Source organism: Pseudomonas sp. YNh (assembly GCF_037993085.1).
GTDB lineage: Bacteria > Pseudomonadota > Gammaproteobacteria > Pseudomonadales > Pseudomonadaceae > Aquipseudomonas > Aquipseudomonas putida.
The window spans coordinates 1-99,608 of the sequence record NZ_JBBMRJ010000023.1 but is presented as its reverse complement, the minus strand read 5'-3'; the positions used below and the strand labels follow the sequence as shown (position 1 = coordinate 99,608).

90 protein-coding genes, 1 tRNA gene and 1 pseudogene are annotated in these 99,608 nt (G+C 59.8%); 47 read left to right on the top strand and 45 right to left on the bottom strand.

Annotated features, from left to right (window positions below; translation table 11 throughout):
* Positions 1-237 precede the first annotated feature (237 nt).
* The 10 genes from ihfB (at position 238) to WF331_RS21350 (ending at position 10,682) form a co-directional block, all read left to right on the top strand.
* Complete coding sequence (gene ihfB, locus WF331_RS21395; protein WP_003252675.1) at positions 238-534, top strand: integration host factor subunit beta; 297 nt, start codon at positions 238-240, stop codon at positions 532-534.
* Between the two features lie 19 nt (positions 535-553).
* Entirely contained in the window at positions 554-817 is a 264-nt protein-coding gene (locus WF331_RS21390) for a lipopolysaccharide assembly protein LapA domain-containing protein (RefSeq protein ID WP_059395294.1), read from the top strand.
* Between the two features lie 102 nt (positions 818-919).
* Positions 920-2,350 (top strand): MBL fold metallo-hydrolase, encoded by a 1,431-nt coding sequence (locus WF331_RS21385; RefSeq protein WP_340623266.1) that lies wholly within the window; start codon positions 920-922, stop codon positions 2,348-2,350.
* A 493-nt stretch (positions 2,351-2,843) separates the two neighbouring features.
* On the top strand, positions 2,844-4,103 hold the full coding sequence (locus WF331_RS21380; RefSeq protein WP_241799865.1) for a glycosyltransferase family 4 protein: 1,260 nt from the start codon (positions 2,844-2,846) through the stop codon (positions 4,101-4,103).
* Positions 4,100-4,960, top strand: a complete 861-nt coding sequence (locus WF331_RS21375; protein WP_229609380.1) for a dTDP-4-dehydrorhamnose reductase family protein — start codon at positions 4,100-4,102, stop codon at positions 4,958-4,960. The genes WF331_RS21380 and WF331_RS21375 overlap by 4 nt, the downstream gene beginning before the upstream one ends.
* 21 nt (positions 4,961-4,981) lie before the next feature.
* On the top strand, positions 4,982-5,992 hold the full coding sequence (locus WF331_RS21370; RefSeq protein WP_229609381.1) for a polysaccharide biosynthesis protein: 1,011 nt from the start codon (positions 4,982-4,984) through the stop codon (positions 5,990-5,992).
* Positions 5,985-7,109, top strand: coding sequence for a non-hydrolyzing UDP-N-acetylglucosamine 2-epimerase (wecB, locus tag WF331_RS21365; RefSeq protein WP_229609382.1), 1,125 nt, complete (start codon positions 5,985-5,987; stop codon positions 7,107-7,109). The genes WF331_RS21370 and wecB (WF331_RS21365) overlap by 8 nt, the downstream gene beginning before the upstream one ends.
* A gap of 128 nt (positions 7,110-7,237) precedes the next feature.
* Positions 7,238-8,164, top strand: a complete 927-nt coding sequence (locus WF331_RS21360; protein ID WP_284363903.1) for an NAD-dependent epimerase/dehydratase family protein — start codon at positions 7,238-7,240, stop codon at positions 8,162-8,164.
* Positions 8,089-9,291 (top strand): glycosyltransferase family 4 protein, encoded by a 1,203-nt coding sequence (locus tag WF331_RS21355; RefSeq protein WP_284400426.1) that lies wholly within the window; start codon positions 8,089-8,091, stop codon positions 9,289-9,291. Before WF331_RS21360 ends, WF331_RS21355 begins: the two co-directional genes overlap by 76 nt.
* Positions 9,292-9,431: 140 nt before the next feature.
* Positions 9,432-10,682 (top strand): O-antigen ligase family protein, encoded by a 1,251-nt coding sequence (locus WF331_RS21350; RefSeq protein ID WP_284363906.1) that lies wholly within the window; start codon positions 9,432-9,434, stop codon positions 10,680-10,682.
* A 19-nt stretch (positions 10,683-10,701) separates the two neighbouring features.
* Here the strand turns inward: WF331_RS21350 and WF331_RS21345 are convergent, their stop codons facing one another.
* From WF331_RS21345 to WF331_RS21335, 3 genes are all read right to left on the bottom strand, one after another.
* Positions 10,702-12,345 (bottom strand): hypothetical protein, encoded by a 1,644-nt coding sequence (locus WF331_RS21345; protein WP_284363909.1) that lies wholly within the window; start codon positions 12,343-12,345, stop codon positions 10,702-10,704.
* Positions 12,346-12,499: 154 nt separating this feature from the next.
* On the bottom strand, positions 12,500-13,405 hold the full coding sequence (locus tag WF331_RS21340; protein WP_284363912.1) for a glycosyltransferase: 906 nt from the start codon (positions 13,403-13,405) through the stop codon (positions 12,500-12,502).
* Entirely contained in the window at positions 13,395-14,768 is a 1,374-nt protein-coding gene (locus WF331_RS21335; RefSeq protein ID WP_284363914.1) for a lipopolysaccharide biosynthesis protein, read from the bottom strand. The genes WF331_RS21340 and WF331_RS21335 overlap by 11 nt, the downstream gene beginning before the upstream one ends.
* A 321-nt stretch (positions 14,769-15,089) precedes the next feature.
* Here WF331_RS21335 and WF331_RS21330 point away from each other — a divergent pair, with 321 nt between their 5' ends.
* The 6 genes from WF331_RS21330 to rfbA all read left to right on the top strand — a co-directional run bounded on the left by WF331_RS21330 (position 15,090) and on the right by rfbA (position 22,142).
* Entirely contained in the window at positions 15,090-16,052 is a 963-nt protein-coding gene (locus WF331_RS21330) for a UDP-glucose 4-epimerase family protein (RefSeq protein WP_284363918.1), read from the top strand.
* On the top strand, positions 16,049-17,062 hold the full coding sequence (locus tag WF331_RS21325) for an MraY family glycosyltransferase (RefSeq protein WP_229609390.1): 1,014 nt from the start codon (positions 16,049-16,051) through the stop codon (positions 17,060-17,062). The genes WF331_RS21330 and WF331_RS21325 overlap by 4 nt, the downstream gene beginning before the upstream one ends.
* Before the next feature lie 60 nt (positions 17,063-17,122).
* Positions 17,123-19,126: a polysaccharide biosynthesis protein gene (locus WF331_RS21320; RefSeq protein WP_229609391.1), complete on the top strand. Its 2,004-nt coding sequence runs from the start codon at positions 17,123-17,125 to the stop codon at positions 19,124-19,126.
* 165 nt (positions 19,127-19,291) lie between these two features.
* Positions 19,292-20,362, top strand: a complete 1,071-nt coding sequence (gene rfbB / locus WF331_RS21315; protein ID WP_284363926.1) for a dTDP-glucose 4,6-dehydratase — start codon at positions 19,292-19,294, stop codon at positions 20,360-20,362.
* Positions 20,359-21,264, top strand: a complete 906-nt coding sequence (gene rfbD / locus WF331_RS21310; RefSeq protein ID WP_284363929.1) for a dTDP-4-dehydrorhamnose reductase — start codon at positions 20,359-20,361, stop codon at positions 21,262-21,264. The genes rfbB and rfbD overlap by 4 nt, the downstream gene beginning before the upstream one ends.
* Positions 21,261-22,142 carry a glucose-1-phosphate thymidylyltransferase RfbA gene (gene rfbA / locus WF331_RS21305; protein WP_229609394.1) on the top strand — a complete coding sequence of 294 codons (882 nt, stop codon included), beginning with the start codon at positions 21,261-21,263 and terminating at the stop codon, positions 22,140-22,142. Before rfbD ends, rfbA begins: the two co-directional genes overlap by 4 nt.
* Before the next feature lie 418 nt (positions 22,143-22,560).
* Here the strand turns inward: rfbA and WF331_RS21300 are convergent, their stop codons facing one another.
* The 9 genes from WF331_RS21300 to wecB (WF331_RS21260) all read right to left on the bottom strand — a co-directional run bounded on the left by WF331_RS21300 (position 22,561) and on the right by wecB (WF331_RS21260) (position 39,156).
* Complete coding sequence (locus tag WF331_RS21300; RefSeq protein ID WP_284363932.1) at positions 22,561-23,619, bottom strand: hypothetical protein; 1,059 nt, start codon at positions 23,617-23,619, stop codon at positions 22,561-22,563.
* A gap of 76 nt (positions 23,620-23,695) precedes the next feature.
* Positions 23,696-24,904: a glycosyltransferase family 4 protein gene (locus tag WF331_RS21295; protein WP_284363934.1), complete on the bottom strand. Its 1,209-nt coding sequence runs from the start codon at positions 24,902-24,904 to the stop codon at positions 23,696-23,698.
* Positions 24,901-26,163 carry a glycosyltransferase family 4 protein gene (locus tag WF331_RS21290; RefSeq protein ID WP_284363936.1) on the bottom strand — a complete coding sequence of 421 codons (1,263 nt, stop codon included), beginning with the start codon at positions 26,161-26,163 and terminating at the stop codon, positions 24,901-24,903. The genes WF331_RS21295 and WF331_RS21290 overlap by 4 nt, the downstream gene beginning before the upstream one ends.
* Positions 26,163-26,594 carry a hypothetical protein gene (locus WF331_RS21285; RefSeq protein WP_284363938.1) on the bottom strand — a complete coding sequence of 144 codons (432 nt, stop codon included), beginning with the start codon at positions 26,592-26,594 and terminating at the stop codon, positions 26,163-26,165. Before WF331_RS21285 ends, WF331_RS21290 begins: the two co-directional genes overlap by 1 nt.
* A 22-nt stretch (positions 26,595-26,616) precedes the next feature.
* Entirely contained in the window at positions 26,617-28,281 is a 1,665-nt protein-coding gene (locus tag WF331_RS21280; RefSeq protein ID WP_340623265.1) for a hypothetical protein, read from the bottom strand.
* Between the two features lie 47 nt (positions 28,282-28,328).
* Entirely contained in the window at positions 28,329-30,479 is a 2,151-nt protein-coding gene (locus WF331_RS21275) for an alpha/beta hydrolase (RefSeq protein WP_340623264.1), read from the bottom strand.
* Complete coding sequence (locus WF331_RS21270; RefSeq protein ID WP_284363944.1) at positions 30,469-36,741, bottom strand: methyltransferase domain-containing protein; 6,273 nt, start codon at positions 36,739-36,741, stop codon at positions 30,469-30,471. Before WF331_RS21270 ends, WF331_RS21275 begins: the two co-directional genes overlap by 11 nt.
* A gap of 13 nt (positions 36,742-36,754) precedes the next feature.
* Positions 36,755-38,017: a UDP-N-acetyl-D-mannosamine dehydrogenase gene (wecC, locus tag WF331_RS21265; RefSeq protein WP_284363946.1), complete on the bottom strand. Its 1,263-nt coding sequence runs from the start codon at positions 38,015-38,017 to the stop codon at positions 36,755-36,757.
* Positions 38,014-39,156 (bottom strand): non-hydrolyzing UDP-N-acetylglucosamine 2-epimerase, encoded by a 1,143-nt coding sequence (wecB, locus tag WF331_RS21260; RefSeq protein ID WP_284363949.1) that lies wholly within the window; start codon positions 39,154-39,156, stop codon positions 38,014-38,016. The genes wecC and wecB (WF331_RS21260) overlap by 4 nt, the downstream gene beginning before the upstream one ends.
* A 685-nt stretch (positions 39,157-39,841) precedes the next feature.
* On the opposite strand from wecB (WF331_RS21260), the gene WF331_RS21255 reads away from it, so the two are divergent.
* A complete protein-coding gene (locus tag WF331_RS21255; protein ID WP_016500980.1) occupies positions 39,842-40,177 on the top strand; it encodes a ComEA family DNA-binding protein in 336 nt (111 codons plus the stop codon).
* Positions 40,178-40,434: 257 nt separating this feature from the next.
* Here the strand turns inward: WF331_RS21255 and WF331_RS21250 are convergent, their stop codons facing one another.
* Positions 40,435-40,602 carry a DUF2897 family protein gene (locus WF331_RS21250; RefSeq protein WP_016500979.1) on the bottom strand — a complete coding sequence of 56 codons (168 nt, stop codon included), beginning with the start codon at positions 40,600-40,602 and terminating at the stop codon, positions 40,435-40,437.
* A gap of 183 nt (positions 40,603-40,785) precedes the next feature.
* Here WF331_RS21250 and pyrF point away from each other — a divergent pair, with 183 nt between their 5' ends.
* Positions 40,786-41,487: an orotidine-5'-phosphate decarboxylase gene (pyrF, locus tag WF331_RS21245; protein WP_016500978.1), complete on the top strand. Its 702-nt coding sequence runs from the start codon at positions 40,786-40,788 to the stop codon at positions 41,485-41,487.
* 197 nt (positions 41,488-41,684) lie between these two features.
* Here pyrF and WF331_RS21240 read toward each other — a convergent pair whose 3' ends face one another.
* A complete protein-coding gene (locus tag WF331_RS21240) occupies positions 41,685-42,686 on the bottom strand; it encodes an NADP-dependent oxidoreductase (protein WP_016500976.1) in 1,002 nt (333 codons plus the stop codon).
* Positions 42,687-42,862: 176 nt separating this feature from the next.
* Here WF331_RS21240 and WF331_RS21235 point away from each other — a divergent pair, with 176 nt between their 5' ends.
* Positions 42,863-43,624: an SDR family oxidoreductase gene (locus WF331_RS21235; RefSeq protein ID WP_016500975.1), complete on the top strand. Its 762-nt coding sequence runs from the start codon at positions 42,863-42,865 to the stop codon at positions 43,622-43,624.
* A 72-nt stretch (positions 43,625-43,696) separates the two neighbouring features.
* Here WF331_RS21235 and WF331_RS21230 read toward each other — a convergent pair whose 3' ends face one another.
* Positions 43,697-44,866, bottom strand: coding sequence for an MFS transporter (locus WF331_RS21230; protein ID WP_284363955.1), 1,170 nt, complete (start codon positions 44,864-44,866; stop codon positions 43,697-43,699).
* Positions 44,867-45,091: 225 nt separating this feature from the next.
* On the opposite strand from WF331_RS21230, the gene WF331_RS21225 reads away from it, so the two are divergent.
* The 3 genes and pseudogenes from WF331_RS21225 (at position 45,092) to WF331_RS29370 (ending at position 48,547) form a co-directional block, all read left to right on the top strand.
* On the top strand, positions 45,092-46,489 hold the full coding sequence (locus WF331_RS21225) for an aminotransferase-like domain-containing protein (RefSeq protein WP_284363958.1): 1,398 nt from the start codon (positions 45,092-45,094) through the stop codon (positions 46,487-46,489).
* A gap of 117 nt (positions 46,490-46,606) precedes the next feature.
* Positions 46,607-47,686 (top strand): annotated as a pseudogene (locus WF331_RS29375) (HAMP domain-containing protein); the annotation flags it as partial.
* Complete coding sequence (locus tag WF331_RS29370; RefSeq protein ID WP_371321159.1) at positions 47,666-48,547, top strand: methyl-accepting chemotaxis protein; 882 nt, start codon at positions 47,666-47,668, stop codon at positions 48,545-48,547. The pseudogene WF331_RS29375 and the gene WF331_RS29370, both read left to right, overlap by 21 nt.
* A 61-nt stretch (positions 48,548-48,608) precedes the next feature.
* Here WF331_RS29370 and WF331_RS21215 read toward each other — a convergent pair whose 3' ends face one another.
* Positions 48,609-49,799 (bottom strand): benzoate/H(+) symporter BenE family transporter, encoded by a 1,191-nt coding sequence (locus WF331_RS21215; RefSeq protein ID WP_016500971.1) that lies wholly within the window; start codon positions 49,797-49,799, stop codon positions 48,609-48,611.
* 145 nt (positions 49,800-49,944) lie between these two features.
* On the opposite strand from WF331_RS21215, the gene WF331_RS21210 reads away from it, so the two are divergent.
* Positions 49,945-50,547 (top strand): glutathione S-transferase family protein, encoded by a 603-nt coding sequence (locus WF331_RS21210; protein WP_176685806.1) that lies wholly within the window; start codon positions 49,945-49,947, stop codon positions 50,545-50,547.
* A 130-nt stretch (positions 50,548-50,677) separates the two neighbouring features.
* On the opposite strand, the gene WF331_RS21205 is transcribed toward WF331_RS21210, so the two are convergent.
* From WF331_RS21205 to WF331_RS21185, 5 genes are all read right to left on the bottom strand, one after another.
* Complete coding sequence (locus tag WF331_RS21205; RefSeq protein WP_016500969.1) at positions 50,678-51,049, bottom strand: glutaredoxin family protein; 372 nt, start codon at positions 51,047-51,049, stop codon at positions 50,678-50,680.
* 60 nt (positions 51,050-51,109) lie between these two features.
* Complete coding sequence (gene folE / locus WF331_RS21200) at positions 51,110-51,655, bottom strand: GTP cyclohydrolase I FolE (protein ID WP_003252789.1); 546 nt, start codon at positions 51,653-51,655, stop codon at positions 51,110-51,112.
* 70 nt (positions 51,656-51,725) lie between these two features.
* Positions 51,726-52,286, bottom strand: coding sequence for a Smr/MutS family protein (locus WF331_RS21195; protein WP_043201135.1), 561 nt, complete (start codon positions 52,284-52,286; stop codon positions 51,726-51,728).
* A 174-nt stretch (positions 52,287-52,460) separates the two neighbouring features.
* Entirely contained in the window at positions 52,461-52,781 is a 321-nt protein-coding gene (locus tag WF331_RS21190) for a hypothetical protein (RefSeq protein WP_016500967.1), read from the bottom strand.
* Between the two features lie 86 nt (positions 52,782-52,867).
* A complete protein-coding gene (locus tag WF331_RS21185) occupies positions 52,868-53,458 on the bottom strand; it encodes a cysteine hydrolase family protein (protein ID WP_012271080.1) in 591 nt (196 codons plus the stop codon).
* 179 nt (positions 53,459-53,637) lie between these two features.
* Here WF331_RS21185 and prmB point away from each other — a divergent pair, with 179 nt between their 5' ends.
* The gene (prmB, locus tag WF331_RS21180) at positions 53,638-54,546 is read left to right on the top strand and encodes a 50S ribosomal protein L3 N(5)-glutamine methyltransferase (protein WP_016500966.1); all 909 of its coding nucleotides are present in this window, start codon (positions 53,638-53,640) and stop codon (positions 54,544-54,546) included.
* Positions 54,547-54,668: 122 nt separating this feature from the next.
* On the opposite strand, the gene WF331_RS21175 is transcribed toward prmB, so the two are convergent.
* Both WF331_RS21175 and WF331_RS21170 read right to left on the bottom strand, forming a co-directional pair.
* Complete coding sequence (locus tag WF331_RS21175) at positions 54,669-55,451, bottom strand: hypothetical protein (protein ID WP_016500965.1); 783 nt, start codon at positions 55,449-55,451, stop codon at positions 54,669-54,671.
* 64 nt (positions 55,452-55,515) lie between these two features.
* Positions 55,516-56,478: an alpha/beta hydrolase gene (locus WF331_RS21170; protein WP_016500964.1), complete on the bottom strand. Its 963-nt coding sequence runs from the start codon at positions 56,476-56,478 to the stop codon at positions 55,516-55,518.
* 235 nt (positions 56,479-56,713) lie between these two features.
* Here WF331_RS21170 and aroC point away from each other — a divergent pair, with 235 nt between their 5' ends.
* From aroC to WF331_RS21155, 3 genes are all read left to right on the top strand, one after another.
* Positions 56,714-57,805, top strand: coding sequence for a chorismate synthase (gene aroC, locus WF331_RS21165; protein ID WP_284363971.1), 1,092 nt, complete (start codon positions 56,714-56,716; stop codon positions 57,803-57,805).
* A gap of 137 nt (positions 57,806-57,942) precedes the next feature.
* Positions 57,943-59,097, top strand: a complete 1,155-nt coding sequence (locus WF331_RS21160) for an MFS transporter (RefSeq protein WP_016500962.1) — start codon at positions 57,943-57,945, stop codon at positions 59,095-59,097.
* Positions 59,097-59,633 carry an oxidase gene (locus WF331_RS21155; protein WP_284363974.1) on the top strand — a complete coding sequence of 179 codons (537 nt, stop codon included), beginning with the start codon at positions 59,097-59,099 and terminating at the stop codon, positions 59,631-59,633. Before WF331_RS21160 ends, WF331_RS21155 begins: the two co-directional genes overlap by 1 nt.
* A gap of 124 nt (positions 59,634-59,757) precedes the next feature.
* Here WF331_RS21155 and WF331_RS21150 read toward each other — a convergent pair whose 3' ends face one another.
* Complete coding sequence (locus WF331_RS21150; protein WP_016500960.1) at positions 59,758-60,030, bottom strand: DUF3509 domain-containing protein; 273 nt, start codon at positions 60,028-60,030, stop codon at positions 59,758-59,760.
* Positions 60,031-60,296: 266 nt separating this feature from the next.
* On the opposite strand from WF331_RS21150, the gene WF331_RS21145 reads away from it, so the two are divergent.
* Both WF331_RS21145 and WF331_RS21140 read left to right on the top strand, forming a co-directional pair.
* Positions 60,297-60,821 (top strand): ankyrin repeat domain-containing protein, encoded by a 525-nt coding sequence (locus tag WF331_RS21145; protein ID WP_049274071.1) that lies wholly within the window; start codon positions 60,297-60,299, stop codon positions 60,819-60,821.
* A gap of 60 nt (positions 60,822-60,881) precedes the next feature.
* Positions 60,882-61,412 carry a hypothetical protein gene (locus WF331_RS21140; protein WP_016500958.1) on the top strand — a complete coding sequence of 177 codons (531 nt, stop codon included), beginning with the start codon at positions 60,882-60,884 and terminating at the stop codon, positions 61,410-61,412.
* A gap of 125 nt (positions 61,413-61,537) precedes the next feature.
* Here the strand turns inward: WF331_RS21140 and WF331_RS21135 are convergent, their stop codons facing one another.
* Positions 61,538-62,476: a ZIP family metal transporter gene (locus WF331_RS21135; RefSeq protein WP_049274066.1), complete on the bottom strand. Its 939-nt coding sequence runs from the start codon at positions 62,474-62,476 to the stop codon at positions 61,538-61,540.
* A gap of 127 nt (positions 62,477-62,603) precedes the next feature.
* Here WF331_RS21135 and WF331_RS21130 point away from each other — a divergent pair, with 127 nt between their 5' ends.
* From WF331_RS21130 to WF331_RS21115, 4 genes are all read left to right on the top strand, one after another.
* The gene (locus tag WF331_RS21130) at positions 62,604-62,795 is read left to right on the top strand and encodes a PLDc N-terminal domain-containing protein (protein ID WP_012271091.1); all 192 of its coding nucleotides are present in this window, start codon (positions 62,604-62,606) and stop codon (positions 62,793-62,795) included.
* A 240-nt stretch (positions 62,796-63,035) separates the two neighbouring features.
* Positions 63,036-65,093, top strand: coding sequence for an LTA synthase family protein (locus WF331_RS21125; RefSeq protein WP_174370873.1), 2,058 nt, complete (start codon positions 63,036-63,038; stop codon positions 65,091-65,093).
* A gap of 203 nt (positions 65,094-65,296) precedes the next feature.
* Positions 65,297-65,533, top strand: a complete 237-nt coding sequence (locus WF331_RS21120; protein ID WP_016500955.1) for a hypothetical protein — start codon at positions 65,297-65,299, stop codon at positions 65,531-65,533.
* A gap of 180 nt (positions 65,534-65,713) precedes the next feature.
* Positions 65,714-66,046, top strand: coding sequence for a ribonuclease E inhibitor RraB (locus tag WF331_RS21115; protein WP_016500954.1), 333 nt, complete (start codon positions 65,714-65,716; stop codon positions 66,044-66,046).
* A gap of 107 nt (positions 66,047-66,153) precedes the next feature.
* Here the strand turns inward: WF331_RS21115 and WF331_RS21110 are convergent, their stop codons facing one another.
* Positions 66,154-66,954: a cytochrome c gene (locus WF331_RS21110; RefSeq protein ID WP_340623263.1), complete on the bottom strand. Its 801-nt coding sequence runs from the start codon at positions 66,952-66,954 to the stop codon at positions 66,154-66,156.
* Between the two features lie 528 nt (positions 66,955-67,482).
* Here WF331_RS21110 and WF331_RS21105 point away from each other — a divergent pair.
* The gene (locus tag WF331_RS21105) at positions 67,483-68,214 is read left to right on the top strand and encodes an amidotransferase (RefSeq protein WP_016500952.1); all 732 of its coding nucleotides are present in this window, start codon (positions 67,483-67,485) and stop codon (positions 68,212-68,214) included.
* A gap of 444 nt (positions 68,215-68,658) precedes the next feature.
* On the opposite strand, the gene WF331_RS21100 is transcribed toward WF331_RS21105, so the two are convergent.
* The 3 genes from WF331_RS21100 to WF331_RS21090 form a co-directional block, all read right to left on the bottom strand.
* A complete protein-coding gene (locus WF331_RS21100) occupies positions 68,659-69,630 on the bottom strand; it encodes a magnesium and cobalt transport protein CorA (RefSeq protein WP_024717731.1) in 972 nt (323 codons plus the stop codon).
* Between the two features lie 69 nt (positions 69,631-69,699).
* Positions 69,700-70,413 (bottom strand): lysophospholipid acyltransferase family protein, encoded by a 714-nt coding sequence (locus WF331_RS21095; RefSeq protein WP_284400371.1) that lies wholly within the window; start codon positions 70,411-70,413, stop codon positions 69,700-69,702.
* A gap of 178 nt (positions 70,414-70,591) precedes the next feature.
* Entirely contained in the window at positions 70,592-71,293 is a 702-nt protein-coding gene (locus WF331_RS21090) for a crotonase/enoyl-CoA hydratase family protein (protein ID WP_016500949.1), read from the bottom strand.
* A gap of 198 nt (positions 71,294-71,491) precedes the next feature.
* Between WF331_RS21090 and WF331_RS21085 the strand changes: the two genes are divergently transcribed.
* Positions 71,492-71,581 (top strand) — tRNA-Ser (locus WF331_RS21085).
* A 188-nt stretch (positions 71,582-71,769) separates the two neighbouring features.
* On the opposite strand, the gene WF331_RS21080 is transcribed toward WF331_RS21085, so the two are convergent.
* From WF331_RS21080 to WF331_RS21065, 4 genes are all read right to left on the bottom strand, one after another.
* Positions 71,770-73,911 carry a TonB-dependent siderophore receptor gene (locus WF331_RS21080; protein WP_340623262.1) on the bottom strand — a complete coding sequence of 714 codons (2,142 nt, stop codon included), beginning with the start codon at positions 73,909-73,911 and terminating at the stop codon, positions 71,770-71,772.
* Between the two features lie 87 nt (positions 73,912-73,998).
* Positions 73,999-74,379: a hypothetical protein gene (locus WF331_RS21075; protein ID WP_049274871.1), complete on the bottom strand. Its 381-nt coding sequence runs from the start codon at positions 74,377-74,379 to the stop codon at positions 73,999-74,001.
* Positions 74,380-74,598: 219 nt separating this feature from the next.
* Entirely contained in the window at positions 74,599-75,786 is a 1,188-nt protein-coding gene (locus tag WF331_RS21070; RefSeq protein WP_229609446.1) for an MFS transporter, read from the bottom strand.
* Positions 75,787-75,955: 169 nt separating this feature from the next.
* On the bottom strand, positions 75,956-76,705 hold the full coding sequence (locus WF331_RS21065; protein WP_016500945.1) for a 3-oxoacyl-ACP reductase family protein: 750 nt from the start codon (positions 76,703-76,705) through the stop codon (positions 75,956-75,958).
* A 118-nt stretch (positions 76,706-76,823) separates the two neighbouring features.
* On the opposite strand from WF331_RS21065, the gene WF331_RS21060 reads away from it, so the two are divergent.
* Positions 76,824-77,777 carry a LysR family transcriptional regulator gene (locus WF331_RS21060; RefSeq protein WP_284363989.1) on the top strand — a complete coding sequence of 318 codons (954 nt, stop codon included), beginning with the start codon at positions 76,824-76,826 and terminating at the stop codon, positions 77,775-77,777.
* Positions 77,778-77,876: 99 nt separating this feature from the next.
* Here WF331_RS21060 and WF331_RS21055 read toward each other — a convergent pair whose 3' ends face one another.
* Together WF331_RS21055 and WF331_RS21050 are read right to left on the bottom strand one after the other, a co-directional pair.
* Positions 77,877-78,347 carry a GreA/GreB family elongation factor gene (locus WF331_RS21055; RefSeq protein WP_059395241.1) on the bottom strand — a complete coding sequence of 157 codons (471 nt, stop codon included), beginning with the start codon at positions 78,345-78,347 and terminating at the stop codon, positions 77,877-77,879.
* 2 nt (positions 78,348-78,349) lie between these two features.
* Positions 78,350-78,748 carry a hypothetical protein gene (locus WF331_RS21050; RefSeq protein ID WP_063425517.1) on the bottom strand — a complete coding sequence of 133 codons (399 nt, stop codon included), beginning with the start codon at positions 78,746-78,748 and terminating at the stop codon, positions 78,350-78,352.
* A 129-nt stretch (positions 78,749-78,877) separates the two neighbouring features.
* Here WF331_RS21050 and earP point away from each other — a divergent pair, with 129 nt between their 5' ends.
* Positions 78,878-80,011, top strand: coding sequence for an elongation factor P maturation arginine rhamnosyltransferase EarP (earP, locus tag WF331_RS21045; protein WP_340623261.1), 1,134 nt, complete (start codon positions 78,878-78,880; stop codon positions 80,009-80,011).
* A 48-nt stretch (positions 80,012-80,059) separates the two neighbouring features.
* Positions 80,060-80,632 carry an elongation factor P gene (locus tag WF331_RS21040; protein ID WP_016500940.1) on the top strand — a complete coding sequence of 191 codons (573 nt, stop codon included), beginning with the start codon at positions 80,060-80,062 and terminating at the stop codon, positions 80,630-80,632.
* Positions 80,633-80,690: 58 nt separating this feature from the next.
* On the opposite strand, the gene WF331_RS21035 is transcribed toward WF331_RS21040, so the two are convergent.
* The 3 genes from WF331_RS21035 to WF331_RS21025 form a co-directional block, all read right to left on the bottom strand.
* Entirely contained in the window at positions 80,691-81,119 is a 429-nt protein-coding gene (locus WF331_RS21035) for an organic hydroperoxide resistance protein (RefSeq protein ID WP_284363994.1), read from the bottom strand.
* A gap of 140 nt (positions 81,120-81,259) precedes the next feature.
* Entirely contained in the window at positions 81,260-81,715 is a 456-nt protein-coding gene (locus WF331_RS21030; RefSeq protein WP_016500938.1) for a MarR family winged helix-turn-helix transcriptional regulator, read from the bottom strand.
* Positions 81,716-81,772: 57 nt separating this feature from the next.
* Positions 81,773-82,726 carry a LysR family transcriptional regulator gene (locus WF331_RS21025; protein ID WP_049275061.1) on the bottom strand — a complete coding sequence of 318 codons (954 nt, stop codon included), beginning with the start codon at positions 82,724-82,726 and terminating at the stop codon, positions 81,773-81,775.
* A 113-nt stretch (positions 82,727-82,839) separates the two neighbouring features.
* Here WF331_RS21025 and WF331_RS21020 point away from each other — a divergent pair, with 113 nt between their 5' ends.
* Positions 82,840-83,589 (top strand): sulfite exporter TauE/SafE family protein, encoded by a 750-nt coding sequence (locus tag WF331_RS21020; protein WP_049275060.1) that lies wholly within the window; start codon positions 82,840-82,842, stop codon positions 83,587-83,589.
* A 54-nt stretch (positions 83,590-83,643) separates the two neighbouring features.
* On the opposite strand, the gene WF331_RS21015 is transcribed toward WF331_RS21020, so the two are convergent.
* Entirely contained in the window at positions 83,644-84,495 is an 852-nt protein-coding gene (locus tag WF331_RS21015) for a LysR substrate-binding domain-containing protein (RefSeq protein WP_016500935.1), read from the bottom strand.
* Between the two features lie 97 nt (positions 84,496-84,592).
* Here WF331_RS21015 and WF331_RS21010 point away from each other — a divergent pair, with 97 nt between their 5' ends.
* On the top strand, positions 84,593-84,811 hold the full coding sequence (locus WF331_RS21010; protein ID WP_012271115.1) for a DUF1127 domain-containing protein: 219 nt from the start codon (positions 84,593-84,595) through the stop codon (positions 84,809-84,811).
* A gap of 44 nt (positions 84,812-84,855) precedes the next feature.
* Here WF331_RS21010 and WF331_RS21005 read toward each other — a convergent pair whose 3' ends face one another.
* Positions 84,856-86,202 (bottom strand): class II 3-deoxy-7-phosphoheptulonate synthase, encoded by a 1,347-nt coding sequence (locus WF331_RS21005; RefSeq protein WP_016500934.1) that lies wholly within the window; start codon positions 86,200-86,202, stop codon positions 84,856-84,858.
* Positions 86,203-86,318: 116 nt separating this feature from the next.
* Here WF331_RS21005 and WF331_RS21000 point away from each other — a divergent pair, with 116 nt between their 5' ends.
* Positions 86,319-87,074: a spermidine synthase gene (locus WF331_RS21000; protein WP_016500933.1), complete on the top strand. Its 756-nt coding sequence runs from the start codon at positions 86,319-86,321 to the stop codon at positions 87,072-87,074.
* Between the two features lie 446 nt (positions 87,075-87,520).
* Positions 87,521-89,203, top strand: coding sequence for a DEAD/DEAH box helicase (locus WF331_RS20995; protein WP_016500932.1), 1,683 nt, complete (start codon positions 87,521-87,523; stop codon positions 89,201-89,203).
* A 152-nt stretch (positions 89,204-89,355) separates the two neighbouring features.
* On the opposite strand, the gene WF331_RS20990 is transcribed toward WF331_RS20995, so the two are convergent.
* Positions 89,356-90,123 carry a DODA-type extradiol aromatic ring-opening family dioxygenase gene (locus WF331_RS20990; protein WP_340623260.1) on the bottom strand — a complete coding sequence of 256 codons (768 nt, stop codon included), beginning with the start codon at positions 90,121-90,123 and terminating at the stop codon, positions 89,356-89,358.
* Positions 90,124-90,233: 110 nt separating this feature from the next.
* Between WF331_RS20990 and WF331_RS20985 the strand changes: the two genes are divergently transcribed.
* Entirely contained in the window at positions 90,234-90,884 is a 651-nt protein-coding gene (locus WF331_RS20985) for a thiopurine S-methyltransferase (protein ID WP_340623259.1), read from the top strand.
* A 47-nt stretch (positions 90,885-90,931) separates the two neighbouring features.
* Here the strand turns inward: WF331_RS20985 and htpX are convergent, their stop codons facing one another.
* On the bottom strand, positions 90,932-91,819 hold the full coding sequence (gene htpX, locus WF331_RS20980; RefSeq protein WP_016500929.1) for a protease HtpX: 888 nt from the start codon (positions 91,817-91,819) through the stop codon (positions 90,932-90,934).
* A 276-nt stretch (positions 91,820-92,095) separates the two neighbouring features.
* A complete protein-coding gene (locus WF331_RS20975; protein WP_016485452.1) occupies positions 92,096-93,307 on the bottom strand; it encodes a pyridoxal phosphate-dependent aminotransferase in 1,212 nt (403 codons plus the stop codon).
* Positions 93,308-93,475: 168 nt separating this feature from the next.
* Between WF331_RS20975 and msrB the strand changes: the two genes are divergently transcribed.
* Both msrB and WF331_RS20965 read left to right on the top strand, forming a co-directional pair.
* On the top strand, positions 93,476-93,871 hold the full coding sequence (gene msrB, locus WF331_RS20970; RefSeq protein WP_016500928.1) for a peptide-methionine (R)-S-oxide reductase MsrB: 396 nt from the start codon (positions 93,476-93,478) through the stop codon (positions 93,869-93,871).
* A 13-nt stretch (positions 93,872-93,884) separates the two neighbouring features.
* The gene (locus WF331_RS20965) at positions 93,885-94,373 is read left to right on the top strand and encodes a glutathione peroxidase (RefSeq protein ID WP_340623258.1); all 489 of its coding nucleotides are present in this window, start codon (positions 93,885-93,887) and stop codon (positions 94,371-94,373) included.
* On the opposite strand, the gene WF331_RS20960 is transcribed toward WF331_RS20965, so the two are convergent.
* A complete protein-coding gene (locus WF331_RS20960) occupies positions 94,363-96,720 on the bottom strand; it encodes a hybrid sensor histidine kinase/response regulator (RefSeq protein WP_340623257.1) in 2,358 nt (785 codons plus the stop codon). The genes WF331_RS20965 and WF331_RS20960 overlap by 11 nt on opposite strands.
* A 203-nt stretch (positions 96,721-96,923) precedes the next feature.
* Between WF331_RS20960 and WF331_RS20955 the strand changes: the two genes are divergently transcribed.
* Together WF331_RS20955 and WF331_RS20950 are read left to right on the top strand one after the other, a co-directional pair.
* Positions 96,924-97,811, top strand: a complete 888-nt coding sequence (locus tag WF331_RS20955; protein ID WP_340623256.1) for an ATP-binding protein — start codon at positions 96,924-96,926, stop codon at positions 97,809-97,811.
* Positions 97,812-98,294: a GAF domain-containing protein gene (locus WF331_RS20950; RefSeq protein WP_340623255.1), complete on the top strand. Its 483-nt coding sequence runs from the start codon at positions 97,812-97,814 to the stop codon at positions 98,292-98,294.
* A gap of 129 nt (positions 98,295-98,423) precedes the next feature.
* On the opposite strand, the gene WF331_RS20945 is transcribed toward WF331_RS20950, so the two are convergent.
* Positions 98,424-99,191, bottom strand: a complete 768-nt coding sequence (locus WF331_RS20945; protein ID WP_016500923.1) for a hypothetical protein — start codon at positions 99,189-99,191, stop codon at positions 98,424-98,426.
* Positions 99,192-99,608 lie beyond the last annotated feature (417 nt).

Below are 99,608 nucleotides of genomic sequence, written 5' to 3'. Positions count from 1 at the left end.
AGGACGAATATGTCACCAAGGGTGGGAAAGCGCCTTGCTGAAAACCATAGAATCTCCCACAGGGGTCGTGCTGGCCGTAACAAAGAAGCCTGCCTGCCCCCGCCAGCTAGACCATTCTTGTAAAACTTCAATCTTGAATTTTTTTATTAAGTCAAGAACCACCCTGTTCAAATCCCTCCCAGCGTGCTACAAACTGGTTAAGCAATGATCTAGCTGCTTGATAACGAAGGGAAAAATATGACGAAGTCGGAGCTGATCGAACGTATTGTCACCCATCAGGGGCTGCTCTCGTCCAAGGATGTGGAGCTGGCCATCAAGACCATGCTTGAGCAGATGTCACAATGCCTCGCCACTGGCGATCGCATCGAGATCCGCGGTTTTGGCAGCTTCTCGCTGCATTATCGCGCCCCGCGCGTGGGCCGTAACCCGAAGACCGGCCAGTCGGTCAGCCTCGAGGGCAAGTTTGTGCCGCACTTCAAACCTGGCAAAGAGCTGCGTGACCGGGTCAACGAAGAAGACGAGGCTGAAGCCTGAGCAATCAAGGAGCATTCTGATGCGTAACCTCAAGCGCGCCCTGGCGGCGGTGTTCGTGCTGCTGTTGGCGGCTGTGGTGCTGTTCTTCGTGCTGGAGAACCAGCAAGCCGTGTCGCTGGTCCTGTTCGGTTGGGCTGCACCGGAAATGCCGGTGGCCGTGCTGGTGTTGGCCGCCCTCGTCATTGGCTTGGCAGTAGGGCCGTTGCTGGGGGCCTACGGCGTGCAGCGCAGCAAGCGCAAGATCAGGGAGTCTGCCCGTCAGGCGGCACTGAGCAGCAACTAAGGAAGTTTCCTACACCTACTTAGGAAAGTCTCACCTATGCATGCACCGGCCGTCATGGAGTAATAACCCACTTCATTTTCGGCCCCGGCGAGTGTGCGCAGCATGGAATACCCCAGCCTTTCCCATCACGGTGGTACCCGTGGCGTCACCGGGTCTTGCCACCAACTGCACCTTGGTCCAGCCACCAGTCTGCTGATCGACTGCGGGCTCGAGCAGGGGAACGAGGCTGCACCGGGTGCCGAAAGCGCGGCGCTCGGCTTCGACATACAGGGCATCCAGGCCCTGGTTGTTACCCATGTTCATCTCGACCACGTTGGCCGCATTCCTGCGCTGCTGGCCGCCGGCTATCGCGGCCCTATCCTGTGCAGCGAGCCATCCGCCCGGCTGCTGCCGCTGGTACTGGAAGATGCCTATAAGCTGAGCATCGGCAGCGAGCCTGCGCAGGTGGCGCGGTACATCGATTTCATCCGTGAGCTTATCGTGCCGCTGCCTTTTGAGCAGTGGCACGCGGTGGTCGAGTGCCCTGGCCTGGTTTGCCGTATTCGCCTGCAGCGCGCCGGGCATCTGCTGGGTTCGGCGTATGTCGAGTGCGACCTGGCAGTGGGGGGAGGCCACCAGCGGTGGGTATTCTCGGGCGACTTGGGGAGTGGTCGCAACCCAATGCTGCGAGCCATTAAGCCGCCACGCCATGCTGATGTACTGGTGCTGGAAAGCACCTACGGCAATCGTCTGCATGCTGTACGCAATGAGAGGCAAAACCAGCTGGAAGCAGCCATCGATCGGGCGTTGGCTGACCAGGGTACCTTGCTCATACCTGCCTTCAGCCTTGGTCGCACCCAAGAGCTGCTTTACGAGCTTGAAGACATCCTTCACCGCAAAGTGTTGCTAGGTGCAGGCGCTGGAAGTAATTCCGATAATCCACTCGATTGGTCACAGTTGCCGGTTATTCTCGATTCGCCGTTGGCTCAACGCATCACCGGCGCTTATCGTGAACTGCACGCCTACTGGAGCGACGAGGCGACGGCGCGCTTGAGCGAAGGGCGCAAGCCTCTTGGTTTTGAGCAATTGATTGCCGTCGACAGCCACGCGCGACACCAGCAGGTGGTCAACTATCTGAGGAGCACCGGCCGCCCGGCGATTGTGATCGCAGGCAACGGCATGTGTTCAGGTGGGCGTATCGTCAATTATCTTAAGGCGATGCTGGATGATCCCCGCCATGAGGTGCTTTTCGTTGGCTACCAGGCCAAAGGCACCCCTGGCTCGGTGATCCAGGCGAGTGACGGTGGGCAGGGGCTCGTGCAGCTGGGCCTGGGTGGGCAAATGTATGAGATTCGCGCCAAGGTGCTGACGATCGACGGTTATTCAGGGCATGCCGACCAGTCAGGGCTGGTGCATTTCGCGTCCCAGGGCACGGAGGTAGTCAGACGCATAGTGCTCGTTCATGGTGACGACAATGCAAAGGCCGCACTGGCCAACGCCATCGAGGCAGCGTTCAGGGACCAGGGGCGTGTGGTCACGGTGAGTGTGCCGTGACGGGAGTGATACGGGCGGCAGAGAACGCAATCTTATTTTGGATGCGTCGGGTTTTTACCGGTGTCTGACCCATCCGATGGATGGCAGCATTTTTTCAGCTTTTTGAGGAACTTGCCCAAGGATTAGGGTGACTTAGCGAAGGTGCCAGCCCAGGGCTTGAAGCGAACCGCGATGGATAGTAGCTTGAGGGTCCGCACTGGACGCAACAAACAATAGCAAGCTACATATTTTAAAATGATGGCCAAAGGATGGCGAAGCCTGGATAACTACAATAACATGCGCCAATATCGGAAAGTGATCTGGACAATAGTAGTGGGGTGCTTGTCTTCTGGTATTCCGCATTTTCCGGAATGGCAGGAGGTCAGTTACCGAGGTGTAGTGCCGGTATCCAGTGGGTCAGCCATTGCGAGTTGTTAGTCGACGCATGTGCCACCACGAGGGTTCAGCGCATTTCATGCAATACCGATCGCCACACCCAGAAGGATAAGTCAGTGTGACGCAAGCACCTTTAAAAATTGCTGTGGTCAGCCAATATTTCTTCCCTGAGAATTTCATCATCAATGATATCGTTCGGGAACTGAGCGCGCTGGGTGTGCATGTCGAAGTTTTCACTGGTAAGCCTAACTACCCAGGCGGTGAGGTTTTTCCGGGTTATACCGCACACGATGCAGTCGAAGATCGTTTTGCTGAAACGATTGCAGTTCATCGTGCGCCGTTGCGCCCGCGCAAGAAAGGCGGGGCAAAAAACCTTATCCTTAATTATTTTTCATTCGTGGCCAATGGCGTTAGGTACTTTACCGGCCATGCGAAGCGTGGCAAGTTCGATGTGTACTTCGTGTTTGCGCCGTCGCCCATCATTTCGGTAATCCCTGCGCTGGCCATGAAGCGTGTCCATCGCGCGCCTGTGTTCCTGTGGGTGCAGGACCTGTGGCCGGAGAGTCTTGCTGCCACGGGCTTTGTTCGTAACAAATTCCTGTTGTCGATTGTCGGTCTGCTGGTGCGCGGCCTGTACTGGGCTGTGGATGTATTACTGGTGCAGTCGCGGGCGTTCATCGATCCGGTCAAGCGTTATGCGCGTGCCGACAAGATCAACTATTACCCTAACTCCTACTTGCAGCAGGACGCCTCCGGTGAGGTGTGCAAACTGCCAGACGCGCTGACTGCCTTGTTGCGCAACCACTTCTGCGTGGTATTCGCTGGAAACCTGGGCAGCGCACAAGGGTTGGCCACGGTTGTCGACGCCGCGCGGATGCTGCAGGACGAGCAGTCGCAAGTACGTATCGTTATGGTTGGCACCGGCAGCAAGGCGGACTGGCTGGTAGAACAGAAACACAAGCGGGGGCTGGACAACCTCGTCATCGCCGGCGCCTACCCTCGCACGGCCATGGCTGAACTGTTCGAACTCAGTGCTGCATTGCTGGTTACACTGAAGCGCGACGAGATTTTCAGTTTTACCATCCCGAGCAAGGTCCAGGCCTACCTGGCTGCAGGCAGGCCTATTATTGGCAGCCTGGATGGCGAAGGCGCGCGAGTCATCAATGATGCCGGGGCTGGTGTGACCTGCCCGGCCGAAGATGCGGCTGGCCTAGCGGCGTGCATACGGTCGATGCAAGCCATGACGCAGGGGCAGCGGGAGCTGTTGGGGGCTCAGGCAAGGGCCTACTTCTTGAAACACTTTGAACTCAAGGCCCAGTGCAAGGCACTGGTGCGCATGTTCGAACAACGGGTTGAACAGGACAAGGCGACGCAATGAATATACTGGTACTGGGTGTCTCAGGCATGCTGGGCAACGCCGTCTTCCGCTATTTCTCGGCCAATTCCCAACATCAGGTAATGGGCACATTGCGCTCATCGTCAGGGCGCAGGTTCTTCCCAGCGGAACAGGCTGAGCAATTGCTGTGCGGTGTGGATGTACTAGACGCCGACGCGCTGATGGCGGCCTTCGCCAAGGCGCGGCCGGATGTGGTCATCAACTGCGTTGGCCTGATCAAGCAACTGGCTGATGCCAAGGACCCGCTCACCGCGTTACCGATCAATGCCATGTTGCCACACCGTTTGGCCACCCTGTGCCGTGTGGCCGGAGCGCGACTGCTGCATGTCAGCACCGACTGCGTGTTTTCAGGTACCAAGGGCATGTACCGCGAACAGGACGAGTCCGACTGCACCGACCTGTATGGCAAGTCCAAATACATTGGTGAACTGCACGACCTCGATGATGCCGTTACCCTCCGTACTTCGATCATCGGCCATGAGCTGCAAAGCAACGCATCGCTGGTGGACTGGTTCCTGTCCCAGCAGGGCAGCGTGAAAGGTTTCACCAAGGCAATTTTCTCGGGCCTGCCAACTGCCGAGCTGGCCAGGGTCATGCTGGAATACGTGATTCCCAACCCTTCGCTGAAGGGGCTTTATCATGTGTCTGCCGAGCCAATCGACAAGTACGAACTGCTCAAGCAGGTGGCGAAGGTTTATGGCAAGGACATCCAGATCGTGGCGGACGACAAACTGGTAATCGATCGTTCGCTGGACTCTTCCCGCTTCCGTGCGGATGCGGGCTACCAGCCACCCTCCTGGCCGGCGCTCATACAGTTCATGCACGAACAGCGTCAATAACGAATTACAAGGAGCGCACACGTGTTCGATAACAAGATTCTCATGATCACCGGCGGTACCGGCTCTTTCGGCAACACGGTACTCAAGCGTTTTCTCAATACCAACGTCAAGGAAATCCGCGTCTTCAGCCGTGACGAGAAAAAGCAGGAAGACATGCGTATTGCCCTGTCCAACGACAAGGTGAAGTTCTACATCGGCGATGTGCGTGATTACCAAAGCGTGGCAGAAGCGATGGTCGGAGTGGACTACATTTTCCATGCTGCGGCGTTGAAGCAGGTACCGTCCTGCGAGTTCTACCCGATGGAAGCGGTAAAAACCAACGTCGTCGGTACCGAGAACGTGCTGAATGCTGCCATCGCCAACGGTGTGAAGCGGGTTGTGGTACTGAGCACCGACAAGGCGGTTTACCCCATCAATGCCATGGGTATTTCCAAGGCCATGGCAGAAAAATTGATGGTGGCCAAGTCGCGGATGATCCCGCAGCAAGGGCCGGTGATTTGCGCCACCCGTTACGGCAACGTCATGGCCTCCCGCGGTTCGGTGATTCCGTTGTTTGTCGACCAGCTCAAGGCCGGTAATGAGCTGACCGTGACCGACCCGAACATGACCCGTTTCCTGATGTCGCTGGAAGACTCCGTAGACCTGGTATTGCACGCCTTCGAGAACGCTCAGCAGGGTGATATCTTCGTGCAGAAGGCACCGGCGTCTACCGTGCAGGAGCTGGCAGAGGCGCTGCGCCAGCTGTTCAAGCGGGAGAACCCGATCAAGGTGATCGGTACCCGCCATGGCGAAAAACTCTATGAGTCGCTGATTTCCCGTGAGGAAATGGCCAAGGCCGACGATATGGGCCGTTATTACCGCATTCCGGCCGACAACCGCGACCTGAACTACAAGAAGTATTTTGTCGAAGGCGAACAGCACATCTCCGAGCTGGATGACTACACCTCCCACAATACCGAGCGGCTCGACATTGAGGGCATCAAGGCCCTGCTGCTGAAACTCGACTTTATCCAGGAACAACTCAATGCTTAAGGTCATGACCCTCGTCGGAACCCGGCCCGAACTGATCAAGATGAGCCGTGTAATCGCCGAGCTCGACGAGCAGGCCAACCATGTGCTGGTGCACTCAGGCCAAAACTACGACTACGAGCTCAATCAGGTGTTTTTCGATGACCTGGGCATTCGTAAGCCGGACCACTTCCTGGGGGCGGTTGGCGCCACGGCGGCCGGTACCATTGCGGAGGTCATTGCCAAATCGGATGAAATTTTCGAGCTGGAAAAGCCCGATGCCCTGTTGCTGTATGGCGACACCAACACTTGCCTGGCAGTGATTGCCGCCAAGCGTCGCAAGATCCCGGTGTTCCACATGGAAGCGGGTAACCGCTGCTTTGACCAGCGCGTGCCGGAAGAGCTTAACCGCAAGGTGCTCGACCACCTCAGCGACATCAACATGGTGTTGACCGAGCATGCCCGGCGCTACTTGCTGGATGAAGGTATCCGCCCGGAAACCATCATCAAGACCGGTTCGCACATGCAGGAAGTGCTCGACTACTACCGGCCGCAGATTGATGCCTCCACGGTGCTGGAGCGCGAATCGCTGGAAGAGGGCAAATACTTCATAGTCAGCACCCACCGCGAAGAAAACGTCGACACTCCGCAGAACCTGCGTGACCTGCTAGCTTCGCTGCGTGCCTTGGCTGACACGTATGGTTACCCGATAATCGTCTCCACCCACCCCCGCACCCGCAAGCGCCTTGAGGACTTGGGCGAAAGCCTGGAGCACCCGCTTATCCGCTTCGTCAAACCCTATGGCCTGCTGGATTACATTCGTCTGCAGATGGGCGCCCTGTGCGTGCTTTCGGATAGCGGCACCATTACCGAAGAGGCCTCGCTGCTTAACCTGCCGGCGGTAACCATCCGAAATGCCCACGAGCGCCCGGAAGGCATGGATGAAGGCACCCTGATCATGTGCGGTCTCACACCAGATCGCGTGCTGGATGCCGTGCGTGTGGTTATCAGCCAGCATGACCGTAACCAGCGAGTGATTCCGGTGGTGCAGGACTACCTGGGCGGTCCGGTCTCCAAGCAGGTTGTACGGATCGTCTACAGCTACACCGACTACATAAACCGCACGGTCTGGTCGAAGTAACCAGGCCATGGGCTGCGTGGCGAGTGACCGCCGGCAGTCTTTCAGAGCGACTGCCCAGTGATGACATGCTTTCCTCAGGCGTGCCGTCGATTGAACCCCGCCCTGGCTGATGGAGATGCGAACGGCCTATGAACACGCTGGTGGTGATTGGGGGAACCGGCTTTGTTGGCCGGCATTTCCTGGATGTATGCAAAGCGCTGAGTGACACCGAAGTCATCTATGCGATCCATCGTACGGAACCCGACTGGTTAAGCAGCGCCGGTGTGCGTCTCGCGCACTTCGACGTGGAAGACCCCGCGACGCTCGCCGCTATCCTGGTGCCGGGCTGCACAGTGATCGATCTGTTGCGGCCTGACGGCAGCGGGTGGTTCGAGCCGGCCATCGTCAATGTGCTAAAGGCCTGCGAGCAATCTCGCATCAAGCGTTATTTGCACGTTTCGAGCATCGACGTGTTTGGTGCCGCACCGGACGCAGTGGTCGATGCCCGTACGCGACTTGAGCCCAGAACACCTTACGAGCTTGAGCACGCGGGCGCCGAGGCGCTGGCGCGGGCTGTACCTGTTGAAAGCTTCGAGGTTGTAGTGCTGCGCCTTGGGGCAGTGTTTGGCGATGGCGGGCTGAACATTGTGTCGTTCGTGCATGAAGTTTCGAGTGCACCGGGCTGGAAACTGGCATTGCGTCGTGTGTTGTATGGCCCGCGGCGAATGCACCTGGTAAGTGTCGAAAAGGTGGTGCAGACGCTGGCGTTCGTGGCCCAGGTTTCGCAGGTACGGCAGGGTGAAGTGGTACTGGTGACCGATGACGCCGCGTCGGAAAACAATTTTGGCTATTTGCAGGATGCCCTGATGCAGGCTTTTGGCCGGCCCTCGATGAGGTACCTGCCGCACCTACCCCAGGCCTTGCTCCGCCTGCTTTTGCGGTTGCGCGGAATCAGCAATGCCAACCCCTCGCGCCGGTTCAGCGAGCAGCGGTTTACCGAGTGGCAGCAGCCCGCCACAGCCGACTTCAAGCAACAACTGGCGCGCTACATTGCACTGCTGAGGGCGTCGGCATGAGGTTACTGCTGGTCAATATTTCACTGGACGCCAAACTCGGCGGTGGTACTGCTGAGCGCACCCGGCACCTGGCCCTTCATCTGGCCAAGGCGGGCAGTGACTGTGAAGCCATCGCCATGACCGGGAACTCCTGGCAACGCGAGTTTGATGAACTTGGAGTGAAAAGCTACGTAACCGGCCGTATCGGCCACCGTTTCCCTATCCCGCTGCTAAATCCGTGGCGTGCCTGGCGTGCAGTGCGCAAAGCGCAAGTGATACATATCATGGGATATTGGAACTTGCTGAGTGTTGCCATAGGCCTGCTGGCGCTGATCGGTAGGCGCCCCTATGTCTTGTGCCCGGCTGGCGAGTTTGCCTCGGTGAGTTCTCCGCGGCCGATCATGAAGGTGTTTCATCTGTTGCTGGGCCGCTGGTTGATCAAAGGGGCCTCAGGCTTTATCGCCATAACCGACCTGGAGCAAGAGCTTATCGCCCAGGTGGCAGGCATACCGGCTGCTTTGATTCCGGTCATCGGCAATGCTGTAGCCGAGCCTGGGGCGGTGCGAGGGGCAAATAGTGTTCAGCTTCCGGACGAGCCATTCATTTTGTTCATGGGGCGGCTGGCGCCGGTAAAAGGGCCTGATTTTCTCATTCAGGCCTACCTCGACACGCCGGCGGTGCAACGTTATCCGCTGGTGATGGCCGGGCCTGACTTTGGTATGCAGCAAGAGCTGCAGACGCAGGTGGACGCTTCGGGGTTGGCAGGGCGCATCCACTTCATTGGCTTTCTCGACGAGGTCCAGCGTACCCAGGTGTATCGCCAGGCGATGTTGCTGGTCATCCCTTCGCGCTCGGAGGCAATGTCCCTGGTTGCCCTGGAAGCCGGGGTTGTCGGCTTGCCAGTTTTACTGACCGACACTTGCGGTTTCGACCAAGTCGAGGAGGTACAGGGCGGCCTCGTGGTGCCGGCCAGTGCTGCAGGTATCGCGCAGGGCCTGGCACGCATGCTGGCTGACCCTGTCGAGCTGACGGCCAAGGGACGGCGGCTCAAAACCTTCATTCTGGAGCATTACACCTGGTCTGCTACGGTGCAGGTCATGTTGCGTCGGTTCAGCCGTCTGCTACACACCGGCTCAATGGGTGACTAAGTGATACCCGTCGGGCGATGCCGACGGGTAACGCTGTTGTGGTCACTATCGTCAAGCGGATGACTGCATTTCATGGATGGAAGGGCCTTTATCACCATCGTAAATAACGCCAGAATTGCAGCGCGGCTGGCTCATACGCCATGGCGATTGCAAAGATGTTTGCACACCAGCTTCACCACTGGTCGGAGCACAGCGTTCCTCATCAACGGTTGATACTTGATAGGTTTGAAATGGTGCTAGCGCGTTATTACAGAAATGTTACCCAGGAACACGTGCTGCTGGCGGCGTTTTTATTGGCGATTTTCTACGGAAACATTTATGCAAGGGTGACGCTACCCCTTGCGATGTACATTTTGCCGATGCTGGCCATACGCCTCAAAGTCAGGACGATCACGTGGCAAGCAGTAGTGCCCGCGCTGGCTTGCCTTCCCGTGGTTTTCCAGTTCTTTGGCCCGTACCCACCTATCAAGAATGATATCTCGGTGTATTTCTGCTTCTTTTACTCTGCTGTGTCGATTCTGGTGTTAAGCAGGTGCCCCGCGGATGAGTCATTGGTACAAAGTAGTATCCTGTTCGGCAGCGTGTTGACCGCGCTCATCATGCTTGGCAATGCCGCTTTCGGCTACCGGGAACATCTGGATTTCTATACCCTCAAGAATCTGATCGCCACCCCCTTGGGAAGCTCCAACTATCTGGCTGTCTTCCTTCTGGTTGGTACAGTGGTGGCGTTGTACGCCAGGCAGTATCTGTGTGCAATTGCACTGGTCGGGGCATTCATGCTGACCTTTTCCCGCACTGGATACGCAATGTTGATACTGGCTGTGGTCATTTGGTCGCTTGATACGAGAACAGCCCTGCTTTCACGGTACCCGAGGTTTTTTTCCTTTGGGTTCGTGATCGGCGGCCTGGCGGTTTTCTTAGCGGCATTCTTTATGAAGAGCGGGCTGCCCGAGTCGCTAGCCATCCGGGTGGGACTGTGGCATGCGGCGGTTTATCACATTGCAGATAACCCGTTACTCGGCGCACCGCGCTCAGAATATTTTTATATTTTCAATGGCTTAGCGTGGGATCCGCACAATTCGATTCTTAACATGCTTCTCTTGCTGGGGGTGGGCGGTACTGCCGTTTATCTTTTCTATCTTTATTGCGTAATGCGCCTGTTTTCGCAGATGGCAAGGGGCTCAACGTTCTGGCGTTCGGTGTTCATAGCCTCGGCAGTCACCTTGCTTTGGAGCTGCTTTGAGGTGATTTTGCTGACCCCTGCCTTTGATACTCTGCTGGCCTCGCTGTTTGCGCTGGCCATCGCCAGCCGTTCGCGTCTGGGAGCGGTGTCTTCACCAGTCCCACTTGAGGCTGAAGCTGCTTCTGTTGGTCAAGCTGTGGCAAGGTAGTGGGCGCTTGTCGACCACACTAAAGCGATTGCTCCAAGGCCGGCGCCGGGATTGCTTTTTCACCGTTCGGGCCGGTCACTATTATCCGCGCAAGATATAACCCAAGGATGAAGCCGAGTAATTCGATGAAGAAAAAGAATTGCACGCGTGGGAAGTTGGTCTGCACTATCAGATAGGCCAAGGCTACCCCGATGGCCGCGCGGGTAAAGACATTGCCGACCAGGTGGTTGGCCATGCGCTCGGCCAAGACCCCGGCCAGAAACAAGAGCGCCAGACCGCCAGCTAACACCGTCAATTTGCCACTGTACAAAAGAATGGCCATTGGGCCAGGAATGGTCATGAAGGTGAAATTCTCAAAAGCCTGATACTGGGCATTCGACATGCGTTGGTAGATAGCTTCGGTGCCGTTTTCCGGAAGCTCTACCAGGCTGTGCAGGAACAGCGGCCAGCCGGTGCCCGCGTGGCTGACGACCGCCAGAATCCCCTCCAAGCCGATCCAGCGGTCTACGACTAGCTTGCTCATTTCCATTAGCATGCCTTTCCAGCGGGCGCGTTTGACCTCCTCGCTTATTTCTGGACGAACGAGAGCTACATCGGCTGCCTCGTGGGCGACAGGTGGCAGCGGCGTGATCTGGGTGGCGACACGCAGCAACGGCATGGCCGGTAGCAGTGCTCCAGCGATCGCCTGAGCGGCATCCGCGGGGGCGACGAGCAGATTGGTCGTAGGGTAGGCGCTAGGCGCAACGCCGGGGCCACTTTCTGAAGTGACAACCGGGCCGATGACCGGCCGGGCTTGGGCAAACGACTGCAGGCGGTCGGCTGACACCAATAGCAGTGAGGCCACAAACAGCACTGCGGTTACCAGCAGAATTCTTGCCCATTGAGCCAGGCGCAACCCACTGACCAACTCGCGGCCATGCACCAGATAAACTGCAAACGGGGCGGCGACATGCAAAATCATCTGCGCCCGGCTCCCCATTGATACTGCTGTTACTGCCCCTTCCACTATGAGGATGTAGAACAGCGTCTCCAGCCTCATCTGACGCGCTTGTACCAGCCAGTAGCCCAGGGTGGCAAGCAGGATCAGGTTACCCCAGGCAAGCATGAACGATACAAGCACATAGACGTAACTGTGCAGCTTCAGCAGCGGTTCTGTACCAACCTTGAGAATGGCGAACTTGAAATTGAATGCCAGCAGCAGGGCGGTGAGCAGCGCGGCCAGCCACATGGATGGTTTGAGCAGTGCGCGCGGCCTTTCGATGTGGATGGTTGCTGGAGGGGACAGGCGCGTGACAAAGGCCTGGCAGGCCAGAAGCGTGGCGAAGGCGATGTTTAACGCCAGCATGGCCGAGTCCCATGCCTGGGGTGAGTCATCGAAGGCCCCGATGGGCTCGATGAATTGCGTACCAAGGATGAAGTGCAGCACCAGCTTTGCCCAGCAGCCGAGAATAAGGAATGCCAGTAGGAAGAATGAGAAAAAGCTAGTACGGTTGTTGAGCATGCTGCGCACCAGCAAAGCGGTCAGGACGCCATTGACCAACAGCGGCGGAACCGGCGCCTGGTATTGAACGGCGGCTGCGAAGGTGGCGACGGCCACCACCAGCATTGCAGTGGCTTGCAAGTAGCGATTGCCGAGCAGGTGGGGGTGAACGGTTTGGTTCATCAATGTGCTCCAAAAGTGTCAGTGCTGATCGGTACTTTTGTTGCTCCGCTCACCCGCTTCGTCCTGCTGACCTCCAGGTAGGGATGGCCTTGCTCAATCGCTAGTAGCGGGTGTCAGCACTGAATTTTGGGCAAGTCAGTGCTGCCGTTGTTACTCAGGCCTTGGATTTTGGTCTTAGGATAGTCAGCACGTAACTGACCATCTTGCGCGAAATGATCGAGGGAGGATCGAGCAGTGCGGCCTTGCCCATGCGTATCACGAACATCGCGTAGCGCCCGGAAAACCCGTGCATGAAACCGGATAGCATATGGGCATTAGCAATCGCCTTGCGCTTCCAGCCTAGTATGGAAGGCGAAAGACCGCTGGTCTGATAAAGGCTGTTGATGACCCGCAGTGGTTCGTCCGAGCGTTCCGCGTTGCATGGATTGTAGGTGGTCGAGCCGGAATGCATGCGGAAGTCTGCCAGCGGCTCCGCGACCCGTGTGAACGGGCCGTACTGGCAAAGGCGCAGGAAAAAGTCCATGTCCGGAATGTTGCGCAACCCTGTGTTCCAGCCACCGACCTTTTCCCATGCGGGCCGGCGGAACAGTGCTCCGGGGCCCGGCAGGCACTGGAAATTGGCGATCAGCAGACGCTCATCGTAATCGGGGGTCTGCACTGTGCGCACGTGTTTGGAGTCTTCATCGATGACGCAAAAGTCCGGATAGGCCAGCACTGCTTCGGGAGCCTTGGCCATAGCTGCGACGATAACCTCCACTGCTCGTGGGTTGAGGCGGTCGTCGGCACTGAGGTAGCCCAGCAGATCCCCGCTGCTCTGCTGCCAGCCAAAGTTCATCGCTGCACTCTGCCCTGCGTTGGCCTGGCGGAAACGGATGAAGTTGCCCGGGTGCTGCGCCAGCAGTGCCGGCGTGTCGTCGCTGGAGCCATCGTCGACGACAATCAATTCCACATTGGGGTAGGTTTGTTGCAGAACACTGTCGATCGCATCCAGTACATAGCGCCCAGTATTGTAGGTAGGGATGACGATCGAAACCTTGGGCATTATGTTGCTAGCGACCATGAGATACCTTTCGACGGTAATAGAAGCGCAGGAACCTGCGCAATGAAGAATAATTTGCGGTGGTGTTGAGGTTGAAAATGCGTTTGACGCAGTAAATTTGCGCCAGCGACTGGCACACCCCGCCGAGGCTGTATACCACGGCCAAACCGATGATTCCATACAGCCACATGGCCAGTAGCCCGGTGGCAATCATGCATATTCCGCTGACCACCGAAATACGCATGGCAACGTGTTGTTTCTGCAACATCATCAGGACGAAGCCGGCAGGGCCGGCATAAGTCTGCGCCAGTTGCGAAACCCCGAGAATGGCAAAAATATAGTACGCATTGGCGTATTCGCTGGACCACACGTGGGCCAGCAAGAATTGACCGCTCAGAATGAACAGCAGGTAGCCCGTCAGGCCGAGTACAGTGGCTGCGCTGGCACCCACTCCCATAACGCGCTGCAGGTAACGTTTTTTGCCGCGTACCCAGATGCGTCCGATGGAGGGTGCCACCACGGTATTGATCACTGCCAGGGGTATCAACACCAGGGCTGCCAGTCGCGAAGCCAGGCCATAGATGGCTAGCCCGGCCGCATCGCCGAACCATGCAATGATCCAAAGGTCAGCCTGCGACATGACGAACAGAACCACGGTGGTGGTGAGGTTGGGGCGGGTTTCGCGCAGCAGGGCAGCATAGCTGATGCTGTTGACTGGCTTTACCTGTTGCTGCGCGCGGTACCAGCGGCGCAGGCTCCAGGCACCCAGCAGCGTGGTGCAGCCGGCACCCACGGCTCCGGCCAGGATCAAGCTACCCAACTCAATGTGCAATTCGCCGCGCCAGGCCAGGATTACCGTTGCCGCGCTTGCCAGACTGGCCCCGGTGGTCAGGAAGCTGGCCTGGACGAAGTGCCCCAAGGCTCGGTGTTGCTCGGACAGAATGGTGCTGATTGCCGCCATGATCATGCTCAGCGAAACCAGTGGCGCAATCCCGTGCAATAGCCGCAGCAGTTCGTCACCTTCGTAGCGAGACAGCACGTGCATGAAAATGTTGAACCCGACTGCCAGGGCAACGGTCGAGAGCGCAGCCAGCAGCAAACTGCGGCGCAGTATCTGCTTGACCTGGCCACCGTCACGGTACCCTTGTGCAGTAGAGATGCAGGCCGGTGCTGTAATGCTCAGACCCAGTTGGCCCAGGGTCGCGAGCGCAGCAATCAGTGACTGGGCAAGGAAAAACAGCCCTACCGAAGTTTGTGCCATGGTCATCGGAATGATGATGCCCGTCAGGGCACCAGTGCCCAACAGCAGGAAACGGCCAAATATGGCGGCAATACTTGCGGCAACGGGAGAGGAGAGCGCGTTGGTGACTTTCCCTGTGGACATGAGTTCTTATAGGTACCTGGAGGGGAGGGGGGATTCTGTTTTGTTTTGCATAAGCTGTCCATGCTCTGCACGCATTGACATCGGGGCAACTTGGTATCGCTCAGGGATATGAACGCGGATACTGACACCGATTTGTAGTTTTGCTCAGGATTCATTAGGGTCTTGACAGCGACCGTGGTCCTCGCCGCGCAATAAGCTATTGTGTGGGCGTCTTAGACCCGGTTTTTGTCAGAAATTTCTGCACCTTACGTGCGTGTCTTCCGTTGTCATGCGATCTGTCCGATAGTAATAACCAATAACCAAGAAAGCGATCAGGTGAGAATGAGAGTAATTTTGACGGGCGCGTCCGGTTTTGTCGGGGGGGCAGTATTGAAGGCGCTCAGTCGCAACGTAAACGTCGAAACCGTCGTTCCTTTGCGTTCACCTTTGCGCCTCATGCCGGCGGGCGTTGTCAGTTATCCCATTGGCGACCTCACCGACGACCAAAGTAGTCAGTTGCTGGCCCACCGCCCCGATGTAGTGGTGCACTGTGCCTCACGCGTGCATGTCATGAGCGACACTGCCAGTGACCCGTTGGCAGAGTTTCGCCGCATCAACGTCGACGGCACCCTGGCCTTTGCCCGTGCCGCCAGTGCAGGAGGTGCCCGCCGTTTCGTATTCGTCAGCTCGATCAAGGTGAATGGCGAGCAGACTTGCACAGGCGAGGCTTACCGCGCCGATGACACGCCGAACCCGGTCGACCCTTATGGCATCTCCAAGCATGAGGCGGAGCAGGCATTGCTGACGCTGGGTGCGCAAACAGGCATGGAAATCGTCATCATCCGCCCGGTGCTGGTGTATGGCCCGGGGGTGAAGGCCAACTTCCTCAGCATGATGCGCTGGCTGGACCGTGGTGTGCCGTTGCCCTTCGGTGCCATCCACAATCGGCGCAGCCTGGTGGCGCTGGACAACCTGGTGGATCTGGTGCTGACCTGCATCAAGCACCCGGCCGCGGCCAACCAGATATTCCTGGTCAGCGATGGCGAGGACCTTTCCACTACTGAACTGCTGGCGCGCATGGCCAGGGCGCTGGGCAAGCCAGCCCGGCTGCTACCGGTGCCGGCCTGGTTGCTGACCAGCAGTGCCAAGGCACTGGGCAAAGGTGCGTTGTCCCAGCGCCTGTGCGGCTCGTTGCAGGTAGACATCAGCAAGACCCGTGAACTGCTCGGCTGGCAACCCCCGGTAAAGGTGGATGCGGCCCTTCTGGCTGCGGCCAGGCACTATCAGGAAAACAACGACCAATGATGCTTTTGTGGGCTTTACCCGCCGTACTTCTGCTGTCTTTGCTCATGACCGCGGGGCTGCGCCGCTATGCGCTGGCGCGCAGTGTCATCGACGTGCCCAATGCCCGTAGTTCGCACACCGTGCCCACTCCGCGTGGTGGCGGTGTTGCCATCGTGCTGGCATTCCTGCTGGCTATTGTCTGCTGCATGCTCAGCGGGGCAGGGGACAGCCGCACGCTGGTGGCCTTGGGCGGCGGCGGCGCGCTGATCGCTATCATCGGCTTCATGGATGACCATGGCCACATCCCCGCACGCTGGCGATTGCTTGGGCATTTCATTGCCGCTGTGTGGATGCTGGCCTGGATGGGCGGCTTGCCGCCGCTGACCCTGTTGGGCTGGCATGTGGACCTGGGCTGGCTTGGGGGCGTGCTGGCTGCGGTGTACTTGGTATGGCTGCTGAACCTTTATAACTTCATGGACGGCATCGACGGCATTGCCAGTATCGAGGCCATCACTGTGTGCCTGGGGGCCGCCTCGCTATACTCATTGGCAGGTTTGGGCAGCCACGCGGTACTGCCATTGCTGTTGGCAGCTGCTGTTGCCGGGTTCCTGTTCTGGAATTTTCCCCCAGCCAAGATCTTCATGGGTGATGCCGGCAGTGGCTTCCTCGGCATCGTCCTCGGCGGCTTGTCGCTGCAGGCTGCCTGGGTGGCGCCGGAGCTGCTTTGGTGCTGGCTGATCCTGCTCGGCGTGTTCATTGTAGACGCCACCTACACCTTGGTGCGCCGCCTGTTGCGCGGTGACAAGGTTTACGAGGCCCACCGCAGCCACGCTTATCAGTATGCCTCGCGCAAATTTGGCAGGCACTTGCCGGTGACATTGGCGGTTGCCGTACTGAACCTGTGCTGGTTGCTGCCGATAGCGTTCTGTGTCGCGCGACTGGGCCTCGATGGCGCAGTGGGCGTGGTGCTGGCCTACACACCGTTGGTGCTGCTGGCTGTGCGCTTTCGCGCGGGCGAAATTGAAGATTGACACTAAGGTAATGTGAGCTACTAGATGTCAGGGAATTTCTGGAAACGTTTCAGAGGAGCGATGGACAAGGTGCGCGCTAAACTGCTTGCTTTACCTCGTAGACACAAACGCTTGCTTCAGGTGTTGACCGACGTGGTGCTCATCTGGGCCGCACTTTGGCTGGCGTTTGTGGTGCGCCTCGGCATTGACGAGCTGGCCAACCCCATCCTCGACCACGGCTGGCTGTTCCTCGCCGCGCCGGTGGTGGGCATTCCCCTGTTCATACGGTTTGGACTGTACCGCGCGGTCATGCGCTATTTCGGTACCGACGCGCTGATCGCCATCACCAAAGCCGTCACCCTGTCTTCGCTTATTCTCGGCTTCATCATCTACTGGGCCAGCAACCACCAGAACGTGGTGCCACGTTCCATCACCTTCAACTACTGGTGGCTGAGCCTGATCATGATCGGCGGCCTGCGCCTGGCCATGCGTCAGTACTTCCTGGGCGACTGGTTTGCCGCCGCTGTGCAGCACGTGCCCTTTGCCAGTAATGGCCGTGGCGACGGCCTGCCTCGAGTGGCGATCTATGGCGCCGGTGGCGCCGGCAATCAGCTGGTTGCCGCCCTGCGCTCGGACAGGGCCCTTCGCCCGGTAGCGTTCATCGACGACGACCCAAGCATCACTGACCGGGTGATCGCTGGCCTGCAGGTGTACCGCCCCGACAAGTTGCAGGACATGATTGACGCCACCGGTGCGCAGGAAATCCTGCTGGCCATACCGTCCTCCACCCGCACTCGCCGACGCGAAATTCTCAATTTCCTCGAAGGCTACCCGCTGCACGTGCGCAGTATCCCCAGCTTCCTGGACCTGGCCAGCGGTAAGGTCAAGGTGGACGACATCCAGGAAGTGGATATTGCCGACCTGCTGGGCCGCGATGCGGTACCGGCCCAATCCGACCTGCTGGAGCGCTGCATCGTCGATCAGATCGTTCTGGTGACAGGCGCAGGTGGTTCGATCGGTTCGGAGCTTTGCCGGCAGATTCTGGGCCAGACGCCAAAAACCCTGCTGCTGTTCGACCACAGCGAGTTCAACCTGTATAGCATCTTGTCCGAACTTGAGCAGCGCATTGCCCGCGAGTCACTGTCGGTTTGCCTGGTGCCAATCCTGGGGTCGGTGCGCAACCAGTCCCAGCTACTCGACATCATGCGTACCTGGCGGGTCGACACCGTCTACCACGCCGCCGCCTACAAGCACGTTCCTATGGTGGAGCACAACATTGCCGAAGGCCTGATGAACAACGTCATAGGCACCCTGCACACCGCCCAGGCGGCGCTGCAGGCCGGGGTTGCCAACTTCGTGCTGATTTCCACCGACAAGGCCGTGCGCCCGACCAACGTGATGGGCAGCACCAAGCGTCTTGCCGAAATGACCCTGCAGGCACTCAGCCGCGAAGTGGCACCGGTGCTGTTTGGCGACAGCGGCAAAGTCTCGCAGGTAAACAAGACACGCTTCACCATGGTGCGCTTCGGCAATGTGCTGGGGTCCTCGGGCTCGGTCATTCCGCTGTTCCACAAGCAGATCAAGGCGGGCGGCCCGCTGACTGTGACCCACCCGAAGATCACCCGTTACTTTATGACCATTCCCGAGGCGGCGCAGTTGGTGATTCAGGCCGGGTCCATGGGCAAGGGGGGCGACGTGTTCGTGCTGGACATGGGCGAACCGGTGAAGATCGTGGAACTGGCCGAGAAGATGATCCACTTGTCGGGCTTCAGTGTGCGCTCCGAGCGTAACCCGATGGGCGACATTTCCATCCAGTTCACCGGATTGCGGCCGGGTGAGAAGCTGTATGAAGAGCTGCTGATCGGCGACAACGTGATTGCCACCCGCCACCCGATGATCATGAGTGCTAACGAAGACTTCCTGGCCTGGGAACCGCTCAAGGATTCCCTGCGGCAATTGATGGCGGCAGCGGCGGCCGATGATTTTGTGCGAGTTCGGCAGTTGCTGCGCGAGACCGTTAGCGGCTATTCGCCGGAAGGCGAGATTGTCGACTGGATCTATCAACAGCGCCGTCTGGAGCCCTGACCTTGTTTCACAGCTAAACCATACACAGGGCCGCAACGCGGCCCTGTGTCTGCGCCATTCCAAGCGGAATGTCACGTTGACATCGTCTTCGCTCTCGAATAAACCGCCAACAGGCTAGAATCCTGAAAGTGGAAGAGCAGACCCTGACAACGGAAGCAGACAAACATGACCATTCTGGTAACCGGCGGTGCAGGCTTTATCGGGGCGAACTTCGTTTTGGACTGGCTGGCCGGCAATGATGAGCCTGTGGTCAATCTGGACAAACTCACCTACGCAGGTAACCTGCAGACCCTTAGCAGCCTGCAGGGCGACAAGCGGCACAGCTTCGTGCAAGGCGACATTGGCGATAGCCGGCTGGTCGCAGAGTTACTCAATGCCCATCAGCCACGCGCCATCGTCAACTTTGCCGCCGAGACCCACGTCGATCGCTCGATTCATGGCCCGCAAGCGTTTATCGAGACCAATGTCGTTGGCACCTTTCACCTGTTGGAAGCCGTGCGCGCTTACTGGGGCGGCCTGAATGAGCCTGCGCGCCAAGCGTTCCGCTTTTTGCACGTGTCCACCGACGAAGTGTATGGCACGCTGACTGCCGACCAACCGGCCTTCACCGAATCCCACCAGTACCAGCCCAACAGCCCGTACTCGGCCAGCAAGGCTGCCAGCGACCACTTGGTGCGTTCATATCACCACACTTATGGCTTGCCGGTGCTGACCACAAACTGCTCCAACAATTACGGCCCATACCACTTCCCGGAAAAGCTGATCCCGCTGATGATCGTAAACGCCTTGGCAGGCAAACCGCTGCCTGTGTACGGCGACGGCCAGCAGATTCGCGACTGGTTGTACGTGAAGGACCACTGCAGCGCCATCCGCCGCGTGCTGGAGGCTGGAAAAACCGGCGAGGTGTACAACGTCGGCGGCTGGAATGAAAAGCCCAACCTTGAAATCGTCAACCGCGTCTGCGCGCTACTGGATGAAATGCGCCCGCGCACCGACGGTAAGCCCTACGCCGAACAGATCACCTACGTAAGCGACCGGCCGGGGCATGACCGCCGCTACGCCATCGACGCCCGCAAGCTGGAGCGCGAACTAGGCTGGAAGCCCGCCGAAACGTTCGAAACCGGCATTCGCAAAACCGTGGCTTGGTACCTCGACAACCAGGAGTGGGTGCAGAACGTGCAGTCCGGCAGCTACCGCGACTGGGTAGAGCAAAATTACGCAGGGCGTTCTGCATGAAGGTATTGCTACTGGGTAAGGACGGCCAAGTTGGCTGGGAACTGCAGCGCAGCCTGGCCCCATTGGGCCAGCTGCTGGCGCTGAATGCTCGCAGCCAGGCGTACTGTGGTGACCTGGTCAATCTGCCAGGCCTGGCCGAAACCGTGCGTGTATACGCGCCCGATGTCATCGTCAACGCCGCTGCCTACACCGCCGTCGACAAGGCCGAAAGCGACCGCGATCAAGCCTTCAAGGTAAATGCCGAAGCCGTCGGCATTCTGGCCCGCGCCGCCGCCGACTGCGGCGCACTGCTGGTGCATTACTCCACCGACTACGTGTTCCCGGGGCGGGGCACCCAGCCCTGGCGCGAAGACGACAACGTCGGCCCACTGAACACCTACGGCGAAAGCAAGCTGGCTGGCGAGCAAGCCATCCAGGCTGCCGGCTGCCAGCACCTCATATTCCGCACCTGCTGGGTGTACGCCGCCCGCGGCAACAACTTCGCCAAGACCATGCTGCGCCTGGCCGCCGAACGCGACAGCCTGGGCGTGATCGATGACCAGCACGGTGCCCCGACCGGTGCCGAGCTGATCGCCGACATCACTGCCCACGCCATCACCGCCACCCGCCGGGCCCCGGCCCTGGGCGGCCTCTACCACCTGGCGGCTGGCGGTGAAACGACCTGGTGCGGCTACGCCCGCTTCGTGCTCGAGCAGGCGGCGGTACAAGGGGTAACGTTGAAAGCCCATGCCGAACAGGTCACCCCATTGACCACTGAGGCCTATCCGACTCCGGCCAGGCGGCCGGCCAATTCGCGTCTAGATACCCATAAACTGCAGAAGGCCTTTGCCCTGACTCTGCCAGACTGGCGCCTGGGTGTGGCTCGCATGCTGACGGAAATCCAAGAGAAAGGACCACTATGAAGCGCAAAGGCATCATTCTGGCAGGTGGGTCGGGTACCCGCCTGCACCCCGCGACACTGGCAATTTCCAAGCAACTGCTGCCGGTGTACGACAAGCCGATGATCTATTACCCGCTGACCACACTGATGCTGGCCGGGATTCACGACATCCTGATCATCTCCACCCCACAAGACACTCCGCGTTTCGAGCAACTGCTAGGCAACGGCCACCGCTGGGGTATCAATATTTCCTACGCCGTGCAGCCATCCCCCGACGGTCTGGCTCAGGCGTTTCTGATTGGTGAAGACTTCATCGGCAACGACCCCACCGCGCTGGTGTTGGGCGACAACATCTATTACGGCCACGACTTCCAGCAGCTGCTGTGCAGCGCCATGGACCGCCAGGGCAGCGCCAGCGTGTTCGCCTACCATGTGCAAGACCCTGAACGTTACGGGGTGGTCGAGTTCGACGGGCAGGGCAATGCGATCAGCCTGGAAGAAAAACCTGCTAAACCGAAGTCGAATTATGCAGTGACCGGGTTGTACTTCTACGACAACGATGTGATCCAGATTGCCAAGGGTATTCGACCATCCGCGCGCGGCGAGCTGGAGATTACGGACGTGAACCGTGCGTACCTGGAGCAGCACCGGTTGTCGGTGGAGATCATGGGGCGCGGGTATGCCTGGCTGGATACCGGCACGCATGATTCGTTGCTGGAGGCTAGCGGGTATATCGCTACGATCGAGCGCCGGCAGGGGCTGAAGGTGGCTTGCCCGGAAGAGGTGGCGTTCAGGCAGGGGTGGATTGGGGCAGAGCAGCTGTTGAAGCTGGCTGAGCCGTTGGCCAAGAATGGGTATGGGCAGTATTTGAAGCGGTTGGTGGGGGATAGGGTTTATTGAATCAACCACCCTTGAGGTTTTACGAGCTTGATGGCGGCGTGCTTCGAGGCGTTGTTGCATCTGCCATCAAACCTAGCGCTTTAATATAGGTGCTACAGCACTCCGAAAGCAGTCAGGAGCTCTGAACGGCGGGTTCACGGAGCAGTCACGATGCAGAATCCACTGCGATGGACAAGGTGCATTCGTAACCGCGAGCTAATTGTTACGGTGCTGTTGGACACGATTGTGATCAACAGCACGCTAAGTAGCTAAGTAGCTGGATGGTTGACGAGACAGCTATTTGAAAATACCTGGAGCGTTTTGGAGGAGCCAATAGCGTTCAGTGACATAGATGTAATTTACGAGGGGCTAGAGATTAATTTTAGAGCCACGTCAGACAAGTTTTCGGAGTTCTGAAAGATATTTGACTCGTTTTCAATTACTCGCGAAATAACGTAATAGGCTTTCCAAGCGGTGTAAAGGCAATGCCAGCCCTGTATGTATAGCTATCTCCCCGATCAAAAATGTAGCCGTCCGGTCGTTTTGTTTTATCTGCCAAGATGACGCTTAAAAAAGCTTTTGACAAACGACTGATCCTAAGCATTTTCTGAGAGTCATCAATATATCTATCACCATCAGCGAATCCGCGATCAATCCATAATGTCATCGTGCCTACATCATAGTCCCTGAATGAATAGGCCCATGCCCCAGGGGATTGAGACTTACTGCCTGAGTCGTTGTCGGAGTCGATATAAGGAGCCCAGTCCGAGTCAACGCGCCCATAAGTTTTAAAATCACCTTTGAAACCGTAGGTTATAGCTTGTAATCCGTAGTCAACGAATATGCCAATATCGTCGAGGGCTGTATTGGTGACATCAATATAAATTCCACCATCCCGGAACGTCATGGAGATATTTTGACGAATTACAATTTTGCCATTGTGTAGCGTGTTGTATGCGCTTATTCCGTTTGCTATATATATGGTTACGTCCTTGGCTTGGCCACTTCCGGAATTAACGTCAAAACCATCGGCGATGATTTTGTACTCCATATTTTTTGCCGTCTTATTTCCATCGCTCATGCCGTTGGAGCTTTGGACGCCGCCGGTAAAACTTTGGAGTGAAGAGTTATTGCTCTTTAACGATTTAACGACTATAGGCGGCAGCCAGTCACTGGAAGTATTGCTGACTTGTTTCCAGTTTGTTCTTTTTCCATCAATGGAGGTTCTGTGCTCAATGGATCTAATATTTGGGAGCATACTTGCTCCAAATTTCTCCATTGTGACTCTATAAGAGTGGGCACCATCATCCCATGAAACGCGAAGCACCTTTTCTCCCCTGACGTCCCAGCGGAGTAATCGCGCCTCTCGTTTGATAGAAGAATCTGTGTCGGACCAATAGTTGGACTTTTCAAATATGGATGACCTGGTGCTGTCATAAAGAGTGATGGCTACCGCTGCGGTGACAAAAAGCACTAAAAGAATGCCTAGTTTTTTCACGATTTCCTATTCCGTATTTCGCTATAGAGACATAGTAATAAGATCCGATGCGCTATCAGGGGGGCACCAAATATTTTTAATTTTGGCTGCGGAGCATTTTGTTGGTGATATGCAAAATTTCTTGAGCCATTTTTTTCTTTATCGTACGCCTGGAGAATTGTTGAACAAATTCAAGGCGAGATGTATTTTGTAATTTTAGCTTTTGCAATGCACTAATGGCGCCATCAATGTCGCAGGGTGAAAATAAAGCGGTGTTTTTTATGCGTTTTTTTGCAAATCTTGCTGGATATCCTGATAAACCGCCCCAAATGGGCTTGCCTGTCGCAGCATATTCAAAAAGTTTGGAGGGTAAAACTCTTCGAAAAGCCTTTAGATTATTCAGATGCAAAAATAAAATATCTGCATCTCGATAAAAGGATAAAAGCTCATCGCGCTTCATTGGCGGATAGATCTTGACATTCATTACGTTAGCTTTTTTAAGCGCTGTCTGCAGCGTCTCTAGGCCTCCGCCTGCTCCAATAAGGTGGAACTCTACTTGGTCGTTTAGACGCTGTGCTAGCAACGGAATGATCTGATCGAGGCCTTGTCCAGTGCCAATATTTCCTGCATACACTACTTGCAGGCGAGAATTGCTAACTCTTAATGAATTAATTTCCTCTGGGGGAGCTTCTTTAATAAATAAATCATCAACTCCATTGGTATATAGGGTGAAATCCATGCCGGGATACCGAGTGGTAAAGTAAGGCAGGAATCCAGGGGATATAAGGTTGACTTTCGCCGCAGAGTTTATGGTCCATTTTTCTATAGGTGAAAATATGGAGGCCGCTAATTTACCCCATCGCTCGGGTAACATGTCTCTTACCGTGTCCACAAAAATATCTCGCATGTCTAAGTATAGCGCGCAATTATTTCGGTGCGAAATGATTGCGCCGAGAGTTGCGGTCATTAGTCGCGAGGATGTAGAAATAATTAAATCATATTTTTTGTTGTTTGTGATTTTCAATGCATTGAAGGCAAAGTAGGTGAATGACAGCGCTTGGTCTCGTACTCCGCTTCGATGAGCTGGGATATGAACTCGGCGAACTATTAAAAGCGGTGATTTCTCCATGCTTACCGCGCTGGTGGTATATGAGTGGTATCGATTAGGTTGGGTCGTTACTACCTCGATATCAACTTTCTCACCCAGTTCGCTACGCAGCGCCTTAACTAAAGCCTCAGCACGAAAAGAGCCCGCAGATAGATCTGGAGGGTAATAGAAGCTGAGCAGAAGTATCCGAATAGTCAAGGCTGTACCTTTGGCGTGATAGAGGCTGAACCCAATACTTGGTGGTAAAGATCGACTAATCGCGATTCTTGCTCTTCCCAATTCAAAGTTTTGGCTGCAGAGCAAGCATTATTTGCATAGAACCGTCTAAGCTGTGAGTTTTGCGTCAAGCAATTCAATGCGTAGGCAAGTGATTCGGGATTATTTGGTGGGACCAGTATGCCAACATCGTGTGACAAAACAATTCGCCGGATTTCTGGGAAGTCTGTAGCTACAATAGGCAGCCCAGCAATCAAATATTCAAATAGCTTGTTGGAGTCGGTAGTGTAATGGTTCAGGCATGTATTTTCTATTGGCTGAACGCCGATATCTGCAGAGGATGTGTAGCTTGGAAGATCCTTAAGCTCTACAGTGGGAATGAAGTGAACTTGATCTTTTAAATTCAACTCTTCGCTGAGGTGCTCTAAAGTTGATGTTAGTCTGCCGCCGCCTATGAAAACAAAGTAGGCTTTTGGAACATAAACAGCTGTGCGAATGAGTTTCTCTAAACCACGTCCCTGCTGAAGGCCTCCTTGGTAGAGTATGATTGGCCAAGGAGCCGTTAGCCCAAGCTCTTCTCGGATTCGATTTGACTTACAGGGGGCTGTTAGCCTAGGACGATTTTGGAGTACTGTTGGTCTTGATATGCCATAGGCACGAGCGAAATACTTCGCTCGTGCCTCAGTAGTGGTGATATTTGCATCAGTCTTAGGCATCAGTCTACTTTCTATAACGCCTACTACAGACCGGAAGTTAGTGTAGCCTTCTCGACTGGTACTTATTTCGTGCGCGTCGTAGACCAGGCGTGTACGACGCAAGCGTGCAGCCAGCCAAGCAGTCGGTAAAGTGTTTACGTCGTGAGCGTGAATAACGTCAGCACGATACAGGGTAATCTGGATCAAAAGTCCAAGATGTGTCCATGTACGCGCTACGATTCGCAGTAATTGGTGCTTTAAATCGAGATTGGCTTTTGGCAATTTAGGTTTGCCAGCAATTTTTTCTCGACTTTGCAGTGGAGTGCTTTTGCGCCAGCGCCAAAAAGGGCTGCGTGCTACGCGAAAAACCTCTATACCGTCCGCGAGTATCTCTCGATTTTTTGTTTTGCCAGGTGTGTGTAATGCAAACACCGCGACCTGATAACCAGACTGCTGTAAGGTTTGGGCTTCCTTAAGTACGCGAGCGTCATTAAGAAACTCATTCCAAACAATCATAGCAACGCGCATCACTTTACCGTTTGACATCAGTTGTTTGGCCAAGCCATAAGAAGGCGGGTGCTAGTAGGTTGGTTGTTTTTATCAAGTACTTTTACAAGATACATATCGATTCCAGTGGCGTTGTCTTTTCTGAAGTGAGTCCGAATATTTGTTTCAGTTTTTGTGATTTCTTTTGCAGTATATCCCGCAGATGCGAGGTACTCATTAATTGGTGCGTTGACGCTGCTAATTTCAGTCGGCCCCAGGTCAAAGGATACTTGTCGAATGTTTTTTCCATCATGGGATTTAGTTTCGTCCAAGATCGCTTTGTTAGGGAACAATATTGACCCGCCCCCTGGAATGTCCAATTGATATTGGCCTTTACCTGGGATCACTGAAAATGATGTGGTTTGTTTCTCTTGGTTGTTGTCACAGCCGGTGATAAGGATGGCAAGAGCTGCATAAATCAAGAATTTCATATTATTCTCCTCGGTGTTGTGTCTAGATTTGCTTCATTAATTCGATTGCGATGTTGTAGTTCTGTCTTGTTAATTGCTGCTCCAGTGCGTAGGCGATTGCAGTAGTACGGATCTTGGAAATGCACTCAGATCTGGACTCATACTTGGATATCGTTTGTTCATCTATGTGGTCTTCAATTGCTTTAAGATCCTGTGGTGCGGTCGGCCAACCAGCCCCTAAGTACTCAACTCCCCACCGTGTCCAGTTTGAGCAAAATGGGTTTCCAAGACTATCCAAATAAATAGTTGCCATTGAAAGGTCAGGGTTGATAATTACGAGTGGAGAGCTGGATATGTCTTCAATAATAGAAGATAGGCGATTTTCAAACTCTTCTATGACTGCTTGGTCGCTGTCGCAACATACTGTTTTTGCTTGGTCAAGAAGTTCTTTGTTAAGGTTTTTGGTAAAGAATGGCTTGGACCTTTTGTACTTTTCTATGGTTTCTTCACAAGGTTCTACTTTCCAGCATTTTGCGAGGGTTTGATACCAGGTTGATTTGAGTTTGACTGGCTCTGGCTTTCGAGCCATGTCTCCGTTGAAAATGGAGAAAAAATAATCGTTAACTTTTCTGGTGACTAATAAAGTTGGACACGGCAATGCGGATGCCCATTCGCTCATGAAAAGTAAAGACTCATGCTGGTAGACAGTATTTTTTCCGGGGCCGTAGAACTTGGAGGTGTACAGTTCGCTTTGGTGCGTTTTTTTATCGACTACACACAGAGCGAAAGCAATAATGTTGGGTGTGCCTGTCTGTGTGTATGAGGACTCCACAAGTTGCAAAGATATGTTTTTATCTAAGCCGAGAGTTTCACGGAAAAGAGGCTCCCTGGAATTTCTCTCAAGTAAGCTCCAGAATATACTTTGTGTTTCGCTGATTACAGGTTTGAATTGGTGCGAAATAAAGAACAAGGAGTTAATCTTCGCTTTGTGCGAGCAAGCATAAAGTATATCAGAGCAAAGTGAGGCCGTCCTTTGGATAACTTGTCGAGCAATAATCAAAGAGGCCAATGGGGTTAATATATCCCCAGGTTGCTCAAGGTGCGAGTAAATTAAAGTCGCGAAAACAATTAAATATGAAAGTCCGTTATAAATTGGTATTGCGGCGTTGGTTTTTTGTGGGGTGCGTTGTGCGGAGTTCGAGAATATAAATAGCAAAAGCGCAGCGCTTATTGCGAGTAGGAGCAAGAAGCTGAGCGGGGTTAGGTTGCCGCCAACAATGAAGCCGATGGCTATGAAGGCGACAGATGCCAGCAAGTTGCAAGTTTTGTTGTAAACCAATTTTGCAAATGTATCTTGATCTTCGAAGAGCTGAATCTTATTGGCTGCTCTGATTAAGTTGCGAGCTCCGCTTTCCATTATACGGTTTGCGAAATAGTTGGCAGTGTGATGAATTAGCAAGAATAAGGCGGAAGCTAAACACAAAGCTAGTACAACTTGGTTCTTGGTTGCGCCCGGAAGAATAGCATTAAAATAGTGGGGAAGGGTGCTAGCTCCTGCAATGATAAGGGTTTTGACTGGGAGGAAGAAGGCTAGAATGGCAGAAGCGTTTGCGAGCAGCAATAGAAGCGTCGCTGACAGGCTTCTAACAGGAGAGGCTATGCAGATTTTTTTGCATAGTGATACTAACCACATAAAGTCGGATTTCATATTCATTGTGATTTGAGTGGGCCGGCGTTTGTCCGGCCCTTACACCTTTAACCGAAATTGACCAGGGCGTTATCAAGAGTGAATGTTTTACTCTCGGTATTACCAACGGGCATAACGCAGTATTGATCGCGGATGTTATAAATATTTTTCAGGGAGAAGTCTTTGGAGTTAAGTAGACGCTCTCTTATACCTGCTTCGAAGATGTTCTGGTCTATCCACCACTGGGTGATGTCGGTTCTGCATAGCTGCTCCGAGATATAAGCAATGTTTTTCGCAACAGCTAACGCGTTCGGCGTGTTGTTGAAGAAAGCGAACCCACCAGTATATTTTTCCCAAGGTGCCATACCATTTTGCAAAACTCGTGATAGCACGTCGATATTTTCGCTTTGCATCATCTGGACTAGGTCTATGAACGACTTCTTGATGACTGTATCAAGATCCAACACCAATACAGGTATATTTGTTTGGGTAACGAGCTGATGAATGTTTATGAATCTGAGCAGGGATGCAATTGGTCCTTTGTTTATCTCAGTAGTGATGTCTGCAACAGAAATCTCTATGCTTTTTCCGCCCCATTGCTCAATGCGGCTAAGATAGGTCTTTGTGTCCCCGCCCAAGAATGTGATGTGCAGTATTGCATCATTACTGCAGTGCTTGGTGAATGATTTGATAATATACTTGCCATAAAGGTTAAAGTATTTCTCGTCGCAGGAGATGCTAACTATATAATTCTTGTTCTGGCTTTCAAAACGTGCGGGAACTACGCTCTTGCCCTGAATGTGGACCATTTTAGGGTCATAGTTTACAGGGGCGAAGGTGTTCTCGGTGTAAACAGTAGCGGCTGGAATGGCTATGTAAGGACTATATTCCGGCGACTTATTTGAATTAAACGTTTTGATTGAGTTGTTATAGGCTTCGTAATCTTTATGCTCGTAGCTGGTGATTGCTTTGAAGATATTTCCAACGTTCGCAATTTGGCTATCACTGCAAGAGTCAATAAGTGACGAGATTTTGTTAGTGGCTTCTACACTGTCGTAGTTATACAGATAGCCACGACAGCAGTAGATGAAACCTTCGAGAGTTTCACGCCGGCTTAGTGCTTCCTGTGCGGCTTCTAAAATTCGAGTATTAAACGAATTCGTCCATTGTTTTTCTATGGAGCAAACCTTCAATAGCGGCCAGTCTGCTGTTTTATTGAGCTCACTGGCTTGGTACAGCTTGGCAATGGTTTGTGTATAAACTTCCTTGTCGGCATCGGTCCTAACGAACTTGATCTGCTTGGATAGCTCAATTGCCTCGTTAAGCACGGTTTTATAGTCAAGGCTCGCAGTGTCTTCCCCGGAACCAATTTCCTGAATTACAATTTGAGTGACGGGCTTGGCCTGGAGGGCTGCTTTAATAAATTCGACACCGATCACAGTCGGAAGTGGCCGATGACCGATATTCTCAGCATGTATTTTAAGCTCCGCCCGACCTTTTTTATTGAAAGCCTTATCGTGATGATTAAGAGCTTTAAAGAGGTCTAGTGCGGCAAGAAATTCGATGTCTGCATTGTTGGTGATTATTGTGAAGTTTGGAGTGTTTTTTTCTTTCTTGAATCTATCGAAAACAGATATAAGATGAGGGTGCTCAGATGCAAAGGATTCCAACTTATCGCCTTTTAGGCAATATTTTTCAATATCTCGAATGGCCCCCTTAACGGGGTAATCTCGCAAGTCTAACTGTGGGACCTCGGCAATTGCTAAGGATCCTTCAACTACGCTCGCCATCATAAGTGCTGCGAAGCCACCCATGGATGAACCATAGAAAATGATATCGCAATTACTAACATTGAGCTTTCTGGCAATCTGTTGAACTTGCTTCGCGTGCCGCGAGATCAGGTCTTTTGTCCCATCGCCAAGGAACCAGCCGCAATATATATCATTAATCGAAAATGTGGGGTCATTCAGGGAGATGACATTTTCATGTATATGGCTGGACCAAGACCAGCGATGAAATACTGCCTCTGGCTTTTCACGCCCAGCAGGCAGCGCAGATGGCATCAAACATACCAACTTTTTCGAGTTGCTGACGAAGTGAGCGAAGCACTCGAAGCGTTCAATTGCCGGATTCTCGTCATGAATGCGAAACTGCTTGTTAGTCTCGACGGAGCTCTGCAAGAACTCGTTGATAGTAAGTTGTGTTGGCTCAAACTGCATTTTCTTCAAACCTTTGGAAAATAGAAATTTCCTGAGAAACGATTTTTTCATTAGCGCGATTTTGTCTGACGTTATTTGCAGCATTCTGAGATAGCGTCGAAAACTTTTCAGCGTTGAAGTACATTTCTTCAATTGAGTTAGCGAGTCCTGTCGCATCGTCCTTAGGTACAAGATACCCGCAGTGGTGATCTGCAAACTCCGGTATCGCGGCTACGGCAGTGGTAACTGGCACTAAACCGGAAGCCATAGCCTCATCCCTTGAAACTCCCTGGGTGTCCATACGACTTGGACACAAGAAAATACCGTACTCCTTATGAAGGGCGGAAATTTCTTGATGATTCATGAAGCCTTTTTGAATTTTTACATTCGAGTAGGCCCGCAGGGGCGCAACTGTCTCATCAAACAAGGGACCATCACCAACTATCAAGAACTCTAGGTCGTTAAACCAGGGCTTGACACTAAGGATTTCAATGGATTTTACAGTCAGATCATTCGCATAGGTTCTTGAGGTAAATGGACGTATCGAAAGAACTTTCTTTCTTTGTTCTGCTGGTTTGGCAATGTAGTTAAAGGTATCGGTATTAATCGGGTTGTGAACGATGTGATACTGTTCTTCGCTTAATGTGAAGCCCAAGTCTTCCATCACTTCTTTAGCGAAGTATTGAGAGACAAACACGAGCTTCAGGTTTTTGTGCATCTGCTGGAGTATTTCGCGCCAGAACTTCATGCGTCTTTCACTTGCGAGCTTGCCGAGGTGTAGTTGGTCGTCATTCTCGAAGTTGTACTCGCGACGCCACCAAGGCTGAATTTCAGCGCCATGTACCCACACAATAATACGAGTGGTGTTAAGGTAAGCGCGAAGAACATTCCACATGTTTTCATCTAGGAAATGCACGAGAATAGACTTGTATCGATTCTTCTCGAGCATTTTTTTTAGGGTGGAGCTGCAGCCGGTCACGACGTCGACATTCTGGAATTCGTGATAGCTCACACTTTCGTTGTCGCGTAAACGGAACACATCTACGGTTAGACCTTGATCTTTATATGCCGAGACTCGGCCATGTACAAATTTGTTACGATAGAGATCTGCGTAGGCAGGGTAATGGTTTGTTAAGAGCAGGTGCTCGCCACGGCCCATCATTTCTGAAGGTTGCAAGTTGCGATGGCCAAGTACCAAAGCTTTCAGCTCTGTGCTGCCCGCGGCGTAGGCACGAAGGCCGAAACGAATGTAGGCCGTTTCTGGCGGTACTTCGGCGGTCTGGTTACGATTGGCATATTGCATGACGTGGCTGATGCGCTGCTTGTCAGCATCAAGGAACAGCACTACTAATTGCAGGTTGAGGCCCGGGGTGCAGTCGAGAAATAGCTTGAGCTTACCTTCTTTGCAGCCGAGGACTTCCAGGCTGCACTCCTGCTTCGCATAGATGTACTCGTGTTTGCCATCTCCCAGCTTGGAATGAACACGCCAGTTATCGCCATCAATTGACAAGTCGAGAAACTTATTGCGGGCTACGCTGAACATTTCAGCGAGGGTGCTGCCACTGATTTCGGGAGCATCATGGCTTATTTCCAGTGGTTCGATGGACTGTGCGCGTGCCTGCAACTGGTCGATGGTCATGCCTAGGTTCAGATCAAGGTCGTTGACCTTGGCGCTTATGCTTAGACGTTGCGTAGCACCGTTTTCGCAGTAATTGAACGGGTCTATAGAAACGCCTTGAGCATGGGTATACTGCAACGAAGGCAGGTTCTTCAACCATATCAGTAGAGGCTGGGAGGCCACGATCTCAATTGCAACCAGCGCTCGGCGTGCACTCAGCGTCTGAGTCGGACGATAGGCCTGTTCATTAGCTACCAATTCTGCACTTTGCCCTTTGCAGGTGAAGTGTGCCTCTTTGCCGACAACTTGTGCACGGCTATAGCGAGTGGCCAGTGCCAAGTCGAGGAGATAGTTCGGACCGTAATAGTCGGAGGGCACAAAAGCGGTTACCCAAGGGGTATTGCCAACCAACTCACCCAGTGAAGTCTTTTTAAGCTGCGCTGGCTTAAGCACTAAGATGCGTGGATCATCGCTGACGATGCTGCTTTGGTAAGCATCGCTGATTATGACCATTCGCACTTGGCTGTAGGTTTGGCGATCCAGATGGCTACGCAGCATATTGAACTGCTCCCGGTCCCGCGCTTCACCGATGACCACAATTTCCGGCAGACGCTGGGCCTTCGCTGAACCGGTCACCTTGCTCATTACGTATTCCAGGCGTTGGGTGTAGGTATGCTCCTGCATCACTTTGCGCAGTGCCGCTAGCCGCAGCTTGTCACTGTTGAGAGGGTCTTCAGCCAGCAGTTGCAGTCGGCGCAACATCTCTTCGCCGTTGTCGGTTGTCACTACCAGATCGCCGAACAGTAGACGTACGCCACGCGAGAAGTTGCTCACGGTCAGCGTATTGCAGCCAAGCAGTTCGAATACACGACGGGCGAACATTGATTGCGACTGCTTGATGGAGTTCAAGTTGATCGCGTAGCGGTAGCCTTTGTAAGCCGTGTCGATTTTCTCGAAAGGGAGGGTGCCGACAATGTATGGCTGATATTCTTCGGGGAACTTATAATTGACATCGTCCTTGCCGAAGTTGCGATCGAAGATTTCCAGCGGGCGGAATTTCGGCAGCTCACAGACGAAGTTGCCCAGGTCGCGAGTACGTTCCGGGTAGCGGGCGTAGTAAGCACCCGCGAAGCAGAAAGCGTCTTTACGCTCGTACAACTCTATCGGGTTGTGCAGTGCTGGCTGGCAGGCGAATGGCAGCAGGTAGACACGGTCGTGCCCCAGTGCACTTTTATACCGATGAATGCAGTCAATGTCGGTGGTAAATACGTGGTCGAACTGCTTGGCGGTGGTCAGGAACGTCTCGAAGTGAACTGGGTCTTCTTTATTCCAGAATACGGTCGGTACCTTGCTCTGACGGCACCACCCCAGAATATCTTGCAGTTCTTGACCGTTGTGGCCAATTTTGCTGCCCCATAGGTCATCCTTTCCGCGCCAGGCGGATTCTATGAAGAGCAGTTCTGGGCCAAAACCTTCGATCTCCGCTTTCCAGTTGGCTGGCGTAAGCTGCATCAGATCGCATTCATAGCGATAGGAGCCGAAGGTAAACTCGTCCATTACGCAAGCTACTTTCAGGCGGCTGACTGGGTGATCGGCTTGGCGTAGCAGAGTAGCGCGGGTTGCCTCGCTAGTCGGCAGGGCGGCCGGTAGCTTGAGGTAGTTGTCGCCTTGAAGGACAGGTGCTGGTGGAAGCAGTGCCCGCAGGGGATCATTGGTAAGTAGCTTTCGCTCATTATGCTGGCGCTGTTGACTGGCCTTGCGGTAGAGGCGCAACAGGCGCACAGGCAGCTTGACCAAATCGCCTAACGAATTAGCACTGTTCTTTATTTGATAGCCCAGCTGGTACGTCATGCTACCGCGGGTCTTGACCAAGCGTTGCTCGGCCAAATGGCGTTGTGTGTTGGCGCGATCCAGATTGGCATTCAGCTCGTCAATCTTGCGCTGCTGGGCCGCACTACGTTCCAACAACTGATTCAGGTTGGCCTTAAGTTGAGGGATCTGCTCTCCTGTGACAGCGCGGTATTTTATGTTTGCGGCACCTAGGCCTGCCTTGGAAGAATTAAGCTCGTTTTCCAACTGAAGGCGTAGCGCTTGCCATTGCTCATTAGTGGCGGCGAGGCTAGATTCAGCGGCTTGACGGCTGGCACTTTCAAATGCCAGTTGTTCCTCAAGAGCATCTTTAGTCTGATTGAGTGACGTGATGCTCTGTACTTGCTCAGTCTGTATCTCTTTAGCCTGCGCGTTGGCGACGGTGAGTGCTTGAAGCTGCTCTTCAAGAACGCTGCGGTTTTCGATCAGCGAATTGATGGTTTTCACCTGTGCGGCGCGCTCACGCTCACTGCGTGAATGCGCCTCACTCACCTCTTGCAACTGTCTTTCCAGCTCGGCTTGGCGTGTTTTCAACAGAGCGATAATTTCAGCCTGAGCGGCATTAGCCCGCTGGCTTTGAGCCTGCAATTCCTTCATATACTCCAATTCGCTTTCCATTTCGGCTTCGAGTTCAGCCTGGCGCGTGCGCAGCGCCGCGTTGATATTGGTCTGGTCGTCAATAACTTGTTGGCTTTGTGACAGCAAGGTGCTCGATTGCTTCGCTTGGCTTTCCAGCTCAGCTTCAAGCTCTGCCTGACGTCCGTGGAGGGCAGCAATATTTTCGACATGCATGTCGTTGGTTGTTTGCGCTTGTAAGTGGGCATCGCAAAGCTCTTGGAGCTGGCGCTCCAAGGCATGATGCTGTACTTGTAATACTGCTAGGTTGGCGGCTTCTTGGGTCGCCAGCTCTTCTGCAACTGCTCGCTGCTGGGTTGTTGCACGCAATTGCTCTTCAGTCGCCTGATGCAGCTGTTGCAATGACTCCAGTTCTCTCTCTCGCTGACCCAGCGCCGAGCTCAGTTGGTTGATGCGTTCTGCTTGGGTATCGGTCTTCTGCTGCGATTGCTGAAGCTGCGCTTGAGTCGACTGCAGTTGCTCTGCGGCAGAGCGTTGCACACTCTGCAGGTTTTCCAGCTCTTTGGAGCGTTGGCTAAGTGTCGAGCTCAGCTGGTCAATACGACCTGCTTGCTCACCGCAATTTTGCTGCGATTGCTGCAACTGCGCCGTGGTGGCCTGTAACTGCTCCTCAGCCAAGCGATGCGACTGCTGCAGCACTTCCAGTGCTTCGTCACGCGCACTGAGCGTTGTGCTCAGCTGGTCGATGCGGCCTGCCTTGGCCTGACTGTTTTGCTGAGCTTGTTTCAATTCAGCTTGCGTCGCCAACAGCTGCTCTTCGAGCGTCAGTTGGTTGCCTACCGCCAGTCGCAGGTCTTCGTTCAACTCTGCATTGCGCTGGGCTTGTTTGCCAAGTTCCTGATTGGCAGCGTCAAGTTCATCGTAGGCCTGAGCGTGCTGGGCCTGTAACTCCTTGAGTCGGTGTTCTGCTTCAGCAAGGCTTTGCTGGCGAGCTTTTTCGAGTGCCGCAAACTGTTGCTCAAGCTGGGAGTACTGTTCAGAGGCGGTAAGGCACCGCTCGTTGGCTTCCCCTAGTTGAGATCTTAATGCGTCGAGTTCGCTGCTTAGCTCCTGAACATTACGAACACTGGCTTCCAAGGATTCCTTGGTCGACTGTTCAAGGGCAACAAACTCCGCTTGACGCTGTTGAACCTGGAGAGCGAGCGCCTCAGCTTTTTGTGCTTCAGGTTTCAGCAATGCGATCTGTTCAGTGGCCGCGCGGTACTTTTTGTTCGCTTCATCCAGCCGCTGGCGGATTTCCTCAAGTTCTTGTACTCGTTGCGCTTTGGCCTCGAGAATTTCACGGTTCGACTTCTGCAGGTTCGCGATGTCGGCATCGCGTGTCTGCAGTTGCTTGGACAGCGCTTCAGCCTTTTGCGCCTCCGGCTTGAGCTGGGCAATCTGCTCTGTGGCGGTGCGATATTTCTTGTTCGCTTCGTCCAGCCGCTTGCCGATGGCGCCAAGATTTCCACGCAACGTGCGTTCAATCGACTCAAACGCCTTTTCCAGTTCACGCACCCGCTCGACAGTCAGCGAGTCGATGGTCCCCGGCTTATGCGCCTCGCTCTTCACAGCAACAATGCCCAGCCACTTGCCAAGCATCTTCACTTCGATGATCTGCAAGTGCTCCGCCAGCAGGCGGAACGGTTCCATCAGGTAGAACGTGTGCTTGTGGTCAATGAAGTCATTGACCCCGAACGGTACGGTGATCACCAGTCGGCCACCCTGCTTTAGCAGGTCGTAGGCCTTTTCGACGAACAACTCCGGGCGTACCAGGTGTTCGAGCACTTCGCTGATGACAACGGTGTCCGGCTCAACCTCGAGCGTATCCAGCGCGAGGAAGTCTGAATTTATATACGTGACGTTCTGCTGGATGTGGGCAGGTTCGGCAGACAGGTAACCCTTGGCCTCTTCGATGGCCTGCGGGCTGGTGTCCACACCGGTGACCTGGCAACCCTCACGCGCCAGCAGCAGGGGCACGATACCCTGCGAGCAGCCCACATCCAGGATCCGGCGCCCTTTGACTTGGGCGCAGATCCAGTGGATGCGGGACTGCGTTTCGCGCATGAACTGATCCCCCAGCTTGCCGTAATAGGCTTCCATCACGCGGTCATGAATATCGGCCAAAGGTGATGGCAGCTCTGTGTTCACGGTAGGTTTCTCAAGCGTGGGGTTGTTCATGCGGTTGGGTCCATCAGGCCTGGGTAACGCCAGCGGCGTCGATCACGAACGCTGCATCGCGTACGTTGAAGGTGCCGCGGAATTCGCGGTGCTTCACCAGCAGCACGTGGATGTCGGCGCTGTCCTGGGCGTAGTCGAAGTCCACGTGTTCATGGCGGGCCAGAAGTTGTGGCAGCGCTTCAATGTTCGGCTCGACCAGTTGCAGGGTGGCTTCCAGTTCGTTGCCCAGGCGCTCGGCAATGCTCAGGGCCGGGCTTTCGCGCAGGTCGTCGATGTCAGCCTTGAAGGCCAGGCCGTAGCAGGCGATTTTCACTTGCTGGGCGGACTTGCTCGGGTTCTTGATCAGGAAGTTGGCCAGCGCCATCTTGACCTTGTCGATCACCCACTCAGGCTTGCTGTCGTTGACCACACGGGCGGTGCGGATCAGGCGCGCCTGCTCTGGGGTCTGGCTGACGATGAACCATGGGTCCACGGCGATGCAGTGGCCGCCAACACCTGGGCCAGGCTGCAGAATGTTGACGCGCGGGTGGTGGTTGGCCAGGCGAATAAGCTCCCACACATCGATGTCCAGCTTGTCGCAGATGATCGACAGTTCGTTGGCGAAGGCAATGTTCACGTCACGGAAGCTGTTTTCGGTCAGCTTGCACATTTCGGCAGTGCGGGCGTTGGTGATGATGCACTCGCCTTCGACGAAGGTGCGGTACAGGCGTACGGCTGCTTCGGAGCACTTCCTGGTCATGCCGCCGATGATGCGGTCGTTTTCCACCAGCTCGCGCAGCACGTGGCCTGGCAATACGCGCTCAGGGCAGTGGGCGATGCGCACGTCGGAATCTTCACCGTGGGTCTGCGGGAAGCTCAGGTCTGGGCGAGCCTGGGCCAGCCAGAACGCCATCTGCTCGGTAGCGCCGACCGGGGAGGTGGACTCCAGGATGACCAGGTCACCCTTTTTCAGCACAGGCGCGATTGCCTTGCTCGCGGACTCGATGTAGCTCAGGTCCGGCTGGTGGTCATCCATGAACGGCGTCGGCACGGCGATCAGGAAGGCATCGGCTGCTTCCGGCACGGTGGAGGCGCGCAGGTAGCCTTCGGTTACGGCGGCGTGTACCACCATGTCCAGCTCAGGCTCGACGATGTGGATTTCGCCACGGTTGATGGTGTCGACCGCGTGCTGGTTAACATCGATACCGATCACGTGCTTCTTGCGAGCGGCGAAAACGGCGGCGGTTGGCAGGCCGATATAGCCCAGGCCTACGACGGAAATCTTGTTGAAGCTCATGCTGCGTCCTTGGAGTTAGAGAATGCGGAGAGTGCGTCGAGGATTCGCGCGCACGCTTTTCCATCGCCGTAGGGGTTGTGGGCGAAGCTCATCTCGCGGTAGGTCGCCTCGTCGGTGAGCAGTTTCGCCAGGTTTTCGGTGATCGATGCCACATCGGTGCCCACCAGCTTGACGGTACCTGCTGCCACTGCTTCAGGGCGCTCGGTGGTGTCACGCATGACCAGCACCGGCTTGCCCAGCGCCGGGGCTTCTTCCTGGATGCCGCCGGAGTCGGTGAGGATCAGGTACGAGCGGGTCATCAGGTAGACGAACGGCAGGTAGTCCAGCGGCTCGATCAGGTGGATGTTGTTGACGTCGGCCAACAAGCGGTTAACCGGTTCGCGTACGTTCGGGTTCAGGTGGACCGGGTAGACGATATCCACGTCAGGGAATTGACGCGCGGTCTGTACCAGGCCCTGGCAGATACGCTCGAAGCCTCCACCAAAGTTCTCGCGGCGGTGGCCGGTGACCAGCACCATGCGGCGCTCTGGGTTCAGGAAGCTGAACTGGGCTTCGAACTGGCTTTTCAGTGCTGGGCTTTCCAGCTTGCGGACTACTTCCAGCAGCGCATCGATCACCGTGTTGCCAGTGGTGTAGATGGTCGCGGGGTCGGTGCCTTCACGCAGCAGGTTTTCCTGCGAGTTGCTGGTAGGCGCGAAGTGCAGGGCGGCCAGGGCACCGGTCAGGCGGCGGTTGCCTTCTTCTGGCCAAGGCGAATACAGGTTGCCGGTGCGCAGGCCTGCTTCCACGTGGGCGATCGGAATTTGCTGGTAGTAGGCGGCCAGGCTGGTGGCCAAGGTTGTTGCGGTGTCGCCGTGCACCAGCACCACGTCGGGCTTGAACTCGGCCAGCACAGGTTTCAGACCCTGCAGGATGGCAGTGGTCACATCGGTCAGGTCCTGGCCGGGCTTCATGATGTTCAAGTCGTAGTCGGGCGTGATCTCGAACAGCTCCAGTACCTGGTCAAGCATCTGGCGGTGCTGGCCAGTGACGCAGACGCGCGACTCGAAACGGTCGTCCTGGGCAAGGTTGAGGGCCAGCGGTGCCATTTTGATGGCTTCTGGGCGGGTGCCAAATACGATGAGGGTCTTGAGGGACACGGCGACGGTCTTCTGTATGAGAGTGAAGGCTGTTGGAACTGACGCTAACGGTAAGGATCTCGGGTGTTACTCAGATCGGCCTGGGGTGGCCTGGGGGCGCAGCTCGACGGAAATCGGGCACGGCCAAGGGGGGAGGTGAAAAAAAATTCATTCTGCTCGGATCCTTCAAGCGAAGCGGTTGTCCTAAGTCCGCAAATTTATCATTTCGTCATCACTATGACATCCCATCTGGCACGTTTTTTTCCCCTGATCGAAGGAAAACGCCGACAAGTATCGATGGATTGGATCCTATTTTTGTTTAAATGATCAATAAAAACGATTGTTTGATGTTATTCAGACATCATGCCAATGAAGTCAATATCACCAAGGTATACGACGAACGGGTGGGGGCCTTATCCGGCAAGGCTTGTAGGAAAAACAACAGCGTTTGGTCTGAATGAAACCCAGGTTAAAGGGGAATTTACCTGGCGGCGATTTGCTATCGCTTTTTTTTCATGAAGTTAACTTGAAATATGGCGTAACGCCATCATTTTCGTGTGGCCAAAGTTGCTTTTTTTACTGTTGGATTCGGTAACGATTAAATGGGCCGAGTCGCTGTTTGCAAAATCGCAGAACCGCTAGGGTTTGTTGCGCAGCCGAAGGAAAACGGCTGCTGGAAAATGACCAACCCAAGGAGTGTTCATCAATGCGTAACAACGTTCTGTCGTACCTGTTGCTGCCGCTGTTCGCCAGCCTGTCTTTCTCCCTTAGCGCGGCCCCTGCCAGTACCGCGGTGGTGCTCGAGCCGTCTCCGGTGGTGGCCCAGGTGCAAGCCCAGCAGGCGCCGCGGCTGGACCTGAACAAGGCTGATGCGCTTACCTTGCAGAAGGAGCTGAACGGGATAGGGAAGGCCAAGGCCGAGGCCATCGTGGCTTACCGCGAGGCCAATGGGCCGTTTGCTTCGGTGGATGAACTGCTGGAGATCAAAGGGATCGGGAACGCGTTGCTGGAGCGTAACCGGGACAAGGTGATGGTGGAGTAAGGGGCAGCACGGCAGCCTGCGGGTGGGGTTGCCTTTCAGAAAACGGGGCTGCTTTGCAGCCCGTTGCGACACAAGGCCGCTCCTGCCTGGACCACCTTCATTGTTGAAGAGTGATTGAGGCAGGGGCGGTTTTTTGTTTGGAAGGGATAAAGCTTAGTGAAGTAAAAATCTAATAAAACAATGGGTTAAAAGTTCTATTCGGTGGTCGTCAAAAAGCCGCCTCGAAAAACGGCTGTAAAACCCAATGCTTAAACCTTTTAGCGGTCCTGCGCATCCTTGGCATCTGCCTCGGCATTGCGCTCATGCACCTTGCGCAGTTGCTCGTCAGTCAATGGCAGTTTTTTTGCCGTATCGCGCAGCATCATCAGCCCACCGACGATGGACCCGAGGGCTATGATGAGGATCAGCCAGGCATACCAGGGCATTGTCGTTCTCCTTAAACGGGTGGTGGGGCAGTGCTTGTACGAAATTTGAGCAGTAACCCGTTCCGTTGGTTCAATTATAGGAGCCAGCCGCCGCCGGGCCAATTCCGTGACCCGCGGGCCCCAAAGCCTGCGTCACTTCGTTTACAATGCGCGCCGTTTTCGACTTGCCAAGAGACCCTGCCCATGTCCGCCTGCCAGACGCCCCTGATCGTCGCCCTGGATTTCCCTACCCGTGAGGCCGCCCTGAAGCTGGCTGACCAGCTAGACCCCGCGCTGTGCCGGGTGAAGGTTGGCAAGGAGCTGTTCACCAGCAGCGCTTCGGGTATCGTCGAAACCCTTTGTGCCAAGGGCTTCGAAGTGTTCCTGGACCTCAAGTTCCACGACATCCCCAACACCACGGCCATGGCGGTAAAGGCTGCCGCCGAGATGGGTGTGTGGATGGTGAACGTGCATTGCTCCGGTGGCCTGCGCATGATGGCCGCCTGCCGTGAAGTGCTGGACAAGCGCAGCGGCCAGCAGCCATTGCTGATTGGCGTGACCGTGCTGACCAGCATGGAGCGTGAAGACCTGGCCGGCATTGGCCTGGACGTCGACCCGCAAGAGCAGGTACTGCGCTTGGCGGCATTGGCACAGAAGGCGGGCATGGACGGTTTGGTGTGCTCGGCGCTGGAGGCCCCGGCGCTGAAGGCGGCGCACCCGTCGCTGCAGCTGGTAACCCCGGGCATTCGCCCGGCGGGCAGCGCGCAGGACGACCAGCGCCGTATCCTCACCCCGCGCCAGGCGCTGGATGCGGGTTCGGATTACCTGGTGATCGGCCGGCCGATCAGCCAGGCCGCAGACCCGGCGCAGGCGCTGGCTGCGGTGGTTGCGGAAATTCGTGGGTAAATAACCCCCCGGTAATGAAAAAGGCCAGCCGCGTGCTGGCCTTTTTTTTCGGGCTGGATTAGGGGTTATGGCTGATAGGGGGCGGGCAGGACATTTGCTTTGCCCTTCAGATCGAGCGCCGGGCGGGCGGCGCTCGATCTAACAGGCGCTAAACCCCTCAAGGCATGCGCTTTCAGCCCCAAACGCAACTCACAACGTCACACCTTCAGCACCAACTTGCCAAAATTCTCCCCATTGAACAGCTTCAGCAGCGTCTCGGGGAACGTCTCCAGCCCCTCCACCACATCTTCCTTGCTCTTCACCTGCCCACTGGCCAGCCATCCGGCCATCTCCAGCGCGGCCTTGCCGTAGTCCTTGGCGTGGTCCATCACCACAAACCCTTCCATACGTGCACGGTTCACCAGTAGCGACAGGTAGTTGGCCGGGCCTTTCACCGCTTCCTTGTTGTTGTACTGGCTGATCGCGCCGCAAATCACGATGCGGGCCTTGAAGTTGATACGGGTCAGCACGGCGTCGAGGATGTCGCCGCCCACGTTGTCGAAGTACACGTCCACGCCTTTGGGGCATTCGCGCTTCAGGCCGGCCAGCACGTCTTCGGCCTTGTAGTCGATCACCCCGTCAAAGCCCAGTTCGTCCTTCAGGTACTGGCACTTCTCGGCGCCCCCGGCAATGCCGACCACGCGGCAGCCTTTGACCTTGGCAATTTGCCCGACAATGCTGCCCACTGCACCGGCCGCGCCGGAGATGACCACGGTTTCGCCGGCTTTGGGCTGGCCTACTTCCAGCAGGGCGAAGTAGGCGGTCATCCCGGTCATGCCCAGTGCCGACAGGTAGCGGGGCAGGGGCGCCAGGCTGGGGTCGATCTTGTGCAGGCCCTGGGGCTCGCCGGTGAAGTAGTCCTGCACGCCAAGGGCGCCGCTAACGTGGTCGCCCGGCTTGTATGCCGGGTGGTTGGAGGCAACCACTTCGCCCACGCCGAGGGCACGCATTACCTGGCCCAGGGCCACAGGAGGGATGTAGGACTTGCCTTCGTTCATCCAGCCGCGCATGGCCGGGTCCAGCGACAGGTACAGGTTGCGCACCAGCACCTGGCCTTCGCCGGGTTGTTCGGCAGGTACGCTTTCAAAGGTGAAGTCGTCACGGCGCACGGCGCCGACCGGGCGTTTGGCGAGCAGGAAGCGGCGGTTGGTCTGGGTCATGGCGGGGTCCTTGTGGGCAGTGGAAGATGCTAGATGTTCAATCTACCTTGTTGATGTAGGCAGGTGGTTAACATCACTGACAAGCATGGTAGCCCAACCGTTGGTGTGATGATGCTGCCCGGCCAGACAGTGGCTGACTATGCTCTGAACCCCACCATCCCCTTCAGGAGCACGCAATGAGCATGACCTTTTCCGGCCAGGTAGCGCTGGTCACCGGCGGCGCTGCCGGCATTGGCCGGGCAACGGCCCTGGCGTTCGCCCGCGAGGGCCTGAAGGTGGTGGTGGCCGACCTCGATCCGCTGGGTGGCGAGGCCACCGTCGCGCAGATTAACGCCGCAGGCGGCGAGGCGTTGTTCATTGCCTGTGACGTCACCCGCGACGCCGAGGTGCGCCAGTTGCACGAGCGGCTGATCGCCGCCTTTGGCCGGCTGGACTATGCCTTCAACAACGCCGGCATCGAGATTGAGCAGCACCGGCTGGCTGAAGGCAGCGAGGCGGAGTTCGATGCCATCATGGGCGTGAACGTGAAGGGCGTATGGCTGTGCATGAAGTACCAGTTGCCCTTGCTGCAGGCCCAAGGCGGTGGGGTGATCGTCAATACAGCCTCGGTGGCGGGGCTGGGAGCGGCGCCGAAGATGAGTATCTACAGCGCCAGCAAGCACGCGGTGATCGGCCTGACCAAGTCGGCAGCCATCGAATACGCGAAGAAGGGTATCCGCGTGAATGCCGTGTGCCCGGCGGTAATCGACACTGACATGTTCCGCCGCGCCTACGAGGCCGACCCGCGCAAGGCCGAGTTCGCCGCGGCCATGCACCCGGTGGGGCGCATTGGCAAGGTCGAGGAAATCGCCAGCGCCGTGCTGTACCTGTGCAGCGATGGCGCGGCGTTTACCACCGGGCATTGCCTGACGGTGGATGGCGGGGCCACAGCGATCTGAGCCAACTCAGATTGCCTGTTCTGGCCATATCGCCGGCAAGCCAGCTCCCACAATGCCCGCGGGTACCCGAAGTTAACGCGAACCCTGTGGGAGCTGGCTTGCCGGCGATAGGGTCCGGCCAGACCAACACAATGCCAGTCCAACCGCTGCACAGCCCACTACCAACACCCCGCCAAACACCAGCAACGCCATCCGTGACCCCAACCGGTCACTCAGCAGCCCGGTAAAGATTACCGGCAAGCTGAACCCCAGGTACGCCAGCAAGAAGAACCCGGCACTGGCCCGTGTTTTCTCACTGCCAGCCAACCGGTTCACCGCCGCCAGCCCACCCAGGTAGATAAACCCGTAGCACGCACTGCTGGCCGCCACAGCACCCAGCAATACCGCACTCAGTTGCCCGCTGTCCGCGCCCCAGGCCAGCACGGAATAGCTGCAGGGCAGTATCAGTAGCCCCAGCAGCGTGGCCGTGCGGCTGCTCAGGCGCCGGGCCATCGGCTGGAACAACAGCCCGCAGCTGATCACGCAGAAGGTCGAAAACCCTGACCAGGCACTAAGGCCATGCTGGCGCAGGATGCTTGGCAGCAAGGCGATGACCAGGCCCACGCAGGCCCATGCCAGCAAAATGGCCAGGCCATAGGCCACGCTGCCACGCGGGTAGCAGGGCAGGCGCAGCATGGGGTTGTGTTGTGCCGGGCGGGGGTCGGGCAGGCGCCATACCAGCACGATGGCCAAGGCTGCCAACAGCAGTTGCAGGTGGAAGCTGCCGGGAGTGAGGCTGGGGCCGCGCAGCAGGAACAGGCTGGTCAGCGCTGCGCCCAGGCCAAAGCCCAGCGAGGTGCTGGCAGTGACCCAGTTGGCGGCCCGGGGGCTTTGCTCGCTACCCATCAGCTCGCCCATATAGGCGGTGGCCGTCGCCGAAGCCAGCCCGGTGCCCAGGCCCAGGAACAGCCGGGCAAGGCCGAGGGTTTGCAGGCTGGGGGCCAGCAGCATCAGCACGGTGGCGATCATCGACAGGGCAAGTGCCGCCACAATCAGTGGCCGGCGCCCGACCCGGTCGGCCAGGCCGCCCAGGGCCAGTAGCACGGGCAGTACGCCCAGCACATACCCGGAGAACGCCACCGCAGTGGCAGCGGCGCCCTGGCCGGAAAGGTCGGCGTAGGTGATGTACAGCGGGGCCTGCAGGTTGACGGCCAGGGTGATCAGGCAGAGGGCGAAGGCCAGACGGGCCGGAGCGGAGGGCATGGGTAGGGGTCCTGGTTTCTCTAGTGGCTGTACCGGCCCTTTCGCGGGTGAACCCGCTCCCACAGGATCACCACAGCCGCGAGAGGAGTGACAAGCCTGTGGGAGCGGGTTCACCCGCGAATGGGCCGGGCCTGCTCACTCTGATGCCAGGCTATTCCACCTGCCAGACACACCGTCACTCCATTTATGCTTAACTGTTCGCCAAAAATTTGCGAACACTTACCCATGCACTTCTCACTCGATCGCACCGGCCCCACCCCATTGGTGCAGCAACTCACCGACCACCTGCAAGCCTGGATCGACCAGCAACGCCTGCGCCCCGGCGCACGCCTGCCATCGATCCGCGCGCTGGCCCGCAGCCAGGCGGTCAGCGCGTCCTGTGTGATCGAGGCCTACGACCGCCTGGTCGCCAGCGGCTGGCTGGAGGCCCGCCACGGCACCGGCTTTTTTGTCGCCGAGCGCAAGCCCGGGCCCCCGGCTGACGATACGCAGCCTTGGGGTGAGTCTGGCGACGGCAACTGGCGGCAGTTTCGCGAGGGCCATGACGAGTTGCTGAAACTGGGCTGCGGCTGGCTGCCCAGCAATTGGCGCGCCGCAACCGAGCTGGCCCAGGCGGTGCGGCAGGTAAGCCGCGGCGCCCCGCAGGATCTGTTCGACTACTGCCCACCCTTGGGCCTGGCCAGCCTGCGTCAGCAATTGCACAAGCGCCTTGCGCAGCTGGGCATCGCTGCCGGCCCCGAGCACATCCTCACCACCCACGGCGCCAGCCACGGTCTGGACCTGCTGGTGCGTACCCTGCTGCGTCCAGGCGACTCGGTGTTGGTGGAAAACCCTGGTTACTACAACCTGTACAACCTGCTGCGTCAGCACCAGGTGCACATGCTGCCGGTACCGCGTACCGCAGAGGGCCCTGACCTGGCGGCCATCGAAACCCTGCTGGCCACGCACAAGCCGCGCTGCCTGTTCATCAACAGCCTTTACCAGAACCCTACCGGCACCAGCCTGACACCCAAAGTCGCCTACCGCCTGCTCGAGCTGGCCCGTGAACATGATCTGCGCATTGTCGAGGATGATATCTACGCCGACTTCCAGGAGGGCCCGGCTACACGCCTGGCCACCCTCGACAGCGAGCAACGGGTGATCTACATGGCCAGCTTTTCGAAAACCCTCAGCAGTTCGTTGCGGGTCGGCTACCTGGTCGCCGACCCTGCGTTGCTGGCGCGTCTGGCCGAGCTGAAGATGGTCAGCGGTATCGGCACGTCACGCTTTGCCGAGCAGGTGGTGGGCCAGATGCTCGCCAATGGCAGCTACCGCAAGAGCGTGCAACGCCTGCGCGTACGCCTTGGCCAGCACATGGCCAAGCTGCTGGGCCAGTTGGAGCAGGCGGGTTGGCAGGTATTTTGTGAGCCTTGTGGCGGTATGTTCGTCTGGGCGCGCGTGCCCGGCCGGGACTTCGCCAGCCTTGAGCAGGTGGCGCGGGAGCATGCGGTGCTGCTTACCCCGGGCAGCGCGTTCGATTACCAAGGCACGCCCAGCAGCTGGCTACGCATAAATGTCGCCTATGGGCAGGATTCCCGTGCCCAGGCCTTCCTCCAGCATGCGGGGCGACCTCTGCCAAGCTGAAAACGACACGCCCATAGCTATTTGACACTATCCTGACGCCAGGCCCTTGTTCATCGGCGGGCAACGTTGCCACCCTTGGCCTTCGGGATAACCTCGCACGCAGAAGGGGAATCGGCGATGGGCGCGAGCAAGCACAGTGTGCTGGCCAACCTGGGCATGGCCCGCAAACTCGGCCTGGGCTTTGCCTTGGTGCTGGTGCTGACCCTGGCGGTGGCGGCCATCGGCATCGCCGCGCTGCACAGCGTGGGCCAGCGCTTCGACAGTTTGCGCCAGCTGGCACAGTTCAATACCGACCTGCTGCGTTTGCGTCAGCATGAGCAGGCGTTTGCCCTGCGCTCCGATATCCAGCAGGCCGAGGCCTTGCGCAGCGGCTTGCAGGGCTTGGCCGAGCGCGCCCGAGGCCTGCCGGCGCTGGTGGCGGTCGAAACCGATCTGGCTGCCTACGGCCAGGCGTTCGAAGCTTATGTGGCGGCGGTGCAGGCCAAAGAGCTCGCACTGGACATGGCCAGCTGGTCGGTGTCCAGCGTCGCCAATAACCTTGATGTGCTGCAGGCCGGCCTGGCCGACGACGGCGTATACACACTCAAGCAGTCCCAGGGCCAGCAGGGGGGCGAGTTTCTTGAGCAGGCTGCGCAAGTGGCGCAGGTGTCGCGGCTGATGTTGCAGGCCATGGACGAAGCGCGGGTGCGCCTGGAAAAAAGCCGCAAGGGCGAAGAGGGCGTAAGCCAGGAGCGTATCGCCCAGACGGTGGAGGCCGCCAGCCTGGTTGGCCAGTTGCAGGCCGCGGTCAGTGATGCCGGTTACCAGAGCGTGCTGGGCGAGGTGGCGGGGCACATCGGCAGCTTCTCGGAAAAACTCAACGAATACACCGACCAGTTGGCCCGCGAGCAAGGGCTGAAAGCCCAGTTGCAGGCCAGTGCCGAGCAAGTCACCGGGAGGGTCGACCAGGCTTACCTGGGGCAGGAGCAGGCGCTGCAGGGTGAGCTGCAACGCAATGCCGTGGCCATTGCCCTGGCCACCGGCCTGGCACTGCTGGTGGGTGTGCTGGCCGCCGGGCTGATCACCCGCGCGGTGGTCGGCCCGCTCAAGCATGTGATCGCCCGCGCCCAGCGCATTGCCGCTGGCGAGCTGGGTTTTGACGCCCAGGCACCGCGTGGTGACGAGGTGGGGCAGCTGATGCAGGCCATGCAGCAGATGGCCGCAGGCCTTTCAGGTATTGTCAGCGGCTTGCAGCAAGGCATCGAACAACTGGCGGGTAGCGCTCAGGCGTTGTCGGCAGTGACGGAGCAGACCAATCGCGAGGTGGGCAGCCAGAAGGAGGAAACCGAGCAGGTGGCCACTGCCATGCAGCAGATGACTGCCACCGTGCACGATGTGGCGCGCAATGCCGAGGAAGCGGCGCAGGCGGCCCAGGCGGCGGATGACAAGGTTGAGTCGGGGCAACAGGTGGTGCGCCAGAGCATGCAGCGCATCGAGCAGTTGGCGGCGGCGGCAGAAACCGCCAGCGCCGGCATCGACAGCCTCAGTGCCGAAATCCATACCATTGGTGACGTGCTGGAAGTGATCAAGAGCGTGGCCGAGCAGACCAACCTGCTGGCGCTGAACGCCGCCATCGAGGCTGCCCGCGCTGGCGAGCAGGGGCGTGGTTTTGCTGTGGTGGCCGACGAGGTGCGTGCGTTGGCGCGGCGTACCCGGCAGTCTACCGAGCAGATCGAGGTACTGGTTGCCAGCCTGCGCGGTAACGCCCAGCAGTCGGTGGCGCAGATTCGTGGCAGCACTGAACTGGTTCGCCTGGCAGTGGCTGATGCGCTGCAGACGGAGAGCGCGCTGGGCAGCATTGCGGCTGCGGTTTCATTGATCCAGCAGATGAACCAGCAGATTGCCGCGGCAGCCGAGCAGCAGAGCTCGGTGGCGGAAGAGATCAGCCGCAGTGTCACGCAGATTCGTGGCAGTGCGGACCAGGCGGCGCTGGCGATGCAGGACAATGCCCGGTCGAGTGTGCAACTGGCGCAGTTGGGCACCGATTTGAAGGGGATGGTGGGGCATTTCAGGTTGTGAGCCTGGCCCGGAATGTCTGCTGCCTGTGCGGGCCTCTTCGCAGCACAGGCACCAATAAACCTCAGGCCTTGCGCGGGTTGAGGATCATCAAGGCCAGCACCCCCGCCACAATCCCCCAGAACGCCGAGCCAATCGAGAACAACGTAAGCCCCGAGGCGGTGACCATGAAGGTAATCACTGCCGCCTCCCGCTCGCGGGCTTCGCTCATGGCCACCGTCAGCCCGTTCATGATCGAGCCGAACAGTGCCAGTGCGGCAATCGACAGCACCAGCTCTTTCGGCAACGCTGCAAACAGCGCCGCCAACGTCGCGCCGAACACCCCGGCAATACCGTAGAAAATCCCGCACCACACCGCGGCGGTATAGCGCTTGCTCGGATCTTCATGGGCGTGCGGCCCGGTGCAGATCGCTGCGCTGATCGCCGCCAGGTTGACCCCGTGCGAGCCGAATGGCGCCAGCAGCAGGGAGGCAAAGCCCGTGGCCGAAATCAGCGGCGAGGCTGGCACCTGGTAGCCGTCGGCGCGCAGCACGGCCACGCCGGGCATGTTCTGCGAGGTCATGGCCACCACGAACAGCGGAATGCCAATGCTGATGGTGGCCGCCAGCGAGAAGCTCGGAGTGGTCCACACCGGCTTGGCCACTTCCAGGTGGAAGCCGCTGAAGTCCAGCAGGCCCAAGGCACCGGACAGTGCCGTGCCCACCAGCAGCGCCGCCAGTACGCAGTAACGCGGCGACAGCCGTTTGACCAACAGGTAGCTGAAGAACATGCCCAGCACCAGCAATGTGCGATGCTGCGCCGCAACGAAGATTTCGCTGCCGATCTTGAACAGGATGCCCGCCAGCAATGCCGAGGCCAGCGAGGCCGGGATACGCTTGACCAGGCGCTCGAAGCTGCCAGTGAGGCCGCAGATCAGCACCAGCACGGCACAGGTGATATAGGCACCAATGGCTTCGCCATAGCTCACCCCGCCCAGGCTGGTGATCAGCAACGCGGCGCCGGGGGTAGACCAGGCCACGGTGACCGGCGTGCGATAGCGCAGCGACAGGCCGATGCTGCACACCGCCATGCCGATCGACAGCGCCCAGATCCATGACGAAATCTGCGCGGTGGTCAGCCCGGCCGCCTGGCCAGCCTGGAACATCAGCACCAGCGAACTGGTATAGCCGGTGAGCATGGCGATGAAGCCGGCGACCACCGCCGACGGGGAGGTATCTGCCAGGGGCCGCAGGCGTGCGGAAGTGGCATCGGTCATGAACAAAGTCCTTGTAAAGGTGTAAGCAGTTTTTTCAGACTACAGCGAGCAAGATTGATCCTTGCCATACAGCGGCCATTGCTTTTAGCCGTACAGTCGCCAACTATTGGGCGCAATTGCGAAACTGCTTGGGAGGGGAGGGGCGATGTACAAGGTCTATGGCGACTACCAGTCGGGCAACTGCTACAAGGTCAAGCTGATGTTGAGCCTGCTGGGCCGGCCGTATGAATGGCACCCGGTGGACATCCTCAAGGGCGAAACCGAAACGCCCGAGTTTCTGGCGATGAACCCCAACGGCAAGGTGCCCGTGCTGGAGCTGGAGGACGGCAGCTACCTGTGGGAGTCCAATGCCATTCTCAACTTCCTGGCCGATGGTAGTGAGTTCCTGCCCAGCGAACCGCGCCTGCGCACGCAGGTGTTGCAGTGGCAGTTCTTCGAGCAGTACAGCCATGAGCCGTACATTGCCGTGGCGCGCTTTATCCAGTTTTACCTGGGGCTGCCGGATGAGCGGTTAGATGAGTACCGCAAGCTGCACAAGGGCGGCTACAAGGCACTGAGGGTGATGGAGCGACAGCTGCAGATGACGCCTTACCTGGTAGGTGAGCAGTACTCGATTGCCGATGTGGCCTTGTATGCCTACACCCATGTGGCGCAGCAGGGCGGCTTCGACCTGGCCGAATACCCGGCGGTCCGGGCCTGGCTGGAGCGTGTCAGCAGCCACCCGCGGCATGTGCCGATGGTGGGCTGATTGTCAGCCTCTGCTGGCCCTCTCGCCGGCAAGCCAGCTCCCACAGGGACCCCACAATATTCAGCCCTGTGATTAACCTGTGGGAGCTGGCTTGCCGGCGATAGGGCCGATACAGGCTGACTGGAAGCTTTCAGGCCGAGGCAAACCGCTCATCCAGGTAGGCAATGATGGCTTTGGACTCATACATCCAGGTCACCTTGCCGGCCTCTTCAATGCGCAGGCACGGCACTTTCACCCGACCGCCACCTTCCTGCAGGGCCTGGCGGTGCACCGGGTCGTTCTTGGCATCGCGCAGCGCCACCGGCACGTTCAGCCGGTGCAGGGTACGGCGGGTCTTGACGCAGAACGGGCAGGCATGGAACTGGTACAGCTCCAGGCCCTTGGCCGCCTGCTCGACGCGGGCCTGGGCAGCGGCGTCGCGCTTGCGCTTGGCCGGGCGGCTGATCCAGTCAGCGAACACGATGAGCTGGCCGAGGCCAACCCGCAGGGCTTTGACGATCATGGGCAACTCCTGAAATGCAAAAGCCGACCCGGAGGGGGTCGGCTTGGGGTCAGCAGCCAATCACTTGATCAGGCTGAGGAACTCGCTGCGGGTGGCGGCGTTATCGCGGAACTCACCCAGCATCACCGAGGTGATCATGGTCGAGTTCTGCTTCTCGACACCGCGCATCATCATGCACATGTGCTTGGCCTCGACGACCACGGCTACACCGGCGGCACCGGTGACCTGCTGCACGGCTTCGGCGATCTGGCGGCTGAGGTTTTCCTGGATCTGCAGGCGACGGGCATACATGTCGACGATGCGCGCTACCTTCGACAGGCCCAGTACCTTGCCCTTGGGCAGGTAGGCCACGTGTGCCTTGCCGATGAACGGCAGCATGTGGTGTTCGCACATCGAATACAGCTCGATGTCCCGGACCAGCACCATTTCGCTGTTGTCAGAGCTGAACAAAGCGTTGTTGGTGACTTCTTCCAGTGTTTGCTCATAACCGCGGCAAAGGTACTTCATCGCCTTTGCAGCCCGCTTGGGCGTGTCGAGCAGGCCCTCACGGGAGACGTCCTCGCCAATCTGGCTGAGGATCTCGGTGTAGTTCTGTTCCAGGGACATGGATCTACCTGTGGGAAAAAATCGCAAAAACGAAGGTTACGGCGGTGAGGGCGGCGCTGCAAGCGCGGCGTTACTCGTCGCGGCCTTCGAGCATGGTTCGCTTGAGCATCACATACACCGCGCCAGTGCCGCCGTGGCGGGCGCTGCACGAGGCAAAACCGAGCACTTGCGGGTGCTGGCGCAGCCAGGTGTTGACGTGGCTCTTGATCATCGGGCGCTTGCCGTCCAGGCGTGCCGCCTTGCCGTGGGTAACCCGTACGCAACGCACTTCCAGCTTGGTGGCTTCGGCTATGAAGTCCCACAGGGTTTCGCGGGCCTTTTCCACGGTCATGCCGTGCAGGTCGAGGCTGCCCTCGAACGGGATCTGGCCCAGCTTCAGCTTGCGCAGCTGGCCTTCCTGCACGCCGTCGCGGCGCCACATAAGCTCGTCTTCGGCGCCAACGTCGATGACGAACTGGTCGGACATGCCGTCGATGACCAGGGCCTTGTCACTGCGCACGGTTGCAGCCTGGCGCAGCCCGGCCAGCTTCTGGCGGTCGGCCTTGGGCTTGCCGACTTCGGCGCGGTCGTGGCGAATTTGCTTTACGCCACGCACTTCGGCCTTGAACAGGGAAAAATCGTCGTCTTGCATGATGCCTCCACGTGGGCGGCGTAGTTTACGCGACTGTGGGGCCATGTGCAGCCTGTGCGGGCCTCTTCGCGGGTGAACCCGCTCCCACAGGGATATCACTGAACCTGAGGGCAGCGGTGTACCTGTGGGAGCGGGTTTACCCGCGAAGAGGCCCGCACAGGCGACATAAAATCATCAGTCGTGCTTTTTCATCAGATGCGGCGACAGGTTCAGTTCCCGCCCGCGACGCAAGCGAATGCGGCTGCGCCGCCAGAAACGCACGCCCAGCCACAGCAGCAACAAGCCAGCCCCGGTGAGGATGCTGGACAATGGCTTGTTGGTATTGAGTTCTTGCAGGGCAGGGTAGTTGCCCAGCAGGCCTGCGACGCCGGCCATGGCCAGCAGCACGCCCAGGGTCGCCAGCAGCGCCGACAGGCCGGCCGCCAGGCGGGCACCCCAGTTACGCGGCTGGCGCGTGCGCAGGCGCTTGGCGTCGAAACTGCCTTTAAGCTTCATTCCGCTCTCCTCTGTGGATATCCGGAATTCGACCTGCCGCCGCCCATCGGGTTCCGCCCGGCTGCCGGGCGGTCATGCCCAGCCGCTCAGATCAGGCTGGCGGTGGGGGCCACGCAAGCGAAGTTGTCGGCCATGACGGCCATTTCGCACTGGTGAATCTGCGCCGCCGGGATGACGCCATCCTTGAAGGCCAGGTCGCGGGTTGCCGAGGCGTCTTCCACCAGGGTGCACCGGTAACCATAGTCCTTGGCGCGGCGAACGGTGGTGCTGACGCTGGAATGGCTCATGAAGCCGCAGACAATCAGGTCGAGATGGCCAAGCGCCTGCAGCGTTTCGTGCAGTTGGGTGTTCTTGAATGCGTTGGGCATGCGCTTTTCAATGACGATTTCACCTTCCAGCGGCTCCAGCCCCGGAATGAACTGGCCGGCAGGCCCCTGTGGATCGAAGCGGCCACCGACTGTGCCCAGGTGGCGAACATGGATGATCGGACGGCCGCTCTTGCGGGCGGCGTCGAGCAACCTGGCGATGTTGGCCACGGCCTCGTCCATGCCCGACAGCTGCAGGGGCCCACTGAGGTACTCCTTTTGCGCATCGATGATGATCAGGCTGGCGTGGCTCAGCTTGGCCGGCGGGTAGTCGCGGCCAGTGAGGCGGAACATCGTGGTTGGAACGGACATCAAGGGCTCCTTGGAAGGGCTTTTGTATACCTATTGTCCCCTGCCTTGACGCCAATGGGAATGGTTGACAACGCAAGCGGCATGGTTACTGGCCTGTGGCTAGCCTTTGGGCGCTGCAAACGAACAAATGTGCGGGTGGGGCTGTTAGACTTTTGTCCGGTCTGAAATAGGAGTACCCCGTGATCACATCCCGTCTGCGCACGTTGCGCGACTACATCCGCTGGGCGGTCAGCCGCTTCCACGAGCACGACCTGTTCTTCGGCCACGGTGCCGACAACGCCTGGGACGAGGCCCGCCTGCTGGTGCTGGGCGCAGTGCACCTGCCATGGGAGGTGGCCGACAGCTACCTGGACTGCATGCTCGAGGACGACGAGCGGGTACGCCTGCAGCATTTGCTCAAGCGCCGTATCGAAGAGCGGGTGCCAGCCGCCTATCTGTTGGGCGAAGCCTGGTTCTGCGGCATGTCGTTCATCGTCGACGAACGTGTGCTGGTGCCGCGCTCGCCCATTGGCCAACTGATCGAAAAACGCTTCGAGCCGTGGCTGGCGAGCGAGCCGGCGCGCATTCTCGACCTGTGCACGGGTTCGGGCTGCATCGGTATCGTCGCGGCCGACGTGTTCCCCGAGGCCGAGGTGGTGCTGGCCGACCTGTCGTTCGAGGCCCTTGAAGTGGCCAACCAGAATATCGAGCGCCATGGCCTGGACGGCCGTGTGTACACCGTGCAGGGCGATGGCTTTGGCGGTTTGCCGGGGCAGCGTTTCGACCTGATCCTGTCCAACCCGCCGTATGTCGATGCCGAAGACTTCGACGATATGCCGGCCGAGTACCACCACGAGCCAGAACTGGGCCTGGCCTGCGGCAACGACGGCCTGGACCTGGTGCGGCGCATGCTGGCGGAAGCTGCAGACCACCTGACCGACAAGGGCTTGCTGATTGTTGAAGTGGGTAACAGCCAGATCCATGTCGAGGCGTTGTACCCCGAGGTGGACTTTGCCTGGCTGGAGTTCGAGCGTGGCGGGCATGGGGTGTTCATGCTCACCGCGGAGCAGTGCCGCCAGCATCAGGAATTGTTCAAGGCCCGCGTTTAGGTCGGGAGGGGCTGCGTTGCAGCCCAATCGCCGGCAAGCCGGCTCCTACAGGTTATTCACAATATTCAAGCCTGTGGTAATCCTGTGGGAGCTGGCTTGCCGGCGATGGCCGCGACGCGGCGTCAGCGGGTGGCTATCCAGATCAACAACCCCGCCTGAAACACCGCAAACGCCACCAGGCAGGTAATGGTAAAGCGCAGGCCGCTGTCTTCGCGGTGGTACTTGGCCACCCGTTCATCGCGCTCGCGCAGTTGCCCTTCCTTTTCCTGCAACTGCTGGTCCGCCTGCTGCAGCAGGTTGGCAGCATCCAGAATGTCCACCCGCTGCAAGCGCTCGTTGCTCCATGCGGCCTTCAGCTGGCCGACGGTCATGTCCACGGTACGTCCCTTCAGGTGCTGACCGTCCTCGTACTCCACCTCGATACCCACCCCGCGCAAGCAGTGGTCACGGCGCAGGCGTGAGTCCTCGTTGAGGGAATCCTTGCTCGGCAGCGCCATGCCTTCCACCCGGTAGTGCGGCCATTTGCGCTGCAGCCACTGTGCGGCCTGGGCCAGCATGAAGCGGCCGATGCCACGGTTCACCGGCTCCAGTTGCAGGCCATGTTCACTGCCAATGCGCACCAGTCGCTCGGCATGGTCGACGCGGATATCCAGGCGGTTTTGCTCTTTGTGCACCTTTTGCCCAGGCAACTGGATTTCCATGCGCAGCAGGCTGTGGGCCTTGTCGTGGCGCTCTGCATAGCCGAACTGCACAAAGCGCAGCGGCCGTGCGCCGGTGCTGCGGTCGGTGGGCAGAGCGGCCAGGCGCAGCAGCTGGAAGTGTTCGGCGGCCAGCTCGGCCCAAGGCAGGGCAGGGCTTTCCTGGGGTTCATCGGCCGGCTCTACGGCGGCGGGGGCTGTGGTCATCAGGCTTGTCCTCGGCTATGCCTGCTGTATCGGCAGGCTTGCCACGGACCTGAGCCCGTTTACCTCACGCCGAAGGCAAATGCTGGATGAACGTCACAATTCGCTCCCCCAGCTCGCGCGCCAGCGGCAGCTCGGGGTTGAGGTAGCTGTCGCGCTGCTGGCTCATGCCCCGGGGGCTGATGCGCAGCATGTGGTTCATGCCGTCGATCAGCACAAGCTGCGCATCCGGCTTGGCCGCCTTCAGCCGTTCGGCGTCGGTCACGTCCACCTGCACGTCGTTGCGCCCCTGCACGATCAATGCGGGCATGGGCAGGCGGGCAAAGGCTGCCGCCGGGTTCTGCTGGAACAGCGAGATCAGGTACGGCTGCACGCTGGGGCGGAACACCTGGCGCAGTGGCGCGGGCACTTCCAGGCTGGTTTGCCCGGCCTGCAGGCGGTCGAGCAGGGCGCTGCCACCGGCCAGTTGCGCCGGGGGCAGGCGCTGGGCCAGTTGCTCGCGCAGTACGTCGGCCAGCGGCCTGCCGCTGCCGGCCAAGGTGATCACTGCGCTGGCGCCGGCCTGCTCGGCGGCCAGGCTGGCGATCAGCGCGCCTTCGCTATGGCCGACCAGGATCAGCGGGCCGAAGCGCGGGTCGGCCTTGAGTTTGTGGCTCCAGGCGACCACATCGGCCACGTAGCGCTCCACGCTGAGGTCGCGCTCATCGGGCGTGGCCGGCTGGCTGGCAGCCACCCCGCGCTTGTCGTAGCGCACGCTGGCGATGTGCTCGCTGGCCAGCAGCAGGGCCAGCCGCTTGAGGTTGTCGATGCGGCCCGACGCCGGGTTGTTGCCATCGCGGTCGGTGGGGCCGGAACCAGCGATGATCAGCACCACCGGCGGCGGGGTGGCCTGTTGCGGCAGCAGCAGGCTGCCGTGCAGCACGCCCTGGCCAGTGTCCAGGTCGATCGGGCGTTGCAGCACGGTAGGGGCGGCGGCCTGGGCCAGGCCGGTGCACAGCAGGAAGAGCAAGGCGACGAGGCGCGACATCATGCGGTACTACATGGGGAGATGAAGGTTTGACCCAGTGTTTGCGGGAAGGTTCTAGGGTTGTGTGTTGCAGGCTCGGCCCTATCGCCGGCAAGCCAGCTCCCACAGTTCTGCAACAGGCCCAGGCCTTGTAGATTACCTGTGGAGCTGGCTCGCCGGCGATAGGGCCAGTACAGACAACCAATCCATCTGTATACTGCCGCTTTCGTCCATTTCAGGCAGAACTCGCGGAGCGTCCATGTCCGGTAATACCTACGGCAAGCTGTTCACTGTCACCACCGCTGGCGAAAGCCATGGCCCGGCGTTGGTCGCCATTGTCGATGGATGCCCACCGGGCCTGGAAATTTCCCTGGCCGACCTGCAGCATGACCTCGACCGGCGCAAGCCCGGCACCAGCCGGCACACCACCCAGCGCCAGGAAGCCGATGAGGTGGAAATCCTTTCCGGCGTGTTCGAAGGCCGCACCACCGGTTGCTCGATCGGCCTGCTGATCCGCAACACCGACCAGAAGTCCAAGGACTACTCGGCCATCAAGGACCTGTTCCGCCCGGCCCACGCCGACTACACCTACCACCACAAGTACGGCATCCGCGACTACCGCGGCGGTGGCCGCAGCTCGGCCCGCGAAACCGCCATGCGCGTGGCCGCCGGTGCCATCGCCAAGAAGTATCTGGCCACCCAGGGCATCACCGTGCGTGGCTACATGAGCCAGTTGGGCCCGATCGAAATCCCGTTCAAGACCTGGGAATCGGTGGAGCAGAACGCCTTCTTCAGCCCCGACCCGGACAAGGTGGCGGAGCTGGAGGCGTACATGGACCAACTGCGCCGTGACCAGGACTCGGTGGGTGCCAAGATCACCGTGGTGGCCGAGGGCGTGATGCCGGGCCTGGGCGAACCGATCTTCGACCGCCTGGACGCAGAACTGGCCCATGCGCTGATGAGCATCAACGCGGTCAAGGGCGTGGAAATCGGCGCCGGCTTCGCCAGCGTGGCCCAGCGCGGCACCGAGCACCGTGACGAGCTCACCCCGGAAGGCTTCCTCAGCAATAACGCTGGCGGCATCCTGGGCGGCATTTCTTCGGGCCAGCCAATCGTTGCCCACCTGGCGCTGAAACCGACCTCCAGCATCACCACCCCGGGCCGCTCGATCGACGTCGACGGCAACCCGGTGGACGTCATCACCAAAGGCCGCCACGACCCGTGCGTGGGCATCCGCGCCACGCCGATCGCCGAGGCGATGATGGCCATCGCGCTGATGGACCACCTGCTGCGCCACCGCGCACAGAATGCCGATGTGAAGGTAACCACCCCGGTGCTGGGCCAGCTCTGATTCACCTGCACAGGCCTCTTCGCGGGCTTGCCCGCTCCCACAGGTATTAAGCGGCCCTCGGGTCCTGTGATATCCCTGTGGGAGCGGGCAAGCCCGCGAAGAGGCCACTGCAGGACACAACATGATTGGCTGAACCCATGCCCGCAATTCCCTACTGGCGCCTGTCCAGCTTCTATCTCTTTTACTTCGCCCTGCTAGGCTCCACCGCCCCCTTCCTGGCGCTGTACTTCGACCACCTGGGCTTCTCCCCGGCGCGCATCGGCGAGCTGGTGGCCATTCCCATGCTGATGCGCTGCATCGCCCCCAACCTGTGGGGCTGGCTGGGCGACCGTACCGGCCAGCGCTTGCTGATCGTGCGCCTGGGCGCGTTGTCTACCCTGGCCACCTTCGCCCTGATCTTCTTCGGCAAAAGCTACGCCTGGCTGGCGCTGGTGATGGCCCTGCATGCGTTCTTCTGGCATGCCGTGCTGCCGCAGTTCGAGGTCATCACCCTGGCCCACCTGCACGGGCAAACAGCGCGCTACAGCCAGGTGCGCCTGTGGGGCTCGATCGGCTTCATCCTCACGGTGGTTGGCTTGGGCCGCCTGTTCGAATGGCTGAGCCTGGACATCTACCCGGTGGCCCTGGTCACGATCATGGCCGGCATCGTCGCCGCCAGCCTGTGGGTGCCCAATGCCCAGCCGGTGGAGCAGGGCGAGCGCAGCGGGGCGGGTGGTTTTGTGCAGCAGTTGCGTGCCCCGGGGGTGATCGCGTTCTACGCCTGTGTGGCGCTGATGCAACTCAGCCACGGGCCGTACTACACCTTCCTTACCCTGCACCTTGAGCACCTGGGCTACAGCCGCAGTGCCATCGGCCTGCTGTGGGCGCTGGGGGTGGTGGCCGAGGTGCTGATGTTCATGGTCATGAGCCGGCTGTTCGCGCGCTTCAGTGTGCAACGCGTATTGCTGGTCAGCTTCCTGCTGGCGGCGCTGCGTTGGGTGTTGCTGGGCAATCTGGCCCAGGAACCGGCCGTGCTGATCTTCGCCCAGCTGCTGCACGCGGCCACATTCGGCTGCTTCCACGCTGCCAGCATCGCGTTCGTGCAAGCCAGTTTCGGCGCCCGCCAGCAGGGCCAGGGCCAGGCATTGTACGCGGCGCTGTCGGGCACCGGCGGTGCGCTGGGGGCATTGTATTCGGGCTACAGCTGGAAACTGCTGGGCCCCACCTTCACCTTTGGTATGGCCAGTGCCGCAGCCTTGGCTGCAGCCGTTATCATTGCCCTTTGTTCGCAACCGACCAGGACCCGCCCCTGATGAGCATTCTCAGCGTTTTCCACCCCGCCAGCCCGGAACTGCCGAACAAGGTGCTGACCCACCACGAGGACATCGCCGTTACCCTGGCCGAACAGGGCGTGCTTTTTACCCACCGCGAGCATGGCCTGCGGGTGCGGCCCGGCACAGCGCAAGACGAGGTGCTGGACGTATGCCGTGAGCATCTGGACCAGTTGATGACAGCACACGGCAGCAAGGCCTGCGTGTTGTTGAACCGTGACGGTGAAGCCCCGGTGCAGGCCGATGTACGCGATGAGCATGTGCATGGCGCCGAAGAGGTGTTTGCCGTGGTCAGTGGACGTGCTCAGGTTGGCCTGCGGTTGGGCGACTGGGTGTACTCGGTACTGTGCGAGAAGGGTGATCAGCTGGTGGTACCAGCGGGCACGCGTCGCTGGGTAGAGCTGGGCGATACGCCGTTTTGCCTGGCGCTGCGTCTGTATGGCAGCGAGCAAGGCGTGCAGGCGCAGTTTACCGGGGATGCGACTGCGCGGGCGTTTCTGGGGATTGACCAATTCTGACGGCCTTGCCGTCCTCTTCGCAGCACAAGGCTGCTCCTACAGGAGATCGCGTCCGGTCGGCGGTCGCGTTCACTTGCAGGAGCAGCCTTGTGCTGCGAAGAGGCCAGATCTGGCAATACAAAACTCAGCGGTAGGTCGGCAGGGCAAACCGTTGCTGGCTTTGCAGCATGCCAATCACCGGCAATTCACTGGCCTGTTCAGCCAAGTCACGGCGGATGGCGCTGATCGCCCAGGACAGCTGTTCGGCGCTGTGCAGTTGCCCATAGGTCAACACCCGGCGGGTCACCTTGCCATCCGTCGCGCGCAGGGTAAGCAACACCCCGCCATCAGGGCGCGCCTGGGTGTTCACTTGATAGGCCGAAAATACCGAGACGAACTTTTGCTGGATGAGGTCCATATCAACTCCTGGCTGTTATGTGGCAGACATGAGTTGATGGTTGCAGCGACCGTGCCAGAACTTGATTGCAAGAAAAATCCAGTAAATTCAGTCACTTATGGGTTGTTTTCAGAGGCGGCACCGTGCAGGTTGCATGGTCGTGCATTTTGCACAGTGCATTTTGCACGGATCCGGCTTTGCCTATCGGCCCTATAGAATCTGAACCTTTGACCGCAATGGCGTGCCTGACAAAGACTTGGGCAATCATTTATGCCAGGAGGTTCCCGATGTCCAGCCAAACCGCGCCCGCCACCATGACCGATGACGAAACCGCTGCATTCGCAGAGCAGGTATTCGAACGTGCCCGCCAGGGCGATGCCGAAATGCTTGGGCGCTTGCTCGCCAGTGGCCTGCCGGCCAACCTGCGCAACCACAAGGGTGACACGCTACTGATGCTGGCCAGCTACCACGGCCACCACGAGGCGGTGCGCGTGCTACTGGCGCAAGGTGCCGACCCGCTGATTGCCAACGACAACGGCCAGTTGCCCATTGCCGGAGCCGCGTTCAAGGGGGACCTGGCCATGATCCGCCTGCTGCTGGAGCACGGCGTGCCGGTGGACGCCGCTGCGCAGGACGGGCGCACCGCGTTGATGCTGGCGGCCATGTTCAACCGCAGCGAAATCCTTGAATACCTGTTGGCCCAGGGCGCCGACCCGGCGCGCCAGGATGCCCGCGGCGCCACCGCGCTGATGGCGGCGCAAACCATGGGTGCAGTGGACGCTGCTGCACGCCTGCAAACGCTGGCCGGCTAACCGCAAGGGGGCATTTGCGGCTATCCTTGGCGACTTTTCACCCGTCGCAGGCCCCCTTTCATGAAAACTCAGTTGCTCGAATTCATCAGCCTCATTGGCGCCGGCTGCATGCGTGAGGCCGACATCGAGCGCATCGCCGACGAGGCCGCCCAGGCCTACGCCGACCCGGCCGCTTTCTTGGCAGCCAACCCGGACATCAACTACGACGACAGCTTCCCAATCCCGCTGGGTGAATGGGTGGTGCTGGGCAGCCTGCCGGACACGGTGGTGTTCCAGGCCGACAGCTACCAGGACCTGTTCCAGCAGATCAGCGACTCGTTCGACAACAGCGTGCCGTTCACCCTCAAGCCCAAGCAGCTGGCCCGCACCGAGCCACTGACCGCGCTCAACCGCATCCAGGTACAGATGGGCGCGTTGAACAAAGAAGCCGGTGGTTATGTGCTGCTGAACTTCAGCCAGCTGCTGGATGACGAGCTGCAGGTGGTGATGGTGGGCCAGAACGACCTGGCGCGGGTGCTGGAGCTGGGGGCCGAGCTGGGCATCAAGGTCGAGCCGGCCCTCGAAGCCCTGAAAGTCGCTGTACACGTCTGATTTCATCGTTTGTTTCTTCGCGGGCTTGCCCGCTCCCACAGGTATAAAACCGGGCCTGAGGACAGCGGAGTTCCTGTGGGATCGGGCAAGCCCGCGAAGAGGCCGGCACTGGCAACCTCAAAACTTCAGCCCAGCGCGGTATCCAGAAACATCATCACCGCAAACCCGCCCATCAAGCCCAAGGTCGCCGCCGTCTGGTGCCCGTTACGGTGGGTTTCGGGGATCACCTCGTGGCTTACCACAAAGATCATCGCCCCCGCCGCCAGTCCCATGCTGATCGGGTAGGCGAGGGCAAAACCGGTCGAAATCCCAAGCCCGATTACCGCACCCAGCGGCTCCATCAGCCCGGACCCGATCGCAACCAGTGCGGCTTTCATGTTCGACAGCCCGGTGGCGCGCAGGGCCAGCGCGACGGCCAGCCCCTCAGGGATGTCCTGAATGGCGATGGCGCTGGTCAGTGGCAGCCCGATGTTCATGTCGCCATTGGCGAAGCTCACGCCAATCGCCATGCCTTCGGGGAGGTTGTGCAGGGTGATCGCCAGCACGAACAACCACACCCGGCTGATGCGCTCGGCCTCAGGGCCGCACGGGCCGGTACTTTCGTGCTCATGCGGGGTGAAACGGTCCAGGCCCAGCATCAGCAGCACGCCCAGGCCCATGCCTAACACCACGGTAAACGCCGCAGCGGGGCCGTTGCCGGTGATCTCGCGGGCGGCGTCCAGGCCCGGCAGAATCAGCGAAAACGAACTGGCGGCCAGCATCATGCCGGCCGCAAAACCAAGCATCACATCCTGGTTGCGGGCGCTGACGTCGCGCAGCACCACTGCCAGCACCGCACCCAGTGCGGTGGCGCCAAAGCCGGACAACCCACCCAGCACGGCCAGGTGCAGGTTATCGGCATGGTCGCCGTTAACCGCATTCCAGAAGCTGGCCGCCAGCAGTGCGACCACAGCCAGCAGGCTCAGGCCCAGGCCGGCACTGAGCCAGGGGGTATTGGCAACCTGCTGGCGCCAGGCGTGCAGCAGTGACGATGGGGCGGCGCTTTGGCTGTGTGCGGGGGGCATGCGAACCTCGAATCAATTATTGCAGTCAGTCTACTCAGGGACCTGCGCCAACGGCCAAGGATTCCCTTCTATTGGTGCGATAGCTGGCTATGCTGTGCAGCAAAGCCTCTGGGCAAGGAGTTTAAGCATGGGGTCTACATTCAACAGCCTGGTCGGGCTGATCATTCTGGCGCTGGATATCTGGGCCATCCTCAATGTGATCAAGAGTGGCAGCGAGGTGGGTATCAAGGTGTTGTGGATCTTGTTGATTGCACTGCTGCCGGTGGTGGGGCTGGTGATCTGGGCGATTGCCGGGCCGCGGGGGAATGTGCGCATCTGAACGCCTGTGCCGGCCTTTTCGCGGGCTCGCCCGCTCCCACAGGTATTGCGTCGCTCTCAACAGTTGTGGGGCTCCTGTGGGAGCGGGCAAGCCCGCGAAGAGGCCGGCACAGACAAAAGCCGCAACATCCCAGTGACAAAATTTTCACATTGGTTTAAACAGAATCCGCACCCGCACAATGCTGCGTTGGTCTAGCGCCAGCGCCTCTTCGCAAACCGCAATCCTAGGACCTTCCCATTCATGGCTAACACGGACGCCTTGAAGCAACAGGGCGCGCGAACGTCGTTTTCGCCGACCCTGAAATCCCACCTGGCCTACACGCTGCTCAGCGGCCTTGTGATCATGCTGATGCTCAGCCTGGTGCGCCTGGCGCTGCTGGTCTACAACAGCGACATGATCGGCGATACCCCTTATTCGACCGTCGCCGAAGGCTTCCTCAACGGGTTGCGCTTCGACCTGCGGGTAGTGGTGTACCTCAGCATTCCGCTGCTGCTGGCCATCCTCAGCCCTTGGGCGATGGCCCGGCGTGGCGTGTTCCGCTTCTGGCTGACCCTCACCTCGAGCGTGGTGATGTTCCTCGGCCTGATGGAAATGGACTTCTACCGCGAGTTCCACCAGCGCCTCAACGGCTTGGTGTTCCAGTACATCAAGGAAGACCCTAAAACCGTCATGAGCATGCTCTGGTACGGTTTCCCGGTGGTGCGCTACCTGCTGGCCTGGGCCTTCGGCACCTGGCTGCTGAGCCTGCTGTTCAAAGGGATCGACCGCGCCACCCGTGGCGATGGCCTGCACCGCGTTGCCCCGTGGTACAAACGCGTGGCAGTGTTCATGGTGATTTTGCTGGTGGCCGTGGTCGCTGCCCGTGGCACCCTGCGCCAAGGCCCGCCAATGCGCTGGGGTGATGCCTTCACCACCGACTCCAACTTCGTCAACCAGCTGGGCCTGAACGGCACCCTGACACTGATCGACGCCGCCAAGAGCCGCTTTGGCGAAGACCGCGCCAACATCTGGAAGCCGGTGCTGGAGCAGAACGTGGCCACGCAAAGCGTGCGTGAACAGCTGCTGACCCCCCACGACACCCTGGTCGATGCCGACGAGGCTGCCATCCGCCGCGACTTCGTGCCGCCGGCTGAGCGCACCCTGCCGATCAAGAACGTGGTGGTGATCCTGATGGAAAGCTTCGCCGGCCACTCGGTGGGCGCGCTGGGCAGCCCCAACAACATCACCCCGTACTTCGACAAGCTGGCCAAAGAAGGCCTGCTGTTCGACCGCTTCTTCTCCAACGGCACCCATACCCACCAGGGCATGTTCGCCACCATGGCCTGCTTCCCCAACCTGCCAGGCTTCGAATACCTGATGCAGACCCCGGAAGGTGGCCACAAGCTGTCTGGCTTGCCGGCACTGCTCAGCGCCCGTGATTACGACGACGTGTACGTCTACAACGGCGATTTTGCCTGGGATAACCAGTCCGGGTTCTTCGGCAACCAGGGCATGACCACCTTCATCGGCCGTAACGACTTCGTCAACCCGGTGTTCTCCGACCCGACCTGGGGCGTGTCCGACCAGGACATGTTCGACCGCGGCAACGAGGAACTGGCCAAGCACGACGGCAAGAAACCGATCTACGCGCTGCTGCAGACCCTGTCCAACCACACCCCGTACGCGCTGCCCAAAGACCTGCCGGTCGAGAAGGTCACCGGGCAAGGCCGCCTGGACGAGCACCTCACTGCCATGCGTTATTCGGACTGGGCGCTGGGCCAGTTCTTCGAGAAGGCGCGCAAAGAGCCTTACTTCAAGGAAACACTGTTCGTCATCGTCGGCGACCATGGTTTTGGCAATCACCAGCAAGTCACCGAGCTGGACCTGGGCCGTTTCAACGTGCCGCTGCTGCTGATTGCCCCGGGCATTCAGGAGAAGTTTGGTGCGGTGAATCACACCGTGGGCACCCAGGTCGACATCGTGCCGACCATCATGGGCCGCCTGGGTGGCGAGACCCGCCACCAGTGCTGGGGGCGCGACCTGCTCAACCTGCCTGAGGGTGACCAGGGCATGGGCATGATCAAGCCCTCGGGCAGCGAGCAGATCGTCGGCCTGGTGCAGGGCGACCGCATCCTGATCGAGTCCAAGGACATGACCCCGCGCATGTACCGCTACCAGCTGGGCAGCGAGTTCAAGGCCGAGCTGATCGAAAGCCCGGACCAGCCGGAAATGCTGAAGAAGCTGGAAGCGTATATCCAGACGGCGACCAAGAGCCTGCTGGATAACACGGCCGGTGTGGTACACGGCACACCGAAGTAAGGCTGCAAAATGGGCCGCTTTGCGGCCCGTTCGCGGGGCAAGCCCGCTCCCACAGGGATATCATCGCAATCCCGCCGTTGATATCCCTGTGGGAGCGGGCCTGCCGCGCGAAGAGGCCCTTACAGACTGAACATTTTCCCAGCCCCAAGGTCAGTTGATCAGGCATCACACCTTGGTGTCTCTGGATTGGGAGGACTTGTTCAATGAAAGAGTGGGAAGTCACTTTTGCCGATCAAAAAGGCGAACCGTCCACCATGATGCTGCGGGCTGAGCATCGTCCCAGCGAAGAGGAAGCCGCAAGGGCCATCCGTTCGCAGCTGTTCCCGGTTATGGATGAACTGGACCTCAACGACTTCCAGGACCGCACCATCTCCCCGACCGCCCGCTGGCTCAAGGAGCATAGTGGGGTGACCATCACCAGCATCCACGAAGCGCCTTGACCCACACGTTTGCGTGGCGCCTGTTCAGGCGCTACGATGATGAAAGGTGCCCGCCTATTCTGCGGGTTGGCGCCGTTTCAATTCGCGTCTTGCATCAGCTCGAACTGTTCGGCCATTGATTGCCGGCAGGTGCGTAGTGCACGGAAAGTCTATCCATTGCTTTATTCAGGAGGACGATTCATGAGCAGCCAGAACGACGATATCAGCACCAACGTCCTGCGCCAGATGAAAGCAGGCGGTTTCGACTTCACCCAGATCCACCCCATCGAGTTCTATGCCGTATTCCCCGACGAAGCAGGGGCCCGTCGTGCCGCCGGGCAGTTTCGTGGCGAATCGCTCAATGCCCAGGTGAAAGAGCTGGGCGACGGTGCCTGGCACCTGGAGCTGAGCAAGGTCATGTACGCCACCTATGGCGGTATTGGCGACTTTGAAGAGACCTTTGAGCAGCTGGTGACACCTTATGGGGGGGAGGTGGAAGGGTGGGGCGTCAAGCACGAACGGCAGACTGCCTGAAGCTATCCGTTGCCTTTTTCGCGGGGCTCCCAGAGGTATCTCACAATGTTTAGCCCTGTGGTGATCCTGTGGGAGCGGGCAAGCCCGCGAAAAAGCACACGCTGCGCTTACGGTTTACGCCCGGCCATGTGCCCCAGATAGGCCAGCAAGGCATCCAGCTCCTGTTCACTCAGTACACTTTCAGTAAACCCCGGCATCTTTGCCTGTGGCCACTGCCGCAGGCTTTGCGGGTCGCGAATCAACTTGCGCAAATAACCCGGTTGAAAATACTCGGTCGGGTTGTGCGGCATGTTCAAATCCGGCCCCATCTGCGCATCCCCGGCGCCGTTCAGGCGGTGGCACGCCATGCAGTTCTGCTGGAACAAGGCAAAGCCCTCGCGCACGGGGCTGTCAGCTGGCAACTTCGGGTCGGGTAGCAATGCCGGGAACCGCGTCTCGACAGCCGCCAGTTTACGCAGGGTAGAAATCTGGAATGGCCACTGCTCCGGGCGGATGCCGCTGGCCCGGGGTTCTGTCCACACGATATAAAACGGCCCCGCGCTGGGTTTGCCCTTGCCCAGTGCGGGCCAGGGCTTGTCGGGGTGTTCCACGGCCAGCCAGGCCCGTGCCGGCCCTTGCTGCAGCAGCGTTGCGGCGGGCATCTCGGCGGCAAAGCCATCCAGTGCCACGGCTTGCAGGTGATCGCTGGGGCTCACGCCTACAAGCAGCGTGGCCAACGGCACCGCCCGATAGTGCATGGGGCGTTTGTAGGAAACATCCTGATCGACGCTGATATCCTGCGCCTCTGGGTGGCCGAGCAACTCGGCGCTGCTCCACTCGCGCGCGCTGGCACCCAGTTCAAGGTGCAGTTGCGCTGCCGACAGCGGCAGGCTCAGGAACAACGCAAACAGGGCAAGGCAGTGGCGCATGGGCAATCTCCGACCATCAAGGCCGGCAGGTTACCTGTGTGCTGCCTGTTGGCGCCACCGCCGCTGTCAGCCGAACAAACGTGTCAGGTTCGGCAAAATCAACAGCAAAGTCGTGGCAAAAAGAATGAGCCCAGCTTGGCGAATTTTCGATTGTCTGAACATGGCGGACCGCCTTCTTGTTGTTATTCCTGAATACCCGTTGGCTTCCTTGTCGCGCTTCGGGTCGATCACAGTGGCACCGCGTGGTGCCTCAACTGCCTGCCTCTTGAAAGTGGATATACAACCAACAGTAGGGTGTGTGTGATCCATGTTTGAGAACCCTTTGTTCTAATTGTCTGGGTCAGTGATTTCCATTCGCTATGAGGCCATGTGCCATCTGGCTGGCATGCTCCGGCTAGACAGTGGCGCAAGTGCCAGGCGGTTACCGACGAAATGTGACCGTTCGTCAGTGCAGCCTACTTGCTTGTACGTGCCTTTCGCGTCAGTCTCTACAGCAGATTCCCACCCATGTCGTTCAGGACTACCCCTATGTCGTTACGCATCTGCATCCTTGAAACCGATGTCCTGCGACCGGAGTTGACGGCGCAGTACCAGGGCTACGGCAGGATGTTCGAGCAGCTCTTCTCGCGTCAGCCGATCGCCGCCGAATTTCGTGTCTACAACGTGATGCACGGCGACTATCCCGCCGACAATGAAGTGTTTGATGCCTACCTTGTGACGGGCAGCAAGGCCGATTCGTTCGGTACCGATGCCTGGATCCAGACACTCAAGGCCTACTTGCTGAAACTGTACGAGCGTGGCGAGAAGCTGTTGGGTGTGTGTTTTGGCCATCAGTTGCTGGCGTTGACCCTGGGTGGCAAGGCCGAGCGGGCCGACAAGGGCTGGGGCGTGGGCATCCATCGCTACTCGCTGGCGGCCCATGCGCCGTGGATGGACCCGGAGGTGTCGGAGCTGACCTTGCTGATCAGCCACCAGGACCAGGTGACCGAATTGCCGGAAGGCGCCACGGTGATTGCTTCAAGCGATTTCTGCCCGAATGCGGCGTACCACATTCGTGACCAGGTGCTGTGCTTCCAGGGCCACCCGGAGTTCGTGCACGACTACTCCCGCGCGCTGCTGGATGCCCGCCAGGAGTACCTGGGGGATGAGGTGTACCACAAGGCCGTGGCCAGCCTGGCTAGCGAGCACCAAGGCGACCTGGTGGGGGAGTGGATGATGCGCTTTGTCCAGCAGCCAACGAGCAAGCATAACGCGGCGTAGTGGCAGGGGCTGCCTTGCAGCCCAATCGCCGGCAAGCCAGCTCCCACAGGGCTGCACTGCCTGGGAGGCCTGTGGAGCCCTTGTGGTGCTGCCTTGCAGCCCAATCGCCGGCAAGCCAGCTCCCACAGGGCTGCACTGCCTGGGAGGCCTGTGGAGCCCTTGTGGTGCTGCCTTGCAGCCCAATCGCCGGCAAGCCAGCTCCCACAGGGCTGCACTGCCTGGGAGGCCTGTGGAGCCCTTGTGGTGCTGCCTTGCAGCCCAATCGCCGGCAAGCCAGCTCCCACAGGGCTGCACTGCCTGGGAGGCCTGTGGAGCCCTTGTGGGGCTGCCTTGCAGCTCAATCGCCCAAGCCAGCTCCCACAGGACTGCACTGCCGGGAGGCCTGTGGAGCCCTTGTGGGAGCTGGCTTGCCGGCGATTGGGCCGCAAAGCGGCCCCAGTAATCTCAGAGCCAGCCAGACTTCTTGAAGCTGGCAAACAACCCCGTACACCCCAGCACGATTACCCCCAGTACCCCGAAATACCCATAGTGCCACCCCAGCTCCGGCATGTTCTGAAAGTTCATGCCGTAAATCCCGGCAATCGCCGTAGGGAACGCCAGGATCGCCGCCCAGGCCGCGAACTTGCGTTGCACGATGCTCTGCCGTGACGACTCCAGCAGCATGCCGATCTCTATGGTCTGGCTGGCGATGTCACGGATGCCGGCCAGGTCTTCCATCTGCCGTGTCACGTGGATCTGCACATCTCGAAAATACGGGCGCATGTTCTTGTCGATAAACGGGAAGCTCAGGCGCTGCAACTCCTCGCTCACTTCCACCATCGGCGCCACATAGCGGCGCAGGCGCAGGATGTCGCGACGCAGGCTGTGCAGGCGGCGGATGTCGTCTTCCTGCAAAGAACCGCCGAGCACGCTTTGTTCCAGCTCTTCGATCTCGCCATGAATGGCCTCGCTGACCGGCTGGTAGTTCTCGGTGACGAAGTCGAGCAGGGCGTACAGCACAAAGTCTTCACCGTGCTCCAGCAGCAGCGGCCGGGCCTCGCAGCGCTGGCGCACCAGGGCGTAGGACTTGGAGTGGCCATTTCGGCAGGTGATGATGTAACCGTTGCCGGCAAAGATATGGGTTTCGATGAACTCCAGCTTGCCTTCGTGGCGCACTGGCGAATAGGTGACGATGAACAGCGCGTCGCCGAAGGTTTCTAGTTTGGGCCGGCTGTGCTTTTCCAGGGCGTCTTCGATGGCCAGTTCGTGCAGGTTGAACTGGCATTGCAGGTTGGCCAGCTCCTCGGCGTTGGGCTCTTCCAGGCCGATCCACACAAAGTGCCCCGGCTTGCGCGCCCACTCGCTGCCTTCGTCGATGCTGATGTTGGTGACCTTTCTGCCGGCGCTGTACACCGCCGATGCCACGACTCGACCCATGGTTGCCCGCTTATTCCGGTTGAACACGGGGTACAGCTTGGGCCGTACCCGGCCCAAGAGCAACCCGCTTCAGGCCAGCTCGTGTTCCATGCGGTCGATGCATTGCTGCATCTGCACCCGGCACTGCTCGATCAGCGCCGGAATGTCCTTTTGGGTCATGCCGGCGGTGGCGATGGGCGGCAGTGAGCGCACTACTACCGTGCGCTGGCGCCAGCTGTTCAGGTTCATGCGCGTGGCGTAGCGGCTGACGCACACCGGCACAATCGGCACACCTGCCTCGATGGCCATGTGGAACGCGCCTTTCTTGAAGGGCAGCAAGTGTTCGCCAGGGTTACGCGTGCCTTCGGGGAATACCCAGATCGAGGTGTCATCCTGCAGCACGCGGGTGGTTTCCTGCAGCGCCTTGCGGGCCTGGTAGCTGTTCTTGCGGTCGATCAGCACGTTGCCGCCCAGCCAGAACAGCTGGCCGAACAACGGCACCCAGCCCAGGCTCTTCTTGCCGATGGCCACGGTGCGTCGTGGCACCGCTTGGCCCACCACGAACAGGTCGTAGTTGGATTGGTGGTTGGCGATGATCACGCAACCGGGGGGCTGGTCCCACAGCGGGCCGACCTCGGCCTTGACCTTGATGCGCATCAGCCAGGTGGCCGGCCGGCTGTAGAGGTGGGCGAATACCCGGCTGTTGTCGGGGTTGAAAGGGCGGCACAGGCCAATGACCAGGCCCACGATGCCAACCACAAGGAAATGCAGCGCCAGCAGAAGCATGCGCAAGGAATAAAGCATGGTACGACTCACACCAGACGGTCGCCGGAGTGTACGGGTGTGCACTGGTTCGGGCAAACCTTGGTGTAGGTCTGGGCCGGCCCTTTCGCGGGCACGCCCGCTCCAACAGCATTACCACATGCCTGAAGATTGTGGTTTTCGTGTGGGAGCGGGCGTGCCCGCGAAGAGGCCGGTGCGCCTAGCCCATATGGTGCTGGTCCAGCTCGATCGCCTTGTCCAGCGCCTCCAGCAGGCCTTTGCGCACTTTCAGCTTGGTGTTCTTGTGCGCCAGCATGTTCAGCTTCTTCAACTCACGCGCCGCCGTCAGCGCCGCTTCTTGCAGCTGCTCGGCAGGCACCACCTTGTCGAGGAAGCCGGCATCGACCGCCGCGTGCGGGTCGAACACTTCGGCATTGATCACCGCGCGGTGGAAGGCTGCGGGGCTCAGGCGGTCGCGGGCCAGTTCGATACCGGCATGGTGCATGGTCATGCCGATCTGCACTTCGTTCAGGCACACCTTGTACATGGGCCCTTTGGCTTCTTCGACGCCAATGCGGTAATCGGCCGACAGCAGCAGGAAGGCACCCTTGGCCACGGCATTGCCCGGGCAGGCAACCACCACCGGGAACGGGTGCGACAGCAGGCGGCGGGCGAGGGTGGAGCCGGCAGTGACCAGGCCGATGGCCTCTTTCGGGCCGCTGGTCATCACCTTGAGGTCGTAACCACCCGACAGGATGCCTGGCTGCCCGGTGATGATCACCACTGCACGGTCTTCGATCGCGCGGTCGAGCGCGGCGTTGAAGGCGGTGATGACGTCTGGCGAGATGGCGTTGACCTTGCCGTTGTTCAGGGTCAGGGTGGCGATGCCGTCTTCGGCGTGGTAGGTAATCAGCTCGCTCATGGCAGAGTCCTTTTGTTGGCGTGGCGACGACGTTACCCAGCGCCAGAGGCCAGGTAAAGCAGCAAGGCTGACTGGTCGGTCAGTGTTCACCGCGGTCCAAATGCAAATACATGAAAAATTTGAAAAAAGTGCTTGCCAAAGGGAATGTCTTTCACTAAATTAGCGCACCTCGACGGGCCGCAAGGCTTGAAGAGAAACGGTGAAGTGTCCGAGTGGTCGAAGGAGCACGCCTGGAAAGTGTGTATACGAGAAATCGTATCAAGGGTTCAAATCCCTTCTTCACCGCCACATTCTACGAAGAGCCCCCGCGCTGAAAAGCCCGGGGGCTTTTTGTTTTCAGGGCCATTTGGGCCGCTTTGCGGCCCATTCGCAGCGCAAGGCTGCTCCTACAGGAGGGCGCGAGCCCTGCAACTGGCGCAGTCCCTTGTAGGAGCAGCCTCGTGCTGCGAATGGGCTGCAAAGCAGCCCCAACGAACCTAGAAGCTGACGGAGGCCGACAGCCGAGCCGTGCGTGGCGCGCCCTGGAACAGGTAGTTATCCCCCAGGTAATCCCCCACATCGCGCCAATAGCGTTTGTCGAACACGTTATCCACGGTCAGGCGCAGCACCGTGTCATACCCGCCAATGCGCGTACGATACCGGCTCCCCACATCGAACACGGTGTACCCGCCAACTTCCACATTGCCGGCCTGGCTCGCATACTTGCTGGCGCTGTAACGCGCCCCGCCCAGCAGTGCCAAGCCCGGTACCGGCAGCGAGTATTGCACGTGCAGTGCTGCCCGGAACCTGGGCACATTGATTGCCTGATGGCCTTCATAGGCATCGGTACCGCTGTTTTTCACCCGCGCACGAATGGCTGCGGCGCTGGCCTGCACTTGCAGGTTCTGGCTCACCCAGCCGCTGGCGCCCAGCTCCAGGCCGGTGTTTTTCTGCTGGCCCTGCTGTACGTAGGTGAAGTTGCCAGCACCGTCCGGGCGTGCGTACTGGTAGGCCTGGCGGATCTGGAACAGCGCGGCGCTGAAGCTCACGCCTTGCCAGTCGTGCTTGAGGCCAAGTTCCAGTTGGTGCGAAGGCGTCGGCGCAAGATTTTCGAATTTGTTCAGCGCAAACCACGGCGCCGTGCCACCGGCAGACAGGCCTTTGGCATAGCTGGCGTATACCGTCGTGTCCGGCTGCGGCTTGTAAATTAGTGCAGCATTGGGAAGCAACTCGGATTGGCGGGTATGGCGCCCGGCAACACCGTTCTCGTCCCAGGTCTTTTCATCCAGGCGCACTTCACGGGCGCCCAGCACGGTCTGCCACTGTTCGTTGAAGCTGATGCGGTCGCTGACGAACAGGCCGTACTGGCGGCTGTCCAGCCGGCGTTCGCTGGCGCCAATGGGCTTGTCGGAGGGCGCTTGGGCCGGGGAGCCTGTGTAGATATTCCCGGGGTGTTCCAGAAGTTCGTTGTAGTAGGTGCGCTGATCCAGCGTCCGACGTTGAGCGCTGGTACCCACGGTCAGCTCATGGGTGTTACCAGCAACGTCAAACCGTCCGTTTAGCATCGCCTGTGCCTCATCGACCCGCCTGGTGTCGTTAGGGCTGCGGAAATCATAGATGTCGTAGTCGCCTTCCGGGCTGAAATGAGACTGCCAGCCTTCTTCGCTTCCCCAGGCAAACGCGCTGTAATCGTCGATCACCACCTTGCTGCGCGAGGCACTCAAGGTGCCGGTCCAGGCCTCGTTGAAGCGGTACTCGAAGCGCCCGCCCAGGTTCAGCGAGTCGTTTTGCACAGGCTTTGCCCAATCCTGGTAAGCCAGGCGGTCGTCCGGGTCGATGCCGTGGGGCACTTCGGTGCCACCCAGCAGTTGATAACCCGGCACCGAGCGCTGCTCGCGGTGCTGGTATTCGGCATCCAGCTGCAGGGTGGCATCCGGGCTGATCTGCCAGTCGAATGCCAGCGAAGCGAAGTCGCGTTTGCCATCTGCGTGGTCGACGTAGGAGCGGATGTCTTCATGGGCGAGGTTGGCGCGCAGGCCGAACTGTTTTTCGCTGCCAAACCAGCCGCCCAGGTCGGTGGCCAGGTAGCGTTCGCCTTGTTCGTTGGTCGACACCGTCACGCTGTGCACATCCTCGGCGCGCTTGGTTACGTAGTTGATCAGCCCGCCCGGCTCCGACACACCGCTTTGCAGCCCCGACAAGCCCTTTAGCAGCTCTACCTGCTGCTTGTTCTCAAGGGCCACGTTCTGCTCGCCAGCGATGGTCTGGCCGTTGATGCGGTAGCTGCTGGCGGCATTCAGCTCGAAGCCTCGGACGTTGAAGTTTTCGTAGTAGCCGATGGGGGCATAGCTTTCGCCAACCGAGGCATCGCTTTGCAGCACTTCGCTGAGCTTGCGCACCTGGCGGTCTTCCAGCAGTTGCTGGCTGAACACGCTGATGGTGGCAGGGGTATCAAGCAAGGGCGCGGGCTGGAAGCTGCCCACCGCTGCCTGGCGAGCCTGGTAGCCGTCGTTGGCATAGGTGTCGGACACCTGCAGTGGGGCCAGCACCACGCTGTCTTCGGCGAGCACATGGGGGCAATGCAGGGCCAGGCCCAGGCTGAGCAGGCTCAGGGGCAGGCGGGGGTGACACGGGGGCATGCGGGGCTCCTGGATGGGCACAGGCCATGAAAAAGGCGGCATCTTAGCAGCCGCCTTCAGCATAAAACGATCCAGGCCCCGCGATATTCAGCCCTGGTCGGCGGGGCGCTTGTGCTGGCGCCAGCTGTCATCGATCTTCGACCAGGTCTTGCCGTCGGTAATGGCCATGAGCTTGCGCCCATCCTTGAAGGTGGCCAGGAAGGTGGCTTCTTGCTCCTTGCCGCCTAGCCACAGCCCGGCAAGCAGCCCCACCGGCCCGGCCACCAGGGCCCCGGCGACGCCCCAGCCCAGGGCGCTGCCCAAGCTGCGGTTGGTTTCGAGGCTGGCCAGCCTGAGGTCGCTGATGCGGGCCAGGGAAATCCGCTCACCCGGGGAAGGGCTGCGCGGGGTCTTGAGTGTGAGCGATCCATTGCGATACTCGCCTTCACCTTGCAAGAAATCGCCGGATTGCACCGTGAGTCTTGTCATAGAGTCGTCCTGTCAGGAAAGGGCATTGACCAGCGCCTAATGAGCGCTGCACGGGCAGGCAAGTCAACGACCATGCGACGGAGGGTAGTGCGGTGCATTGTCGCCGTGGCTAATGGCCTCTTCGCGGGCACGCCCGCTCTCACAGGCTTGTCACTGCCCTGAGGTTTGTGATGCACCTGTGGGAGCGGGCGTGCCCGCGAAGAGGCCAGCAAGAAATTTTCAGGCCACCTGCAAGGTGTTCTTGCGCTTATGCTCCGCCAGGCCCCACACCAGCAACGCCAGCCCGCCAATCACCAGGCCCGCCACCACAATGCCCATCCAGCCTTGGTACTGGAACAACTGCGTGCCCAGCAACGACCCCAGCGCCCCGCCAATGAAGTAGCAGGTGATGTACCCGGCGTTCAGCCGCGTGCGTGCCTCGGGGCGCAGGGCGATCACCGCGTTCTGGTTGCTCACGTGTACCAGTTGCACTGCCAGGTCGAGCATCAGCACACCCAGCAGCAGGGCCAGCAACGAATGCTCGGCAAAGCCCAGCGGCACCCACGACAGCAGCAACACCACCAGGCCCACGGTAGTACCCAGCGCGCCCTTGCCGCGGTCGGCCAGGCGCCCGGCCCAGTTGGCCGACAGCGCACCGGCCGCACCGGCCAGGCCGAACAGGCCGATTGCCGCATCCGAATAATGGTACGGGCCCTTGGTCAGCAGGAACGCCAGGGGCGTCCAGAACAGGGCGAACAGGCTGAACGCCAGCAGGCCGAGCAGCGAGCGCAGGCGCAGCACCGGTTCTTCAATAAACAGCCGGAACACCGAGCCGATCAGCGCCGGGTACTTCAGCCCGGCGTGGCTGTGGTGCTGCGGCAGGCTGCGGTACAGCGCCACGGCGGTGATCGCCATCAGCACAGCGGCGAGCACGTAGATGCTGCGCCAGCCGCCCAGCTCGGCCATGAAGCCGGCAGCGGTACGTGCCAGCAGGATGCCCAGCAGCAGGCCGCTCATCAGCGTGCCGACTGCGCGCCCACGCTGATGCGGCTCGCTGAGGGCCGCGGCCATGGGCACGAGGATCTGCGCCACCACCGAGAACAACCCGGTCAGCGCCGTCCCGAGGAGCAGCCAGGGCAGGCTCGGCGCACAGGCACTGATCACCAGGCCCAGGGTAGCAATGGCGGTCATCACGGTGATCAGCCGGCGCTGCTCGAACAGGTCACCCAGTGGCGCCAGCAGCAACAGGCCGGCGCCATAGCTGAGCTGCGCGGCGATAACGATGCTGCCGGCGCTGGCAGTGCTCAGGCCGAACTGCTGGGCGATGCTGTGCAGCAGCGGTTGGGCGTAGTAGTTGCTGGCCACGGCCAGGCCGGTGGCGGTGGCCATCAGCAGGATCAGGGCGCGGCTGAGAGTGGGGGCGTTCATGGGGATCTCGTGGCGGGCAGTAGTCAAGCGGGGGGAATTATCAAGAAGTATCAGGCATGACACCAATGTTTAGTTTTCAATCAACCATCCTGTACTGGCCCCATCAGGGACACCACATGTTCAAGGCCTGTGGAGTTCCTGATGGGGCCAGTACAGGCAAACCATCAAATCAAGCTGCAAACCCACCATCAATCGTCAGACTTGCCCCGGTGACATACCCTGCCTCTGGCCCCGCCAGGTACGCCACAAAGCTGGCAATTTCCTCCGGCTCGCCATACCGCCCGATCGCCATCAACGGGATCAGGCTCTCGGCAAACTCGCCGCTGGCGGGGTTCATGTCGGTGTCCACCGGCCCCGGCTGTACGTTGTTCACGGTAATGCCCTGTGGCCCCAGGTCACGCGCCATGCCACGGGTCAGGCCAACCAGCGCCGACTTGCTCATGGCGTAAGGCGCCCCACCGGCAAAGGGCATGCGTTCGGCGTTGGTACTGCCGATATTGATGATGCGCCCGCCCTGGCCCATGTAGCGCGCTGCGGCCTGGCTGGCGACAAACACGCTGCGCACGTTCACCGCCAGCATGCGGTCGAAGTCGGCCAGGTCGAATTCGGTCACCGGTGCCACCGTCAGCACACCGGCGTTGTTGACCAGGATATCCAGCCTGCCGAAGGCCTTCACGGCGTCATCCACTGCCAGTTGCACGGCCGCTGCGTCGGCGCTGTCGGCCCGCAGCGCCAGGGCTCTGCCACCGTTTTCGGTAATTTCTCGGGCCAGCTCTTCTGCCGGGCCTGCGGAGCTGACATAGGTGAAGGCCACCTGCGCACCTTCGCGGGCCAGGCGCCGCACGATGGCTGCGCCTATGCCGCGGGAACCACCCTGAACCAGGGCCACTTTGCCTTCGAGTGAAAGTTGCTTGGACATGCTGATCTCCTGCTGGAAGCCAGGCCGAAATGCCTTGGATGGGCAAAGTATCGGCGCTTGATTACCTGCTGATAAGATGGCAATCACTATCAGCAGAGTAAACCTTTGGTTGCTAATCATGGCCGTGGAATCGTTCAATGCGTTGGAATGCTTCATCCGCAGTGCCGAAGTTGGCAGTTTTGCCGAGGCTGCCAGGCGCCTGAGCATTACCCCTGCCGCCGTGGGCAAGCATGTGGCCCAGCTGGAGGCGCGCCTGGGCGTGCGGTTGTTCCAGCGTAGTACCCGCAAGCTGACCCTGACGGAGGCGGGGCAGCGTTTTCTTGGCGAGGTCGGCGACAGCTTCCGCACTATCCAGTACGCCGTGGCCAACCTGGCCAGCGCCGAAGGCCAGCCAGCCGGGCTGTTGCGGGTGAGCATGGGCACGGTGTTCGGGCGTTTGTATGTGTTGCCTTTGCTGGGCGAGTTCTTGCGCCGCTACCCGGCCATCACCCCGGATTGGCATTTCGACAACCGCCAGGTCGACCTGATCGGCCAAGGCTTCGATGCAGCGATTGGTGGTGGTTTCGATCTGCCGCCGGGGGTGGTTGCGCGCAAGCTGACCCCGGCCCACCGGGTGCTGGTGGCAGCACCGGCCTACCTGGAGCGGCACGCACCGATCGACGACCCGCAGGTGCTGCAGCGGCACGATGGCATCCTGATCCGCTCACCGCAGACCGGGCGGGTGCGCTCGTGGCCGTTGACCAGCCGCTGGCAGGTGCAACAGCCGATGCAACTGCGCCAGGCGATGACCATGAGCGATTCGGACGCGGCTTGCGCGGTGGCCGAGCAGGGGCTGGGGATTGCCTTGGTGAGCCTGCCGTTTGCCGTGCCTTACTTGCAGGCTGGCCGGCTGCGGCGAGTGTTGCCGGACTGGTACGTGGATGACGGGCATATCAGCCTGTATTTTTCCGAGCACAAGCTGATGCCGGGCAAGACCCGGGCGTTTATCGATTTTGTGGTGGAGCAGTTTGCCGAACAGGGGCTGGCGGGGCGGTTCGATGCCTTGCAAACCCTAGAGGTGTGTATTGGCTGACCGGGCACTATCGCCGGCAAGCCAGCTCCCACAGGTTTACCACAGGCTGGAATACTGCGGGATCCCTGTGGGAGCTGGCTTGCCGGCGATAGGGCCCGGTCAGGCAATACCGGTAATGAGCAATGCCTGCGCCCCCAGGCTCACCTCATCATCCACCCGCTTGCCCATCAATTGCTGCCCTAGCGGTGAGCGCGGGGTGATCACGGTCACCAACTCATCCCCCTCGCCAATCTTCAACCCCGCCGCCTCAGGCCCGAGGAACAACCGGCGCTGCCCGCCAGCGTCATCCTCCAGGGTCACCAGGTTGCTGATCTGCACCCCGCGCGCCGGGTCATGGTCGCGCAGCAGCAATTGCTGGTAGATCAGCAGCGCCTGGCGGATTTCGGCGCTGCGGCGGGCCTGGCCGGTGGCCAGGTACGAAGCTTCCAGGCCCAGGGTGTCGTACTTGTTCTCGGCAATGTTCTCTTCGGCGGTGGCAGTTTCGTAGGCGCTTTGCGCCGCACGGGTCAGCACGTCGAGGTCATGCTCGAGTGTGGCGACGATCTGCGCCAGCAGGCGGGTCTTGTCCATGGTCAGTAGCAGAACTCCAGCACATTGGCCTGGCTTTTGTCGGTGGGGGCGGTACGGTTCTGCTGCATCCAGAACTGGCATTTGGGGCTGTTGAGGTTGCGCGGGTTGCCCTGGGCGGCCTCGGCGGCCTGTTGCAATTCCTGTTTGCGCAGCATGTCCTTGTAGTGCTCGAACATTTCGGCCTGGGCGTCTTGTGCCGGGGCTGGCGCCGAGGGGGCGGCAGGCCGGTACACGCTGGGGGCCACGGCCTGGGCCAGCGGCTGCACCTGCTGTGGCCACAGTTGCAGCGCCAGCCACAGGCTCGCGGCAATGGCCACGGCGCCCAGCCACAGGCCAAAGGCAACGCATACAATCAACGGCAGCGGCTTGAGGGTGATTTTCAGTTCACGGTGGCGGGCCATGGCAGCCTCCTGGCAGGGTAGGTCGGGTGCATTGTCGCATGCGCTTGGGCATTTTTCCGTGCGGGTGCTTTTGTCGGCGACAATTTATCCGCAGAATTCGCGGTTTTTGCACCAGAACGGGAGGGGCGCATGAAAGCCACCTGGGACATTTTCTGCAGTGTCGTCGACAACTACGGCGATATCGGTGTGACCTGGCGCCTGGCCCGGCAACTGGTGGCTGAGCATGGCTTGGCGGTACGCCTGTGGGTAGACGACCTGCAGGCCTTCACGCCCATGTGCCCAGGGGCGGATGCCAGCGCTGCGCAGCAGTGGCAGCACGGTGTGGATGTGCGTCAGTGGCCGGCGGCCTGGCTGCCGGTGGCACCGGCGGATGTGGTGATCGGTGCCTTCGCGTGCCAGTTGCCGGCGGCTTACGTAGAGGCAATGCGTGCCCGCGCCACGCCGCCGCTGTGGCTGAACCTTGAATACCTCAGCGCCGAGGACTGGGTGGAGGGCTGCCATGGCTTGCCTTCGCCGCAGCCCAACGGCCTGCGCAAGGTGTTTTTCTTCCCCGGCTTTACCGAGAAAACCGGCGGGCTGCTGCGCGAGGGCTCGCTGCTGGCGGGGCGCGACACGTTCCAGCAATCGGCCGAGGCACGCCAGTCGTTTCTGCTGGGGCTTGGTGTAGAGCCCGAGCAGGGGGCATTGCTGCTCTCGCTGTTTGCCTACGAAAACCCGCAATTGGCCAGTTGGCTCGATGCCTTGGCCACAGGCGCGCAACCGTGCCACCTGCTGGTGCCGCAAGGGCGCATCGTCGCGGGGCTGAGCCAGTGGCTTGGCGAGGCGCTGCTGCCAGTGGGCAGCGTGCGCAAGCGCGGGGCGCTGACGGTGCAGGTGCTGCCTTTCGTCAGCCAGGACGACTTCGACCGGCTGTTGTGGAGTTGCGACTTCAACGCGGTGCGCGGCGAGGACTCGTTCTTGCGTGCGCAGTGGGCCGGGCAGCCGATGCTGTGGCACATCTATGTGCAGGACGAGAACGCCCACTGGGAAAAGCTCGAAGCGTTTCTGGCGCATTATCGACGCGGCTTGTCAGACGAAGCCGATGCCGCCCTACTGGGCCTGTGGCGTGCCTGGAACATGGACCGTGACATGGGCCAGGCGTGGCAGGCAGCCCGCCATCACTTGCCAGAACTGCAACAGCATGCCCGGCTGTGGGCGGTTCGACAGGCCGCTCAGCTGGACCTTGCCACAGCGCTAGTACACTTTTACCGAAATTCGCTATGATACGCGGCCTCGATTTTTATAAATCCATCCAGATTCGGATACTTCGTAATGAAAACTGGTAAAGAGCTGAAACCCGGTACCGTCCTGCGGATCGACAACGACCCGTGGCTGGTTCAAAAAGCTGAGTTCACCAAGTCGGGCCGTAACAGCGCGATCATGAAGACCAAGCTGAAGAACCTGCTGACCGGCTACAAGACCGAAACCGTATACGGTGCGGACGACAAGCTGGACGACGTGATCCTGGATCGCAAAGAAGCGACCCTGTCGTTCATCAGCGGTGACACATACACCTTCATGGACACCACCGACTACACCATGTACGAGCTGAACGCCGAAGACATCGAGGCCGTTCTGCCGTTCATCGAAGAAGGCATGGAAGACATCTGCGAAGCTGTGTTCTTCGAAGGCCGTCTGGTATCGGTAGAGCTGCCGACCACCATCGTGCGTAAGGTTGCCTACACCGAAGGTTCGGCTCGTGGCGACACTTCGGGCAAAGTCATGAAGCCTGCCAAGCTGGCAAACGGTACTGAACTCAGCGTTGCTGACTTCATCGAAATCGACGACCTGATCGAAATCGATACCCGCGAAGGCGGTTCGTACAAAGGCCGTGCCAAGAAGTAATTCTTCTTGCAATGTGCACAAAAAACCCGGCCTCGGCCGGGTTTTTTGTGCCTGCGACTTAAACCGTCACATGCAGGCGCACATCCACGTTCCCGCGGGTAGCGTTGGAATACGGACAAACTTTGTGAGCCTTTTCCACCAAGCCTTCGGCATCGGCCTGGGCCAGGCCCGGCAGGCTGATGTGCAGGTCGATGTCCAGGCCAAAACCGCCCGGGATCTGGCCAATGCCCACCTTGGCGGTGATCGAGGCATCGGCCGGCAGGGCTTTCTTCTCTTGCCCGGCCACAAATTTGAGGGCGCCGATGAAGCACGCCGAGTAACCGGCGGCGAACAGTTGCTCGGGGTTGGTGCCGTCACCGCCAGCGCCGCCCAGTTCCTTGGGGGTGCTCAGGCTGACGACCAGCTTGCCGTCACTGGACTTGGATTTGCCGTCGCGCCCACCGGTGGAGGTAGCTTCTGCGATATACAGCGGAGTGATCTTTTGCATCTTGAGCCTCGCTAATGTGCTGTGCGCTCCCGGTTCAAGGAGGGCGCGGGTTGGGGTGGGATTTAAATTAGCGCGCAATTAATTAGTGCGCAAGATAAATCGGCACCGCTCGTCCGAACGGCCATTGCACAGCATAGCTGTCAGAGGTTTTTCTGCAGGTTCTCGCGCAGGTTCAGCAGGTCGGCTTGCAGTTGCTGCAACTGCTCCAGGCTGCGCCCGCTGGCCTTGAGGATGCACTGCGGCACTGCTTTGGCTTGTTGTTGCAGCGCGCGGCCCTTGTCGGTCAGTTGCACCATCACCACCCGTTCGTCTTCCCGGCTGCGGTTACGCTGCAGCAGGCCTTCGCTTTCCAGGCGTTTGAGCAGCGGGGTGAGCGAGCCCGGGTCGGTCAGCAGGTGCTGGCTGATTTCGCCCACGGTCAGGTCGTCGCGTTCCCACAGCACCAGCATGGCCAGGTACTGCGGGTAGGTGAGGCCGAGGGCCTGCAGCAGCGGTTTATAGACTTTGGTCATCAGCAACGAGGTGGAGTGCAGGGCGAAACAGACCTGGTTGTCCAGCAGCAGCTCGTCACAGGAGGCTTGGGTGTCGGCGTTCATGCAGGTCCTTGAAGTAATCAATGGGAAATTCTGGCACGCTGATCGTTAGTGCGCACATCACTCACGCAGTTCACTGCGCAGGGCCAGGTCCCAGGGTGGAATCGGGCTGAAGCGGCTCTTGAGGAATTCGAGCAGCAAACGGCTGCGAGAGTTCGTTTCATGTTCCAGGCGTAGCGCATAAATGCCGCTGGACTCGGCTGCGGGCAGGCCGCCGTCGCAAAACAGCGGCACCAGCTCGCCCCGCAGCAGGTATTCGCTGATCAGCCAGGTGGGCAGGTGGGCAACACCTAAGCCGGCGAGGGCGCCGAACAACAGGGTTTCGGCATTGTTGGCGGCCATGCGCATGCGCGCGGGGCGGTACAGGCGGGTTTGCCCGGCCACGTTGAAGCGCCAGGCGAACGGCGGTGCCAGGCCGTCCCAGTCCAGGCCGTCGTGCCCGGGCAGTTCGCTGGGGCATGTGGGCACACCGCGGCTGGCCAGGTAGGCCGGGCTGGCGCAGGCGATGCGCACCATGTAGGCCAGTGGCGTGGCGACCAGCCGGGTGTCGGCCAAGGGGCCGGCGCGCAGCACCAGGTCGACCTCGCCCAAGTGGCTGCCATGCAGGTCGACGAAGCTGTCGATCAGGCGCAGTTGCACGTCCAGGCCTGGGTAGGCCACCAGGAAGTCGGCGATGGCCGGGGCCAGGTGGCGGCGGCCGAACGCGGCGGGCGCGTCGATGCGGATCAAGCCTTCAGGGGCGTTGCTCAGCGATACCGCTTCTGCCCGGGCCAGGCGCAGCTCCTCGATGATGCGCCTGGCCCGTTCGGCAAAGGCATTGCCGGCGGGTGTGGCACGCACCGCGTGGGTGCTGCGGGTGAACAGGCGGCTGCCGACGGCATTTTCCAGGTTATCGATGCGTCGGGCCACCGCGGACGGGGTCAGCGGATGGCGCCGGGCGGCGGCGGAAAAACTGCCGGTCTCCAGCACATCGAGGAACAGGCTCAACTGGTCGGTGAGGGTATCGGGGCTCATGGCTGCCTTGGTTTTGCGAAAAACGCACAGCCATTGTGCGCTGCTGTGCGTTTCCCCGCCAGCACCCAGCCGTTAGCATGCTCGCATTATCTGTACAGGCGAACGAGGCCCTGATGATTGAGTGGTTGTTGTATATCGTGCTGGGCGCTGCCCTGGGCACCATGGGGGGCTTGTTCGGCATTGGTGGCGGGCTGATCGCGATTCCCGCGCTGGGTGTGCTGTTTGGCCTGGACCAGCAGTTGGCGCAGGGTACGGCGTTGGTAATGGTGGTGCCGAACGTGCTGCTGGCGTTATGGCGCTATCACCAGCGCAACCGCATCGAATTGCGCCATGCCTTGCCGTTGTCGGCGTGCAGTTTCCTGTTCGCCTGGCTGGGGTCGATCTGGGCCGTGGGGCTGGATGCGCACTCCATGCGCCTGGGCTTTGTCGGCTTTCTGGTGGCCTTGGCGGTATGGAATGTGGCGCGGATGTTCATGAAAGTGTCGCCGCCCAGTGCCGAGCTGCGTCATGCCTGGCCATGGCTGGGTGTGCTGGGCAGCTTTGCCGGCACCATGGGCGGCTTGTTCGGCGTCGGCGGGGCGGTGGTGGCCACGCCGATCCTGACCAGTGTGTTCGGTACCACCCAGGTGGTGGCGCAGGGGCTTTCGCTGGCGCTGGCTGCGCCGAGTACCTTGGTGACGTTGGTAACCTATGGCGTGCACCACAGTGTTGACTGGGGCGTGGGGATTCCGCTGGCGGTGGGGGGCTTGCTCAGCATCAGCTGGGGGGTGAAGCTGGCCCATGCGTTGCCGGAGAAGGTATTGCGGGCGATGTTCTGTGTGTTTTTGGTGGTGTGTGCGGTGATGCTGGGATTTGAGTTGTGAGATTTGGGGCCGCGTTGCGGCCCATCGCGACGCAAGGCCGCTCCCACACGGTAATTACTTGAACCCTTCGATGATGTAACCGGCCATGCAGTCGGTAATTGGCGATGGGTTCTGTGTGCTGCGTACCAGCATCACATTGGCCACCGGCAGCTGCGGCAGGCCGTCCTGTTCACCCAGTATGCGGATGTTCCCGGTAATCAGGCTTTGCAGCTGCGCCGTCACGGCCAACCCTGCCGTGACAATGGCAAAGATCGCCGCCAGGCTGGGGCTGGTATAGGCAATGCGGTAGTCGATACCTTGTGCTTCCAGGGCATTGCAGGTCCAGGCCCGGCAGAAGCAGTCAGTGTTGAACAGCGCCACCGGCATCGGTCGCTGTTCCTGTGGGCAAAAACCTTCGGCGGCGGCCCATACCAGGCGCTCCTGGCGCAGCAGTTGGCCAACCTCGTTACCTGGCTCGCGGGTGACGATGGTCAGGTCCAGGTCCTGGCGCAGCATCAGTTGCTTGGACGAATCGCAATGCACCTCTACCTGCACCAGCGGGTAGGCCTGGGCAAAGCTCGACAAGATGGTCGGCAGAAAACGCATGGCATAGTCGTCGGGCGTGCCAATGCGCACCAGCCCGACCATGTGCGGCATACGCAGGGTGTTGAACACCTCGCCATGCAGCTTCAGGATGCGTCGGGCATAGCCCAGCAGCACCTGGCCCTCGGCGGTCAGGCGTACCTGGCGGCCGTCGCGCTCGAACAGCTGGCGCTGCAGGATGTCCTCCTCCAGGCGCTTCATCTGCATGCTCACCGCCGACTGGGTGCGGTTGACCACTTCGCCGGCGCGGGTGAAACCGCCTTGCTCGGCAATGGCGACGAAGGTGCGCAAAACGTCCGCATCGAGGCTCTGGTACTGGGACATTGCATCAATCTCCGAGATGCATGGCATCAGAAACATTCGTTGGATTGATCTTAAGCCCGGCGCGAGACTGAGGCCATCCAACACGGAGGGCTTCACGATGAAAGGTCATGTCAGCAGCATCCAGCAACCTGCCTTTTCCCTGAACCACCTGTGGCATGCGGCCCTGCAACGCCCGGCGCGCTGGCTGCAGCTGTACCGCCAGCGCCAGGAGCTGGCCCGCCTGAGCGATGCAACCTTGCACGACCTGGGGTTGAGTCGGGCGGATATCCAGCAAGAGGCCGAGCGGCATTTCTGGGATGATCCGCTGAGGAAGTGAGGGTGGGCCGGGGCGCCTGGCCTCTCAAGGCATGCGCCCCAGCGTCACCGCCGTACCTGCTTCAATGTCTCGGCAATCAAAAACGCCAGCTCCAGTGACTGATCGGCATTCATCCGCGGGTCACAATGGGTGTGATACCGGTCAGACAACGCATCTTCGGTGATCGGCCGGGCGCCGCCTATGCATTCGGTGACGTTCTGCCCGGTCATCTCGATATGAATGCCGCCGGCATGGCTGCCCTCGGCCTGGTGCACCTGGAAGAACTGCTTCACCTCATCGAGGATTTGCGCAAAGTCGCGGGTCTTGTAGCCGCTGCTGGCCTTGATGGTGTTGCCGTGCATCGGGTCGGAGCTCCACAGCACCTTGCGCCCCTCGCGCTCGACGGTGCGGATCAGCCCCGGCAGGTGGTCGCCAACCTTGCTCGCGCCCATGCGCACGATCAGGTTCAGGCGCCCGGCGTCGTTGGCCGGGTTCAGCGTGTCGATCAGGCGGATCAGCTCTTCGGGGTTCATGCTGGGGCCAACCTTGACCCCGATCGGGTTGTGCACGCCACGCAAAAACTCCACGTGGGCGCCGTCGAGCTGGCGGGTGCGGTCGCCGATCCACAGCATGTGCGCCGAGCAGTCGTAGTAGTCGCCGGTCAGGCTGTCCTGGCGCACGAAGGCTTCTTCATAGTTCAGCAGCAGCGCTTCGTGGGCAGTGAAAAAGCTGGTTTCGCGCAGTTGCGGAGCGCTGTCCAGGCCGCAGGCACGCATGAATGCCAGGGTTTCGTCGATGCGGTTGGCCAGTTGGTGATACTTGTCGGCCAGCGCCGAGTTGGCGATGAAGTCCAGGTTCCACTTGTGCACCTGGTGCAGGTCGGCAAACCCGCCCTGGGCGAAGGCGCGCAGCAGGTTGAGGCTGGCAGTGGACTGGTGGTAGGCCTGCAGCAGGCGCTCCGGGTCGGGGATGCGGCTTTTCGGGTCGAAGCCGATGCCGTTGACGATGTCGCCGCGGTAGGCGGGCAGGGTGATGTCGCCAATGGTTTCATCGCCCGAGGAGCGTGGTTTGGCAAACTGCCCGGCCATGCGGCCGACCTTGACCACCGGGCAGCCGGCAGCAAAGGTCATGACGATGGCCATCTGCAATAGCACCTTGAAGGTGTCGCGGATTTTTGCCGCAGAGAACTCGGCGAAGCTCTCAGCGCAGTCGCCCCCTTGCAACAGGAAGGCGCGGCCTTCGGTAACCTCGGCAAACTGCCTGCGCAGTTCGCGCGCCTCGCCCGCAAACACCAGCGGCGGGTAGCTGGCCAGGGTCTGTTCGACCTTCAGCAGGTGCGCGGCATCGGGGTAGGTCGGTTGCTGCTGGATCGGCAATGCGCGCCAGCTGTCAGGGCTCCACGGTTGGTTCATCTCGTGCTCGGTCTTGTAGGTTATAGGCTATAGGCCATGGTAACAGTTGGCGCTGCGCTTGTTGCATCAAGGGCGTTGACGGACAATGCGCGTTTTTGCGCGGGTAGGTGGTAAGCATGACGGCGGAACGGGAAGAGCGGCTACTGGCACGGGTAGAGGACGCTTTTGGCGTCATCAGCGTGTATGAAGTAGACGACTACCGCTTTCTGGAATTTGGCGATGCCATCGAGCAGAGCTGCGTGTTCACGGCCGACCCCAGCTGGCTGGAGTACGACTACACCCGCGCCATGTTGGTGGGGGCGCTGTGCCATGATCAGCCGGAGAGCGCGTTGTTTCTCGGCCTGGGTGCCGGCACGCTGACCCAGGCGTGCATGAAGTTTCTGCCGCTTGAGGACATCGAGGCCATCGAACTGCGCCCGGACGTACCGCGCCTGGCCATGGAACACCTGGGCCTGGATGACGACCCTCGGTTGTACGTGCGCATCGGTGACGCCATCGAGTTGCTGCCCACGGCAGAAAAGGCTGACTTGTTGTTTGTCGACCTGTACACCGACCACGGGCCGGGCGTGGGGCACCTGGCGTGGAAGTTTCTGGAGAACTGCCAGCAGCAGTTGAACCCGGGCGGCTGGCTGGTGATCAACCAGTGGGCCACCGACGACGGCAGGCCGCTGGGCGCAGCGTTGTTGCGCGGGCTGTACCACCGGCATTACTGGGAGCTGCCGGTGAAGGAGGGCAATGTGATCTTGCTGGTGCCGGCTGACCTGGAGCAGGCGCTGGACCTGGAGGGGCTGCGGGCCCGGGCCGAGGCGCTGGCGCCGCAGCTGGGTTATAGCCTGGATGGGTTGATCAAAGAGATTCGGCCAGCTACCTGAGAGGCTGGCACGGTCCCTGTAGGTGCGGCCTTGTGCCGCGAATGGGGTGCGAAGCGCCCCCAAGAATTTCAGCTTCGCCGCATACGTTGCCGGGGCCGCCCTGCGGCCCTTTCGCGACACAAGGTCGCTCCTACAGGGAATTATCGATTCAGCGTGGATTGATTGCTGGCCCGGTAATGGCCTTGCACCCTGAAAAAATTCCTCACGGCTTCCACTATTTCGGGTATAGTACGCGCCGGTCTTTTAGCGGGCCGCAAAATCAGGTGGTGCAAATCCTCCGAGTCCAGCTTCGGCTGCACGTCCGCTAGGCGGACCTTCCCACGTTTTCTTTTTCAATCGTTTTCGCAAATCCCCGCCGCCAAAGCTGCCTGGGTGACCTGACGGTCTTTCAAGGCATGTGCAGCTTTGGAGCATGGGTCTTTGCGGATGCACCTAGAGGCAGACCCATGACCCAGGAAACCGGCGGCTTCGCCGCTCTCGATCTTAATCCGAACATTGTTGCTGCTGTTGTGGCTACCGGCTACGAAGAGCCGTCCGCCATTCAGCAACAATCGATCCCGATCATCCTCGCCGGTCACGACATGATCGGCCAGGCGCAGACTGGCACCGGCAAGACCGCTGCCTTCGCCCTGCCGATCCTCAACAAGATCGATGTGAGCAAGCGCGAACCGCAAGCCCTGATCCTGGCGCCAACCCGTGAGTTGGCGCTGCAAGTTGCTACCGCTTTCGAAACCTACGCCAAGCAGATGCCGGGCGTGAACGTGGTTGCCGTATACGGTGGCGCCCCGATGGGCCCACAACTGCGTGCAATCCGCAACGGCGCGCAAATCGTCGTGGCCACCCCAGGCCGTCTGTGCGACCACCTGCGTCGTGACGAAAAAGTCCTGTCCACCGTGCAGTACCTGGTACTGGACGAAGCCGACGAGATGCTGAAGCTGGGCTTCATGGATGACCTCGAAGTGATCTTCGACGCAATCCCGGCTACCCGTCAGACCGTACTGTTCTCCGCTACCCTGCCGTCGTCGATCCGCTCGATCGCCGAACGTCACCTGCGCGAGCCCAAGCACGTCAAGATCCAGACCAAGACCCAGACCGTTACCGCGATCGACCAGGCCCACCTGATGGTCCACGCCGACCAGAAGATCCCGGCTGTGCTGCGTCTGCTGGAAGTGGAAGAGTTCGACGCGCTGATCGCCTTCGTGCGTACCAAGCAAGCCACCCTGGACCTGGCCGCCGCGCTGGAAGCCAAAGGCTACAAGGCTGCTGCGCTGAACGGTGACATTGCCCAGAACCAGCGTGAGCGCGTGATCGACTCGCTCAAGGATGGCCGCCTGGACATCGTCGTCGCTACCGACGTCGCTGCCCGTGGTCTGGACGTACCGCGCATCACTCACGTGTTCAACGTTGATATGCCGTACGACCCGGAGTCCTACGTGCACCGTATCGGCCGTACTGGCCGTGCCGGTCGCGAAGGCCGTGCGCTGCTGCTGGTCACCCCGCGTGAGCGCCGCATGCTGCAGGTGATCGAGCGTGTGACCGGGCAGAAAGTTGCCGAAGCCCGCCTGCCGAATGCCCAGGCCGTGCTGGATGCCCGCATCAAGAAGCTGACCTCGAGCCTGGCGCCGCTGGTAGCCGAAGCAGAAGCCACCCACGGCGAGCTGTTCGACCGCCTCACCACTGACCTGGGTTGCAGCGCGCGTGCCCTGGCTTCGGCCCTGCTGCGCAAAGCCACCAATGGCCAGGCGCTGGACCTGGCTGCGGTAGAGCGTGAGCAGCCGCTGGTGCCGGGCGTTGGTGCCCCGCGTGGTGAGCGCAGTGAGCGCCCTGATCGTGGCGAGCGTCCTGATCGTGGTGACCGCGAGCGCCGTGCGCCGCTGCCGCTGGCCGAAGGCCGTGTACGCTGCCGTACCGCCCTGGGTGCTCGTGACGGTATTGCTGCCAAGAACCTGCTGGGTGCGATCCTCAACGAAGGTGGCCTGGCGCGTGACGCCATTGGCCGTATCCAGGTACGCGACAGCTTCAGCCTGGTCGAGCTGCCGGAAGATGGCCTCGAGAAGCTGCTGTCCAAGCTCAAGGACACCCGCGTGGCTGGCAAGCAGCTGAAGCTGCGCCGCTACCGCGAGGATTGATCCTGGCGCACTAAAAAAATCCCCGGCCTAGGTCGGGGATTTTTTTTGCCTGTACCGGCCCTTTCGCGGGCTTGCCCGCTCCCACAGGTCCTGCACAGGCATTGAAACCTGTGCAGGACCTGCGGGAGCGGGCAAGCCCGCGAAAAGACCCTTCAGTCGAACCGATAGATATCCATCCCCAGCGCCCCCAGGGTAAACCCCTGATGCACCACCCCAAACCTGCTCCCAGCCCCCAGGGCAAAGAACAACGGCAGCAAATGCTCATCACTGGGGTGGTTACGCACTGCATACGGCGCCTGCCGGCGATAATCCAGCAATGCCACCTGGTCATCTTCCTGCAGCCGCTCCACCACCCAATCCCTGAACGCCAGCGCCCACGGCTCGATCACATCCGGCCCTGCATGCCAGTCCAGTTCCCCAAGGTTATGGGTGATGCTGCCCGAACCAACCAGCAAGATGCCCTCGGCACGCAAGCTCGCCAGCGCCTGGCCCACCTTCACCTGCAGCGCCGGCCCCATGTGGCGGGGCAGGGAAACCTGCACCACGGGAATGCTTGCGTCCGGGTACATCAGCGACAGCGGTACCCAGGCGCCGTGGTCGAAGGGTCGCTGAGCGTCCAGCCGGGCTGGCAGCCCGGCAGCCTTCAGCAACTCGCTGACCTGGCCTGCCAGGGAAGGCTCGCCCGGCGCCGGGTATTGCACCGCATACAATGCCGGTGGAAAGCCGTGGAAGTCGTGCCAGGTTTCTGGCTGTGCGCTGCTGGTCACCAGCAGCTCACGGCTCTCCCAGTGCGCCGACACCACCACAATTGCCTTTGGACGTGGGAGCCTGTTGGCCAGTCCGGCCAAGGCCGGCCCGCTGGCGCCCGGGTGCAGGGCGAGCATGGGGGAACCATGGGAAATGAACAGGCTGGGCAGCATGGCAAGGTCCTGAGGGTTAAGATGCACTCATCTTCGATCAGAAACTGATCGATATCCATCGCAAGTTTTACGCGTTTTCTATCGGTTTACTCGATAAACAAGGAGCAACCATGGAGCCAGCGTTCTGGCACAAGCGGTGGGCCGATAACCAGATCGGCTTTCATCAGGGGCAGGTCAATTCGTACCTGGAGGCGCACTGGCCGTCACTGGGCCTTGAGCCTGGTAGCCGAGTGCTGGTGCCGCTGTGCGGCAAAAGCCTGGATTTGGTCTGGCTGGCCGGGCAGGGCTACCGAGTGTTGGGTGTGGAGCTGTCGCGGCGGGCGGTAGAGGATTTCTTCCGCGAGCACGGGCTGGAAGCCGAGGTGCAGCAGCGCGGGGACTTCGAGGTTTGGCGCAGTGGTGACGTGGAGCTGTGGTGTGGTGATTTCTTTGCGTTGCGTGCGCAGGATATCGGCGACTGCGTGGCGCTGTATGACCGGGCGGCGCTGATTGCGCTGCCGGCGCAAATGCGCGCGATGTACATGCAGGCGCTGACGGCATTGCTGCCGGCGCATTGCCAGGGTTTGGTGGTGACCCTGGATTATGACCAGTCACTGCTGCCCGGGCCGCCGTTTTCAGTCGGTGACGCAGAGGTGCGGCAGGGGTTTGCAGGGTGGCAGCTGCATGAGCTGGAGGCGGTAGAGGTGATTCAGCAGAGCCCCAAGTTTGTGCAGGCCGGGGTTTCCAGCCTGTTGGAGCGGGTTTACCGGCTTGGCCGGTAATACGAAGAAGGGCGACCGAAGTCGCCCTTGCTGTATTGCCCGATGGATCAACCGCGACGGCGCAGGGCCTCGATACGGTCTTCCAGTGGCGGGTGGCTCATCAGCAGCCCGGCCAGGCCGTGCTTGAGGCCACCGTTGATGCCAAAGGCCTTCATGGTGTCGGGCATGTGCACCGGCAGGCCTTGCTCCACACGCAGGCGCTGCAGCGCTCCGATCATGGCCGAGGTGCCGGCCAGCTGTGCACCGGCTTCGTCGGCGCGGTACTCGCGGCGGCGCGAGAACCACATCACGATCATGCTGGCCAGGATGCCCAGGATCAGCTCGGCAACGATGGTCGCCACGTAGTAGGCAATGCCCTGGCCCTCTTCGTTCTTGAAGATGACCTTGTCGACGAAGTTGCCGATGATGCGTGCGAAGAACATCACGAAGGTGTTCACCACGCCTTGCACCAGCGCCAGGGTGACCATGTCGCCGTTGGCTACGTGGCCGATCTCGTGGGCCAGCACTGCCCGCACTTCATCGGGCGAGAAACGCTCCAGCAGGCCCTGGGACACGGCGACCAGTGCGTCGTTGCGGTTCCAGCCGGTGGCGAAGGCGTTGGCCTCGTACGCCGGGAAGATACCCACCTCGGGCATTTTGATGCCCGCTTCACGGGACAGCTCTTCGACCGTTTGCAGCAGCCACTGCTCGTGGCGGGTGCGCGGCTGGCTGATGATCTGGGTGCCGGTGGTCATCTTCGCCATCCACTTGGAGATGAACAGCGAGACGAGGGAGCCGGCAAAGCCGAACACGGCGCAGAACACCAGCAGGCTGCTGAGGTTCAGGTCGACCCCGTTGGCGGCCATGAACCCGTTGAAACCGAACAGGCTCAAGGTAATGCTTGCAACCAGCACCACCGCAAGGTTGGTGGCCACAAACAACAGAATGCGCATCATGGTTGTTACGTTCTCCTGACGGATGAATTGTCGCTTACTGCGGGGTATATAAGGGGCCTGTCGCGTGGATTCAATCGTGCGACTATTTCAAACTGTGTACGGCGGAGTATGGCAGAGGATGGCGCGGGGGCAGTGGGATAGAGCATTGCAGGATGTAAGAAACACCCTGTGGGATTGCAAGGGGCTGCTGTGCAGCCCATTCGCAGCGCAAGGCTGCTCCTACAGGAGAACGCGTACACCTGTAGGAGCAGCCTTGTGCTGCGAAGAGGCCATCATTTACTGCGAATAAGTCCGCAGGAAATTGCCGATCCGGCCAATCGCCGCTTCCAGGTCATCCACCCGCGGCAAGGTCACCACGCGGAAGTGGTCCGGCCACGGCCAGTTGAACGCCGTACCTTGTACGATCAGCAGCTTTTCCGACAGCAGCAGGTCAAGGGCGAACTTTTCGTCGTTGAGAATCGGGCACACCTTCGGGTCGATCCGGGGGAACGCATACAGCGCACCCATCGGCTTCACACAGCTTACGCCCGGGATGTCGTTGAGCAGCTCGTAGGTACGGTTGCGTTGCTCAAGCAGGCGGCCTGGCGGCAGCACCAGGTCGTTGATGCTCTGGTAGCCGCCCAGTGCGGTCTGGATGGCATGCTGGGCCGGCACGTTGGCGCACAGGCGCATGTTGGCCAGCATGTCGATGCCTTCGATGTAGCTTAGCGCGTGGTGCTTGGGCCCGGAGATGATCAGCCAGCCGGAACGGAAGCCCGCCACCCGGTACGACTTGGACAGGCCGTTGAAGGTCAGGCACAGCAGGTCGGGGGCCAGCGAGGCGGTGCTGATGTGCACGGCTTCGTCGTACAGGATCTTGTCGTAGATCTCGTCGGAGAACACCACCAGGTTGTGCTGGCGGGCCAGCTCCAGCATGCCCAGCAGAAGCTCCCTGGAGTACACCGCGCCGGTCGGGTTGTTCGGGTTGATGATCACCAGGGCCTTGGTGTTCGGGGTGATCTTGGCCTTGATGTCTTCAAGGTCGGGGAACCAGTCGGCCTGTTCATCGCACAGGTAGTGCACCGGCTTGCCGCCAGCCAGGCTCACTGCGGCAGTCCACAGCGGGTAGTCGGGGGCCGGGATCAGCACTTCGTCGCCGTTGTTCAGCAGCGCCTGCATCGACATGACGATCAGCTCGGACACACCGTTACCGAGGTAGATGTCCTCGATAGTGACGCCTTCGATTTCCTTTTGCTGGCAGTACTGCATCACGGCCTTGCGTGCGCTGAACAGGCCTTTGGAGTCGCTGTAGCCCTGGGCGGTAGGCAGATTGCGGATCACATCCTGGAGGATTTCATCAGGCGCCTCGAAGCCAAACGGCGCCGGGTTGCCGATGTTCAGCTTGAGGATGCGGTGGCCTTCCTCTTCCAGGCGCTTGGCGTGCTTGAGCACTGGGCCGCGAATGTCGTAGCAGACATTGGCGAGCTTGTTCGATTTGCTGAACTGCATGATGGGATCCCGATATGAGAAAACGCGCTACGCCCCGCCGAAAGGTTTGAAACGGCAGGAAGCGGGTGCCAGACTGAACGCCTGGCACACGAAGCCAACTAATATACGTGCCACCCGCGCCCCGGAAAAGACGGTGCGGGGTGAAATTCAGCCTGCCGAGGTTTCCACATGAAAAAGATTGAAAAAACCCTGGATGAATGGCGGTCGATGCTCGACCCCGAGCAGTACCAGGTATGCCGCCTCAAAGGCACTGAGCGGCCGTTCAGCGGCAAGTACAACAGCGAGCGCCGCGATGGTATCTACCACTGTATCTGCTGCAGCGCGAAACTGTTCGATGCGCAGACCAAGTTCGATTCCGGCTGCGGCTGGCCAAGTTTCTACGCGCCGATCGAAGACAGCGCGATGATCGAGATCCGTGACACCTCCCACGGCATGATCCGCACCGAAGTCACCTGCGCCCGCTGCGACGCGCACCTGGGCCACGTGTTCCCCGATGGCCCGCCACCAACTGGCCTGCGCTACTGTATCAACTCGGTGTGCATCGACTTGCGCCCGCGTGACTGACCGGAGCCCGAACATGGCTGGATCGATGCTGGACATCCCCTGCGTGACCCTGGGCGGCGAGCACAAGAAGCTCGGCGACTTCCCGGGCAAGGCGTTGCTGGTGGTCAATACCGCCAGCCAGTGCGGCTTTACCCCGCAGTACAAGGGCCTGGAACAACTGTGGCAGGCCTACCACGACCGTGGCCTGGTGGTACTGGGCTTCCCGTGCAACCAGTTCGGCAAGCAGGAACCGGGCGATGCGCGGGACATTGCGCAGTTCTGCGAGCGCAACTTCGGCGTGAGCTTCCCGCTGTTTCGCAAGGTCGAGGTCAACGGCCCGGGCGCCCACCCGCTGTTCGTCGAGCTCAAGCAGCGCGCACCGGGCATTCTGGGCAGCCAGAAGATCAAGTGGAATTTCACCAAGTTTCTGGTCGACCCGGCCAGCGGCCAGGTGACGCGTTATGCCCCCACTACCAAGCCACAGGCCCTGGAAGCAGACATCGAGCGCCTGCTCAGCCGTTGAGCGGCACCCAGTGCTCGACCAGCGCCAGTAGCTCTTCGCGGCGGAACGGCTTGGCCAGGTAGTCGTTCATGCCCGCAGCCCGGCAGCGTTCGCGCTCCTCGGGCATGGCATTGGCGGTGAGCGCGACAATCGGCAGGTCGGGCCAGCGGCCGCTCTGGCGGATGCGCCGGCTGGCTTCGTAACCGTCCATCACCGGCATGTTGCAGTCCATCAGCACCAGGTCGAAGTCGTCCAGTTCCAGCAACTCCAGGGCCTCGGCGCCCTGGGTGGCCAGTTGCACCTGGCAGCCGAGCTTGGCCAGCATGCCCTTGGCCACCAGCTGGTTCACCGGGTTGTCTTCCACCAGCAGAATCCGTGCACGGCCTGCCTCAAGGGTGATGGCCGGGCTGGCCAGCGGGTGTTCGGGGTCAAAGCCTTGCAGGGTGCGACGCAGGGTCTGGTACAGGGCGTTGCGCGCCAGCGGCCGGGCCAGTTGATGGAGCGGGGCGAGGGCGGCCGATTGCTCGCTGGGCAGGAAGTTACCGTAAGCGGTCACCAGCAGGATGGGGGTTTTCAGCGTTTGGCGCAGTTCGAACAGGCGGTCGACATCGTCGGTAATCAGCAGGTCCATCGCCGTGGCGTCCAGCGTCGCGCTGCTGTCATGCCGCTGGTAGGCCAGGCCCCAGGCGGGCAGCAGGCCCTGCAACAGTTCGTTAAGCCCGCTGCCTGCAGCGCTCAGGGCGGCTACGCGCCCGTGCAGCGGCAGCGGGGCGATGGCTTCGGTGTGCTCGGCCAGCGGCAGTTCGGCGCTGAAGCAGCTGCCAAAACCCGCTTCGGAGCGAATGTGCAAATGGCCTTGCATGGCCTTGCACAGGTTGCGCGTCAGGGCCAGGCCCAGGCCCGTGCCGCCGTACTGGCGGGTGATGCCGGCGCCGGCCTGGGTGAATGGCTGGAAGATCCGCGCCTGGGCCTCTTCGGGTATGCCGATGCCGGTGTCGCGCACTTCCAGGCGCACACCGCCGACGATGCTCACCAGGCGTACATCGACACGGCCAAAGCGGGTGAACTTCAACGCGTTGGACAGCAGGTTGCTGACGATCTGCCGCACCCGCGTGGGGTCACCAAGCACGCTGCTGGGGAAGTCACGGGCAATCAGGCAGGTCAGTTCCACGCTCTGTGCGGTGTTCTGCGAGAGCAGGTTGGCGGTGTCTTCCACCATCGAGCCCATGTCGAACGGGATGCGTTCCAGCTCCAGCTGACCCGCATCGAACTTGGACAGGTCGAGGATATCGTTCAGCAATTCCACCAGCACTTTGCCCGAGTCGTGGGCAATCGCCAGTTGCTGGCGCTGCTCGCTGGGCAGCGGGCTGTCCAGGGCCAGGGCGATCATGCCGAGCATGCCGTTGAGCGGGGTGCGGATTTCGTGGCTCATGTTGGCTAAAAAGGCAGCACGCGCCTGGGCCATGTCCAGTGCGCGGCGGCGCGCTTGTTCCAGCTCCTGGTTGGACAGGCTCAGGCTGCTGTTGCTGGCCTTCAGTTCATTGGTGCGTGCCGAGACGATGTCTTCCAGTTCGTTCAGGTACTGGGTAAGGCGGTTTTCCGCAGTGCGCCGCTGCTCGATCTCGGTGGCCATGCTGACGAACTGCTGGTTGGCGACTTTCACCAGCACGCCGATTTCGTCGTGTTCGTGGCCGTGTGGGCAGTCCAGGCGGGTTTGCCGGGGTTTGCGCGGGTCGCTGCCGCTGAGCGCGCCGATCACCGTGACCAGCGGTTTGGTCAGCATCATGTAGAACAGCGCCAGCAGGATGCCGGTGAGCACCAGGCTGCGGGCAAAACCGTTCAGCAGGGTGATGCCGGCGCGGTCGAGAAAGCGGCTGCCGAAAGCAAATGTGTCGACGTCCAGGTACAGCGTGCCCAGGTATTCCTCCGGCATGTGCGTCAGGTACAGGCGTGCCTTGAACTGACGCTGCTCACCGAACAGGAAGTCGCTCAGCGGCCGGTAGCGGTCCTGCAGCCTGGGCCGCTCGACATCGGCCAGCACGGTTTCGTTGTTGTCGATCAGCCGTGCACGGATGACGGCCGGCGACTGCAACAGGCCGCGGGTCAGCTCCAGCGCCAGCTCCGAGTCGATGTTGTAGGCGATGCGCGAGGCCGGGTTGTGGCTGATTTGCAGCAACGCGTTCACTTCACGGTTGATGGACGCGTCTTCGCTGGCATAATCGATGCCGATCTGGATGAGACTGAGCAATGTTCCCAGGATGAAGCCGACCAGGACTGTCAGCCGGGCTTGCTTGTATGACAGGCGATTGGTGAACTTGATATCCATGAGTCCCGAGCCGGTTTCCCGTTCCTTGCGCTGCGCAAGCATAGCCGAATAGCCCCGGCTGCTGGCGGGTCTGTCTGTTCATTTCAGTTGATCGCCAAGCGGGGGCCGCGCTGCGCCCCTTCGCGGGCATGCCCGCTCCCACAGGTACAGCGTAGCCCCTGGCTGAGCGCAATCCCTGTGGGAGCGGGCAAGCCCGCGAAGGGGCGCGCAGCGGCCCCAAAAAACTGAAATTGTTAGGAGTCGTCATGGACGCTCGCTTGATTGCTTTTCTGGACCGCGCCGAATCGGTACTGGCGCGCCTTGAACCCTTGTTGCCCGCACAACGCCCGACCATCGACTGGGGCACCACGCTGGCCGCCCGCTGGCAGCGCGATGGCCGCAGCGGCTACCTGCTGCCGCTGGAAGTCAGCCTGGACATCCGCCTGAGCGACCTGATCGGCGTCGACAAACAGCGCGACCAGCTGGGCCGCAACACCCACCAGTTCATCAACGGCCTGCCAGCCAACCACGCGTTGCTGTGGGGCTCGCGCGGTACCGGCAAGTCGTCGCTGGTGCGCGCCTTGCTCGCCGAACATGCCGGCGCCGGCCTGCGCCTGATCGAAATCGAACGTGATCACCTTGCCGACCTGCCACGGGTGGTTGAGCAGCTGCAGAAGCTGCCGCAACGCTTCATCCTGTTCTGTGACGACCTGTCGTTCGAAGCCGGGGAGGGCGACTACCGGGTGCTCAAGAGCGTGCTGGATGGTTCGCTGGAGCAGGCGCCGGACAACGTGCTGCTGTACGCCACCTCCAACCGTCGCCACCTGGTGCCCGAGAAGGAGAGCGACAACGAGAGCTGGAAGCGCGTGGACGGCGAGCTGCACCCCAGCGAAGCGGTGGAAGACAAGATTGCCTTGTCTGACCGCTTTGGCCTGTGGCTGTCGTTCTACCCGTTTACCCAGGACCACTTCCTGAATGTTGTCGAGCACTGGATCGGCCAACTGGCGCGCCCTGCGGGCCTGGTCTGGCAGCGTGATGAACAGCTCGACATCCTCGCCGTGCGCTGGGCCACCGGCCGCGGTAACCGTAATGGCCGTTGTGCCTATCAGTTCGCCCGCTACTGGGTCGGGCTGCAATTGCTGGAGCAAAAGTAAATGATCGACCTCAATGCCAGTGGCGCCGGCCTCGACGGCTACAACCTGCTGGCGGCGCAAGTGCAGGCGCTGTTTGCCGACGAGCGTGATTTCATCGCCAACGCCGCGCAGTTTTCGGCGTTTCTGTACAACCAGGTGGACGACCTGAACTGGGCCGGGTTCTACCTTAACCGCAACGAAGAGCTGGTGCTGGGCCCGTTCCAGGGCCAGGTGGCGTGCGTGCGCATTCCGTTCAGCAGGGGCGTGTGCGGGGCAGCGGCGGCAACGCGGCAGACTCAGCGGGTAGAGGACGTGCATGCGTTCCCGGGGCACATTGCCTGCGACAGTGCGTCCAACAGCGAGCTGGTGATCCCGTTGGTAAAGGAGGGCAGGCTGGTTGGTGTGCTGGACCTGGATAGCCCGAAGGTTGGGCGGTTCAGCGAGGTGGACCAGGTGGGGCTGGAGCGGTTGGCGGCGGTCTTCCTTGAGCTGACCGACTGCTAAGTGTTGCATCGCCTGCGCTGGCCTCTTCGCGGCTAAAGCCGCTCCCACAGGTACTGCATCGCCCTCAGGCCTGGTGTGATCCCTGTGGGAGCGGCTTTAGCCGCGAAGAGGCCAGTACAGGTTCAAGCGTCAGTCGTAAATCACCTTCTTCTTCCAGGTCTCTTCCTCGTCGGTCTTGAGCCCGTCGGTCAATTCGTTGTGCTCGTCCTCCGCCGGTGCCATGCGGTCCAGCACCTGGGCATTGGCACGGGCCAGCAACTTCTCCAGATACGTCAGCTGCTCTTCATACACCTTCGGCTCCGGTTGCTTGCGCAGGTACTGCACGCCGCGCTCGAACGCCAGGCGTGCCTGGCCCGGCTGGTTCTTCTGCAGGGCCTGCTGGCCAAGGTTGTTGAAGAACTCGATATGCAGCAATACCAGGATGTGGCGGATTTCCTTCACCCAGTGCTTGGCTTCGACTGCAGGTAAAAAGCCTTCCTGAGCCGCACGGGTTACCTGGTTGTGCATGGCCTCCAGCAAGAAGCGCACATCCTTGGCCTTGACCTCGGTGTGGATCGGGTTGGGCGGGTTGTTCACCGGTATCTTGTCGCCCAGGGCGATCAGCCCTTCCAGCTCGGCGATGCGCGCCTTGAGTTCGGCATTGTGCTTGTCCACCGCCAGCTGGCGCTGATTAAGGTTCAGTTCCAGGCGGGTCAGCAGCAGTTTAAGGGCCGGTGTCATGAACTGGCCGGGGAAGGTCTCGGTGATTTCGCCACAGCGGCGCAGGCGGTCGGCGAGTTCGACCCTCGTCCGGACGCGTTCGATCTTGCCGTTCTCGACCACATTGTTTAGGTAGCCGATCACGATCAGCAACGCGATGCCTGCCACGATGAGCAGGGTGATCAGAAGTGGTGTCACCGTTAATGCCTCATTGAAGAAGAATTACAGCTTTGAGTGTAGTGAGTTTGCCAAGGGGCGAACAGCGGCTGTATGCCTGTGCCGGCCTCGTCGCGGCTAAACCCGCTCCCACAGGTACTGCACAGGCCTGGGAGCGGCTTTAGCCGCGGACAGGCCTGTGCAGGATGACTTCTCTCTATATCGACAACCCGGCCCGCATCTGCACCCCAACCCACCCGGAAGTCATTGATTTAAATAAATTTCTACAAAGGGGTTGACGCCTTCCCGAACCATCCATAGAATGCGCGCCACTTGCAGCGTAAAGCACACAGCGAAACGCGGCAGGGAGTGAAAGCAGGCAGTAATGCCAGCAGCGTGTCCCCTTCGTCTAGTGGCCTAGGACACCGCCCTTTCACGGCGGTAACAGGGGTTCGAGTC

Coding starts and splice junctions, on each gene's coding strand:
- WF331_RS21285 (WP_284363938.1), bottom strand. CDS start 26,594: ATGAAATTCTTGATTTATGCAGCTCTTGCCATCCTTATCACCGGCTGT.
- WF331_RS21110 (WP_340623263.1), bottom strand. CDS start 66,954: ATGCGCCACTGCCTTGCCCTGTTTGCGTTGTTCCTGAGCCTGCCGCTG.
- WF331_RS21340 (WP_284363912.1), bottom strand. CDS start 13,405: ATGGTCGCTAGCAACATAATGCCCAAGGTTTCGATCGTCATCCCTACC.
- WF331_RS21040 (WP_016500940.1), top strand. CDS start 80,060: ATGAAAACTGGTAAAGAGCTGAAACCCGGTACCGTCCTGCGGATCGAC.
- WF331_RS21235 (WP_016500975.1), top strand. CDS start 42,863: ATGAGCATGACCTTTTCCGGCCAGGTAGCGCTGGTCACCGGCGGCGCT.
- WF331_RS21000 (WP_016500933.1), top strand. CDS start 86,319: ATGACGGCGGAACGGGAAGAGCGGCTACTGGCACGGGTAGAGGACGCT.
- WF331_RS20995 (WP_016500932.1), top strand. CDS start 87,521: ATGACCCAGGAAACCGGCGGCTTCGCCGCTCTCGATCTTAATCCGAAC.
- msrB (WP_016500928.1), top strand. CDS start 93,476: ATGAAAAAGATTGAAAAAACCCTGGATGAATGGCGGTCGATGCTCGAC.
- WF331_RS21290 (WP_284363936.1), bottom strand. CDS start 26,163: ATGTCAAACGGTAAAGTGATGCGCGTTGCTATGATTGTTTGGAATGAG.
- rfbB (WP_284363926.1), top strand. CDS start 19,292: ATGACCATTCTGGTAACCGGCGGTGCAGGCTTTATCGGGGCGAACTTC.
- WF331_RS21060 (WP_284363989.1), top strand. CDS start 76,824: ATGGCCGTGGAATCGTTCAATGCGTTGGAATGCTTCATCCGCAGTGCC.
- WF331_RS21225 (WP_284363958.1), top strand. CDS start 45,092: ATGCACTTCTCACTCGATCGCACCGGCCCCACCCCATTGGTGCAGCAA.
- WF331_RS21275 (WP_340623264.1), bottom strand. CDS start 30,479: ATGCAGTTTGAGCCAACACAACTTACTATCAACGAGTTCTTGCAGAGC.
- WF331_RS21115 (WP_016500954.1), top strand. CDS start 65,714: ATGAGCAGCCAGAACGACGATATCAGCACCAACGTCCTGCGCCAGATG.
- WF331_RS21140 (WP_016500958.1), top strand. CDS start 60,882: ATGAAAACTCAGTTGCTCGAATTCATCAGCCTCATTGGCGCCGGCTGC.
- WF331_RS21120 (WP_016500955.1), top strand. CDS start 65,297: ATGAAAGAGTGGGAAGTCACTTTTGCCGATCAAAAAGGCGAACCGTCC.
- WF331_RS21020 (WP_049275060.1), top strand. CDS start 82,840: ATGATTGAGTGGTTGTTGTATATCGTGCTGGGCGCTGCCCTGGGCACC.
- WF331_RS21385 (WP_340623266.1), top strand. CDS start 920: ATGGAATACCCCAGCCTTTCCCATCACGGTGGTACCCGTGGCGTCACC.
- WF331_RS21125 (WP_174370873.1), top strand. CDS start 63,036: ATGGCTAACACGGACGCCTTGAAGCAACAGGGCGCGCGAACGTCGTTT.
- WF331_RS21135 (WP_049274066.1), bottom strand. CDS start 62,476: ATGCCCCCCGCACACAGCCAAAGCGCCGCCCCATCGTCACTGCTGCAC.
- WF331_RS21270 (WP_284363944.1), bottom strand. CDS start 36,741: ATGAACAACCCCACGCTTGAGAAACCTACCGTGAACACAGAGCTGCCA.
- pyrF (WP_016500978.1), top strand. CDS start 40,786: ATGTCCGCCTGCCAGACGCCCCTGATCGTCGCCCTGGATTTCCCTACC.
- earP (WP_340623261.1), top strand. CDS start 78,878: ATGAAAGCCACCTGGGACATTTTCTGCAGTGTCGTCGACAACTACGGC.
- rfbA (WP_229609394.1), top strand. CDS start 21,261: ATGAAGCGCAAAGGCATCATTCTGGCAGGTGGGTCGGGTACCCGCCTG.
- WF331_RS20985 (WP_340623259.1), top strand. CDS start 90,234: ATGGAGCCAGCGTTCTGGCACAAGCGGTGGGCCGATAACCAGATCGGC.
- WF331_RS20965 (WP_340623258.1), top strand. CDS start 93,885: ATGGCTGGATCGATGCTGGACATCCCCTGCGTGACCCTGGGCGGCGAG.
- WF331_RS21030 (WP_016500938.1), bottom strand. CDS start 81,715: ATGAACGCCGACACCCAAGCCTCCTGTGACGAGCTGCTGCTGGACAAC.
- WF331_RS21330 (WP_284363918.1), top strand. CDS start 15,090: ATGAGAGTAATTTTGACGGGCGCGTCCGGTTTTGTCGGGGGGGCAGTA.
- WF331_RS21375 (WP_229609380.1), top strand. CDS start 4,100: ATGAATATACTGGTACTGGGTGTCTCAGGCATGCTGGGCAACGCCGTC.
- WF331_RS20955 (WP_340623256.1), top strand. CDS start 96,924: ATGGACGCTCGCTTGATTGCTTTTCTGGACCGCGCCGAATCGGTACTG.
- WF331_RS21065 (WP_016500945.1), bottom strand. CDS start 76,705: ATGTCCAAGCAACTTTCACTCGAAGGCAAAGTGGCCCTGGTTCAGGGT.
- WF331_RS21215 (WP_016500971.1), bottom strand. CDS start 49,799: ATGACCGATGCCACTTCCGCACGCCTGCGGCCCCTGGCAGATACCTCC.
- WF331_RS29370 (WP_371321159.1), top strand. CDS start 47,666: ATGCAGGCCATGCAGCAGATGGCCGCAGGCCTTTCAGGTATTGTCAGC.
- aroC (WP_284363971.1), top strand. CDS start 56,714: ATGTCCGGTAATACCTACGGCAAGCTGTTCACTGTCACCACCGCTGGC.
- WF331_RS21155 (WP_284363974.1), top strand. CDS start 59,097: ATGAGCATTCTCAGCGTTTTCCACCCCGCCAGCCCGGAACTGCCGAAC.
- WF331_RS21350 (WP_284363906.1), top strand. CDS start 9,432: ATGGCGATTGCAAAGATGTTTGCACACCAGCTTCACCACTGGTCGGAG.
- WF331_RS21090 (WP_016500949.1), bottom strand. CDS start 71,293: ATGAGCGAGCTGATTACCTACCACGCCGAAGACGGCATCGCCACCCTG.
- WF331_RS21075 (WP_049274871.1), bottom strand. CDS start 74,379: ATGACAAGACTCACGGTGCAATCCGGCGATTTCTTGCAAGGTGAAGGC.
- folE (WP_003252789.1), bottom strand. CDS start 51,655: ATGTCCCTGGAACAGAACTACACCGAGATCCTCAGCCAGATTGGCGAG.
- WF331_RS21185 (WP_012271080.1), bottom strand. CDS start 53,458: ATGTCCGTTCCAACCACGATGTTCCGCCTCACTGGCCGCGACTACCCG.
- WF331_RS21195 (WP_043201135.1), bottom strand. CDS start 52,286: ATGCAAGACGACGATTTTTCCCTGTTCAAGGCCGAAGTGCGTGGCGTA.
- WF331_RS21255 (WP_016500980.1), top strand. CDS start 39,842: ATGCGTAACAACGTTCTGTCGTACCTGTTGCTGCCGCTGTTCGCCAGC.
- ihfB (WP_003252675.1), top strand. CDS start 238: ATGACGAAGTCGGAGCTGATCGAACGTATTGTCACCCATCAGGGGCTG.
- WF331_RS21025 (WP_049275061.1), bottom strand. CDS start 82,726: ATGAGCCCCGATACCCTCACCGACCAGTTGAGCCTGTTCCTCGATGTG.
- WF331_RS21145 (WP_049274071.1), top strand. CDS start 60,297: ATGTCCAGCCAAACCGCGCCCGCCACCATGACCGATGACGAAACCGCT.
- WF331_RS21335 (WP_284363914.1), bottom strand. CDS start 14,768: ATGTCCACAGGGAAAGTCACCAACGCGCTCTCCTCTCCCGTTGCCGCA.
- wecC (WP_284363946.1), bottom strand. CDS start 38,017: ATGAGCTTCAACAAGATTTCCGTCGTAGGCCTGGGCTATATCGGCCTG.
- WF331_RS21280 (WP_340623265.1), bottom strand. CDS start 28,281: ATGAAATCCGACTTTATGTGGTTAGTATCACTATGCAAAAAAATCTGC.
- wecB (WP_229609382.1), top strand. CDS start 5,985: ATGCTTAAGGTCATGACCCTCGTCGGAACCCGGCCCGAACTGATCAAG.
- WF331_RS21050 (WP_063425517.1), bottom strand. CDS start 78,748: ATGGCCCGCCACCGTGAACTGAAAATCACCCTCAAGCCGCTGCCGTTG.
- WF331_RS21360 (WP_284363903.1), top strand. CDS start 7,238: ATGAACACGCTGGTGGTGATTGGGGGAACCGGCTTTGTTGGCCGGCAT.
- WF331_RS21035 (WP_284363994.1), bottom strand. CDS start 81,119: ATGCAAAAGATCACTCCGCTGTATATCGCAGAAGCTACCTCCACCGGT.
- WF331_RS21080 (WP_340623262.1), bottom strand. CDS start 73,911: ATGCCCCCGTGTCACCCCCGCCTGCCCCTGAGCCTGCTCAGCCTGGGC.
- htpX (WP_016500929.1), bottom strand. CDS start 91,819: ATGATGCGCATTCTGTTGTTTGTGGCCACCAACCTTGCGGTGGTGCTG.
- WF331_RS21250 (WP_016500979.1), bottom strand. CDS start 40,602: ATGCCCTGGTATGCCTGGCTGATCCTCATCATAGCCCTCGGGTCCATC.
- WF331_RS21230 (WP_284363955.1), bottom strand. CDS start 44,866: ATGCCCTCCGCTCCGGCCCGTCTGGCCTTCGCCCTCTGCCTGATCACC.
- WF331_RS21205 (WP_016500969.1), bottom strand. CDS start 51,049: ATGATCGTCAAAGCCCTGCGGGTTGGCCTCGGCCAGCTCATCGTGTTC.
- WF331_RS21345 (WP_284363909.1), bottom strand. CDS start 12,345: ATGAACCAAACCGTTCACCCCCACCTGCTCGGCAATCGCTACTTGCAA.
- WF331_RS21055 (WP_059395241.1), bottom strand. CDS start 78,347: ATGGACAAGACCCGCCTGCTGGCGCAGATCGTCGCCACACTCGAGCAT.
- WF331_RS21170 (WP_016500964.1), bottom strand. CDS start 56,478: ATGATGTCGCGCCTCGTCGCCTTGCTCTTCCTGCTGTGCACCGGCCTG.
- WF331_RS21010 (WP_012271115.1), top strand. CDS start 84,593: ATGAAAGGTCATGTCAGCAGCATCCAGCAACCTGCCTTTTCCCTGAAC.
- rfbD (WP_284363929.1), top strand. CDS start 20,359: ATGAAGGTATTGCTACTGGGTAAGGACGGCCAAGTTGGCTGGGAACTG.
- WF331_RS21005 (WP_016500934.1), bottom strand. CDS start 86,202: ATGAACCAACCGTGGAGCCCTGACAGCTGGCGCGCATTGCCGATCCAG.
- WF331_RS20950 (WP_340623255.1), top strand. CDS start 97,812: ATGATCGACCTCAATGCCAGTGGCGCCGGCCTCGACGGCTACAACCTG.
- WF331_RS21015 (WP_016500935.1), bottom strand. CDS start 84,495: ATGTCCCAGTACCAGAGCCTCGATGCGGACGTTTTGCGCACCTTCGTC.
- WF331_RS21240 (WP_016500976.1), bottom strand. CDS start 42,686: ATGACCCAGACCAACCGCCGCTTCCTGCTCGCCAAACGCCCGGTCGGC.
- WF331_RS20975 (WP_016485452.1), bottom strand. CDS start 93,307: ATGCAGTTCAGCAAATCGAACAAGCTCGCCAATGTCTGCTACGACATT.
- WF331_RS21100 (WP_024717731.1), bottom strand. CDS start 69,630: ATGGGTCGAGTCGTGGCATCGGCGGTGTACAGCGCCGGCAGAAAGGTC.
- WF331_RS21105 (WP_016500952.1), top strand. CDS start 67,483: ATGTCGTTACGCATCTGCATCCTTGAAACCGATGTCCTGCGACCGGAG.
- WF331_RS20990 (WP_340623260.1), bottom strand. CDS start 90,123: ATGCTGCCCAGCCTGTTCATTTCCCATGGTTCCCCCATGCTCGCCCTG.
- WF331_RS21175 (WP_016500965.1), bottom strand. CDS start 55,451: ATGACCACAGCCCCCGCCGCCGTAGAGCCGGCCGATGAACCCCAGGAA.
- WF331_RS21150 (WP_016500960.1), bottom strand. CDS start 60,030: ATGGACCTCATCCAGCAAAAGTTCGTCTCGGTATTTTCGGCCTATCAA.
- WF331_RS21130 (WP_012271091.1), top strand. CDS start 62,604: ATGGGGTCTACATTCAACAGCCTGGTCGGGCTGATCATTCTGGCGCTG.
- WF331_RS21325 (WP_229609390.1), top strand. CDS start 16,049: ATGATGCTTTTGTGGGCTTTACCCGCCGTACTTCTGCTGTCTTTGCTC.
- WF331_RS21190 (WP_016500967.1), bottom strand. CDS start 52,781: ATGAAGCTTAAAGGCAGTTTCGACGCCAAGCGCCTGCGCACGCGCCAG.
- WF331_RS21160 (WP_016500962.1), top strand. CDS start 57,943: ATGCCCGCAATTCCCTACTGGCGCCTGTCCAGCTTCTATCTCTTTTAC.
- WF331_RS21320 (WP_229609391.1), top strand. CDS start 17,123: ATGGACAAGGTGCGCGCTAAACTGCTTGCTTTACCTCGTAGACACAAA.
- WF331_RS20960 (WP_340623257.1), bottom strand. CDS start 96,720: ATGCTTGCGCAGCGCAAGGAACGGGAAACCGGCTCGGGACTCATGGAT.
- WF331_RS21095 (WP_284400371.1), bottom strand. CDS start 70,413: ATGCTTTATTCCTTGCGCATGCTTCTGCTGGCGCTGCATTTCCTTGTG.
- WF331_RS21210 (WP_176685806.1), top strand. CDS start 49,945: ATGTACAAGGTCTATGGCGACTACCAGTCGGGCAACTGCTACAAGGTC.
- WF331_RS21070 (WP_229609446.1), bottom strand. CDS start 75,786: ATGAACGCCCCCACTCTCAGCCGCGCCCTGATCCTGCTGATGGCCACC.
- WF331_RS21390 (WP_059395294.1), top strand. CDS start 554: ATGCGTAACCTCAAGCGCGCCCTGGCGGCGGTGTTCGTGCTGCTGTTG.